Source organism: Pelagimonas sp. (genome assembly GCF_058892305.1).
On record NZ_JBZXVN010000030.1, the window covers coordinates 1 to 111675 of the forward strand.

At 56.7% G+C, this 111675-nt stretch carries 114 protein-coding genes, 1 tRNA gene and 1 pseudogene (1 of these 116 only partly in view); 61 read left to right on the forward strand and 55 right to left on the reverse strand.

The genetic code is table 11. The features are described from left to right. Positions 1–297 precede the first annotated feature (297 nt). From AC5EFR_RS12205 to AC5EFR_RS12215, 3 genes are all read left to right on the forward strand, one after another. Positions 298–831, forward strand: coding sequence for a hypothetical protein (locus AC5EFR_RS12205; RefSeq protein ID WP_493576081.1), 534 nt, complete (start codon positions 298–300; stop codon positions 829–831). Positions 832–1058: 227 nt separating this feature from the next. Continuing rightward, entirely contained in the window at positions 1059–2504 is a 1446-nt protein-coding gene (gene xylB / locus AC5EFR_RS12210; protein WP_493576249.1) for a xylulokinase, read from the forward strand. Next, positions 2501–3784: a cytochrome-c peroxidase gene (locus AC5EFR_RS12215; protein ID WP_493576082.1), complete on the forward strand. Its 1284-nt coding sequence runs from the start codon at positions 2501–2503 to the stop codon at positions 3782–3784. Before xylB ends, AC5EFR_RS12215 begins: the two co-directional genes overlap by 4 nt. A gap of 90 nt (positions 3785–3874) precedes the next feature. Here the strand turns inward: AC5EFR_RS12215 and AC5EFR_RS12220 are convergent, their stop codons facing one another. Together AC5EFR_RS12220 and AC5EFR_RS12225 are read right to left on the reverse strand one after the other, a co-directional pair. Next, on the reverse strand, positions 3875–5380 hold the full coding sequence (locus AC5EFR_RS12220; protein ID WP_493576083.1) for a CRTAC1 family protein: 1506 nt from the start codon (positions 5378–5380) through the stop codon (positions 3875–3877). Further along, the gene (locus AC5EFR_RS12225) at positions 5373–6614 is read right to left on the reverse strand and encodes an ROK family transcriptional regulator (RefSeq protein WP_493576084.1); all 1242 of its coding nucleotides are present in this window, start codon (positions 6612–6614) and stop codon (positions 5373–5375) included. Before AC5EFR_RS12225 ends, AC5EFR_RS12220 begins: the two co-directional genes overlap by 8 nt. 201 nt (positions 6615–6815) lie before the next feature. Between AC5EFR_RS12225 and xylF the strand changes: the two genes are divergently transcribed. The 5 genes from xylF to AC5EFR_RS12250 all read left to right on the forward strand — a co-directional run bounded on the left by xylF (position 6816) and on the right by AC5EFR_RS12250 (position 11974). Further along, complete coding sequence (gene xylF, locus AC5EFR_RS12230; protein ID WP_493576085.1) at positions 6816–7829, forward strand: D-xylose ABC transporter substrate-binding protein; 1014 nt, start codon at positions 6816–6818, stop codon at positions 7827–7829. 159 nt (positions 7830–7988) lie between these two features. Then, positions 7989–9254, forward strand: coding sequence for a sugar ABC transporter permease (locus tag AC5EFR_RS12235; RefSeq protein WP_493576086.1), 1266 nt, complete (start codon positions 7989–7991; stop codon positions 9252–9254). An 11-nt stretch (positions 9255–9265) separates the two neighbouring features. After that, positions 9266–10024: an ATP-binding cassette domain-containing protein gene (locus AC5EFR_RS12240; protein WP_493576087.1), complete on the forward strand. Its 759-nt coding sequence runs from the start codon at positions 9266–9268 to the stop codon at positions 10022–10024. Between the two features lie 60 nt (positions 10025–10084). After that, positions 10085–11392: a xylose isomerase gene (gene xylA, locus AC5EFR_RS12245; protein WP_299927133.1), complete on the forward strand. Its 1308-nt coding sequence runs from the start codon at positions 10085–10087 to the stop codon at positions 11390–11392. A 222-nt stretch (positions 11393–11614) separates the two neighbouring features. Further along, positions 11615–11974 carry an arginine transporter gene (locus AC5EFR_RS12250; RefSeq protein ID WP_493576088.1) on the forward strand — a complete coding sequence of 120 codons (360 nt, stop codon included), beginning with the start codon at positions 11615–11617 and terminating at the stop codon, positions 11972–11974. A gap of 177 nt (positions 11975–12151) precedes the next feature. Here AC5EFR_RS12250 and hisD read toward each other — a convergent pair whose 3' ends face one another. Next, positions 12152–13447 (reverse strand): histidinol dehydrogenase, encoded by a 1296-nt coding sequence (gene hisD, locus AC5EFR_RS12255; protein WP_493576089.1) that lies wholly within the window; start codon positions 13445–13447, stop codon positions 12152–12154. A gap of 74 nt (positions 13448–13521) precedes the next feature. Between hisD and AC5EFR_RS12260 the strand changes: the two genes are divergently transcribed. Beyond that, positions 13522–14487 carry a LysR family transcriptional regulator gene (locus AC5EFR_RS12260; protein ID WP_493576090.1) on the forward strand — a complete coding sequence of 322 codons (966 nt, stop codon included), beginning with the start codon at positions 13522–13524 and terminating at the stop codon, positions 14485–14487. A 141-nt stretch (positions 14488–14628) separates the two neighbouring features. On the opposite strand, the gene AC5EFR_RS12265 is transcribed toward AC5EFR_RS12260, so the two are convergent. From AC5EFR_RS12265 to AC5EFR_RS12275, 3 genes are read right to left on the reverse strand one after another with little or no spacing between them, the layout of a single operon-like run. Continuing rightward, positions 14629–15387: an alpha/beta fold hydrolase gene (locus AC5EFR_RS12265; RefSeq protein ID WP_493576091.1), complete on the reverse strand. Its 759-nt coding sequence runs from the start codon at positions 15385–15387 to the stop codon at positions 14629–14631. 5 nt (positions 15388–15392) lie between these two features. Further along, positions 15393–16094 (reverse strand): NUDIX hydrolase, encoded by a 702-nt coding sequence (locus AC5EFR_RS12270; protein WP_493576092.1) that lies wholly within the window; start codon positions 16092–16094, stop codon positions 15393–15395. 18 nt (positions 16095–16112) lie between these two features. After that, entirely contained in the window at positions 16113–16502 is a 390-nt protein-coding gene (locus AC5EFR_RS12275) for a DUF983 domain-containing protein (RefSeq protein WP_493576093.1), read from the reverse strand. Positions 16503–16738: 236 nt separating this feature from the next. Here AC5EFR_RS12275 and AC5EFR_RS12280 point away from each other — a divergent pair, with 236 nt between their 5' ends. From AC5EFR_RS12280 to AC5EFR_RS12295, 4 genes are all read left to right on the forward strand, one after another. Beyond that, positions 16739–17311, forward strand: coding sequence for an EF-hand domain-containing protein (locus AC5EFR_RS12280; protein WP_493576094.1), 573 nt, complete (start codon positions 16739–16741; stop codon positions 17309–17311). 93 nt (positions 17312–17404) lie between these two features. Then, on the forward strand, positions 17405–17989 hold the full coding sequence (locus AC5EFR_RS12285; RefSeq protein ID WP_493576250.1) for an RNA polymerase sigma factor: 585 nt from the start codon (positions 17405–17407) through the stop codon (positions 17987–17989). Further along, positions 17973–18347 (forward strand): hypothetical protein, encoded by a 375-nt coding sequence (locus AC5EFR_RS12290; protein ID WP_493576095.1) that lies wholly within the window; start codon positions 17973–17975, stop codon positions 18345–18347. The genes AC5EFR_RS12285 and AC5EFR_RS12290 overlap by 17 nt, the downstream gene beginning before the upstream one ends. Position 18348: 1 nt before the next feature. After that, complete coding sequence (locus AC5EFR_RS12295; RefSeq protein ID WP_493576096.1) at positions 18349–18852, forward strand: periplasmic heavy metal sensor; 504 nt, start codon at positions 18349–18351, stop codon at positions 18850–18852. A gap of 134 nt (positions 18853–18986) precedes the next feature. On the opposite strand, the gene AC5EFR_RS12300 is transcribed toward AC5EFR_RS12295, so the two are convergent. Further along, entirely contained in the window at positions 18987–20453 is a 1467-nt protein-coding gene (locus AC5EFR_RS12300) for a diguanylate cyclase (protein WP_493576097.1), read from the reverse strand. A gap of 106 nt (positions 20454–20559) precedes the next feature. On the opposite strand from AC5EFR_RS12300, the gene AC5EFR_RS12305 reads away from it, so the two are divergent. The 9 genes and pseudogenes from AC5EFR_RS12305 to AC5EFR_RS12345 all read left to right on the forward strand — a co-directional run bounded on the left by AC5EFR_RS12305 (position 20560) and on the right by AC5EFR_RS12345 (position 28288). After that, a complete protein-coding gene (locus tag AC5EFR_RS12305; RefSeq protein ID WP_493576098.1) occupies positions 20560–20844 on the forward strand; it encodes a DUF3572 domain-containing protein in 285 nt (94 codons plus the stop codon). Next, positions 20841–21539: an HAD family hydrolase gene (locus tag AC5EFR_RS12310; protein WP_493576099.1), complete on the forward strand. Its 699-nt coding sequence runs from the start codon at positions 20841–20843 to the stop codon at positions 21537–21539. The genes AC5EFR_RS12305 and AC5EFR_RS12310 overlap by 4 nt, the downstream gene beginning before the upstream one ends. A gap of 115 nt (positions 21540–21654) precedes the next feature. Next, positions 21655–23223 (forward strand): trimethylamine methyltransferase family protein, encoded by a 1569-nt coding sequence (locus tag AC5EFR_RS12315; RefSeq protein ID WP_493576100.1) that lies wholly within the window; start codon positions 21655–21657, stop codon positions 23221–23223. A gap of 92 nt (positions 23224–23315) precedes the next feature. Beyond that, positions 23316–25052, forward strand: coding sequence for a DUF4153 domain-containing protein (locus AC5EFR_RS12320; RefSeq protein ID WP_493576101.1), 1737 nt, complete (start codon positions 23316–23318; stop codon positions 25050–25052). Between the two features lie 66 nt (positions 25053–25118). After that, complete coding sequence (locus tag AC5EFR_RS12325) at positions 25119–25724, forward strand: heme NO-binding domain-containing protein (RefSeq protein ID WP_493576102.1); 606 nt, start codon at positions 25119–25121, stop codon at positions 25722–25724. Then, positions 25721–26728 carry a GGDEF domain-containing protein gene (locus AC5EFR_RS12330; protein WP_493576103.1) on the forward strand — a complete coding sequence of 336 codons (1008 nt, stop codon included), beginning with the start codon at positions 25721–25723 and terminating at the stop codon, positions 26726–26728. The genes AC5EFR_RS12325 and AC5EFR_RS12330 overlap by 4 nt, the downstream gene beginning before the upstream one ends. Positions 26729–26796: 68 nt before the next feature. Further along, positions 26797–26871: transfer RNA gene (locus tag AC5EFR_RS12335), tRNA-Gln, on the forward strand. A 303-nt stretch (positions 26872–27174) separates the two neighbouring features. Further along, a pseudogene (locus tag AC5EFR_RS12340) lies at positions 27175–27420 on the forward strand (IS5/IS1182 family transposase); the annotation flags it as partial. Between the two features lie 193 nt (positions 27421–27613). Next, positions 27614–28288: a response regulator transcription factor gene (locus tag AC5EFR_RS12345; RefSeq protein ID WP_493576104.1), complete on the forward strand. Its 675-nt coding sequence runs from the start codon at positions 27614–27616 to the stop codon at positions 28286–28288. Here AC5EFR_RS12345 and AC5EFR_RS12350 read toward each other — a convergent pair. The 3 genes from AC5EFR_RS12350 to AC5EFR_RS12360 all read right to left on the reverse strand — a co-directional run bounded on the left by AC5EFR_RS12350 (position 28258) and on the right by AC5EFR_RS12360 (position 31792). After that, entirely contained in the window at positions 28258–29937 is a 1680-nt protein-coding gene (locus AC5EFR_RS12350) for a sensor histidine kinase (RefSeq protein ID WP_493576105.1), read from the reverse strand. The genes AC5EFR_RS12345 and AC5EFR_RS12350 overlap by 31 nt on opposite strands. Further along, on the reverse strand, positions 29934–31232 hold the full coding sequence (locus AC5EFR_RS12355; protein WP_493576106.1) for an MFS transporter: 1299 nt from the start codon (positions 31230–31232) through the stop codon (positions 29934–29936). Before AC5EFR_RS12355 ends, AC5EFR_RS12350 begins: the two co-directional genes overlap by 4 nt. 236 nt (positions 31233–31468) lie before the next feature. Next, a complete protein-coding gene (locus tag AC5EFR_RS12360) occupies positions 31469–31792 on the reverse strand; it encodes a DUF6476 family protein (protein ID WP_493576107.1) in 324 nt (107 codons plus the stop codon). On the opposite strand from AC5EFR_RS12360, the gene AC5EFR_RS12365 reads away from it, so the two are divergent. The 4 genes from AC5EFR_RS12365 (at position 31791) to AC5EFR_RS12380 (ending at position 35435) form a co-directional block, all read left to right on the forward strand. Further along, positions 31791–32810 (forward strand): RluA family pseudouridine synthase, encoded by a 1020-nt coding sequence (locus AC5EFR_RS12365; RefSeq protein WP_493576108.1) that lies wholly within the window; start codon positions 31791–31793, stop codon positions 32808–32810. The two genes, AC5EFR_RS12360 and AC5EFR_RS12365, sit on opposite strands and share 2 nt — an antisense overlap. 134 nt (positions 32811–32944) lie before the next feature. After that, entirely contained in the window at positions 32945–33178 is a 234-nt protein-coding gene (locus AC5EFR_RS12370; protein WP_493576109.1) for a DUF6525 family protein, read from the forward strand. A 199-nt stretch (positions 33179–33377) separates the two neighbouring features. Then, on the forward strand, positions 33378–34274 hold the full coding sequence (gene rpoH / locus AC5EFR_RS12375) for an RNA polymerase sigma factor RpoH (RefSeq protein WP_493576110.1): 897 nt from the start codon (positions 33378–33380) through the stop codon (positions 34272–34274). A 180-nt stretch (positions 34275–34454) separates the two neighbouring features. Next, positions 34455–35435, forward strand: a complete 981-nt coding sequence (locus AC5EFR_RS12380) for a Gfo/Idh/MocA family protein (protein ID WP_493576111.1) — start codon at positions 34455–34457, stop codon at positions 35433–35435. A gap of 66 nt (positions 35436–35501) precedes the next feature. Here the strand turns inward: AC5EFR_RS12380 and AC5EFR_RS12385 are convergent, their stop codons facing one another. Then, complete coding sequence (locus AC5EFR_RS12385) at positions 35502–36470, reverse strand: NADPH:quinone oxidoreductase family protein (protein ID WP_493576112.1); 969 nt, start codon at positions 36468–36470, stop codon at positions 35502–35504. A 291-nt stretch (positions 36471–36761) separates the two neighbouring features. Between AC5EFR_RS12385 and AC5EFR_RS12390 the strand changes: the two genes are divergently transcribed. The 4 genes from AC5EFR_RS12390 (at position 36762) to AC5EFR_RS12405 (ending at position 39886) form a co-directional block, all read left to right on the forward strand. Further along, positions 36762–37136, forward strand: a complete 375-nt coding sequence (locus tag AC5EFR_RS12390) for a helix-turn-helix domain-containing protein (protein WP_493576113.1) — start codon at positions 36762–36764, stop codon at positions 37134–37136. Between the two features lie 54 nt (positions 37137–37190). Continuing rightward, complete coding sequence (hisN, locus tag AC5EFR_RS12395) at positions 37191–37991, forward strand: histidinol-phosphatase (protein WP_493576114.1); 801 nt, start codon at positions 37191–37193, stop codon at positions 37989–37991. A gap of 93 nt (positions 37992–38084) precedes the next feature. After that, complete coding sequence (locus AC5EFR_RS12400) at positions 38085–39425, forward strand: 8-oxoguanine deaminase (RefSeq protein ID WP_493576115.1); 1341 nt, start codon at positions 38085–38087, stop codon at positions 39423–39425. 29 nt (positions 39426–39454) lie between these two features. Continuing rightward, on the forward strand, positions 39455–39886 hold the full coding sequence (locus tag AC5EFR_RS12405; protein WP_493576116.1) for a CAP domain-containing protein: 432 nt from the start codon (positions 39455–39457) through the stop codon (positions 39884–39886). Positions 39887–39900: 14 nt separating this feature from the next. On the opposite strand, the gene guaD is transcribed toward AC5EFR_RS12405, so the two are convergent. After that, a complete protein-coding gene (gene guaD / locus AC5EFR_RS12410; RefSeq protein WP_493576117.1) occupies positions 39901–41196 on the reverse strand; it encodes a guanine deaminase in 1296 nt (431 codons plus the stop codon). A 135-nt stretch (positions 41197–41331) separates the two neighbouring features. Between guaD and mgtE the strand changes: the two genes are divergently transcribed. Both mgtE and AC5EFR_RS12420 read left to right on the forward strand, forming a co-directional pair. Further along, the gene (mgtE, locus tag AC5EFR_RS12415) at positions 41332–42717 is read left to right on the forward strand and encodes a magnesium transporter (protein WP_493576118.1); all 1386 of its coding nucleotides are present in this window, start codon (positions 41332–41334) and stop codon (positions 42715–42717) included. A gap of 20 nt (positions 42718–42737) precedes the next feature. Then, positions 42738–43292: a 5-formyltetrahydrofolate cyclo-ligase gene (locus AC5EFR_RS12420; protein WP_493576119.1), complete on the forward strand. Its 555-nt coding sequence runs from the start codon at positions 42738–42740 to the stop codon at positions 43290–43292. A 79-nt stretch (positions 43293–43371) separates the two neighbouring features. Here AC5EFR_RS12420 and purD read toward each other — a convergent pair whose 3' ends face one another. Continuing rightward, on the reverse strand, positions 43372–44637 hold the full coding sequence (purD, locus tag AC5EFR_RS12425) for a phosphoribosylamine--glycine ligase (RefSeq protein ID WP_493576120.1): 1266 nt from the start codon (positions 44635–44637) through the stop codon (positions 43372–43374). A gap of 70 nt (positions 44638–44707) precedes the next feature. Here purD and AC5EFR_RS12430 point away from each other — a divergent pair, with 70 nt between their 5' ends. The 3 genes from AC5EFR_RS12430 to phaR all read left to right on the forward strand — a co-directional run bounded on the left by AC5EFR_RS12430 (position 44708) and on the right by phaR (position 47602). Continuing rightward, the gene (locus tag AC5EFR_RS12430) at positions 44708–45298 is read left to right on the forward strand and encodes a hypothetical protein (RefSeq protein WP_493576121.1); all 591 of its coding nucleotides are present in this window, start codon (positions 44708–44710) and stop codon (positions 45296–45298) included. A gap of 82 nt (positions 45299–45380) precedes the next feature. After that, complete coding sequence (gene xseA / locus AC5EFR_RS12435; protein ID WP_493576122.1) at positions 45381–46943, forward strand: exodeoxyribonuclease VII large subunit; 1563 nt, start codon at positions 45381–45383, stop codon at positions 46941–46943. Between the two features lie 95 nt (positions 46944–47038). Further along, on the forward strand, positions 47039–47602 hold the full coding sequence (gene phaR, locus AC5EFR_RS12440) for a polyhydroxyalkanoate synthesis repressor PhaR (protein ID WP_493576123.1): 564 nt from the start codon (positions 47039–47041) through the stop codon (positions 47600–47602). A gap of 60 nt (positions 47603–47662) precedes the next feature. Here the strand turns inward: phaR and AC5EFR_RS12445 are convergent, their stop codons facing one another. The 13 genes from AC5EFR_RS12445 to AC5EFR_RS12505 form a co-directional block, all read right to left on the reverse strand. Next, positions 47663–48856, reverse strand: a complete 1194-nt coding sequence (locus AC5EFR_RS12445; protein ID WP_493576124.1) for a DegT/DnrJ/EryC1/StrS family aminotransferase — start codon at positions 48854–48856, stop codon at positions 47663–47665. 128 nt (positions 48857–48984) lie between these two features. Then, positions 48985–50286 carry an NAD(P)/FAD-dependent oxidoreductase gene (locus tag AC5EFR_RS12450; RefSeq protein ID WP_493576125.1) on the reverse strand — a complete coding sequence of 434 codons (1302 nt, stop codon included), beginning with the start codon at positions 50284–50286 and terminating at the stop codon, positions 48985–48987. Between the two features lie 52 nt (positions 50287–50338). Further along, the gene (locus AC5EFR_RS12455) at positions 50339–51697 is read right to left on the reverse strand and encodes a glutamine synthetase family protein (protein WP_493576126.1); all 1359 of its coding nucleotides are present in this window, start codon (positions 51695–51697) and stop codon (positions 50339–50341) included. Next, entirely contained in the window at positions 51694–52377 is a 684-nt protein-coding gene (locus AC5EFR_RS12460) for a type 1 glutamine amidotransferase (protein WP_493576127.1), read from the reverse strand. The genes AC5EFR_RS12455 and AC5EFR_RS12460 overlap by 4 nt, the downstream gene beginning before the upstream one ends. A 53-nt stretch (positions 52378–52430) precedes the next feature. Beyond that, a complete protein-coding gene (locus tag AC5EFR_RS12465; protein ID WP_493576128.1) occupies positions 52431–53789 on the reverse strand; it encodes a glutamine synthetase family protein in 1359 nt (452 codons plus the stop codon). A 105-nt stretch (positions 53790–53894) separates the two neighbouring features. Next, entirely contained in the window at positions 53895–54701 is an 807-nt protein-coding gene (locus AC5EFR_RS12470; protein WP_493576129.1) for an ABC transporter permease, read from the reverse strand. Beyond that, complete coding sequence (locus AC5EFR_RS12475) at positions 54698–55594, reverse strand: ABC transporter permease (RefSeq protein ID WP_493576130.1); 897 nt, start codon at positions 55592–55594, stop codon at positions 54698–54700. Before AC5EFR_RS12475 ends, AC5EFR_RS12470 begins: the two co-directional genes overlap by 4 nt. A gap of 79 nt (positions 55595–55673) precedes the next feature. Further along, entirely contained in the window at positions 55674–56393 is a 720-nt protein-coding gene (locus tag AC5EFR_RS12480; protein ID WP_493576131.1) for a transporter substrate-binding domain-containing protein, read from the reverse strand. A gap of 38 nt (positions 56394–56431) precedes the next feature. Beyond that, positions 56432–57208, reverse strand: a complete 777-nt coding sequence (locus AC5EFR_RS12485; protein WP_493576132.1) for an ABC transporter ATP-binding protein — start codon at positions 57206–57208, stop codon at positions 56432–56434. A 98-nt stretch (positions 57209–57306) separates the two neighbouring features. Further along, positions 57307–58062, reverse strand: coding sequence for a phosphate/phosphite/phosphonate ABC transporter substrate-binding protein (locus tag AC5EFR_RS12490; RefSeq protein ID WP_493576133.1), 756 nt, complete (start codon positions 58060–58062; stop codon positions 57307–57309). Continuing rightward, positions 58059–58499, reverse strand: coding sequence for a tellurite resistance TerB family protein (locus tag AC5EFR_RS12495; protein WP_493576134.1), 441 nt, complete (start codon positions 58497–58499; stop codon positions 58059–58061). Before AC5EFR_RS12495 ends, AC5EFR_RS12490 begins: the two co-directional genes overlap by 4 nt. Before the next feature lie 51 nt (positions 58500–58550). After that, on the reverse strand, positions 58551–58994 hold the full coding sequence (locus tag AC5EFR_RS12500; RefSeq protein ID WP_299925858.1) for a tellurite resistance TerB family protein: 444 nt from the start codon (positions 58992–58994) through the stop codon (positions 58551–58553). A 147-nt stretch (positions 58995–59141) separates the two neighbouring features. Beyond that, positions 59142–59927 (reverse strand): 23S rRNA (adenine(2030)-N(6))-methyltransferase RlmJ, encoded by a 786-nt coding sequence (locus AC5EFR_RS12505; RefSeq protein WP_493576251.1) that lies wholly within the window; start codon positions 59925–59927, stop codon positions 59142–59144. Between the two features lie 33 nt (positions 59928–59960). Between AC5EFR_RS12505 and AC5EFR_RS12510 the strand changes: the two genes are divergently transcribed. Beyond that, entirely contained in the window at positions 59961–60539 is a 579-nt protein-coding gene (locus AC5EFR_RS12510; RefSeq protein WP_493576135.1) for a hypothetical protein, read from the forward strand. A 53-nt stretch (positions 60540–60592) separates the two neighbouring features. Here AC5EFR_RS12510 and AC5EFR_RS12515 read toward each other — a convergent pair whose 3' ends face one another. The 3 genes from AC5EFR_RS12515 to secG all read right to left on the reverse strand — a co-directional run bounded on the left by AC5EFR_RS12515 (position 60593) and on the right by secG (position 63753). Further along, positions 60593–61363 (reverse strand): hypothetical protein, encoded by a 771-nt coding sequence (locus AC5EFR_RS12515; RefSeq protein ID WP_493576136.1) that lies wholly within the window; start codon positions 61361–61363, stop codon positions 60593–60595. After that, complete coding sequence (pyrG, locus tag AC5EFR_RS12520; RefSeq protein ID WP_493576137.1) at positions 61360–63003, reverse strand: CTP synthase; 1644 nt, start codon at positions 63001–63003, stop codon at positions 61360–61362. The genes AC5EFR_RS12515 and pyrG overlap by 4 nt, the downstream gene beginning before the upstream one ends. Before the next feature lie 375 nt (positions 63004–63378). Further along, entirely contained in the window at positions 63379–63753 is a 375-nt protein-coding gene (gene secG / locus AC5EFR_RS12525) for a preprotein translocase subunit SecG (RefSeq protein ID WP_493576138.1), read from the reverse strand. A gap of 129 nt (positions 63754–63882) precedes the next feature. Between secG and nthA the strand changes: the two genes are divergently transcribed. From nthA to AC5EFR_RS12540, 3 genes are read left to right on the forward strand one after another with little or no spacing between them, the layout of a single operon-like run. Next, a complete protein-coding gene (gene nthA / locus AC5EFR_RS12530; protein WP_493576139.1) occupies positions 63883–64506 on the forward strand; it encodes a nitrile hydratase subunit alpha in 624 nt (207 codons plus the stop codon). Beyond that, the gene (gene nthB, locus AC5EFR_RS12535) at positions 64503–65183 is read left to right on the forward strand and encodes a nitrile hydratase subunit beta (protein ID WP_493576140.1); all 681 of its coding nucleotides are present in this window, start codon (positions 64503–64505) and stop codon (positions 65181–65183) included. Before nthA ends, nthB begins: the two co-directional genes overlap by 4 nt. After that, entirely contained in the window at positions 65180–65515 is a 336-nt protein-coding gene (locus AC5EFR_RS12540) for a nitrile hydratase accessory protein (RefSeq protein WP_493576141.1), read from the forward strand. Before nthB ends, AC5EFR_RS12540 begins: the two co-directional genes overlap by 4 nt. A gap of 14 nt (positions 65516–65529) precedes the next feature. Here the strand turns inward: AC5EFR_RS12540 and AC5EFR_RS12545 are convergent, their stop codons facing one another. Next, positions 65530–65925 (reverse strand): DUF6524 family protein, encoded by a 396-nt coding sequence (locus AC5EFR_RS12545; protein WP_493576142.1) that lies wholly within the window; start codon positions 65923–65925, stop codon positions 65530–65532. Positions 65926–65965: 40 nt separating this feature from the next. Then, positions 65966–66478, reverse strand: a complete 513-nt coding sequence (locus AC5EFR_RS12550) for a GNAT family N-acetyltransferase (RefSeq protein ID WP_493576143.1) — start codon at positions 66476–66478, stop codon at positions 65966–65968. 73 nt (positions 66479–66551) lie between these two features. Between AC5EFR_RS12550 and AC5EFR_RS12555 the strand changes: the two genes are divergently transcribed. Continuing rightward, positions 66552–67865, forward strand: coding sequence for an adenylosuccinate synthase (locus tag AC5EFR_RS12555; protein WP_493576144.1), 1314 nt, complete (start codon positions 66552–66554; stop codon positions 67863–67865). Positions 67866–67869: 4 nt separating this feature from the next. Next, positions 67870–68112 (forward strand): DUF2842 domain-containing protein, encoded by a 243-nt coding sequence (locus AC5EFR_RS12560; RefSeq protein WP_493576145.1) that lies wholly within the window; start codon positions 67870–67872, stop codon positions 68110–68112. Positions 68113–68244: 132 nt separating this feature from the next. Here AC5EFR_RS12560 and AC5EFR_RS12565 read toward each other — a convergent pair whose 3' ends face one another. Then, a complete protein-coding gene (locus AC5EFR_RS12565; RefSeq protein ID WP_493576146.1) occupies positions 68245–70719 on the reverse strand; it encodes a hypothetical protein in 2475 nt (824 codons plus the stop codon). Between the two features lie 138 nt (positions 70720–70857). Here AC5EFR_RS12565 and AC5EFR_RS12570 point away from each other — a divergent pair, with 138 nt between their 5' ends. Continuing rightward, complete coding sequence (locus AC5EFR_RS12570; protein ID WP_493576147.1) at positions 70858–71547, forward strand: thiamine diphosphokinase; 690 nt, start codon at positions 70858–70860, stop codon at positions 71545–71547. Here the strand turns inward: AC5EFR_RS12570 and AC5EFR_RS12575 are convergent. From AC5EFR_RS12575 to AC5EFR_RS12590, 4 genes are all read right to left on the reverse strand, one after another. Then, positions 71465–72409 (reverse strand): DMT family transporter, encoded by a 945-nt coding sequence (locus AC5EFR_RS12575; protein ID WP_493576148.1) that lies wholly within the window; start codon positions 72407–72409, stop codon positions 71465–71467. The genes AC5EFR_RS12570 and AC5EFR_RS12575 overlap by 83 nt on opposite strands. Before the next feature lie 69 nt (positions 72410–72478). Beyond that, positions 72479–73408, reverse strand: a complete 930-nt coding sequence (locus AC5EFR_RS12580; protein WP_493576149.1) for an AEC family transporter — start codon at positions 73406–73408, stop codon at positions 72479–72481. A gap of 46 nt (positions 73409–73454) precedes the next feature. Further along, positions 73455–74255: an MBL fold metallo-hydrolase gene (locus tag AC5EFR_RS12585; RefSeq protein WP_493576150.1), complete on the reverse strand. Its 801-nt coding sequence runs from the start codon at positions 74253–74255 to the stop codon at positions 73455–73457. Beyond that, on the reverse strand, positions 74252–75067 hold the full coding sequence (locus AC5EFR_RS12590) for a TatD family hydrolase (protein ID WP_493576151.1): 816 nt from the start codon (positions 75065–75067) through the stop codon (positions 74252–74254). Before AC5EFR_RS12590 ends, AC5EFR_RS12585 begins: the two co-directional genes overlap by 4 nt. 385 nt (positions 75068–75452) lie before the next feature. Here AC5EFR_RS12590 and radC point away from each other — a divergent pair, with 385 nt between their 5' ends. After that, the gene (radC, locus tag AC5EFR_RS12595) at positions 75453–76274 is read left to right on the forward strand and encodes a RadC family protein (RefSeq protein WP_493576252.1); all 822 of its coding nucleotides are present in this window, start codon (positions 75453–75455) and stop codon (positions 76272–76274) included. A gap of 136 nt (positions 76275–76410) precedes the next feature. Further along, positions 76411–76809, forward strand: a complete 399-nt coding sequence (locus tag AC5EFR_RS12600; protein WP_493576152.1) for a hypothetical protein — start codon at positions 76411–76413, stop codon at positions 76807–76809. A gap of 25 nt (positions 76810–76834) precedes the next feature. On the opposite strand, the gene AC5EFR_RS12605 is transcribed toward AC5EFR_RS12600, so the two are convergent. Next, the gene (locus tag AC5EFR_RS12605) at positions 76835–77455 is read right to left on the reverse strand and encodes a TetR family transcriptional regulator C-terminal domain-containing protein (protein ID WP_493576153.1); all 621 of its coding nucleotides are present in this window, start codon (positions 77453–77455) and stop codon (positions 76835–76837) included. Positions 77456–77467: 12 nt separating this feature from the next. Continuing rightward, entirely contained in the window at positions 77468–78076 is a 609-nt protein-coding gene (locus tag AC5EFR_RS12610) for a TetR/AcrR family transcriptional regulator (protein ID WP_299935343.1), read from the reverse strand. 182 nt (positions 78077–78258) lie between these two features. Between AC5EFR_RS12610 and AC5EFR_RS12615 the strand changes: the two genes are divergently transcribed. The 11 genes from AC5EFR_RS12615 to AC5EFR_RS12665 all read left to right on the forward strand — a co-directional run bounded on the left by AC5EFR_RS12615 (position 78259) and on the right by AC5EFR_RS12665 (position 87268). Next, the gene (locus AC5EFR_RS12615) at positions 78259–79506 is read left to right on the forward strand and encodes a Zn-dependent hydrolase (RefSeq protein WP_493576154.1); all 1248 of its coding nucleotides are present in this window, start codon (positions 78259–78261) and stop codon (positions 79504–79506) included. A 5-nt stretch (positions 79507–79511) separates the two neighbouring features. Continuing rightward, the gene (locus AC5EFR_RS12620; protein WP_299925811.1) at positions 79512–79760 is read left to right on the forward strand and encodes a hypothetical protein; all 249 of its coding nucleotides are present in this window, start codon (positions 79512–79514) and stop codon (positions 79758–79760) included. Further along, positions 79753–81213: a dihydropyrimidinase gene (gene hydA / locus AC5EFR_RS12625; protein ID WP_493576155.1), complete on the forward strand. Its 1461-nt coding sequence runs from the start codon at positions 79753–79755 to the stop codon at positions 81211–81213. Before AC5EFR_RS12620 ends, hydA begins: the two co-directional genes overlap by 8 nt. Beyond that, on the forward strand, positions 81213–81560 hold the full coding sequence (locus AC5EFR_RS12630; RefSeq protein WP_493576156.1) for a hypothetical protein: 348 nt from the start codon (positions 81213–81215) through the stop codon (positions 81558–81560). The genes hydA and AC5EFR_RS12630 overlap by 1 nt, the downstream gene beginning before the upstream one ends. Then, entirely contained in the window at positions 81553–82335 is a 783-nt protein-coding gene (locus tag AC5EFR_RS12635; protein ID WP_493576157.1) for an ABC transporter ATP-binding protein, read from the forward strand. The genes AC5EFR_RS12630 and AC5EFR_RS12635 overlap by 8 nt, the downstream gene beginning before the upstream one ends. A 24-nt stretch (positions 82336–82359) precedes the next feature. Further along, positions 82360–82695 (forward strand): hypothetical protein, encoded by a 336-nt coding sequence (locus AC5EFR_RS12640; RefSeq protein WP_493576158.1) that lies wholly within the window; start codon positions 82360–82362, stop codon positions 82693–82695. Further along, on the forward strand, positions 82692–83555 hold the full coding sequence (locus AC5EFR_RS12645) for an ABC transporter permease (protein ID WP_493576159.1): 864 nt from the start codon (positions 82692–82694) through the stop codon (positions 83553–83555). The genes AC5EFR_RS12640 and AC5EFR_RS12645 overlap by 4 nt, the downstream gene beginning before the upstream one ends. Further along, the gene (locus AC5EFR_RS12650) at positions 83552–84394 is read left to right on the forward strand and encodes an ABC transporter permease (protein WP_493576160.1); all 843 of its coding nucleotides are present in this window, start codon (positions 83552–83554) and stop codon (positions 84392–84394) included. Before AC5EFR_RS12645 ends, AC5EFR_RS12650 begins: the two co-directional genes overlap by 4 nt. After that, complete coding sequence (locus AC5EFR_RS12655) at positions 84391–84918, forward strand: DUF1993 family protein (RefSeq protein WP_493576161.1); 528 nt, start codon at positions 84391–84393, stop codon at positions 84916–84918. The genes AC5EFR_RS12650 and AC5EFR_RS12655 overlap by 4 nt, the downstream gene beginning before the upstream one ends. A 43-nt stretch (positions 84919–84961) precedes the next feature. After that, entirely contained in the window at positions 84962–85951 is a 990-nt protein-coding gene (locus AC5EFR_RS12660; RefSeq protein WP_493576162.1) for an ABC transporter substrate-binding protein, read from the forward strand. A gap of 72 nt (positions 85952–86023) precedes the next feature. Next, positions 86024–87268: an NAD(P)/FAD-dependent oxidoreductase gene (locus AC5EFR_RS12665; RefSeq protein ID WP_493576163.1), complete on the forward strand. Its 1245-nt coding sequence runs from the start codon at positions 86024–86026 to the stop codon at positions 87266–87268. 178 nt (positions 87269–87446) lie between these two features. On the opposite strand, the gene AC5EFR_RS12670 is transcribed toward AC5EFR_RS12665, so the two are convergent. The 5 genes from AC5EFR_RS12670 to AC5EFR_RS12690 all read right to left on the reverse strand — a co-directional run bounded on the left by AC5EFR_RS12670 (position 87447) and on the right by AC5EFR_RS12690 (position 93382). Continuing rightward, a complete protein-coding gene (locus AC5EFR_RS12670) occupies positions 87447–88136 on the reverse strand; it encodes a fumarylacetoacetate hydrolase family protein (RefSeq protein ID WP_493576164.1) in 690 nt (229 codons plus the stop codon). A 105-nt stretch (positions 88137–88241) separates the two neighbouring features. Continuing rightward, on the reverse strand, positions 88242–88667 hold the full coding sequence (locus AC5EFR_RS12675) for a universal stress protein (RefSeq protein WP_493576165.1): 426 nt from the start codon (positions 88665–88667) through the stop codon (positions 88242–88244). A 13-nt stretch (positions 88668–88680) separates the two neighbouring features. Then, on the reverse strand, positions 88681–91311 hold the full coding sequence (locus tag AC5EFR_RS12680) for a TRAP transporter permease (RefSeq protein WP_493576166.1): 2631 nt from the start codon (positions 91309–91311) through the stop codon (positions 88681–88683). 197 nt (positions 91312–91508) lie between these two features. Further along, positions 91509–92471 (reverse strand): TAXI family TRAP transporter solute-binding subunit, encoded by a 963-nt coding sequence (locus tag AC5EFR_RS12685; RefSeq protein ID WP_493576253.1) that lies wholly within the window; start codon positions 92469–92471, stop codon positions 91509–91511. Positions 92472–92521: 50 nt separating this feature from the next. Further along, positions 92522–93382 carry a MurR/RpiR family transcriptional regulator gene (locus tag AC5EFR_RS12690; protein WP_493576167.1) on the reverse strand — a complete coding sequence of 287 codons (861 nt, stop codon included), beginning with the start codon at positions 93380–93382 and terminating at the stop codon, positions 92522–92524. Between the two features lie 195 nt (positions 93383–93577). Between AC5EFR_RS12690 and AC5EFR_RS12695 the strand changes: the two genes are divergently transcribed. After that, a complete protein-coding gene (locus AC5EFR_RS12695; RefSeq protein WP_493576168.1) occupies positions 93578–94903 on the forward strand; it encodes an aspartate aminotransferase family protein in 1326 nt (441 codons plus the stop codon). Here the strand turns inward: AC5EFR_RS12695 and AC5EFR_RS12700 are convergent. Beyond that, entirely contained in the window at positions 94895–96187 is a 1293-nt protein-coding gene (locus AC5EFR_RS12700; RefSeq protein ID WP_493576169.1) for a flavin-dependent oxidoreductase, read from the reverse strand. The genes AC5EFR_RS12695 and AC5EFR_RS12700 overlap by 9 nt on opposite strands. A gap of 144 nt (positions 96188–96331) precedes the next feature. On the opposite strand from AC5EFR_RS12700, the gene AC5EFR_RS12705 reads away from it, so the two are divergent. Beyond that, positions 96332–97501, forward strand: a complete 1170-nt coding sequence (locus AC5EFR_RS12705; RefSeq protein ID WP_493576170.1) for a pyridoxal phosphate-dependent aminotransferase — start codon at positions 96332–96334, stop codon at positions 97499–97501. A gap of 9 nt (positions 97502–97510) precedes the next feature. Then, positions 97511–98452 carry a 2-hydroxyacid dehydrogenase gene (locus AC5EFR_RS12710; RefSeq protein ID WP_493576171.1) on the forward strand — a complete coding sequence of 314 codons (942 nt, stop codon included), beginning with the start codon at positions 97511–97513 and terminating at the stop codon, positions 98450–98452. Positions 98453–98487: 35 nt separating this feature from the next. Here the strand turns inward: AC5EFR_RS12710 and AC5EFR_RS12715 are convergent, their stop codons facing one another. Together AC5EFR_RS12715 and AC5EFR_RS12720 are read right to left on the reverse strand one after the other, a co-directional pair. Continuing rightward, positions 98488–98934, reverse strand: coding sequence for a hypothetical protein (locus AC5EFR_RS12715; protein WP_493576172.1), 447 nt, complete (start codon positions 98932–98934; stop codon positions 98488–98490). A 137-nt stretch (positions 98935–99071) separates the two neighbouring features. Beyond that, entirely contained in the window at positions 99072–99986 is a 915-nt protein-coding gene (locus AC5EFR_RS12720; RefSeq protein ID WP_493576173.1) for a LysR family transcriptional regulator, read from the reverse strand. 110 nt (positions 99987–100096) lie between these two features. On the opposite strand from AC5EFR_RS12720, the gene AC5EFR_RS12725 reads away from it, so the two are divergent. Further along, the gene (locus AC5EFR_RS12725) at positions 100097–100876 is read left to right on the forward strand and encodes a HalD/BesD family halogenase (protein ID WP_493576174.1); all 780 of its coding nucleotides are present in this window, start codon (positions 100097–100099) and stop codon (positions 100874–100876) included. Between the two features lie 18 nt (positions 100877–100894). Here AC5EFR_RS12725 and AC5EFR_RS12730 read toward each other — a convergent pair whose 3' ends face one another. The 6 genes from AC5EFR_RS12730 to AC5EFR_RS12755 are packed head-to-tail and all read right to left on the reverse strand — an operon-like array spanning position 100895 to position 106206. Further along, positions 100895–101650 carry an SDR family NAD(P)-dependent oxidoreductase gene (locus AC5EFR_RS12730; RefSeq protein WP_493576175.1) on the reverse strand — a complete coding sequence of 252 codons (756 nt, stop codon included), beginning with the start codon at positions 101648–101650 and terminating at the stop codon, positions 100895–100897. An 11-nt stretch (positions 101651–101661) separates the two neighbouring features. Beyond that, positions 101662–102627 carry a D-erythronate dehydrogenase gene (denD, locus tag AC5EFR_RS12735; protein ID WP_493576176.1) on the reverse strand — a complete coding sequence of 322 codons (966 nt, stop codon included), beginning with the start codon at positions 102625–102627 and terminating at the stop codon, positions 101662–101664. A gap of 5 nt (positions 102628–102632) precedes the next feature. Then, entirely contained in the window at positions 102633–103544 is a 912-nt protein-coding gene (locus AC5EFR_RS12740; protein WP_493576177.1) for a sugar kinase, read from the reverse strand. A gap of 19 nt (positions 103545–103563) precedes the next feature. Continuing rightward, positions 103564–104946: an FAD-binding oxidoreductase gene (locus tag AC5EFR_RS12745; RefSeq protein ID WP_493576178.1), complete on the reverse strand. Its 1383-nt coding sequence runs from the start codon at positions 104944–104946 to the stop codon at positions 103564–103566. Positions 104947–105002: 56 nt separating this feature from the next. Continuing rightward, entirely contained in the window at positions 105003–105737 is a 735-nt protein-coding gene (locus AC5EFR_RS12750; protein WP_493576179.1) for an RraA family protein, read from the reverse strand. After that, positions 105727–106206, reverse strand: coding sequence for a hypothetical protein (locus tag AC5EFR_RS12755; protein WP_493576180.1), 480 nt, complete (start codon positions 106204–106206; stop codon positions 105727–105729). Before AC5EFR_RS12755 ends, AC5EFR_RS12750 begins: the two co-directional genes overlap by 11 nt. Positions 106207–106587: 381 nt before the next feature. Between AC5EFR_RS12755 and AC5EFR_RS12760 the strand changes: the two genes are divergently transcribed. Further along, positions 106588–108369, forward strand: coding sequence for an IlvD/Edd family dehydratase (locus tag AC5EFR_RS12760; RefSeq protein WP_493576181.1), 1782 nt, complete (start codon positions 106588–106590; stop codon positions 108367–108369). A gap of 127 nt (positions 108370–108496) precedes the next feature. After that, on the forward strand, positions 108497–109237 hold the full coding sequence (locus AC5EFR_RS12765; protein WP_299925731.1) for an SDR family oxidoreductase: 741 nt from the start codon (positions 108497–108499) through the stop codon (positions 109235–109237). A gap of 80 nt (positions 109238–109317) precedes the next feature. On the opposite strand, the gene AC5EFR_RS12770 is transcribed toward AC5EFR_RS12765, so the two are convergent. The 3 genes in view from AC5EFR_RS12770 to AC5EFR_RS12780 are tightly spaced (at most 3 nt apart) and all read right to left on the reverse strand, a layout consistent with a single transcriptional unit that may run on beyond the window. Continuing rightward, positions 109318–110202: a DMT family transporter gene (locus AC5EFR_RS12770; protein ID WP_493576182.1), complete on the reverse strand. Its 885-nt coding sequence runs from the start codon at positions 110200–110202 to the stop codon at positions 109318–109320. A 3-nt stretch (positions 110203–110205) separates the two neighbouring features. Further along, positions 110206–111093, reverse strand: coding sequence for an NAD(P)-dependent oxidoreductase (locus tag AC5EFR_RS12775; RefSeq protein ID WP_493576183.1), 888 nt, complete (start codon positions 111091–111093; stop codon positions 110206–110208). Position 111094: 1 nt separating this feature from the next. Then, positions 111095–111675: the 3' portion of a Gfo/Idh/MocA family protein gene (locus AC5EFR_RS12780; protein WP_493576184.1), read on the reverse strand. It continues 484 nt past the right edge of the window; 581 of the gene's 1065 nt are visible here — the last part of the coding sequence; the start codon falls outside the window, past its right edge — the gene reads right to left on this strand; it ends in the stop codon at positions 111095–111097.

The window sequence follows — 111675 nt, forward strand, 5'->3', positions numbered from 1 at the left end:
AATGGCATATGCGGTGGAATCTTGGGGTGGTCAAGATGAGTTGTGTGCTTAAGGTATATAGCGCTGGGTCATAGGGCGAAAATGAAGCTGTTTTGCTGTGCGGATTTGAGGGAACGGGCCTCAGGTTCGCGACATTACCTCGTTTCGCCATGCCGGGGCCGATTGAAGTGTGCTGACAGCCTTAAGTTCGGAGGTCTTTTGGGGAACGATTGATGGGAGAGTGGTGAGTTGAGGCGGGTAGTAAGCCGGATTTTTTACGATTTTGACAGTGTCGCCAAGGCGTTGTTTGCTTTGGTTGTGATCGTCATTTTTGGAGCGCCGGTGCTACTACTGATTGTGTCACTGATTTTGAGACAGTTTCCCAATGATTCTGACAACGACATTTTCACTTTAGACTTGATGCGGTCTTTGGGGGACAAGGGTGCAATCCCAATGGACACACTGCTCTCACCATCGATGGACATCATATGTCTTCTTCCTCAATACGCGATCCTTCCAAGGGATATAGCCAAGGTCACAGAGTTCGATTTGACGCCTGCCGAGGATATATTCTTTGTTGGAGAACACGGAATCTTGCTGATGTACTTTGATAGCGAAGGGCAGAACGTTGGTTCTGACCCAATGCGTTCAAGTACAAACCGGACAGAGCCTCATAGCACCCGGAATGGAGTTGTCAGGTCTGTTGCGGCGGAGTTGAACGGCTGCGCGCGCGTTGAGGGGGTGACATTTGTGTTCGAACATGTCCCAAGAGAGACATGGTGGGGACGCGATGAGACCCATGTTTGGTTTACTGTTCCCAAGGCGGATCTGGACACCCTGTCGACCAATTAGAGTATAATGGGTTCAATGGCTTGATGCAGGTTTAGCGATGCGTGCTGTCATCCAGACAACCGAGATCGGAGCGTGGGAGGGCGCGGGTGCTCTGGAACGAGTGATGCAGGTTCTCGCCGAAATTCCAACCTAGAAAACCTTTTGACAGAGCCCGCTTTGCCGATTAATTTCTGGCAATAAAATAAATGGCGATGGGAGTCGCCGCTGGCTTTCCGTGGGAGGAAATCATGTATCTTGGGCTTGATCTGGGCACCTCGGGGCTGCGCGCCCTTTTGGTGGATGAAAATGGTGCGCCGGTGGGGTCAGCTGAGGCGCATTATGATGTTTCGCACCCGCATTCTGGCTGGAGCGAGCAGGACCCGGCGGATTGGGTAACCGCTTGTAAAACAGTGATTTCAGAGCTTAAATCCACCCAAAGCGCCGCATTTGCCAAGCTAAGTGGCATCGGGATTAGTGGCCATATGCACGGCGCGGTTTTGCTGGGTGCGGATGACGCGGTTTTGCGGCCCTGTATCTTGTGGAATGACACCCGTTGCGCCGATGAGGCAGCGATGTTGGACGCGACGCCGGGGGTGCGCGAGCTATCGGGGAATATCGTCTTTCCGGGCTTTACGGCACCCAAATTGCGCTGGGTTGAAACCCATGAGCCAGAGATTTTTGCGCAGGTCGCCAAGGTTGTGCTTCCCAAGGATTATTTGCGGCTGTGGCTGACCGGTGAAGTGGTGGGCGACATGTCGGATATGGCTGGGTCGAGCTGGCTTGATGTTGGCGCGCGGGATTGGTCAGACGACTTGTTGGCACAGGGGCATATGCGCCGCGATCAGATGGCCCGCCTTGTCGAAGGCTCTGACATTTCGGGATATTTACGCGATGACCTGCGCACCGATTGGGGCGTCGACGAGGTCGCGGTGGCCGGTGGTGGCGGTGACAATGCCGTGGCGGCCTGTGGTGTTGGCTGTTTCAAAGAGGGGCAGGGGTTTGTGTCGCTGGGGACCTCGGGGGTTTTGTTGGCGGCGAAGGATAGCTTTGCACCCGATCCGGCGACGGCGGTGCATACGTTTTGTCACGCGGTGCCGGGCCGGTGGTATCAGATGGGGGTGATTTTGGCGGCCACCGATGCGTTGAACTGGCTTTCGGGGCGGTTGAAACAAAGCCCGGCGGAGTTATCGGCACTGGTGAGCGAGGTCGCGGGGCCGGGACAAGCGATGTTTTTGCCGTATCTGTCGGGCGAGCGCACGCCGCACAATGACGCCGACATGCGCGGCGCGTTTGTGGGTTTGGACGTTGGCGGCGGTGATGCGGCCCTTGTTCAAGCGGTGATGGAGGGCGTGTGTTTCGCCCTGCGCGATTGTCTTGAGGCGTTGCGCGCCACAGGAACCGAGTTGGAGGAGGTTTTGGCCATCGGCGGCGGCACCAAAAGCCGGGTTTGGACCGAAATGCTGGCGACTGTTTTGGGCCTGCCTTTGGCGCTCCCCAAGGATGGGGAGTTTGGCGCGGCATTGGGCGCGGCGCGATTGGCGATGGTGGCGCGCGGCGCGGATGTTGAAACGGTGATGACCCAGCCAGACATTGGCGAGGTGATTGCGCCAAAGGCGGAGTTGGTGGCGGCGTATGAAGCGGCGTATCAGCGGTACCGCAAGCTTTATCCGGCGATCAAAGGGGCGCTTGCATGAGGTTGATCTGGCTCGGATTTTTACCCGTCGCCGCAGCAGCCGAGATGGCGGAACCGGTGTTCGAGGCACCGGATGCCGCGCGGGTAAAGCTTGGCTGGCAGTTGTTTTACGATCCGATCCTGTCGGGCAACCGCAACATCAGTTGCGCCAGTTGCCATCACCCAAAAATGGGCACGGCGGACGGTGTGTCGCTAAGCCTTGGTGAGGGGGCGATGGGCTTGGGACGTGATCGCAAGGTTGGGGCCGAGAACCTGCCAGAGCAACGCATTCCGCGCAACGCCCCGGCGCTTTTCAACCTTGGAGCCAGCGAGTTTACGGTGATGTTCCATGACGGGCGTCTTGAGGCAGATGCCGATGAACCCGACGGGATGCGCACCCCCTTGGGGGCCGAGATGTTGTCGGGGTTTGATGGGGTCTTGTCGGCGCAGGCGATGTTTCCGGTGTTGTCGGGCGACGAAATGGCCGGGCATTACAGCGAGAATGAGGTCGCACAGGCGGTGCGCCTCGGGTTTTTGTCCAGCGAAGGCGGGGCCTGGGACCGGATTGCGGCGCGGGTGGCCGAGGTGCCAGAATACCGCGCGGCGTTTGACGGTGTGGCTCCGGGAGAACCGATTACCTTTCCCCAGATTGCCAATGTGATTGCCGATTTCATTGCGGTGGAATGGCGCGCCGACGATAGCCCGTTTGATCGGTATTTGCGTGATGCCACGCCATTGGAGGCAGGAGCCGAGCGCGGTCGGGAGCTGTTTTACGGCGCGGCGGGCTGTTCGGACTGTCATTCCGGCTGGTTCCAGAGCGATCATGATTTTCACGCCATTGCCATGCCGCAAATTGGGCCGGGCAAGGCGGCGCGGTTTGAAAACCATGCCCGTGATGTGGGCCGCATGCGGGTCACCGGTCTGGCCAAAGACGCCTATGCCTTTCGGACGCCGTCGTTACGCAATGTGACAGAAACCGCGCCCTATGGGCACAACGGGGCCTATGTGACTTTGGAGGCCATGGTGCGCCATCACCTTGATCCAATTGCATCTTTGCAAGGTTATGACCGTCGTCAGGCGGTTTTCCTTGGGCTAGACGGGGCGGCGGATTGGACGGCCACGGACGACCCCGATGAAACGGCTCGGATTGCTGAGGCGAACAATTTGGAGCCGGTGGCGTTGCGTGATGATCAAGTGGATGATTTACTGAGTTTTTTAGAGGCTTTGACCGATAGCAGTTGGAAGGCCGGTCGGCTGGGAGTGCCCGAAACAGTGCCAAGTGGATTGCCGGTGGATCGCTAGGAAGACGGGACCCGTTGGCAAACAGCCGTCCCCGGTTGATCTCTCACGCCGCTTGTTGGCAAGGAAAACCCCACCCAAAAGCCAGCCGACCTATCGGTTGACTATGACCTTTTCGTTTACGGAAACGTCCTGCCAATCGGTTTTTGACAAGTCCGGCCAAATCACCCGCAGCCGTGCGGCATTCAAATCACCCAACCCAAAATGATGGGTGTCGAGAGTGCCACCGGCGTGGCCACCGCCAACCGTGACTTCGCGGGTTTGGCAGGGGGCACCATGGGGGGCACAAACCTCAATATGGGCGCCGATGGCCGAGGTATTTGGGTACACGCCAATCAGTTGAACCGAAAGCCAGTTGCCGCCATCCGTGACGTTTTCGTAGATTTCCATCGGCACACGGCGGTTGACGACGGCGAGATCAAGCAACCCGTCGCGGTTGAAATCCGCCAAGGCCGCGCCTCGGCTACGCGCCATCGACGCGAGGCCAGCCGGGCCAGCCATTTCACTAAAGACCCCATCGGTACCTTGGATCAAAAGCGTGTTGGGGTCTTGCATCGCCGCATCGGGCATTTGTTCGACATTGCCCTTGGCGACAAACACATCGTCACGCAGATCGTTGTTCACATCGCCAAAAGCGGCGTGCCAGCCGGTCGAGGGGCGGCCATCTTCGCCCAGGTGCGGGCGATGGGCGGTGGTGCCGCGGGCATAGGTGGCGTCGACATAGGTGGGGCCGCCGGTTTCGGGATCGAAATATTGGAACTTCTGATCGCCCATCGAGGTCAGATAGACATCGGAAAACCCGTCGCCATTCATATCTCGCGACGCGATGCCCATGCCCCAAATGCTATAGGGTTTCCAGCCCTCTTCGGGGGTGTAAAGGCGCGGGGTGTCCTCCATCGCCCACATCTGTTCTTGGCCGCCGCGTACATAATAATGCCGGTCGTTTGAGACGCGCAGATCGGCGCGCCCATCGCGGGACCAATCGGAAAACAACATGGAAAGCGCGCAATATCCGGGGTTTAGTGCCTCGGGCGTGCCATAGACATCGCCATCGGGGCGGTAAAGCAGCGTGTCATCACAGGTCTGAAACGGCCCCCTAGGATCGGCGCGATCGACATAGGTACCAAAGGCCAGCGTCGGAAGGGTTTGACCCGTTTCCCATGTGGCGGAAAAGGCGGTTGTCCAGTGATCGCCGCTTTGAAAACCAAGATCGAAGGGCTCGAATTGGCAATCGCCAATGCCACGCATTATCGCATCCGGCCCAACGCGCAATATCACCAAATCCGCGTGTGTATCACCATCAATATTGAGCGGATAAGCCCCGATAACCCCAGTCAAAGCCAGTGTATCCGGGGTGTCGGCGACAAAGCTTACCGAGGGTGAGGAGGTGTTGCGCATCAATTGCGCCGGGTTGTCACCGCCGGCCACATAGAGGTCGGGCAGGGCGTCAGCGTTGCAATCAAAGGCCGCGACACCGCCGCCGACAAAATGTTCCCACCCACCGGAATAGACGTGATGAGGCGCGTCGCGCGGTTCAAAACGCGGGTCACCGGCGATGGCCGTGCTGCCAAGCAGGCAAAGGATCAGAGCGCTACGCATCAACGGGGACCTCACGGACAGATAGGGCCGAGACTTGTTCGATGGCATAGGCGGCGGCGCCTTTGGCCCACATGTGATCGCCCCAGGCGTGGACGCGCACGTCGGGCAAGGGAGCGTCGACCTGAACCACCGATTGACGCATTGATTCGAGGACGGTGTCCGCATGCAAATAGTCAAAAGACAGCCGTTCGCCGGCCAGAATAATAAGTTTTGGATCAAAAATATTAACCAGATTCGCCAACCCCATGGCAAACATCCGCCCGGCGCGGTCAAAGATGGACCGGGCCATGGTGTCGCCTGATTGGGCGCGTTTGAACAGGGTAGGGACATCGGTCAAAGGCGTTTCGCGATCCATGATATTGGCCTCGCGCAGGAGCGCGTAATTGCCAACGTAAGCTTCGAGGCAGCCACGTTGACCACATTGGCAAAGCGCGCCTTCGAGTTGTACTTTGGTGTGGCCAAATTCCGCGCCACAGCCACGGGTGCCGCGATAGATTTCGCCGTCGATGACGATGCCCATACCGACGCCGTGTTCGATGGTGACCACGATGAAATCGTCGACATTGCGGCCCTCGCCAAAGAGGTGCTCGGCCTTGGCAACAAGGTTGGCATCGTTGTCCAAAAACACCGGGCAGGGCATGGCAGCGTCCAGCGCCGCGCCAAGATTGACGTTGCGATCGGTGAGTGATGAGGACCAGTAGATAAAGCGGCGCTTGGCATCGACAAGACCCGCCAGTGCAACGCCTATGCCGGATAAGTCATTGATAGATAATCCGCCTTTGGCGCAGGCTTGATTGACGGCCTCATACATGGTGTCGCAAAAATGCGGGGTGGCCATGCGTGGTTCGGGCAGGGGCATTTCATGGGAGAGCACGTCCTTGCCCTCAAAATCGAGGATCAGAACCGAGACCATATTATGCGCCACTTTGAGACCAGCGATCAGATGGGCCTTGCCCCGAAGGCGGAGGGCCACGCGGGGGCGGCCACGGCGTGTCGAGGGCTTGGCATCTGTACTTGGCTCTGGGGTGATCTCTTCGATCAAGCCGGTTTCCAAAAGCTGGGATGTGATCACTGTGACGGTGGCCGGGCTAAACCCGGTTGCTTTGGCAATATCAATGCGGGCGATGGTGCCCGCCGCACGGATCACATCGAGCACCTGAAGGCGACCGGCCTCTCGCTGATCGCTGTTATGATTGCTTTTTTCTGTTAGCGCCAAAACTGTCTCCCCCCGCATAGATCCCCCGCCTGTGACATTCAGGAATGCCAAGAAGCGGTTGAGCGACTCCCTGTCAAACACAATAATTATTTTTAGACTCAAAAAAAGTATTTTTTAGTGAGTAAAAAATTGTTATACCCGATTCCACAGGCTGGCCCGGATCGCTTCGGTGGCGGCTTAGAAGAGAATATATTGATTGTTTCGATAGGGAGGAGAAACATGAAACTCGTAACAGGTATCTCAGCGTTGGCCATGACCATCGCAATGGCAGGCGGCGCATTGGCCGAGGGTCTTACCGTTGGCGTCAGCTGGTCCAACTTTCAGGAAGAACGCTGGAAAACAGACGAAGCCGCGATCAAAGGTGTTTTGGAAGCCGCTGGTGCATCCTACATCTCTGCGGACGCGCAGTCCTCGTCGGGCAAGCAGCTTGCAGACATTGAATCGCTGATCGCACAGGGCGCAGACGCGTTGATCATTCTGGGTCAGGACACTGCGGCGGTTATCCCAGCGGTACAGGCCGCAGCGGACGAAGAAATCCCCGTCATCGCCTACGACCGTTTGATCGAAGACGACCGCGCGTTTTACCTGACATTCGACAACGTCGAAGTTGGCCGGATGCAGGCGCGTGCCGTTCTCGAAGCTATGCCAAAAGGCAATTACGTTATGATCAAGGGCTCGCCCACCGATCCTAACGCCGATTTCCTTCGCGGTGGTCAGCAAGAGGTGATCCAAGCGGCGGTTGACGCCGGTGACATTAAGATCGTTGCCGAAGCTTACACCGATGGCTGGGTTCCTGCGAACGCACAGCGCAACATGGAGCAGATCCTAACCGCGCAAGACAACAAAGTTGATGCGGTTGTTGCGTCTAACGACGGCACCGCCGGTGGTGTTGTTGCGGCTCTGACGGCGCAAGGCCTTGAAGGTATGCCGGTGTCCGGTCAGGACGGCGACCATGCCGCTCTGAACCGCGTTGCCACAGGCACCCAGACCGTTTCGGTTTGGAAAGACGCGCGTGAACTGGGTAAAGCGGCGGGTATGATCGCCGTGGCTCTGGCCGAAGGCAAGTCGGTTGACGGCGCTGTTGAATGGACGTCGCCCGGTGGCACCACCATGAACTCTATGTTCTTGGCACCGGTTCCGATCACGGCTGACAACCTGAACGTTGTGGTTGACGCAGGCTGGATCGAAAAAGACGCGCTCTGCGCCGGTTCGACCCTCGACTTCTGCAAATAAGCTAACGCTTTGTCCCTCCGGTCCAGCCTTGTGGCCGGGCCGGGGGGACGCCTCAAAACTTCTTCTCAAAAGCGTCACACTTAAAACACCTGATGTAGCCGCGCGGCCGCATGAGCGTGATTGGCGTTTTTCACAACTGCGATCCGGGACGTGGTTCACATGCAAAACAATGCGAAAAACTTCTTTTCAAAGCTTGGGATAGACACCCGGCTTTTGGGCATGATCGGGGCGCTTGTCGTTCTGTGGATCGTGTTCGACGTGATCACAGGGGGGCGGTTTCTAACACCGCGCAACCTGTTTAACCTGTCGGTGCAAACCGCCTCGGTGGCCGTTATGGCGACGGGCATGGTGTTTGTCATCGTCACACGCAATATCGACCTGTCGGTTGGCTCGATGCTGGGCTTTATCGGCATGGTGGTCGCCGCCCTTCAGGTGCAAGTGCTGCCTGATATGCTGGGGCTTGGCAATCCGATGATTTGGATCATTGGTGTACTGGCGGCCATATCGCTGGGCGCGATGTTGGGCGCGTTTCAGGGCTGGATCATTGGCTATCTGACGGTGCCAGCGTTCATCGTGACGCTGGGCGGGTTCCTTGTTTATCGCGGTGCGATGTGGTGGGTCACCGAAGGGCAGACCCAAGCGCCGCTAGACGCAACATTCCGCCTTTTGGGTGGGGGCGCTGAGGGCACTTTGGGTGTCACACTTAGCTGGGCCTTTGGGGTGATTTCAGCCGTTGCCGCCGTTGCTTTGATGCTGATGAGCCGTCGCCGCAAGGCCGGTCATGGCTTTACCGTCAAACCGATCTGGGCCGAGGGTATCTTGATGGGTCTCGCCGCCGGTTTGATCCTCTGCTTTGTTTGGGTGATGAACAGCTATCCGATTGCCAAAGGCGCGATGAAACGCATCGCCAAGGCCGATGGGATCGAGCTTACCGAAGGCATGGTTTGGTATCACGGCGTTGCTATTCCGGTGGTGATCCTGCTGGTGGTGACCGTTGGTATGACCATCGTGGCAAGCCGCACGCGCTTTGGCCGCTATGTGTACGCCACCGGGGGGAACCCAGAGGCTGCAGAGCTTTCGGGCATCAACACCCGCCTGCTCACGGTCAAGATTTTCGCTCTGATGGGGGCGCTTACGGGCATTGCATCCATCATCGCCTCGGCGCGTTTGAACGCGGTGGACGTGGGCCTTGGCACCTTGGACGAGCTGCGGGTGATCGCAGCGGCGGTTATTGGCGGCACGGCATTGTCGGGCGGTTTCGGCACCATCTATGGCGCGGTTATCGGCGCGTTGATCATGCAATCGCTGCAATCTGGTATGGCCTCGGTCGGCGTTGACGCCCCGTTGCAGTCGATTGTTGTCGGTATCGTTCTGGTCTTTGCGGTGTGGATCGACATCGTCTACCGCCGTCGCACCGGCCAATAAGGAGAAAGATTATGGACAAGCAAACTCCTTTGGTGGAAATGAAAAACATGGGCATCTCCTTTGGTGGGGTCCATGCGGTGGATGACGTTTCGGTCGATCTGTATCCGGGTGAAGTTGTCGGCCTTTTGGGCCACAACGGCGCGGGGAAATCGACGCTGATCAAGATGCTTTCGGGCGCCTATCAGGGCACCGGCGACATCTATGTGAACGGCGAAAAGGTCGAAATTCACAATCCTCGTGATGCGCGCAAACACAATATTGAGACGATCTATCAGACACTTGCTCTGGCGGATAATCTTGATGCGGCGGCGAACCTGTTCCTTGGTCGTGAGCTGATGACGCCAGCGGGGACGCTGGATGATGACGCGATGGAGGCCGAGACCCGCAAGATCATGGGCCGGTTGAACCCGAACTTCCAAAAGTTCAGCTCGCCCGTGTCGGCCTTGTCGGGTGGTCAGCGCCAGTCGGTGGCGATTGCCCGCGCGGTCTATTTCAACGCGCGCATTTTGATCATGGATGAACCGACGGCGGCCTTGGGGCCGCAGGAAACCCAGATGGTGGCCGAGCTGATCCAACAGCTCAAGGCCGAGGGTATCGGGATTTTCTTGATCGACCACGATGTACATGCGGTTCTGGAGCTATGTGACCGCGCCAGCGTGATGAAAAACGGCAAGCTGGTTGGCACGGTGAACATCCCAGATGTGACCGATGATGACCTTCTCAGCATGATTATCCTCGGCAAGAAACCGGGCGAGAAAACCGCAGGATAACACGCAATTGGCCCCGGGAACGGCCGGGGTCACAACCTATATGTTTCAAGGACCTCCGAGATGAGCACTGGTTTCTTCGACGGTATCGAAAAAGTAAAATTTGAGGGTGCAGAGAGCACCAACCCAATGGCGTTTCGTCATTACAACCCGGACGAAATTGTCATGGGCAAGCGCATGGAAGAGCATCTGCGCTTTGCCGTGGCGTGGTGGCATAGCTTTGCCTGGGAGGGCGGCGACCCATTTGGCGGCCAGACCTTTGTGCGCCCGTGGCACCCCCAAGACGATATGGGGCGCGCCAAGCTCAAGGCCGATGTGGCGTTTGAGATGTTCGATATTCTCGGCACGCCGTTTTATTGCTGGCATGACGCGGATGTGCGCCCCGATCAGGGGTCGTTTGCGGGCAATCTGAGCACGCTGAACGAGATCACCGATTACATGGGTGAGAAGATGGAAGCCGGCGGGCCAGACCTGTTGTGGGGCACGGCCAATATGTTCAGCGATCGCCGCTGGATGGGCGGCGCGTCGACCAACCCGGACCCGGATGTCTTTGCCTTTGCGGCGGCGACGGTGAAATCCTGTTTGGATGCGACCCACAAGTTGGGCGGTCAGAACTATGTGCTTTGGGGTGGTCGTGAGGGCTATGAGACCCTTTTGAATACCGACATGGGCGCCGAGCTTGACCATATGGGCCGGTTCTTGAACATGGTAGTCGATTACAAGCACAAGATCGGCTTCAAAGGCGCGATTTTGGTTGAGCCAAAGCCACAAGAGCCAAGCAAGCATCAGTATGATTACGATGCCGCGACCTGTATCGGGTTCCTGCGCAAATATGGCCTTGAGAACGAGGTGAAGCTAAACCTTGAGCAGGGTCATGCCATTCTGGCCGGGCATTCGTTTGAGCATGAAATCGCGGTCGCGACGTCCGAAGGTATGCTTGGGTCAATTGATATGAACCGCAATGACTATCAGTCGGGTTGGGATACGGATCAGTTCCCCAACAACACGCCCGAGGTTGCGCTGGCCTATTATCACATCCTGAAATCGGGTGGGTTTGATACCGGTGGTACGAATTTCGACGCCAAAGTGCGCCGTCAATCGATTGATGCCGAGGACCTGATTGCGGCCCATATTGGCGGCATGGATATCTGTGCGCGTGGCTTTAAAGCGGCGGCGGCGATGGTCGAGGATGGCGGTTTGGATGAGGCGCTAAGCGCGCGTTATGCAGGCTGGGACAGCGACAGTGCCAAGGTGATGCTGGGCAGTGATCTAGGTGCGATCACCCAACGTGTGTTGGACGAGGGCATCAACCCAGAGCCAAAATCCGGCCGTCAGGAAATATTGGAAAACTACGTTAACCGCTTTGTCTAAAGCGCGTTGCGTGCTGGTTATACGCCTTCCGGGAAACCGGGGGGCGTTTTTGTTTTGCCGCAGATAGTTTTGCCGGGTTTTCAGGAATTGATTCTAGGGCTTGAATGGCGCATGATGGTCCTGAGGACAGTAGACCGGAGCAGACGGGAAAACCCGCACCGGCCCTTGATGCAGGTTCAGAAGTGGGACGTGTGTCAAGACATAGGCAGAGACAGGATTGTTATGAGGAACGCAGCACTTTTGGTTGTGGTTGTTTGCACGCTGGCAGCATGTGGTGGCGGCAAAAGAGAAGATGTGTCGCGCTATCGGGGCGGGGCGAGTGTGAACTTTGCGACGGGGCCGATTTCGAAGGCGTGCCTGAGCGCAGATCGCAAAGCGGCGAACCGCAGGTTGTGTGGTTGCATTCAGGGCGTGGCGAATGGATCGTTGTCGTCGGGTGATCAGAAAATGGCCGCGACCTTTTTCCGTGATCCGCATCGCGCACAAGAAATTCGGCAGTCAGACAACACCCGCAATGAAGCCTTTTGGAAGCGCTACAAAGCGTTTGTGGCGCGTTCAGAACGTAGCTGTAGCGGTTATTAATTGTGGGAGTGATCCCCCAGGGGATCACGCGCGTGCCGCGGGCGGTGGCCAAAATCCGTGCACGGATTTTGAGGGGGCGAGCCCCCTCTTGGTTGCAAGCAACCAATTCACCCCGAGAGTTTCTTGACGAGATGAATAAGGGCCCCAGCCACGTGTCGGGGCCTTTGTTGCATGGGATTAGGCACGCGCTTTGAGCGGCGGTGGCGCAAGGTCGACCATGCGGTGTTCCGCGGTCAAAGCATGCCCAACCATGCCTTCGGCGCGCGAGATGGTTGAGGTGGCTTGGGCGAGGTCCAAGAGAGCCGCGTCGGTGACCTCTTGCCATGTGGTGGTTTTCAGGAACTTGTGGACCGAGAGACCGCCGGTATAGCGCGCCGAGCCTGAGGTGGGGAGCACATGATTGGGGCCAGCGGCCTTGTCGCCAAAGGCCACGGTGGTTTTTTCGCCAAGGAAAAGAGAGCCATAGGCGTTGAGATTGTCACGCCACCAATCCAGATCGTCACATTGGACATGCAGGTGCTCAGGGGCGTAGCGATCCGCTTGGGCCAGCATTTCATCGCGGGTATCGCATAGAACGACCTCGCCCATGGCGTCCCATGAGGCGCGGGCCGCGGCGGCATTCTCCTTGGGGAGTGTGGCGATGGTTTGGGCAATATGAGCCAGAACGCTCTTGGCCAAATCAGCCGAGTCAGTGACAAGCCAGCACGGCGATGTTGGCCCATGTTCGGCCTGGCCAATTAGGTCAAGCGCGACGCGGGCCGGGTCGGCGCTTTGATCGGCAAGGATCAGGACATCGGTTGGCCCCGCGAACATATCGATCCCCAGAGGGCCAAAGAGTTGACGTTTGGCTTCGGCCACAAAGGCGTTGCCGGGACCAGCAAGCACATCGGCGGCAGGGGTGCCAAACAGGCCAAAGGCCATGGCAGCAATGCCCTGAACACCGCCCAGCGTCAGGATTGTATCGGCCCCGGCCAAGTCCATGGCGAAGAGGGTTGGCGCGTCAATGCCGGTGCCACGCGGCGGGGCGCAAGCGGTGACGTGCTGCACTCCGGCGGCGCGGGCGGTGGCGATGGTCATCAGCGCCGACGCGATGTGGGCATAGCGGCCTCCCGGCACGTAACAGCCCGCCGAAGAGACCGGCAGCAGACGTTGCCCGGCGATCAATCCGGGGCGGATTTCGGTACGGAATTCGGTGATAGACGCGCGCTGGGCTTCGGCAAAACGGCGAATATTGTCATGGGCATAGCGCAGCGCATCTTGGAGGTTTTGCGGGGTTGCTTTGCGCGCCTCTTCGATTTGATCCGGCGTGACAACGATATCTTGGGTCCAGCCATCCAACCGACGGGCGTAGTCACGCGCGGCATCTTCACCTTGGGTACGAAGGCGGGTCAGCATGATTTGAACTGTATCTGAGACATCGGCCTGCGCGGTATCGGGCAAACCGGGGGCGGTTTTCAAATGTTTGGGCGGCATGTGTTGGAAATCCTTGACGCGGAGGGGGGAGATTTGGAAAAGCTGAATATGGAGCGGCGCGAAGAGGACCTGATATGCTGATCAAAGGTGTGACCCTTCGGGGCCTTGAGGTATTTGAGGCGCTGGCCTCGTCGGGGTCGGTGGCCCGTGCCGCCGAGATCACCGGGCTGAGCCAACCGGCCGTCAGCCAGCAAATGCGTAATCTCGAAACCGCACTTGGCACCGATTTGGTGGATCATGGCCGACGACCGATGCAGCTTACTCCGGCGGGGCGCACCTATTTGCAACGCGCCCAAACGGTGTTGGCGCAACTGCGTCTTGCGCAAAGCGAGCTGACGGTGATGGACCTGACCCATCTCAGTACCCTGAGTCTTGGGATCATTGATGATTTTGACAACGATCTGACACCGCGATTGGTGACCATGCTGGCCGAAAGCCTGAGCCGGTGTCGGTTCAAGCTTACCACCGCCCCAAGCCATGAGATTTCGGCCGAAATGGAGACGCGTCGGTTGCATATTGCCATCGCGGCATCGAGTGGTGGCGTGGCCAAGGGGATTATCGAATACCCCTTGGTACGAGATCCTTTTATCCTTGTTTGTCAGAGGGGTGCCGCCGCAAAGGCCGGTGGAGTGGCCGCGTTGATAGAGGCCGAGCCGCTTTTGAGATATGACCGGGATCAACGTATTGGTGCACAAATTGAGGCACATTTGGCGCGCCAGAAGTTGGCGTTTGCCGAGCGGTTCGAAATTGGCGCGCATTTGTCGTTGATGACGCTGATCGCACGCGGCATGGGCTGGGGTTTGACAACGCCGCTGGGATATATGCGTGCCGGGCGGTTGCACGACCAAATGGAAGTACACCCGGTGCCGTTCAAACCCTTTTCGCGCACCATTTCGTTGTTCGCCGGATCGGATTGGGCCGACACGGTGCCGCGCGACGTGGCGCGCACCACGCGCATGTTGGTCAATGAGATGGTGATCGGCCCGGCCTTGCAAAACCTGCCCTGGCTTGAGGGCGAGTTGCGGGTGCTTGAGGCGTGATGATTTGGGCGCGCGGATCATTGCGGCTGAGTGTGCCTGACCCGCCTGCCCAATCAAGGGGCGTGGGTCGGCATTTCAGATCAGCGGAGTGCAGTTTCAAAGAGTTGAAATCTATGGGCCGTGTTTGCGGCAGCCCGCGCGTTAAATAGGCAAAAAGGCGCGTAGACTTGCCTCAAATTCGCGCGGCTTTTCGGCATGGAGCCAATGGCCCGCGCCGGGAAGCTTGGCAAAGCGGGCTTTGGGGAAATGGGCGCGGATTTTGTCGCGGTATTCCGGTTTAACGTAATCAGAGTCAGCCCCGGACAAAAACAGGGTTGAGCCGTCATAAGTGCCTGTCACCTCTGGAAAACCAAGGATATGCGGCATCTGATCGGCCAGCGCATCAAGGTTGAGCTTCCAGCTTTGGTTTTTGATGTCCAAAGATTGGGTGAAAAACGCCTGAAGGGTTTTATCCTCAACATGTTCAGCCAACTGCGCCACCGCGTCCGAGCGTTTGGTGACGCGGCTGAGGTCGACCTTGCGCATCGCTTCGATGAATTGAATTTGGCTATGGGTGTAGGCAACCGGCGCAATATCGGCGACGACCAAACGGTTGACCAATTCGGGCCGGGTGAGGGCCAGAACCATCGCCGCCTTGCCGCCCATGGAATGACCAACCACATCGGCGCGGCCGCCATGGGCTTCGATCACCTCGGCCAGATCGGCGGCCATCGCGGGGTAATCATGCACGTCCGAACGGAAACTGTCGCCGTGATTGCGCATGTCTGGGGTGAGAACAAGACGGTCGTCCGACAGGCGTTTGGCGATCACCCCCCAGTTGCGCCCAGACCCGTAAAGGCCATGAACGATCAGCATCGGTGGCGTGGGGCCGGGTTGGCCCACGGTCAAAGTATTGAGCATCGAGGTCAGTCTTTCATCGGGGTGCCACGCAGGCGCAAGAACAGGCTTTCTTCGTCATTGTTGCGAAAGAAGGGCACGGATGCGGGCGGTGTATCATCCTGAATTCGCGCGGTCACTTCGGCCAAGACCACTTCGGTGATGAAGGGCAGGTCGAAATGGCGCACCCGTTCCAGCGGGATCCATTGCAGGTGGGAAAGCTCATCCGTGGCATGGGTGAAATCATCCGGATCAGAGGCCAGCGCATCCGCATCCAACAGGAAGAACCGCGCATCAAAGCGACGCGGGCGACCGGGGGGCGTTATGGCGCGAAACACAAATTGCAGCCCATCGGCGGCCGGGCGGTGACCGGTCCCGGCAAATGACAGCCAATCATCCGGCACAGCGCCAGGCCACGGCGCAGGCACCCCAAGGATTTGGCCGGTCTCTTCCCACAATTCACGCACAGCAGCGGCGGCCAAGGCGCGGGCAGTCCCGGCGGGCGCGCTTTCGTTTAGCCGGGCCGAACAGAGTTGGGGCAGGGGGCGCGCCAAGGGCACCTTGGCATCGTCTTCGTCAACGGCCCCGCCCGGAAACACAAATTTATTGGGCATAAAGGCGGCGCGCGCCCCGCGTTGCCCCATCAGGACCGACGGTGTTGTCCGCCGGTTGCGCACAACAATAATTGTCGCCGCATTGCGGATCGCTGTTTTGTCTATGGTGGTTGTCATGCAGTCCCCAACGCCAAATCAATCAGGACGCGCAAAGCCATATTGGCGACGCGCCCATTGGAAAGCCACAATCGCGCCTTTCATCTTGGGCAGAAGGTAAAGCGACAGGCCGACACATCCAACCGTAAATATGGTGAAAAAGATCAGCGGATCGGGATGGAAGGTTTGAAACACATAGGTGAGCAGCGGCCCCATGATGGTGGTGACGATCCCCATGGTCAAATAGGCCGGACCATTGTGGGTGTCATGTCGGCGCAATTGTTCGCGGCACACCGGGCAATGATCGCGCACCTTTAAAAACCCCGCCAAAAGCGGCCCAGCCCCGCAATTGGGGCATCGCCCGCGCAATCCACGCAGCACCGCCGTGCGCAGGTCACGGCTATCGGCAGGTTTAGGTGTGAGCATCATTCAAGTTTTTCCGTCGCAGGCACAACATGCGGGGGGGAGGGGGACTTGGAGAAGGTCGCAAAATGTCCTTGCGTCGGGATGTCGCGAAAAAGGACATCACGGTGCTGTGATGAGGCATGAGGTGATTTTTTGAAATTCTGCGACGGAAGTTTCGAGCTGGCCCGTGAAAGTTTGCAGAGACGCCCAGAGAGTTGGGTGTTTTGAACAATAAAGCGAACAGGAATGGAGACCTGAACATGAAAAACGCAACAATCCTCGGTGGTGTTTTGATTTTGGCTTTGGGCGCAGGTAGCTTGGCATCCGCAGCAGGCATGCAACATGGCAAAGGTGGCATGGGCATGGGCGGCAAAGGTATGCGTGGCATGAATGTCGAGCAGATGTTCGAAATGCTGGATGCAGACAAAGATGGTCAGATCACCAAGGACGAACTGCAAAACGCCGGCAAGGCCCGTTTTGATGCCACCGATACCGACAAGGACGGTTTCGTAAGCGCCGACGAGCTAAAGGCCGCTGCTGAAAAACGTGCCGCTGAACGGGCCAAGACCCGTGGTGAGCGTGTTGATGCGATGCTTGAGACGCTTGACACCGACAAAGATGGCAAGCTGAGCCAAGACGAAATGGAAGCCCGTGGTGGCAAGGGCAAAGGTCGGCATGGCAAAGGCAAGGGCGAACGCGCCATGCGGATGTTCGACCGGGCCGACGCCAATAATGATGGCGTGCTGAGCAAAGAAGAGGTCGAGCAGGCGGCAGCCATGATGGGCAAAGGCAAGGGCCGTCACGGCAAAGGCTACGGCCGCGGCAACAACTGATTGCCAGCCTAAGAAATCGGGTCGCAGCCTATACGTTGCGGCCCGGCTATTGCACCGCGTTCCCCAAACAGGTAGCGCAATGGAATGGACCAAATGCCCTATGATGCCATGAATGATCGCGGTGACGAAGAGCTGCTGCTGGCTTTTGCCGGTGGGGATGCGGCGGCGGCGCGGGCTTTGACGGGGCGGCTTGGGCCGCGGGTGTTTTCGCATGCGATGCGTATGCTGGGCGACCGAGCCGAGGCCGAAGATGTGGCGCAGGACGCGTTGCTAAAGCTATGGCGTATTGCGCCGGCGTGGCGTGTCGGTGAGGCCAAAGTGACCACTTGGTTGTATCGTGTGACGGCAAATCTATGTGTCGACCGGATGCGCAAACGCCGGACTGGGCCAGATTTGGACGCGATTCCTGAATTGGCGGATGAGGCCCCGTCGGCGGTACAACAAATGCAACAAAGCGCGCGGGCACAAGCCCTTCAAAACGCGCTGAATGATTTGCCAGACCGTCAAAGACAGGCGGTTATTCTGCGCCATATCGATGGGTTGTCGAACCCTGAGATTGGCGAGATTATGGACATAGGACCTCGTGCTGTGGAAAGCTTGACGGCGCGGGGGAAACGCGCGCTTGAGGCAATTTTGAGTGGGCGGCGCTCTGAACTGGGGTATGAAGACGATGAGTGATGGCAACAAGAATAACACCCCCGATGGGTTTGAACTGGATAGCTTTTTTGCGGCTGCTCGCGAGGAAGAGCCGATGCCATCAGGGGATTTCATGGCGCGGATCGAGGCGGATGCCTTGGCCTATTTGCCTGATCCACGGGGTGTGTCCGAGGTGCGACCATCGCTGTGGCAGCAACTTATGCAAGCCATTGGTGGTGCTCCGGGGGCGGCTGGATTGGCTGCGGCCTGCGCCATGGGGATTTGGATCGGTGTCGCGCCGCCTGAAACATTGACGGACTACTGGGAACAATCGGCTGACTCTGAGTGGTACGATCTGGACCCAAACAGCGGCTTTGATTTTGCAATGTTGGAAGGCTGACATGACCCAAACCCCTAAAAAACCACCTATGGGTCGGCGTATCCGATTGGTTTTGTTTGCGTCTTTGGCTCTGAACCTTGTGGTCATCGGATTGGTGGCAGGTGTGGTCTTCAAGGGCGGGCCACCGTCCCGTGGCGCACCGCGTGGGTTCGATACGGTTCTTCCCTATTCGCGCGCGTTTACGGATGATCAACGTCGCGAGTTGCGTCGTGAGTTGCGCAAGTCCTTTGTACCAGGCAAAGGCGATAAGCGCGGCGGCGGGATCGTTGAGAGTTACCACGAGGCCCTGGGCGTTTTGCGACAGGACCCGTTTGAGCGCGCGCGTTTTGATGATGTGATGCGAAAGCAAAAGGCTTTGGCGGAAAAGCGTCACGGTACAGGGCAAGACCTTTTGGCCAAGTACCTAGACGCCATGACCGCAGAGGAGCGGGCGGCCTATGCCGACCGTCTTGAAGCGGAAATAGCCAACATGTCCAAACGTCGCAAGCGGTGGAGCAAAGACTAGGTCGGTTGATCGGTCGGCGCACCCAAAGAGGCATTCCAAACGGTTTTGACCCTTTGTAGAAATAAACATACCGGTCGCTTACTTGCGGCCGGTTTTTTTAATGGCGTGGGCAGGTTTGGTTTTAAGTCAATGGTTCAGATGGGTCTTCTGCCGAGGTGGCGCCTGTCGTCTGGCTGCACGTAAGGGGTTTTGGACGCCGTCCCGGTTGGAGCGGCGCGGCGCGGCAAAGGGGTGGTTCGATCGGACATGACCACGGTGTTGCGGCCCCTGTCTTTGGCCACATAAAGCGCTTTGTCAGCCCGTTCGATCAAATCGGCGGGGGCGCAATCGCCCTGGCGGCTGGCGGTCGCAACGCCGATGCTTAAGGTGACGGTAATCCGGTCGCCCCCCGGTAGCATAACTGGCTGCTCTGACATAATCTGGCACAGCCGTTCGGCGGTGCGCTGAGCGGCAAGACGGCCGGTATCGGGCATCGCAATCAGGAACTCCTCGCCTCCCCAACGGGCAATGAGATCAGCGGCACGCAGGTTGTCTTTGAGGCGTTGGGCCAAGGCCACAAGTACCGAATCTCCGGCGGGATGGCCGAATTCATCATTGACCTGTTTGAAATGATCCAGATCGGCCACCAAAAGCGCATAGGGGCGGCCCTGACGCGCCGAGCGTTCGGACAGTCGGGCGAGATGCGGCAGGGTGTAGCGACGATTGTAAAGCCCGGTGAGCGGGTCGGTCACCGCGGCACGCAGGCCATCCTGCATATTGGCCCGGAGCCGGTCCGCGGTGCGTTTGCGTTCAATCTGTTTCTTAAGGCGCAGGGTGAGTTCCTGAAGGTCCAAACCGCCCGCAAGCAAGTCATTGGCCCCCATGTCCAAAGCGCTGGCGGCTTCGCGCCGTTGATGAGGTTGAGCCACATAGATAAGCGAGGCATGGCGGGTCAGGGTGCTTGCCCGCATTTGCGCCAAAAGGGTCAGCCCTTCGCCCTGACCGCCGGGTCCTTCGGCGATAACAATCACATCGGGAGTGGGGCGGCGTTCGCGCAGGGCATCATCGGGGTCAACCAAAACAACCCGGTCACGCAATTCCGCGCCCAGATCAGAGACTATTTTTTCCGCCTCGGGCTGACGTCCGGTGGCGATCAACGCGATATTAGCGGGGGTGGTGAATTCGGCGCTTTGCTCCGCAAGGCCAAGGGCGCGACGAGTGTCGTCACGCAGCTGCAGCTCGGCCTCGGCATCGCGGGCCCGCAACAAGGAGCGCAGGCGCGCCAACATAACCAAGTCATCAATTGGACGGGCCAGAACATCATCGGCCCCAGCCGCAAGCGACGCAATGCGTTCACCCGGATCATCATCACTATGCAACATCACAACAGGTAGGCGCACACCGGTGTCAAAACGGCGTAACGCAGTGACCAGCGCACGGCCGGTCATATCGGGCAGATCAGACGCGGTAATGACGAGGTCAGGTTTTGACTTTTTCATCATTGCAAGCGCCGCCTTTCCAGACGCCGCTTGGACCACTTCGTAAAATGCAGCCGACAGTTTGACCCGAAGAATGATTCGGTTCGTCGGCACCGCGTCGACCACTAAAATTCGGCCTGTCATATAGATCATCCTTGCGCTTGGGCGCAGCTACGCGCCTGCTTGCACTTTCTCTCAGTCTCAGATTTGATGAAGATTGGTTAAGAAACCCTTTCGGGATTTGCTAACAATGACACTTTCTCTTGAGGCGGCCGAAACAATTGGCCTGCAAGCGGTGGCCTGGTTGGCCGCAAATGATGAGCTTTTTCCGGTGTTTACCGGGTCTACCGGCGCGTCAGAGGCGGATTTTCGCGCGAATTTGCAGGACCCAGTTTTTCAGGCCTCGGTATTGGATTTTCTGATGATGGACGACGCGTGGGTGGTGGATTTTTGCGACATGCAAAATATACCTTATGACAGGATCATGCAGGCGCGGGCCGTTTTGCCCGGTGGTGGAGAGGTGCATTGGACATGAGTTTACGTGCCGATGCTGTGCTGTTCGACAAAGACGGCACCTTGTTTGATTTCGGGGCAACTTGGGATGTTTGGGGCGGCGAGGTTATTGCCGAGCTGTCCGAAGGCGACAGCGCTTTGCAAGAGGCCATGGCGGCCTCAGCCGGGTATGACCTTGCGCACAAGAGCTTTCGACCTGATAGCCCGGTGATAGCAGGCACCAACCGTGAGGCCGCAGAATGCCTTGCCCGTGAATTGCCGCACCGCACGCTGGAAGAGGTCGAAACCCATTTGATGCGCGCCGCCGCTCAGGCCCCCTTGTCCGAGGCGGTGCCGTTGGTGCCATTTCTGGCGCAACTGGCGGCGATGGAAATGGCGCTGGGCGTGATGACCAATGACACCGAATTTGCAGCGCGATCACATCTGCGCACGGCGGGTGTCGAGGGTATGTTCGATTTCATCGCCGGGTTTGATAGCGGCTATGGAGCCAAACCAGACCCCGATCCATTGTTGGCCTTCGCGGTGGCTACCAATACGGCCCCTGAGCGGGTGGTGATGGTTGGCGATAGCAGCCACGATTTGATCGCGGGGCGGGCCGCCGGCATGCAAACCGTCGGCGTTTTGACCGGCCCGGCACGCGAAGCCGACCTTGCCCCATTGGCGGATATTGTCTTGCCGGATATTGGCGGTTTGCTTGGCTGGCTCACTTCCGACTGACGGGCGGCACGCCCTAAACAGGGCGAGGCTCTAAACACGACGAGACCTGTCGCAAACGGGCAGGCGAGGGCGGTTTTCTGGATGTGTCATGGACGGCAGAGCAAGGAGCCCTGCCATGTCTGACGCTGAAACTGCCCCAACAGGACGCCGACGCGGCGGTGGTCGCGCCGGCAATGCGGCACGCCGTGGACTGAAAGCTGTGGAACAGCAGCCGTGGTGCCCGCCGGTCAATCGCGACAAACCGACCGAACCGTTAAGCCCTGAGGGGGTTGAGCGGGTTCACACTGCGACGATGCAAATCCTAGAAGAGATTGGGATTGAGTTCCTCAATCCGGACGCGGTCAAGGTTCTCAAGGCGGCGGGCTGTGAGGTGCGGGGCGAAAACGTTCGTATGGACCGCGCCTTGGTGATGGAGCTTGTCGGAAAAGCGCCCCGCAGTTTTACGGTGACGCCCCGCAACCGCGATCGGCAATTGTCACTGGGAACCGGGCATATTCTTTTTGGGAATGTATCCTCGCCGCCCAATTACTGGGACCTTGAGACCGGGCGCAAAGTTCCGGGGACGCGGGAAACCTTTCGCAACCTGCTTAAATTAACCCAATACTTTAATGTCATGCACTTTTGCGGTGGCTATCCGGTGGAGCCGGTCGATTTGCACCCACGGGTGCGCCATCTGGATGCGATGTATGACAAGCTGACGCTCTGCGACAAGGTTATGCATGTCTATTCGCTTGGCAAAGAGCGGGTCGAAGATGGCATGGAAATGGTGCGCATCGCCGGTGGTCTGAGCCATGAGGAATTCGACGCAACGCCGCGCATGTACACCAACATCAATTCGACCTCGCCGCTGAAACATGATCATCCGATGTTGGATGGTTGGATGCGGATGGCGAAACGCGGGCAGGCCTTGGTGGTGACACCGTTCACCTTGGCGGGGGCGATGGCGCCGGTCACCATGTCGGGCGCGGTGGTGCAATCATTGGCCGAGGCCTTGGCGGCCGTGGTCTTGGCGCAGGCGATCAAACCGGGCGTGCCCTGTATGATCGGGACGTTCACGTCAAATGTGGACATGAAAACCGGCGCACCGGCCTTTGGGACACCGGAATACATGCGCGCAACCCAGATCACCGGACAGATGGCGCGCTTTTACGGTTTGCCGATGCGATCAAGCGGGGTTTGCGCCGCGAATGTCCCCGATGGTCAAGCGATGTGGGAAACCGAGCACAGCCTTTGGGCCGCGATTCAAAGCGGCACCGATATGGTCTATCACGCGGCCGGGTGGCTTGAAGGCGGGCTTATCGCCAGCCCCGAAAAGTTCGTCATGGATTGCGAAGTCCTTAGCCAAATGCAGCGCTATATGGAGCCGGAGGTTTGGGACGTGTCGGATGAGGCCTTGGCGGTGGAGGCGATCCGTGAGGTTGGGCCGAACGGACATTTCTTTGGCATCGAGCACACGCAAGAGCGCTATGAAACCGCCTTTCATCAGCCATTCTTGTCGGATTGGAAAAACTTTGAGGCCTGGGAGGCCGCCGGGGCGGTTTGGACACCGGAGCGCGCCCACGGGATTTACAAACAGATTTTGAATGAGTTTGAGGCCCCGGCGCTTGACCCGGCTATTCATGATGAATTGGCGGCGTTTGTTGCCAAACGCAAAGAAGAGGGCGGGGCCCCCACCGATTTCTAGGCGCAGGCGGGGCGCTCTGAAAGGCGACGCAGGGGCTTGCTTGCCTTCACCTTTTGACTGCGCAATGCTGCGGTCGAAAGAAGGTGTTAACCATGTCTGCGTCCTCCCCAATGTCCCGGCTCTATCTTCCTCTTTTGGTTTTTGGTGGTTTGGCGGGGTTTGGGTTTTGGGTCTTGAGCGAAGCCATGACCAGCAGCCTATTGAATGAACGCAGCCTATTGTTTGCCGCAAGCGCCGGGGGCGCGCTAAGTTTCTTTGTGCTGTCTCTTTTTGGCGGGCGGGGCGGTGTCAAAGCTTGCCTTTGGTCGACCCTCGTGGCGCTGGGTCTTGGCGCTGCGCTCTGGTGGGCGGCGGGGCGTCATGACACGATGAGCGGTTTTTTCAACCTGCTCTACCCGCAGATCGGTTTCACCTTGATCCTATTGATTGCGACGCCGTTCCTAGCTGCGAGTGGAGAGGGCGCAGTGACACGCTATGCAACGCTGTTTTTGAACAGTTGGCAAATCGTGGTCCGCCATGTGGTGGCGCTGTTCTTTACCCTAATGTTTTGGGGGCTTTTGACGATGTCAGACGCGATTTTGCGTCTGGTGGGGCTGGAACTGATCGCGGTAATTAGCGCGCAATCCCTCTTGGCTTGGGGGCTGTCGGGGGCGGTTTACGGGCTGGCCATGGGGGTGGCGCGCAGTTTCTCTGATGATCTGTCGCCTTTGTTGGCGGTGCAATTGCTGCGGTTTTTCCTGCCCTTGGTTTTGGCGGTCTCTGTGGTGTTTATCGTCGCGGTGCCGCTGCGCGGTTGGGAAGATGTGTTACAGGGCCTGTCGGCGGCTTCCATCCTTATTGGCTTCTGTTTGGCGGCGTTGTTGATGATCAGCGCAGGGATAGACGCCGGTGCGAAAACCGAAACCAAAGCCCGGTTTATGCGAATCTGCGTGGCGTTGATGGCTTTGGTTTTGCCCGCTCTGGCCGGATTGGCGGCTTGGGCCATTTGGTTGCGGGTGGCGCAATATGGGTGGACCCCCGAACGGTTGATGGCGGCAACGATGGTAGCGGTCTTGTTGATTTACGGTGTCGCCTATGCGTTGTCAGTGGTGTTGCAGGGCGATTGGATGGCCCGCATCCGCGAGGTGAATACCGGTCTGGCGGTGGCCTGTATGGTGGTGGCGCTGATCTGGTTCACGCCGTTTGTGGTGCCCGAACGCATTGCCGCGCTATCCCAATCACTACGCGCGATTGAGGGGGCTTCGGCCAGGGAATTGCCCTTGCGCGAACTGGCGGGGCAGTGGGGCAGGGCCGGTCAATCGGCCCTTGTTCAACTTGAAGAGATGCGCCCAGATTTGCAGGCCGCCATTGCAAAAGCCAAAGGCGAAGTGGCCTTTGATCCTCCGGGTGATATGTCTGCCCAAGAGGCCAAGATGCGCAAGGATTTGGCCGCGCTTTTGCCCGTCTATCCCAAGCAGGACCTGCCTGCGGGGGCCTTGGACGAGTTGGTGTGGCAGGATGTGAGCGATTGGTTGATGGCCTGTCAAAAACCGGTGTCAAATGGGCCGGGATGTGCCGTTGTTTTGGCGGATTTTGGGGCCGATCTGGATAAACCGGCCGGAGTGGTGTTGCTGCGCGATACGCAACATTTTGTGTCCGCTTTTGCGATCTCCATGCGGGATGGAAAACTGCTCTTGGATGCGGGCAAAGTGGGCAATTTCAGCGGGCCGAGCCCAAACCGTTTGGCTGTGCCCGATCTTGAGGCACTCCATCAGGGTAGGTTCGAGATTGCCCCGATTGAGGTGCCAAGCCTGAAACTCAACGACCACAGCATATTTGTGCACAATTGAAGATGTTACCTCAAATTTAACTCCGCAGAGCCCATCTTTCCCCAAAGGCAAGAAGGCGGAGATACCATGCACGGACTGATTTTGAAGACCATTCAGGTTTTCGTGCAGGACACATATGGTCCGGAACCCTGGCAGAATATCGCGGCGCATGCGTCGTTGGATGGAACCGAGTTCGAGGCGATGTTAAACTATGATGAGGACATCTTTACCGATGTGATTTCCTCGGCCAGTGTGGTGCTGGATAAACCCAGCGAAGCCATCCTTGAAGATGTTGGCACCTATCTTGTTTCGCACCCCAATTGCGAAGGGTTGCGGCGATTGCTGCGCTTTGGTGGGGTGGATTTTATTGAATTCCTGCATTCATTGGATGATTTACCGGACCGGGCCCGTCTTGCGGTGGCCGATCTTGATCTTCCTGACCTTGAGCTGCGCGACCATACAATCAACCAGTTTCAGTTGAAGATTGACGGGCATCTGCCCGGTTTTGTGCATGTGATGACCGGGTTATTGCGCGCTATGGCGGATGACTACGGGGCCTTGGCCCTGTTGGATCATTCCGGCGATGGAGGTGCGGGATTGCAGATGATTGATATCACCGTTGTCGAAACCGCCTATGCCGAGGGCCGGGATTTCGAACTGGCTGTCAGCCCCCAAATGGGAGAGGCCTCGTGACCCAATTTCCGATTGAAATGCTCCATCGCTTTTGTCCGATGCACGCGGTTCTTGATTCAACGGGCCACATTCTTCAGGCCGGCCCAACGCTCCACAAAGTTGGCGGTGCCGACCTTGACGGGAAACGGTTTCTGGAAATCTTTGAAATCTACCGGCCTCGGTCAGTGTTGAGCATGGGGGATTTGCTCAATGCCGAGGGCCGCAAACTGCACATTCGTTTAAGGGGAGGGGTGCGCACGCCTCTCAAAGGGGTGCTTAGCGCCGATGGCCGAGGGGGCGGTGTCATCAACCTGTCCTTTGGCATTTCGGTGATTGATGCTGTGCGCGACTATTCTTTGACCAGTACAGATTTTGCCCCAACGGATCTCGCGGTTGAAATGCTCTATCTCGTTGAGGCGAAATCGGCGGCGATGGATGCGTCGCGTAGTTTGAATACGCGCTTGCAAGGGGCTATGGTCGCGGCGGAAAAACGCGCCTTTACGGATACCTTGACCGGGTTGCACAACCGTCGAGCCGTCGATCAAGTTCTGGATCGCATTTGTCGAAGCGGCCAACCCTTTTCCCTCATGCATATCGATCTCGATTTCTTTAAGCAGGTTAATGACACTATGGGGCATGCCGCAGGCGATCATGTCTTGCGCTGCTGCGCACGCGCGATGGCAGATACATCGCGCAAGGATGACACCGCAGCCCGTGTCGGGGGCGATGAATTTGTTATCATATATAGTACTTTGACCAACAAGAACCGGTTATCAGATCTGGCCGGTCATCTCATTTCACGCATTGAACAACCCATTCCCTTCGAAGATCAGGTCTGCAATGTCTCTGCCAGCATTGGTATTTTTTGTAGCGATGGTAGCGAACAAGACCCAGCGCGGGTCATGGAACAGGCTGATGTAGCGCTCTATGCCGCGAAACGCGCAGGCCGCGCCCAATATTGCTTTTTCGAAGATCAAGAGGACAATTCTATGACCTCTGACCCAAGCGCAATCGCCGGTGAATAAAAATCATATTTTTTTCCAAAGAGGGGCTTGCACCCTGTGATTTTGCATCGTAGATAGCGCTCCACAGTTGGGGTGTAGCCAAGTGGTAAGGCAGCTGTTTTTGGTACAGTGTATCGTAGGTTCGAATCCTACCACCCCAGCCAGTTTTCTGACGATTAGGACGCTGTAATCCAGTAACAATGGATTAGATGTCAATACCTTAGCGTCACCTCGGCAAGTGTTTATCCCTTTGGTGCCGAGTGTGTTCCGCAGCATCGTCTGGAACGATTCACGCAGCATTGAGCACCGGTGGGCACACCTTTGCAATCCACGTGATCTAATAACCCCAACCTCATCCCCGTTTTTGTCGTGCCCGTTTTTGTCGTGGCCCGGCCTACGTGATACGCATGCGCGGGCCTTTTCTTTGAAGATACGCATGACAGCTTTTGTACAAACCCTGTCGGTGGGGGGATGATGCTGATGGCATTCGAAAAATAATGACTGAACGCGATGTTTTGCCTCAAATCCATATGCGCAAAACCCGCAAGATGCGCGTCGAAGTTGATCACGGTCTGTATCGGTTGAGAAACATGGTCGAACGCTGCTTTAACAAGCTTAAGAACGCCCCTCGGGTCGCACCCCTATTTGACAAAACTGCCGAGAGCTATCTGGGGTTCTTCGACATCGCTTCTATCGAGCAAAGGATGTGCCACTGGCAACATGACCTTGAGACCGTAGAGAAAATCGGGACTGGATTGCGGAGCGTGTTGAAGCGTCAGGGCCAGACCCCTCGTTCGCGCGCTTAAAACGGAAGTCCCTGATGAGAGCAATATCGTCCGGCCACTGTGAAAAAGGGATTGTGCCCATGGTCGGAACGCGACTATTTTTGGCAACGACACAGAGGACATGTCCAATTTGGTTGATTTGACAAACGCCGATCAGCCGATCCGGCTGGCACTGATTGATGACCACGCGCTTTTTTTGCAGGGGTTATTGTATGTGTTTGGCAATTGCGCGCTGAATCTTCGGGTTGATAGCTTTACCACTGCAACAGAGTTTTTAGAAAAAGTCGACGCTGGCCATCGTTACGATGTCGTTATTACCGATCTCGCAATGAAACAGATCAACGGAATTGCCCTTATCGGTGCGTTGCGGGCTCGTGAAATTGCGGTGCAGGTGATTGTGCTCTCAGCATCGGAAGATGCGATAACACGCGGAAATGCCGAAATGGTTGGCGCTTTTCGCTTTGTTCACAAGTCGTGTGAGGAACAGGTCCTTCTTGACGCCATTCAAGCCGCGTATGACGCGGGACCACTTGCCGCGACTTCGGTTCTCAAAGGAGCGCGACGGACAATGTTCAACTCAGATGGCACCGATACGATTGTACGCCCAAAACTAGGCCCGCAACAACAGCGCATTCTTTCGATGATGGCGGATGGCAGCACCAACAAAGACATCGCGCGAACCCTGTCGATAAGCGAAAACACTGTCAAAACACATGCCAAAGCAATCTTCCGCGAGCTCTCAGTCGGAAATCGTGCCGCCGCCGTTCAGCGCGCCCGCGAACTGGCGTTGTTTTGAAGTAAACGCTCAAGCGCCTGACGCAGATCGTATTCACCAATAGGCAGGGCAATGGAGTTTTTGGTAGCGGGCGGCGGAAAAGGGGCCGCTTTGGGCAAGAGATGAACAACCGGTGCGATTTGCTCCAGAACCGTGATGTCCTCTGACGACGGTTTTTGACCCTTAGGGAGGTTTAATACGATGATGTCCGGTACTTGCCCTAAAAGGCCGATCAACTGCTTGGCTGCTTCGACAGTGTCCGCATGGGCGAATTGCCAGACCCAGGACGAAACGATGTCTGCCCAGGCTCCGATCTCAGGAAGGTTGTCCTCTCCGATACACAAGACAAATGCCTGATCCTGTGCGCCGGAAATATCTTGGTGAGGCAAGTGCAAAGAAATTGTTGTGCCTTGGCCAAGCTGGGAGACCACTGAGACCGCCCCGCCGAGCTCGCTTGCGAGTTGCCGCGCAATCCCAAGACCCAAGCCGCTTCCAGTTTCTGAAGGCATCAGGGGAATATTCTGCTCAATGGCATGCAGGTGTTCCGAGCTTATGCCCGGTCCTTGGTCTGCTATCTCCCATCGGCTCTCGTGTTCATCTGAGAGCACAGACAGTTTAACCAATCCTCCCGAGGCCCCATATTTCACCGCGTTGCTCAAGAAATTGCGCAAGATCCGCTCTAATTTGGCGCGGTCGCAGACGATGTCTTTGACCTCATTTTGGATCACAAAGTCACAGAAGGCCGTCGAAAATTGAGGGCGATATTCATCCTCGAGTTGGGACAGTAGCTCCTCTACATCAATCATGGATCTCTTCAGTTCAAGCGATGGTTTCTCGACGTTGGAGAGTTCTTCGACAAGGGCTTCCTGGCTGATCAGTGCCAAGCGGATTTGGCGGACAAGAATGGCATGTTCTGGTGAGGCGGCTTGCCGATCCAGTTCGGATAAGAAATTCCGCAGGGCCAGAAGAGGTTGGGCCATATCATGCCGAATGGCTTCGACTGATCGTTTGGTGACGCGGTGTTGCTTGGCCGCATCGGCAAATTCTTGCAAGGCTTTTTCGGCTTCTCGGCTGGCCAATTTTGCGGCAATCGCGTCGCGGGTTTTTTGGCTGGCCGTTTTGTTTGTTGTAAAGCAGAAGGTGAAATAAAACAGGATAAACCCACCGTAAATTCGCAGGACACCTTCCATTGTTATCAAAAGATAGAGGCCAAAGGGCAGTAGGGAACATGCGGCCAACGCAATATAGCCAGGACGATAAACCGTTCCGGCCATGGCACCGCCTGCTGTGATGGATGTTACAAAGAGACCTGCCAAAAAGGTTTGAAGTTCAGAGGCCGGGCTAGCCAGTTGAACGGCCCCAAACGCCCAAAGCAGACCGGTACAGGACGATATTACGACATGTCCCAAAAGATATCGGTTCACCTGGCTTTGGGTGTCTTGGGAGGGCCCCCAAGATCGCGCGTAGAAGACCGTAATTGAGACCATGACAGAGGCGAGGCCCGCCCAAATCATGGCCTCAACATAGAGATGAACCGACGCGAGGCTGATTGCGATAACACCAATCAGCAAAAACACCGAACGTGCCGAGCCAACGGCTCGATCGCGTAACATACGGGCTTCTTCGGCGCGAATTTCTTCGGCAGAGGGGGGAGCAACGTTTTGGGTCATGTTATGGAGGGGCGAGCCACGCGTCTGTCGGTCTTGCGCCATAAATATCCTGCGACCACCAGCCGCAAAATGACCGGCCCCCCCGCAAAAAAGAACAAGAGAACACCAAATGTTTCTGGGCTATTGATGCCGGACTTGTCAAATCCGGCCAGTCCCAAAACCGGAAATGCCACGCCCATGGGCGCAACAAAGGCCATTTTCGAGGCGGCGTTCTTTAAGGCCAGATAGCTTGCCGCTCTTGGGTGGCCGCTCTCGGTTTCGTCCTGAGCGACGATATCCGCCAACATGGAGGTTGGCATGACGGCATCGCAGGTCATGCAGGCCCCCAACCCGACGCAAATTGCCCGCATCAGGCCAATGTCACCTGCGTCGATTGCGTAGCTTCCGAGCAAAAACAGCGAACAGGCGACTATTGCGGAAATCCATGTTCGTTGTTTGCCAATCTTTTTCGACAAAACTATCCATAGCGGTACAAAAAGCCCGGTGGCGACAATGAAACTTAGAAACATTGATCCGACCATCTCTGGTGCTTGCAAGACATGACTGACAAACAGAACCAAAAGGCCAATGGTCATGGCGTTTGCGGCTTGGACTGCGAAGAACGCGACCATCAGCCTTCGAAATGCGGGTCTCCGCAGGCAATTGCGCCACGCGTCCCAGAGATTTGGTCGAGGACGTGACACCGATCGGTTTTGACGAGGTGACCAGACCAGAAAGAGTATCAACGCCAAAGGCATAGAGACTAAGAAAACCATGGCCAAGGCGCTGAGCGACACGCCCATTTGAGAGCCGATGAGAACAGGCACCAAAGAGGCAATCAGCGCCCCTAAGATTTGGAAAACGGCTTTCGTTCCTGCCAAAACCGAGCGTTCGTGAACGTTTTTGGAAATCTCCAGACCGATGCTGGAATACGGGACGTCAAAAGCGGTTACAAACAAGAGATACCCGGAAACCACACAGAACAGATAGGGCGATCCCACCGCCTCTGGTGGCCGAAAAAGCAACCACGCAAATAGCAAAACGCCGGGAAACGCAAAAAACATCCACGGCCGACGTGGCCCCCATTTGCCGCGCGTTCGATCACTCAGAGCGCCAATCAACGGATCAGTGAAAACGTCAAAGAACCGGCCAAACATAAAAACAGCACCCACGGAGGCCAATCCAAGCCCCATGTCAATGGCGTAGAACGTTGGGACAAAGCTGACCACCGCAAAGCCTATCATGGCCAAAGGCGCGCTTAAGGCGCTAAAGCAGACGAGCTGCCAGCCGTTCATAACCCGTTCGGTAGATGTCATTGTTTTCCCCAAGTGATTGGACCCATTTTGAACGCAATGTTGTTTCCAAAGAAACAACATTCTGGTGGTGTCGGCAGGTCTTTGGCTGCCTTGATCAGCTCACAGATGAGACGTATCTGGCAGATGCTGGGCAGGGTTGAAAAACTGTCGGAAACCCTCGTGGTGTCTACTGGATTTTGACCGGCCTCTTGGCTCGGCCAAAGGACGCAGCAGCGGGAAACAGAGGCGCTGATCGCCTATTGGTCGTTTGGTGTAATCCCGATTTCCTGACGCAGTTTCCCGCTGGCACGGTCAAAAATCAGGATTTGGTTTTCATCGGTCACGACCGCGTACCAATCCGGCCCTTGGGTATACGCCGTGGCCGTTGCCCCGCCGGGAAGGGTGATCACCTCTGGCAGAGGGGCGCGAGCGTTGTTATAGCGGTGCCAGATCAAGCCGAGGATCAGCACGATCCCCGCAATCATCACGCCCGTAAGGACCGTCACCAGAAGACGCAGAAAGCGCAACTGGGGTGGTTCGGGCAGACTATCGCCCGTATTTTCGCCTTGTGGGGTGTCCATGACCAACCTTTGTATCACCATCGCGGCCAATCCGCCGTCCCGTCTTGATAAAGCTTTGGCGCGTGATGTGCCAGAGGAGGCGGCCCTATCGCGCACCCGCTTGGCCCGGTTGATTGCTGAGGGCGCTGTGACCCGCGCCGGTGTTGTTTTGGACAATGCCAAAATTGCTGTGCACGAGGGAGATGAGATTCACATCAAAGTGCCCGAAGCGGTGAGCTATGACGTGGTAGCTCAGGACATTCCGTTGGACATTGTTTGGGAAGACGAAGACCTTTGTGTTGTCAATAAACCAGCAGGGATGGTTGTGCACCCGGCCCCTGGTACGCCGGACGGCACCTTGGTAAACGCCTTGTTGCATCACTTTGGCGGGGACCTGTCCGGTATTGGGGGCGAAAAGCGCCCCGGCATCGTGCACCGCATTGACAAAGACACCAGTGGGTTGCTGGTGGTGGCGAAATCGGACCGGGCCCATCATGGCCTCGCCAAACAGTTTGAAAAACATACGGCCCAGCGGGCCTATCTTGCGCTGGTCAATGGCGTGCCTGATCCGGCAGACCCGCGTTTGATGGGCACCAAAGGCGTGTCGGCGGGAGGGCGTGGTGACATCACGATCACCAGTGGATTGGCGCGGCACAAAACCGAACGCCAACGCCAAGCGGTGTTTTTTGACGGGCAGGGGCGCCACGCGATCACCCATGCGCGGGTGTTGGAACGCTACGGGTCCCCAACGACGTTATCCTTGGTGGAATGTCGATTGGAAACTGGGCGCACCCATCAGATTAGGGTTCACATGACCCATGCAGGGCACTCTTTGGTTGGGGATCCAGTCTATGGCGGGCGGCGCAAAGTGTCGGCCAAAGCGATCACCCCTGAGGCGCATAAGGCGGTGATGGCATTTGATCGCCAAGCCTTGCACGCACGCGAGCTGGGATTTGACCATCCGGTATCCGGGGAGGCGCTGTTGTTTCAGGCCGAGATTCCGGCGGACATGGCGGAGTTGCTGGCGCTGCTGCGATAAAGCACCGGGACAATAGGAGCGGGTTCTGGCGGTGAGCCTTGTGTTGGGGCATTGTGGGGGCCTCCAAAATCTGCTTTTGATTGGCGGAGCGTTATGTTATAACGTTGCAGTACTTTTTGGCAGTGACGATATTGATGAGCAATCTTGGCAAAACACATCTCAAGAAATCCCGACCCGGGCGGAACAAAATGCGCGAGTTTGATGCCTTGCCGCCAGAATTGCGGTGTTGGATGGCCGGGGCCGTTTTGCCATGGTCGGCGCAGTCCTGTCTCAAGATTTGGCGCAATGCTGCCAACGAGGATGAGGCGCTTCGCCGCTTAAAGGCCGCAGAACAGCGGTTGTTGCACCGCGAGCGGCGGATTTCCTGACTGTCGGTCTTGGTTAAGACTTCGTAAACTTGGATGTAACACAGAGCACCTGTGCGTGAGCGCACGGACATATGCCTTACATTCGGCCAAAGTTGATTTATCTGAAGCTTAACCTTTTGGCAGCATAGCCCTTGAAACGGGTGTTAGCGCTGCCTATCTGGATGTTAACGGTCATAACATTGATTGGAGGAACAGGGACATGAGCAATTACGCAAACCTTCCAGCCCCAACGCCTGAAGGCGGGCTGAACCGCTATTTACAAGAGATCCGCAAGTTTCCCTTGCTGGAACCTGAAGAGGAATTCATGGCCGCAAAGGCCTGGGTTGAGAAACAAGACAGCCGTGCAGCCCACAAGCTTGTCACCAGCCACCTACGTTTGGCTGCGAAAATCGCCATGGGCTATCGCGGCTATGGTTTGCCGCAGGCCGAGGTGATTTCGGAGGCCAATGTTGGTCTGATGCAAGCTGTCAAACGCTTTGACCCTGACAAGGGGTTTCGTCTCTCGACCTATGCGATGTGGTGGATTCGCGCCGCCATTCAGGAATATATCCTACGGTCGTGGTCCTTGGTGAAAATGGGCACGACGTCGGCCCAGAAAAAACTGTTCTTTAACCTGCGCAAGGCAAAGAACCGTATTGGAGCCTTGGAAGAGGGCGATTTGCGCCCCGAGCATGTCGAAAAGATCGCCACCGATTTGGGGGTGACCGAGGATGAGGTTGTGTCGATGAACCGACGGATGTCGGGCGGGGATGCCTCCTTGAACGCCACGGTCGGCTCCGAAGGTGAAGGCACCATGCAATGGCAGGATTGGCTTGAGGATGAAGATGCCGATCAGGCCGGTGATTATGCCGAGCGCAACGAACTAGAAGCGCGTCGTGAGCTGTTGGCCGAGGCTATGGATGTTTTGAATGATCGTGAAAAGGACATTCTGACACAACGCCGTTTGGCCGAAAGCGCGGTGACGTTGGAAGAGCTGTCTGGCCAATACGATGTTAGCCGAGAACGCATTCGTCAGATCGAAGTGCGCGCCTTTGAAAAGCTGCAAAAACGCATGCGCGAATTGGCGCGTGAGCAGGGCATGTTGGTACGTGCCTAACGAGTAAGGGGCAGGCCAACCGGACTGTCCTCCCTAAATTCCTCCCTGGCAAAGGCCTCTTTCCGTCGTCCCCGGAAAGGGGCCTTTGTTTTGGTGCTGAGTGTTCATAGAGCCGCTGAAATGACTTATTGGTGGCGCTAACACGGCCCTGGCGCTATGTGAGGGGGAGGAGGAGTTGCGATGACATTTGTACGATGGGGTATTCTAGGCGCGGCGAAATTTGCCCGCGAGCATATGGGGCCCGCGATCAACGCGGCGGGGCGCGGAAAGCTGGTGGCGTTGGCGACGTCCTCTGCGGAGAAGGCCAAGCCGTTTGAGGCTATCGCACCGGGCATTGCGGTTTTCGACAGCTATGATGCGCTGGTCAACTCGCCCGATGTCGATGCGGTATACATCCCGCTGCCCAATCATTTGCATGTGGAATGGGCGCTAAAGGCCCTTGATGCAGGCAAACATGTTTTGGTTGAGAAACCCCTTGCGATGACCGCGTCGGATTTTGAGCCTGTCATAGCAAAACGCGACGCGACCGGGCTGTTGGCGGCTGAGGCTTATATGATTGTGCATCATCCGCAATGGCAACGCGCCAAGGCGCTGTATGAGGCCGGAGCGATTGGCAAGCTGATGCGGGTCAATGGCGCGTTTTCATATGATAATTCGGCGGATGTCAGTAATATCCGCCAAGATCCGGCAAAGGGCGGCGGCGCGATCCCTGATATTGGTGTGTATATCTATGGGGCGGCGCGGTTTCTAACCGGGGAGGAGCCCAAGGAGATTTTGAGCACCGAAATTTGCCGCGAAAATGGTGTGGACGTCTGGAGCCATGTTACCGCACGGTTTCCGTCTTTTCATTATACGGGCGTGGTTTCGATGCGTATGGCACCATGGCAAGAGATGGTATTTCACGGCGACAAAGGGGTCATGCGGTTGACTGCGCCCTTTAATGCCAATCTGTATGGCGAAGCGCGTATTGAGTTGCAAACTCAGGGTGTTGGCGGCTTGGACGTGCAGACGATACGGTATTCTGCGGACAATCACTATGTGTATCAGGTCGAGGCCTTTAATGCGTCGGTACTGGATGGGGTGGATTACCCGTGCCCCTTGGAGTTTTCGAAAGGGACACAGGACATGATTGATATGGTTTGGGCGAAGGAACAGGAATAGGCACGCCTGAAGAACGCCCCGGCCGCGTCCCTTTGGGACGCAGCGGCCCACCCTCCAGCCTATGCCTTAGAGATCGGCAATCTCGATAACGACCTTGCCGGTTGATTTCCGGGTTCGAAGCATTTCGAGCCCGTCGGCGACCTGATCCAGCGTAAAGGTATTGCTAACATGAGGTTTGATTTTGCCTTGTGTGTGCCATTCCATAAGTTGTCCCAGTGACTTGGTTAACACATCGGGGCGGAAGCTGAGGTAGCCGCCCCAGTACAAGCCTAGAACCGAGATGTTTTTGACCAAGAGGTGGTTGGCTTTTATCTGGGGGACGTCTCCTGAGGCGAAGCCAATTGTCAAAATACGCGCTTCGGGGTTGCAAGAGCGGAAGGCGGAGGTGAATTGATCGCCGCCAACAGGGTCATAGACGACATCGGCACCGCCCAATGCTTTCATTACCTCGCGGATGTCATCGGTTGTGGCGTCGATGAGATGATCCGCCCCGGCTGCTTTTGCAGCTTGAAGTTTATCTGCCCCCCGGGCGCAAGCAATCACGCGCGCGCCCATGAGTTTGCCGATTTCAACTGCGGTTAATCCGACACCGCCTGCGGCTCCAAGGACAAGGAGCGTTTCGCGAGGTTGCAAATGAGCACGATGTTCAAGGGCGACGTGGGATGTCCCATAGGCAATTTGCAATGCTGCGGCATCTACCCACCCCATGGAATCGGGCAGTTTGACGGCGCGGTTGGCGTCAAAGCAGCCATATTCAGCCAATCCACCTTGTCCGCCGTAAACGGCGACCCGATCTCCGATTGCAAAGCCGGAGACGTTTTCTCCGATGGATGTCACAACACCAGAGACTTCCATGCCCAGAGTAAAGGGCAGGGAGGGCGTTTCTTGATAAGTGCCTTTCATCATAAGAAGATCGGCGAAATTCAGCCCGCAGGCGGCGATCTTTAGGCACAGCTCTTGGGGTTTTGGTGAAGGTACAGCACAATCTAAGAGGGTTGGGGGGGATTCGTGTGATGTGAGTCGATAAGCGCGCATTGGTCTCTCCGATTTTGCGTGCATGAGTGCCTTTAACAGCTGGCCCTGTCAAACAAGGCTCGTTGTCTAACGTTAGGTTGAGTAAAAGGAGACAATAACGGGAAAATTGCAACTTTGTGTTGATTTGCGAGCAATTTTACCATCTTTACGACTGTGCGTGACTTGATCTTAACCTCATTTTTGCTGTACCAAGTCATGTTATGAAGCGCACAGGTTCGGGTTGAGTAGTACTAGCGGCGCATGGCGCGTCCTATTCGGCCCGCCCATGAAACAAAGAACGGGAAACTTAGTATGGCGCATCCAGTAGATGTACATGTCGGCAAACGTATTCGCCACCGCCGTTGGCTGGTGGGGATGACACAGCAACAGCTGGCAGAAAAAGTTGGAATCAAATTCCAACAGATCCAGAAATATGAAACCGGGGCCAACCGCGTTAGCGCGTCACGTCTCTGGGACATCGCCGATGCGCTTGAAGTTAAAGTCAGCTTCTTCTTTGAAGGGATCGAGACCGAGGGTTCTGAACCGTCGCAGTCTTCTGACAACGTTCCGGCTGATATCCTTGGTGACAAGGAAGCACTTGATTTGGTTCGCTCTTACTATGCGATTCCTGAAAATCAGCGCCGCCGTTTGTTTGAATTGGCGCGTGTTCTGTCTGACGTTGCTTGAGCCTAACGCAGCCTTGCGGTAGCACGGTGGCAACATCGGACCGGAGGGCGCGACATGGTCTCATCTGAGACAGCAAAAGAGCTGATTTCGACCGCGGAGGCTTTGGCCGACGCGGCCAGATTGGCCATTTTGCCGTTGTTTCGAACTTCAACGCTATTGGCTGAAAACAAGCTTGAAACTGGCTACGATCCGGTCACCGAAGCGGATCGTTGGGCAGAGCGCGCCATGCGCGATGTCTTGGCGAAACGCCGACCTTCTGATGCCATTTTGGGCGAAGAATATGGCCAACAAGACGGCGACAGCGGCCTGACTTGGGTTTTGGACCCGATCGATGGGACCCGGGCATTTGTGTCGGGAACACCCACATGGGGGGTGCTGATCGCAGTGTCAGATTCCTCTGGGCCGATCTTAGGTGTGGTCGACCAACCCTATATTGGTGAACGATTTATTGGCGGTCTGGGGCGCGCAGATTGGACGGGTCCGCACGGCGGCGGTGCCCTTGGTACCAAAGCCACGCAAGACCTTGGGGAAGCAACCCTTTTTACTACTTTCCCAGAGGTAGGTAGCCCCGAAGAAGGAGCGGCTTTCCACAAAGTGGCGGAGCAAGTGAAGCTCGTGCGATACGGGATGGATTGTTATGCCTATGCGTTGTTGGCTGCGGGGCAGATTGATCTCGTTATCGAGGCGGGGTTGAATTCCTACGATATTCAGGGGCCAATCGGCATTGTTGAAGCGGCCGGTGGTGTGGTAACGGATTGGCAAGGTGGGCGTGCTCATAATGGCGGGCGCGCTATTGCTGCGGCAAACGAGGAACTCCACGCCAAGGCGTTGGCCATTTTGCAAAGACACGTTTAAACGAGGCAAGATCAAGATTAAGAATCGGTAGACGCGTCCTTCCCTTTTCTGGCGTCATCGGTTTTCGACACACCGAAAAGGGCGGAGATCGTGATGCAGGAAACCCTCATCCGTAACGCCCAAGCTGTCTTGACGATGGATGATTTGGGCCGTGAATTGACCCAATGTGACATCCGCATAACGGGCGGTGTTGTTGCCGAAATCGGCCCATCTTTACAAAGTGATGGCGAGGTGATCGACGCAGAAAAATGTGTTGTGACGCCGGGATTGGTGAACACGCATCACCATTTGTACCAAACCCTGACCCGTGCAGTACCGGGTGGTCAGGACGCGTTGCTCTTTGGGTGGCTGAAAACACTCTACCCAATTTGGTCGCACTTTGGCCCTGAGGAAATGTTTACCTCGGCACAGGTTGGATTGGCCGAACTGATGCTCTCGGGCTGTACGATGAGTTCGGACCATCTTTATCTTTACCCAAACGGTGCGCGCCTTGAGGATACGATATTTGCGGCGCAAGAATTGGGTATCCGGTTTCATCCGACACGCGGCGCTATGAGCATTGGTGAAAGCGATGGCGGCTTGCCCCCGGACAGTTTGGTGGAGGACGAAACAGCCATTCTTGAAGATTGCATTCGCGTGATTGACGGGTTTCATGACCCGTGTGACGGGGCGATGGTGCGCGTTGGGGTCGCCCCTTGTTCACCGTTTTCGGTCAGTCGCGAGTTGATGCGCGATGCCGCAATTTTGGCGCGGGACAAGGGTGTGATGATGCACACCCACTTGGCAGAAAACGACGAGGACATTGCCTATAGCCTTGCGCAATTTGGTTGCCGTCCCGGACAATATGCCGAAGATTTGGGATGGACCGGGAATGATGTTTGGCACGCGCATTGTGTCAAACTTGACGGGCAAGAGATTGATCTATTTTCTAAATCCCGAACCGGCGTGGCCCATTGCCCATGCTCTAACTGTCGGCTTGGATCTGGCATTGCTCCTGTGCGTGCGATGCGCGATGCCGGAGTGAAAGTGGGCCTTGGGGTCGATGGATCAGCGAGCAATGACGCGGGAAACATGATCCTTGAGGCGCGGCAAAGCATGCTCTTGCAACGCGTCGTCAATGGGGCCGACGCGATGAGCGCTCGCGAAGCCTTGCGCATCGCCACGCGCGGCGGGGCCGAGGTGCTGGGCCGGCATGATTGTGGTCAGATCGCCATCGGAAAGCGGGCCGATCTGGCGCTTTGGGACGTGAGTGGCATTGAAAGTGCGGGGAGCTGGGACCCGGCGGCCCTGTTGTTGGCCGGACCTCTGACGGTGAAACATCTATTGGTTGAAGGGCGGCACGTGGTGCGCGATGGACACGTCACAGGGATTGACCTCGAGAAGGCCATTGTTAAACAGAATCAGCTAGCACAGGCTCTGAGTGAACGTTTGTAACGCCTTGTAGCACCAGAATGGGGAACGCCATGTTGCGCTTTGTTTTGATTTTGACATTAGTGATCGGCCTAGGCCAATCGGCGGCCGCCCAACAGGCACGCCAAATGCTAAATGGGTTGCGCGCAGAGCAAGGCCTTGGCGCGGTAAAACCGTCACCGAAACTTGAAAAGGCCGCCATGGCGCACGCTATGGACATGTCGCGAAAAGGGTTCTTTTCGCACGGTGGATCTGATGGATCCAATGTGATGAAACGGGTGCGACGGACGGGATACGGCCCTTGTGTCGTTGCGGAAAACATCGGCAAAGGGCAACAGAGTTTGACTGAAATTATGGGCCGATGGGCCGCGTCGCCGGGGCATCGCAAAAACATGTTAAATCGTCGTGTCACAGAATACGGGTTGGTGCGTGCCCCCGGTGATATTTGGGTTATGGTGCTGGGCAAGCCGGGGTGCCGCGGGTAAGCGGCACCAATGATTTACGATTTTCCAACTTTGCGTCCCGCCACGTAAGTGGCCGAAATCGCGCGATCATCTCCCATCATAATGGTTGGAAACAATGCTTCCCAAATGTCTAGCGCCCGGCTACTGCGCTGGGCGATTTCAGGAGTCGAGGCCAGATCGAGAATAATGAAATCGGCTTCCATCCCCGCGCCGAGATTACCGATCCGATGGTGTTGATGCAGCGCCCGAGCCGAGCCTGCGGTGGCCAACCAAATCAATTCAGCAGCATGTAGTGCTGTGCCACGCAATTGACCGATTTCATAGGCGGCGGCCATGCTGCGCAACATCGAGAAAGACGAGCCGCCCCCCGTATCGGTGGCAAGCCCTACATGATGCCCGGCAGATTTCAACCCGGCCATGTCAAACAATCCCGAACCGATAAAGGTGTTAGAGGTCGGGCAATGGATGAGAGACCCACCAACGTCTTTGAGCTGATCCTTTTCACGATCTTCCAAATGGATCGCATGGCCATAGAGACCTTTTTCACCAAGCAATCCATAGGCCTCATATGTGTCGAGGTAATCGCGGGCCTGTGGATATAGTCCTTTGACCCACTCAATCTCATCGGTTTGTTCGCTGAGATGTGTTTGCATTAAACACTCGGGGTTTTCGGCCCAAAGGACCCCAAGCGCCTCGAGCTGTTCGGGTGTTGATGTCGGCGAAAACCGCGGTGTGATCACATAAGACGCGCGCCCGCGATCATGCCAATGTTCGAGCAAGCGACGGCTGTCGTCATAGGCGCTTTTGGCCGTATCGCGCAGCCCATCGGGCGCATTACGATCCATACAGGTTTTGCCGCCAAAAACCCGCATATTGCGATCCGCCGCCGCCGAAAAGAACGCGTCAACAGAAGTAGGGTGAATAGTGCAGAAAGAACAAACGCTCGTCGTGCCGTTCGCCAATAGAAAATCCAGGTAGCGCCCGGCAATATCGTCGGCATAGGCGCGATCGCCAAACCGCATTTCCTCGGGAAAGGTGTAGGAGTTCAACCAATCAATCAGACGCTTGCCCCAACTGGCGATGATCCCGGTTTGCGGATAATGAGCGTGGGCATCAACAAACCCGGCGACAATTAACCCGTCCTTGTGGTCAACAACATCTGCCCAGGGATAGGCCGCCCGCAGGTCCGCAGCGGGGCCAACTGCATGAATTGTCCCTTTCTCCACCAACACGGCCCCGCGCGTTTCATGGCGGGCCGCGCCAATCCCCTTGGCAAAGGGATCACCGTCGAACCAAAGGGTTTGTCCAAGATGCAGGCAAGTTTGAATCATGGGGGCTCCTGATATGATGCGCCACGTTAAGCGCAAGAAGGTCAAAGGTAAATTGCCGCAGTATCATTGCGCAAGTACCCTGTTCCCCCGCAAGCCCATGCCCTAAAGTCAGGCCAAGATTCCCCGGAGGTGCGTATGGCTGATGACATCCAAAAACAGGTGGCAGAAACAGATGGGGAATATGCGCTGGATCGCAAGGATGTCGCGCAGGTTCTGTTTGCTGTAGATCGCGAGGATCGCGAGTCGCTGTTGGCGATGATGGATCCGCTTCATGCGGCCGATATTGCTGACCTTTTGGAACAGATCAACGCCTTTGATCGTATGCGTTTAGTGCGCCTGTATGATCAGGAATTCGACGGTGAAATTCTGTCGGAACTTGATGATGCGATCCGCGAAGAGGTGATTGGCCTTCTAAAACCGCAGGTTCTCGCCGAGGCGGTGCGCGATCTTGAATCCGACGATGTTGTTGACCTTCTCGAAGACTTGGATGAGCCGCAACAGGAGGCTATTCTAGAGGCGTTGGAGGATAGTGACCGGGCGGCGGTTGAACAGTCACTGACCTATCCTGATTTTTCTGCTGGGCGCTTGATGCAGCGCGAAGTTGTGATGGCCCCCGAGCATTGGAATGTTGGCGAAGCCATTGATTACTTGCGCAATAACGACACCCTGCCAGAGCAGTTTTATCATGTGGTTCTGGTCGATCCGCGTTTGCGTCCGGTGGGGAATATCACCCTTGGGCGGTTGATGTCATCCCGTCGCGAAGTGTTGTTGAAATCAATCCTTGAAGAGACGTTTCAAACCATACCAGTGCTGCAGGACGAGGGCGAGGTTGCCTATGCGTTTAACCAATATCACCTGATCTCCGCGCCGGTTGTGGATGAAAACGACCGGCTTGTTGGCGTGATCACAATTGACGATGCCATGGCGGTTTTGGACGAGGAAAACGAAGAAGACATTCTACGCCTTGCGGGTGTTGACGGTGAAAGCCGCCTGTCTGACCGGGTGATCGACACGACCAAACGGCGTTTTCCCTGGCTTGCGGTCAATTTGGTAACATCGGTGATGGCCTCGCTGGTCATTGCGCAATTCGAAGAGGCGATTTCGCAACTTGTGGCTTTGGCGGTGTTGATGCCGATCGTCGCCTCGATGGGGGGCAATGCGGGAACGCAATCGCTCACGGTTGCGGTGCGCGCTTTGGCCACCAAGGATTTGACCGGAGCCAACATCTGGCGGGTCATCCGACGGGAAGTGTTGGTGGGCCTTGTCAACGGCGTCGCCTTTGCCGTGATTATGGGGATTGTCGGGGTGATCTGGTTTGACTCTCCCGCCTTGGGCGCGGTGATCGCCGCCGCTATGGTGATCAATCTGGTCGTTGCCGGGCTTGCCGGGATTGCGATCCCCGTGGTTCTTGAAAAGGCCGGGGTTGATCCGGCGCTGGCCTCGGGGGCGTTTGTGACAACCGTAACCGATGTGGTTGGCTTCTTTGCCTTCCTTGGATTGGCTGTCATGGTGTTGCTATAGGGGCGCAAAAGGGGCGCAAAATGGATTTGGATGAGCGCAAAGCCGTCGCACGAAAAGAGGCCTTTGCCCTGCGCAAAGCCGCCTATGATACGCGTCCCCCCGGGGCTGCGGGGCATCTGAGCAGTTTGCTGGCGGGCTATCGCGGCGTGCCCCTGTCGGGGTACATGCCGATCCGGACCGAGATAAACCCGGTGCCCGCCATGGAAGAGGCCGCGGCCCACGGCCAGGTGAGTGTTCCGGTGATCATTGCCGCCGGGCAAGCGCTAAAGTTCGCGCTCTGGGAGCCGGGCTGCGCCATGAAAGATGGGCCATTTGGGGCGAAAATCCCCGAAAATCCACAGTTTATCGAGCCCGAAATTGTCATTGTGCCTTTGGTGGCCTTTTCCCGCACGGGGGGGCGTTTGGGCTATGGCGGCGGCTTTTATGATCGCACATTGGAAGGGTTGCGGGCCAAACGTCCGACGCTGGCCATTGGCTTTGCCTTTGCCGCGCAAGAGGCCGAAGATTTACCGCTTGAGGCGACAGACCAACCCTTGGACATGATCGTGACGGAACAAGGGGTGATGACCCCCTAAAGCCGCATCACTTTACTTGCGTGTAGAAAAGGGGGCCGATTGGCCCCCGTTTGTTGCAAATATGGTGTTGTTTTCCGGCTTAGCTCAACGCGCGCCAGCCAATGTCGCGGCGCACAAACCCTTCGGGCCAATCCACCGCGTCCACCATCGCATAAGCGCGATCACGGGCTTCTTGTAGGGTTTCACCGCGCGCTGTGGCGTTCAAAACCCGTCCGCCGCTGGCCAAAACCTTGCCATTTTCGGCGGTGGTGCCGGCATGGAACATCATGTTGAAACTATCGGCCTGCAGGTCATCCAGCCCTTTGATCTCGGTGCCTTTTTCATAAGAACCGGGATAGCCATCGGCGGCCATAACCACGGTCATCGCGTGATCATCCGCCCATGTGACCTGTGCCTCATCCAACCGGCCTTCGGCACAGGCTTGCATCAAGTCAAAGGCCTGAGCGCCCAGTCGCAGCATCAAGACCTGACATTCAGGGTCGCCAAAACGAACGTTATATTCGACCAAACGCGGTTGACCGTTTTCGATCATCAAACCGACATACAAAACGCCTTGGTAAGGGGCCCCACGTTTGACCATTTCGGCCATGGTCGGGCGCACAATCTCGTCCAACGCCTTTTGGGTGACCGCATCAGCCATGATTGGCGCGGGGGAGTACGCGCCCATTCCGCCGGTGTTCAATCCGGTGTCGCCTTCGCCAACGCGTTTGTGGTCTTGGGCCGTGCCAATGGGCAGGCAAATGTCGCCATCAACCAGCACAAAGAACGACGCCTCTTCGCCGGTCATAAACTCTTCGATCACCACTTCGGCACCTGCCGCGCCAAAGCTTCCTCCGAACATATCGTCAATCGCGGCTTCGGCTTCGGCGACGGTTTCGGCGATGATCACACCTTTGCCGGCGGCCAGACCATCGGCCTTGACCACGGTCGGCGCGCCGGTTTCGCGCACATGCGCCTTGGCGGCCTCTGCATCGGTGAAATGGCCATAGGCGGCGGTGGGGGCATTTGCGGCGTCGCAGATTTCCTTGGTAAAGCTTTTGGAAGCTTCGAGTTTGGCCGCCGCTGCTGAGGGGCCAAAGACCGAGACACCCGCCTCGCGTAAGCGATCGGCAACACCGGCGGCAAGCGGGGCTTCGGGGCCGATGATCACCAGATCAATGGCGTTCTCAGAGACGAATTCGGCAACCACGCCACCATCGTTGATGTCGAATTGCGCGCATTCGGCGATTTGCGCGATACCCGCATTGCCGGGCGCGACGATCAGTTTGTCGCACTTGGGGTTTTGCAAGGTCGCCCATGCCAATGCGTGCTCGCGCCCGCCGCTTCCGAGAATAAGGATGTTCATCGCATGGTCCCCTTGGTATCCGTTGGGGGCGGTCTAATGGGCGCAGGTAAAAACGGCAAGAGATACAGGTATGAATGGTTCTCTAAGTGACCCAGACCTATGGTCGCGAATTTCTGAATATCAGTTTTCGCCAGCTGGACCCAGTGACAGTTTCGAAGCCCATCTTTGCAACGTGTTAGATTATGAATCTGATGACATCTCTCAGATGCTCTTCGAATACCGGCGGTTTGCGTATCTACACCTGATTGCTCCTAGGGACGTCCAGCCGTCTTCTTTTGTGGATGAGGTTTGGCTGCAGCACTCCCTGATGGATCACAATGAGTGGAATCAGATTTGCATAGACGCTATTGGACAAAAATTACATTATTCACCCCACGAAAATCCAACTTCAGAGTCCATGAAATATCAAAAAACGTTGGAGTTGTACCAACGTGAGTTTGGACAAAATCCGCCCGATCGAATCTGGTTTCTTGTTGAGAGAGGTCCGCCGTTTTTATTGGCAGCCTGTGTTTGTTTCGGGCTTACGTGCGTCGCGGTGGTCAGCCAAAACTATTGGTTGTTTGGTGTTAGCTTTCTGGCGATGGTCGTTATCATTGGGGTGAATGCGCGTCGGTTGCTCGCCATGCCGCGCATTCCTAACAAGAGATCCAACTGGGGGTAAGGTGGCGTATTCAAAGCGAAGACGTCTGGAACCCAAAGAAAGAACAGCATAGATTGCAGACAATTTAACGATCGAGACGCACATGGATCTTTTCGACGACGGCCCCGAAGAGGCCACGGATAACGCCCCGGAATTTACGGTTTCCGAACTGTCGGGTGCGGTCAAACGCACGATTGAGGGCGAGTTTGGGTTTGTACGGGTGCGCGGCGAAGTTGGGCGAGTTAGCCGGCCACGGTCCGGGCATATCTATCTTGACCTCAAGGATGACAAATCGGTCATTTCCGGGATCATGTGGAAGGGTGTTGCCGCACGTCAACAGACCCAACCCGAAGAGGGCATGGAGGTCATCGCCACCGGCAAGATGACCACCTTTCCAGGTCAATCCAAGTATCAGATCATCCTCGAAGAAATCCGCCCAGCCGGGGCCGGGGCCTTGATGGCGATGCTGGAAAAGCGCAAGGCGCAGTTGCAAGCCGAAGGGTTGTTTGAACCTGCTCTCAAGAAAAAACTTCCCTATCTGCCCGAAATTATTGGGGTTGTGACCTCGCCCTCGGGGGCGGTGATCCGCGATATCCTGCACCGTTTGCGCGATCGTTTCCCACGCAAGGTTTTGGTCTGGCCAGTGGCCGTTCAGGGCGCGAAATGCGCCCCCGAAGTCGCGCGCGCCATTGAGGGGTTCAACCGTATGACACCGGGGGGCGCGATGCCACGCCCCGATTTGTTGATTGTGGCGCGGGGCGGTGGCTCGGTCGAAGACCTTTGGGGGTTTAACGAAGAGATCGTGGCGCGGGCCGCGGCGGCGTCGGACATTCCGTTGATTTCGGCCGTTGGACACGAAACCGATACGACGCTGATTGATTTCGTGTCGGATATGCGAGCCCCAACCCCAACTGCGGCGGCGGAGTTGGCGGTGCCGGTGCGCATGGAGCTTTTGGCCGGGCTGCGCGACTATGATGCGCGAATGACCCGCGCGGTGGAGCAACGTTTGGAACACCGTGGCCAAAGGTTGCGGGATTTGGGACGCGCGATGCCGCGTGCAGAAACCTTGTTGGATGGGCCACGCCAGCGGCTTGATATCATGGGGGATAAACTCCCCGCTGGGTTGCGGCGTTTGGTTGACCGCCAACGCCTACGCCTGTCTGAAAGCGCCGGGAGCCTGCGCCCCGGTGTGTTGAGCCGCGCCATTGCAACGGAACAATCGCGCTTGTCGGATCGCGCAACACGGCTTCAACCGGCGCTTATGAGGTTGGTACAAACCCGGCGCGAAGCTTTGGGGCAACGGCTTGGCCGGTTATCTCCGCGCCCAATTCGGCGGGAAATTGCTGTGCAATCTGATCGGCTTGTTGGGCTGTCCCGCCGGTTGGACGAGGCACAACGCGGGCGGGTTTCAGAGGCGCAATCCAAATTGGATGCGCTGGACCGGTTGCGCGAAACTTTGGGCTACAAGGAAACGCTGCGGCGCGGCTATGCGGTTGTGCGCGGGGATGGCGATGTGGTCACAACCGCTGCGGGTGCAAAGAAAGCCGAGGCTTTGGAAATCGAATTCGCCGACGGGAAACTGGTGGTCGGCGACGGCGCAACCCCAAGAAAACCGACGAAAAAATCGCAAACGCCACCAAAGCCGGAACAAGGCAGCCTGTTCTAACGCGGCGAATTCGCCGCTATCCTTATGGCAGGCTTTCTTTTTCTTCTGCGCTCGCATAAGCTTTTCTGCATTGCTGCATCGCAGGGGAGGCGAGGATGGCTGACAAAGATAAGCCGCTACTGATAAAACGCTACGCCAGTCGGCGGCTCTATAATACGGAGACGTCTGACTATGTGACGCTGGAGGACATTGCCGGATTCATCCGTGATGGTCGTGATGTTGAGATTATTGATCTGAAATCGGGTGATGACCTGACCCGTCAATACTTGTTGCAGATAGTGGCCGAACACGAGAGCAAAGGCGAAAGTGTTCTTCCGATCAATGTCTTGACGGACTTGGTGCGCAGCTACACGACCCAAGCCGGAAGCTCGGTTCCGCAGTTTTTGGCCGCCAGTTTTGAGATGTTTCGCGATAGCCAATCCAAGTGGATGGAGAATATGGGCGGGGCCAATCCGATGGCCAAAATGAACCCGTTGACCCAAATGCCGGGATTTGAGGCCATGCAAGCGCAACAAGAAGCGTTTATGAAGGCTATGACGGGCGGTATCGCCGGGGGAACAACTCCGACTCAGGACGCACCAGAAGAGGGTGAAGACCTTGAAGCAATTCGCAAACAGTTGAGTGATTTGCAAAGCAAACTGTCCAAGTTGGACAAGTAAAGCAGCACTATGTTTTGAGATTGGAGGGGTTTTTTGCCCCTCCATTTTTGTTTGTAACAATCAGGTTCCGTAAACGCGCAACGGCCCCATGACCTGTTCGGCGGCTTGAGTCAGGACGGCGGCGACGGCCTCGCAATCCGATTGGGTCAAACGCGCAGGGAGTCGTGTGTCACAGGCCCGCATGAGCATCGCGCGTGTCTGTGGAAGCTCAACCTGCTCCGGCAAAAACTCCCAATTCCAAAAGGCACGGGCGTTGTCGGTTGTCAGGCCAAAGACCTGAACTTTGACGCCCATCTCCGCCGCTACGCCCACAAAAGCCTGAACATCACTATCGCTCATCCCATCAAGGTTGAGTTGCAAGGAATCCGGCGCACGGTTTTCCGGATCAAGCTTGGCGGGAACCGAAATCCATGGGCTTTGGTTGATCAAAGCAGCAACGTGATCATGGTTGCGCCGTCCGGCGTGAACCCGGTCTTTGAGAGCCGGGATTTGCGGACGGATCACCGCCGCCGCAAGGTTGGATAGGCGCAGGTTATACAGGGGCAATTTGTTCTGCCAACGGGCAAAGGCCGCTTCCAATTCGGCGGAATTATCTTTGCGATCCATGTGTTTGCGCCAGTTATGCTCATATGCACCAGAAAGAATGACGGCGCGCGCCACAAGATCGGCATCGTCGGTCACCATGATTCCGCCTTCGCCGGCGTTGATCATCTTGTAGCTTTGAAAACTAAAGCAACCGACCGTGCCGATTGTACCGATATTGCGCCCATGCCATGTGGTGCCAAGACTATGGGCGGCGTCTTCGATCACCGGGATATTGCGCGCGTCACAAAGGGCCATGATCGAATCCATATCCGAGGTATGGCCGCGCATGTGGCTGATGATGACCGCCTGAACACCGGTGAGTTTGGCCTCAAAATCCGACAGATTGATGCGGTAGTTATCGCCGACTTCGCACAATACCGGAACGCAATCCGCATGGATTACCGATGATGGAACCGCAGCAAAGGTAAAGGCCGGGATCATCACGCGGGCATCGCGGGGCAGGCCCAAAGCCTTGAGCGACAGAAACAAAGCCGCCGAACAGCTGGACACTGCAAGGGCATATTTGCTTCCCAGCTCCGATGCGAATTCCTGTTCCAGTAAGGACACTGGAGCATTTTCGGGGGCGTGATAGCGAAACAGGTCACCTGATTGCAAAAGCCGGTCGATTTCGGCGCGGGCAGCTTCGGGGATCGGTTCTGCGTCGTGCATGTTCGGAAGCATGAATTTCAATTTCCTGAATTGCGGTTTTCGTTATTCTTAATTCAGGAGGGCGCACAGGCCAAGAATTTTCCGCGCCAGTCGGCCGAAATTTACCAAATTGTCATCAGGGTAGGGTGCTAAACGCCCAGGCGGTCGCGCAGCGCGTACCAGCTCATAGCAAGGCTGAGTAGCGGAGTACGAAATCCGCCGCCGCCGGGAAACCCGGTGCTAGGAATCGCGGCAAAGACGTCAAAACCATTGGATTGGCCGCGTAGCGCTTCGGACATCAGGCGACCGGCCTGAATGGCATTGCCAACCCCGTGCCCGGAATAGCCCGACGCAGACAATATATTGGGGGCCAGACGAACCAAATAAGGCATACGTTTCATCGTGATAGCCAGCGTACCACCCCAAGCGTACTCTAGCGAGACGTCACGGAGATGCGGAAAGACGTGCAACATTGGCTTGGACACCGTGGCGCGGATGTCCCTTGGAAATCGGTAGCCATAGCTTTCCCCGCCTCCAAACAGCAGACGCTTGTCCTCGGATAGTCGGAAATAATTGACGACAAAACGATCATCAGCGACGGCCACGTCTTGGGCCAAGACATCGGCGGCACGTTCCCCCAAAGGTTCGGTGGCGACGATGAAATTGTTGATCGGCATCACGCGGGCGGCGACCTTGCGGTTCAAGCCGCCAAGGTAGCCGTTACAGGCAAAGATCAGGTGACTGGCCTCGACATGGCCGGTGTCTGTGGCAATCCGGATTTTCGTTCCCGGTTTCACGTTGTGGACATGGGCGCGTTCATAAATTTTTGCACCAGCGGTTGTGGCCGCACGGGCCAGCCCGAGGGCAAGGCGCAGCGGGTGTAAATGCGCCGCGCCCTTGTCGAGAATACCACCTTGATAGGCGGGGGAGGGGCAGAGACGAGAAAAGGCGTCTTTGTCCAAAACATCAATGTCATAACCATATTGGCGCGACAGATGGTCGGCATAGTCATGGGTCCAGCGCACCGACTTTGTCGATGATCCGGCCCAAGCGACCCCGTTTTTAAGCGCGCAATCGATACTGTGGGCGGCAATCAGATCACGCACCAAAGCCTTGGCGTCTTCCCCCAAATCCCAAAGCCTTTGCGCGGCATCATTGCCGACCATGCGTTCCAACTCCTGCTGGTCCTGACGTTGGCCCGAGCCAAGTTGCCCGCCGTTGCGGCCCGAGGCCCCAAAACCGACACGCTGTGCCTCGAGCAACACCACATCAACACCGGCCTTTGCCAGATGGAGCGCCGCCGACAGGCCGGTGAACCCACCGCCAATGATGCAAACATCCGCCTGTGTCGCGCCGCGCAAACGGTCGTAATCGGGCACGTCGCCGGCGGTCGCGGCGTACCAGCTTTCGGGATGTTCACCGCGTTTGTCATTGGCAAAAAGCAGATTCACAGGCCGTTCCCCCAAATGTCTGATCGCTCAAAGGGCTCAAAGGTGGCCACCGTTAGACGTTGAGCAAAAGATGTTCGCGTTCCCATGGCGAAATCACCTGCAGGAACTCATCATATTCCGCCCGTTTCACAATCGAAAACACCCGCGCAAACTCGGGGCCAAGGACTTCATGCAAAGCTGTGGCTTTTTCAAAGCGATCCAATGCTTGACCTTGAACACGGGGAATATCGCCTTCGCCTTGGTAAGCATCGCCGCGATATTGCGCCGACGGGCGCAGTTTTTCCATCATGCCCAAGTAGCCACAGGCGAGCGAGGCCGCGATGCCGAGATAGGGGTTACAATCCATCCCGGCGATGCGGTTTTCAACCCGACGGGCTTGGGGGCTAGAAAGCGGCACGCGGATACCGGTTGTGCGATTGTCGCGTGCCCATTCCAGATTGATCGGAGCGGCATGGTCGCGCACATAGCGGCGATAGGAATTCACATTCGGTGCCAGCACGGCAATCGCTTCGGGCAGATGTTTTTGTAGCCCGCCGATAAAGTGGAAAAACGCGTCCGTTTCGCCCTCTTGCGGGCCGACAAAGATGTTTTGTCCGGTCTCCATATCCAACACCGAATGGTGAATATGCATGGCGCTGCCGGGTTCGTCGGCGATGGGTTTGGCCATGAAGGTGGCAAAGCAATCATGGCGCAATGCTGCCTCGCGGATCAGCCGTTTGAAGTAAAATACCTCATCCGCCAGCTTGACCGGATCGCCGTGCAAGAGGTTGATTTCCAACTGTCCCGCACCGCCTTCTTGGGTGATGCCGTCGATCTCAAACCCTTGCGCTTCGGCGAAATCATAGATGTCGTCGATCACCGGGCCAAATTCGTCAACGGCGGTCATGCTATAAGCCTGACGGGCGGCGGCGGGGCGGCCCGATCGGCCGGTCATCGGCTTGATGTCTTGCGCCGGGTCAAGGTTGCGGGCGATCAAGAAAAATTCCATTTCCGGCGCAACCACCGGTTCCCACCCCTGTTGGTGATAAAGGTCCACCACACGTTTCAACACGTTACGGGGCGAATAGGGGATCGGGTCACCGTGCCGATCATAGGCGTCATGAATGACCTGAAGCGTCCAATCCCCGGTCCAAGGTGCGGCCGAGGCTGTGCTCATATCTGGGCGGAGCAGCATGTCTTTTTCGATGAAACCGTCGTCATCGGCGGCTTCGCCCCATCCGCCTGTGATCGTTTGGAAAAAGATCGAATCCGGTAGATGGAAATAGTCTTGGCGTGCAAATTTCGACGCTGGAACCGCCTTGCCCCGCGCAATGCCGGGCAGGTCAGCGATGATGCACTCCACCTCGTCCAAACGATGGCCGGTCAGATAGGTTTGCGCGGCTTCGGGTAGGTCTTTTATCAAATCGCTCATGCGATCCTCCCTTCGCGGAAAAACAGGGCAAATTGATCGGCGAGCTTTTGCGCCGATAGCGGCGTGCCGAGTTTTGTGGCGGCTTGATCAAGGATATCTTGGGGTACAATACCGGGGCCGCGCGTGTCGATCAGGTCTTGGGTATAGGCGTCGCTAAATTCAGGATGCGGTTGCACCGAATAGGCCTTGCCCGGATAGAGAAGCGCGGCATGGGTGCAAAACGCATTGCTGCCAACGGTTTCGGCCCCGACTGGCGGGGTGATGACCTGATCCTGATGCCATGCGTTCAGAGTGACATTCTGGCCATTTAGATCATAGTCTTGTGGACCAATCGCCCAGCCGCCATCGTGTTTTTCGACCCGACCGCCAAGGGCCTGAGCGATGATTTGGTGACCAAAACAGATGCCGACAATCGGCTTGCCCGCAGCCACGGCCCCACGGATCAAATCCTCGAGCGGAGCAATCCATGGGTGATCTTCGTAAACTCCATGGCGGGACCCGGTGATAAGCCAGCCATCCGCGGCCTCAGGGTCAGAGGGAAATTCGCCGCGCACAACCGAGTAGCTGTCAAACTCAAACCCGTATCCGGTCAGGAATTTCATAAAGACCTCGGGGTATTCCCCGTGCTCTTCCACCAGGTTTTCAGGCACAAGGCCGGTTTGCAAGATACCAATTTTCATGGAGCACCATGTTGTTTCGTCAGAGCCTATATGGCGTGTTTGAGACGGTCAGGTTAGACCGTATCGAGGTAGATTTCGACCTGTTCCGCTGGGGTAAGCTCCTGCATATCGCGAAGTTCCTGTTTTTTGGTCATCAACAGATTGCGGATTAGGTCCGGGGCAAAGATGCGCGGGATATGCGGGCTGGCTTCAAAACGATCAATCGCCGTTTTCCAATCACTTGGCACCTGTGGCAGGTCCTGATCATAAGAATTACCGGTGATCGGGGCGGGGGGCTTGGCCGCGTCTTCCATCCCGTTTAGGGCCGCGCCCAAAATGGCGGCCAGCGCCAGATAGGGGTTCACGTCACCGCCCGCGACCCGGTGTTCGATGCGCCGAGCTGCGGGGGCACCAGAGGGCACGCGAATGGCCGCCGTGCGGTTTTCGTAGGCCCAACACACACTTGTCGGGGCGTGTGACCCGGGCACAAGCCGGTCATAGGAATTGGCATGTGGCGCAAAGATCAGCGTGCTGTCCTGTAGGGCGGACATACAGCCGGCAATGGCGTGGTGGAGCGCCGGGGTGCCTTTTTCGCCGCCATCATCAAAGATGTTTTTGCCGTCCTTATCCAGTACCGAGAAATGCGCGTGCATGCCGCTTCCGGAATAGTCGTCATAGGGTTTGGCCATGAAACTGGCGGCAAAGCCATGACGGCGAGCCAGCCCTTTGACCAGCATTTTGAACAGCCATGCGTCATCGGCGGCGCGCAGCGGATCGGCAACATGGACAAGGTTGATTTCGAATTGTCCCAGACCGGCCTCGGAAATGGCGGTGTCGGCGGGAATCTCCATGGCTTCGCAAGCCTCGTAAAGCTCAGTAAAGAAGCCATCAAAGGCATCAAGCGCCCGGATAGACAGGATTTCGGCGGCCTTGCGCCGTTTGCCGGAACGCGGGCTAATCGGAACCTGCAAATTGCGGCTGCTGTCGTCGATCAGGAAAAACTCAAGCTCAACCGCGACAACCGGGGTGAGACCCTTGTCGGCATAGCGGTCGGCAACACGGGCCAGGGCATGGCGCGGATCGCCATCATAGGGGCGGCCATCTTCGTGAAACATCCAAATCGGCAACAGGGCGGTCGGCGCATCAAGCCACGGCATGGGCACAAAGCCACGCTCGGTTGGGAACAGCTGGCCATCCTTGTCGCCAGTTTCAAAGACCAGCGGGCTGTCTTCGATGTCTTCACCCCAGATATCAAGGTTGAGCACCGACATCGGAAAGCGCGTGCCATCCGTAAGCACCTTTTCTGCGCTCGGAATGGGCATACGTTTACCGCGCGCCACACCATTGAGGTCACAGGCGGCGGCACGGATTGTGCGGGCCTGAGGGTGATCGCGCAGCCAGTCGGCGTTTGGTCCTAAACGCGGGGAAACCATAAGACGTCCTGTCGAATTAATTTGATCAAATTCATCGTAGGCGCGCAAGAACGCGCTGGCAAGGGGCATTTCCCTTGTCAGACGACATGATCAAACAGCAGGCTTTTAGCGGATCAGGTTGGGGCGAACTTTGATCTTGGCGCGGGTGTTTTGCGGCAGATGTCGATTGAGACGGCCATTGATGATGCCAAAAACGCCAATCACAACCAATGTCAGCAAGATGAAATACCCGGCCAAAATGGGGTAGGGGACAAAGGGGTTAAACGTCTTGTCCGCAAAGTAGTTTGCGTAATAAAGCGCGTCTCCCCGTTGCTTTAGCGCCGGAAAGCCGGAGAAATAGACAAGCGTGGTGGCGTGAAAGAGGAAGATCGCTTCGTTCGTGTAGGCGGGCCACGCCAGCCGCAACATGGTAGGCCAGGTGATTTTGCGGAACTTGTTCCAGCCGGAAAACCCATAGGCATCGGCGGCTTCGGTATCGCCTTTGGGGATGGATTGGAGCGCGCCGTAAAAGATTTCACCGGAATAAGCGGCGGTGTTGAGAAAGAGCACCGTCAATGCGCCAAGCCAAGGCGCGGTAAAGGGGGCGAGGGCAGGAATGACGCCTTTAAGGGCGACAAAAAGGAAGTAGGCAAAGAAGAACTGAATAAACAGCGGCGAGCCGCGAAAGAGAAAGATGAACCATTCAGAGGCTTTGCGTATGGGCCAGATGCTGCTGGATTTGCCCATGGCAACGGCCGTGGCCAAAAAGAACCCGGCCAGCAGGGCAAGAACACCAAAGTAGATGTTCCAGATCATGCCCGATCCGATCAGGGTGAATTGTTGGCACAGGGTAAAATCCCCACGCGGCAAAAGCCGTTCGCCATAGCCGATTGAGCGCAGGCCATAGTCGGTAATCGTTTGCCAACAGCTCATGCCGCTTTCCTTTGCGCTTCGCCACCCGAGGTGGCCTGACCTTTGGTCAGACGGGCCATCAACCGGTCAAGAACGACCTCAGAGACTTTGGTAAAGGCGAGATAGAAAACCAACAGCGCAAAGAAGTACCACATGCGCCAATCCCCATGCGGGTAATCCGTAAAGCGGGCGGTCTTGGACCCTCCCAACTCGCGCGCCCAATAGACGATGTCTTCGACGCCGAGCAGGAACAAAAGCGGTGTCGCTTTGATCAGAACCATCCAGAGGTTGGACAGACCGGGCAGGGCATAGACCCACATTTGCGGCACCATAATGCGCCAAAAGGTTTGGCGTGGGCTCATACCATAGCTTTCGGCGGTTTCGAGTTGCGCGCGCGGCACCGCCCGCATCGCGCCGTATAAAACGTTTGCCGCAAAGGCCCCGAAAACGATGGCAAAGGTTAGAACCGCAAGCATGAAGCCATAGGATTCATGTACCCATTGTGCGGACTCAGACAGCGGTAACTTGGCCTCTGTGCAGACGACAAAATCATTGCCTTGACGAATGGGTTGATCCCAGTCGGGGCATTTGACCTTATGGCGCATCCACTCAAACCCCTGATCAAGCGCGATCACGAAGAATAGGAAAAAGGCAATGTCGGGCACACCGCGCACGATGGCGATGTAGCTTCGTCCAAACCAGCGAAGCGGTGCGAAACTGGATCGTGCCGCCGATGCCCCGCCAAAGCCAAATGCAAGAGCGGTGGGGGCGGTGATCGCCAGCAAAAGAAGGACCGTGCCAAAGGAGGCATAGAAGGACATGTGTTTGCCTGTTGTCAGGTAACAGGACAACCACTTGATGCCTTCAAGCGTTTCGGGATTTGCGCAATGTGCGAAAATGACGGACCTCGTCATGTTGGCGACTTTGGCGATGCGGCCAAGTCACGTCATGGAAAAGGGGCGCGCAAAGCTGCACGCCCCAAGGATCAATGGATCAGAAGCGTGGGGAATCTTCGCCCAGCCACTTGATGATCAGCTCGTTCAGCGTGCCATCTTCTTTCATCGAGGCAACCGCCGCGTCGAATTTGCCGCGCAATTCAGGGTCGGATTTGCGGAAGGCCATGCCAATGCCGCCACCCAGTGGAACATCGTCACCTACAAACATCAGGTCCGAGGCTTCGACTTCTGGGATCAGGTAGTCTTTGTCGGCCATGACTGCGTCGGCTTCGCCGGATTTCACAGCGGCAATGGTTTCGTCCGGTGTCGGGAATTCCAACAGGGTCGCGCCGCTATCAACAATGTGGTTGGCTTGAATGGTTCCGGTTTGCGCCGCGACTACGCCGCCCGCAAGGTCGACATCCTCGGACAACGCTGCATAGGCGGATGGCGATGGAGGTGTGTAGTTTTGAGAGAAATCAACGACTTCGGCGCGCTCAGCGGTGATCGACATGCCTGCGATGATTGCGTCATAGTTGGACGAAACCAAGTTCGGGATGATGCTATCCCAATCGTTGGTGACCCACTCACAGGTGAGCTCGGCGCGCTTGCACAGCTCATCACCCAGCTCGCGCTCAAACCCATCAACTTCGCCCGCATCGTTGAGGAAGTTATATGGAGGGTAAGCGCCTTCGGTGCCGAGACGAACGGTGTCTGCGGCAAATGCAGCGCTTGCCATCATCGCCAAGGCGGCGGTTCCGATCAGTAGGTTTTTCATGGTTTGCTCCCTATTGCTGGCCCTTTTTGGACCTTACTTTAAACATGTGTTGTCGACTTCAAGAAACCTTGAAGGCGTTCCGATTTTGGTGACCCAAACAAGTGTTCCGGCGCGCCTTCTTCTTCAATGAGCCCCTGATGAAGAAAGACCACATGGTCAGACACATCCGAGGCCATCTTCATGTCATGGGTCACAATCAACATCGTGCGCCCCTCTTGCGCCAGATCCTTGATGACTTTGACAACCTCTTGCTCCAACTCAGGGTCAAGCGCGCTTGTCGGTTCATCGAACAAAAGCGCCTCGGGTTCCATACATAGTGCACGGGCAATGGCAGCGCGCTGTTGCTGACCGCCAGAAAGCTGGGCCGGATAGACATCACATTTGTCACCAATCCCAACCTTGTCGAGATATTTGCGCGCGGCGGCTTCGACCTCATCGCGGTCACGCCCCAATACGGTGACGGGGGCCTCCATGACGTTTTGCAAAATCGTCATATGCGCCCATAGGTTGAACTGTTGAAACACCATCGACAGGTTGGTGCGAATGCGCAGCACTTGTTTGGCGTCGCCGGGGTGGCGTTGCAACCCGCTGCCCTTCCAAGTGACCGGTTCGCCTTTGAAAAGGATGTCACCCTGTTGACTGTCTTCGAGAAGGTTACAACAGCGCAAAAGCGTCGATTTTCCCGATCCCGAAGAGCCAATCAGTGAAACCACATCGCCGGCGTGGGCCGTGATGTCGACGCCCTTGAGAACCTCAAGCTGTCCATAGGCTTTGTGGAGGTTGCGGATCTCGATAACAGGATTGGAGGCGTTCACGGCGAACCTTCGGCTATTTGCGTTGTCAGGGAGAGTGCAGCAAATCTTTGGCCCGATGCAATGCGCAAAACGCCATTCTGGTACGTGCATTTGATGGTTTACGACGCGTTAACCTGTGCAAAGTGCAATGTCGGTGGGTTCGGAAGGTTGAGATACGCCGATTCTTTGAGCGCACAGACTGCATACAAAGAAAGCGTTTCGCGCGCATTTTGATCGAGACGCACAATGGCACGTTGCAGCGCGTTGCGAATCATCTTGGGATTTTGGCCCAAACTGGTGATGAAAGGTGTTGCCGGAGTTGGGGCCGTGCGATCGACTTCGCGCAGCTGCACGGCGTGGGGATCGTGACGTTTGATCAAACGCCAACTCATGGCGTCTATAGCCGCCAAATCGCCATGGCCCGTGGCAACGGCCAAAGCTGAACGCACATGCCCACCGGTTTCGGCGGTAATGTTGGGAGTCTTGCCCAGGTTTGCAGCGTGAAACCACAACGCACCAAATCCTGATTGGCTATGGGTTTGATTGATCAAAACCCGAGCGCTCAAAAGCGCGGGGAGGGGGCGAGGATCATCGGCGCGGGCAATCAGAACGGAATTGTAGTAGCCCGGTGGGCACCCCGGAAGTTGGTAATCCGGGCTGCCGATCAGCTGCACCTTGCCATGCAGGCGCAGCCGATAGGGAAGGTTGCAGGTCTGGGCCAGTATCAGATCGGGCGATGTCCACATATCCCAAAGGTCAACCGAGCGGGTGAGTTCAGACGGACCAAACCCCAGTTCGTCACGTATCAGAGCCCATAGAGTATCGTTCGCCGCGGCGGTTTCGTCGCGGTCATACATGGGCAGGGTAGAGATCATAAAGACCGTTCAACCCGTTGACGGGCCAAGGCATTGTCGCGGTCATTGATCCCCAACATCGAGGCCACCAACCGCAACAAGGCGTCTTCGTGTTGATCGCGTTGACCATCCGCAAGGGCAACTTGCCAGAGCGCTTCGATCACTTTGACCCGATCCTCAAGTGGCACGGCGTCCTTGATTTCGCGGGTAAAGCGCACGGTGTCGGGGGCCTCTTCTTCAAGGGTTTCCGCCAACCCCCGCAGTGTAAGCGCATCCGCTTCGGACAACTCATAGCGCGCTTGCGTGACGTGCAAAATGCGCGCCTGTTCATCGGCATCATAGTGGCCATCAGAGCGGGCAACGCGGACCAGCAAAGCGGTCAGCGCAAGACGACAATCTTCGGCCGGAAGAGTTCCGGGCTGAGCGGCTGTCAGGCGGGAGAAAAAGGATCCAAACATGTCACATGATATAGGGTGGGAACGGCCATAGCTCAATCCACCTCGCGACGATCACGGAATAGAGGCGGCCAAACGTGCGGCCTCGGAATCTTCGGCGTTCACGCCAAGAACCTTTTCGATCAAATCGACCAAGGCCGTTTCGCGTTCGTCGGAAATACCGTCGGCAATTACCACCTGCCAAAGTGCCTCAACCTTCTCACGTCGGTGGTCGTACTCGACATTGTCGCGGATCAGCTGCGCCATTTCGGAATCGTTCTCGATGGAAAAGGCAATCTTTTCACAGGTCGCGCGCATTTTTGCGGCTTCGATCGGGTTCAGATCGTAGGCTTTGGACAAAATCCGGTCGATCTGTTCAATTTCTTCAAACAGATACGCCTTGTCGGCCATGGCCACACGCACCAACAATGTGCCAAGCGCCAATTTGGCATCTGGTTTTGGAAGCGGTGCCTCGGGCACATGTTTGCGTTGAAAAAACGATGTCAACTGCTCAAGCATCTGGATTTCCTTTTCTCCCCCGCGGTCCGTTTTCGACCGCTACCGATATGTTAACACATCTTGTGGTCGGGGTTCTATGGTTGCGTCATATCTAGTGAGATAGGGACGCACCCACGCCACATTAAAGGGGGAAAAGCCCGATCCGGATCACCCTTTGCTCATCTTTTTGAACCGTTTCGTGAGGTCTTTGGCAAAATCGCCCAATCCCCAGGGCGGATTGACCACAAACATGCCCGACCCAACCATGCCATGTCCTTTGCGCGCCGGAGGAAAGGTAACCTCGTGACACAGGGCGTCGGGGACGTTTTGCGACAGGGTCGCGAGCATGGGCTTGTGCCGACCATCGGTCAGGATCGGATACCAGAGCATCAACACACCGACGTTCCATTTGCGGTGCAATTTGGCGAGCGTGGTCGGGATGGTTTGATAATCTGACTTGATCTCCCAAGGCGGATCGATCAGCAACACGCCCCGGCGCGGCGTTGGTGGCGCGAGGCTCTGGATCAGCTCCAAACCATCCTGTTGGTAAATCTTGGTGGTGTGGCTACGGGCGTTGACGCGCAGGGCGGCGTATTCGCCCGGATGCAATTCCGCCAAATGCAGACTGTCATTGGCCCTTAAAAGCGCCTGAGCAATAAGGGGCGAGCCGGGGTAGGCGCTATCCCCATGGGCGTCTTTGGTTGCGGCCAGTGCCCGGAGATAGGGGCTTGTGTTGTCAAACCAATCGGTGACTTTCAGGATACCCTGCGCCGCCTCGCCGGTTTTGTTGGCATCCGCATCATTTAAATCATAAAGCCCACGTCCCGCATGGCTTTCGATATAGCTGATCGGTTTGTCCTTGCGGGTCAAATAGTCGAGCACAAAGGCCAGAATGGCGTGCTTTTGGACGTCGGCCAGATTTCCGGCATGAAAAGAGTGTTGGTAAGACAGCATGAAAAGCCCCCGCTCAAACCGTATCTGTTGCATATGCCGCGCTTGTCGACCTACGTCCAGATCGAACCGCTTGATCTTGACCGTTTGGTCAGTAAGCTGCCCCCTGATTTTGAAGCAGGAATTATTGAGGCACAGTCAATGAACAGGCCGCTTGAGCAGGATGGCAAAGAGCAGGAGCTTTTTGACTACCTGCGAATTTTTGTGATGTTCTGGCAAAAGATTGATTTCATTTGGGGGCTGTTCATCACCTCTTACATCCCGCTTTTCGGGTTTTTGCACTTTTACCAAGGGCAAATCGGCGGGTCGTTTGGGTTGCTGTTTGTGATTGCCATTGGGGCCTTCACTTGGGTCAACGGCGCGGCGCTTCGGTCGCACTACGATCTTGCCAACACCATGAGCAAAGAGTTCCGCCGCAACAACCGCAGCTACCCCGACCTAAACGCCGCCCTTTTACGCACCGCCAATGACGGTAAAGAACGCCTCGTTCTCTTCACCCACGGTTTCGCCTTTGCCGGGTTTCTTTACATGATGGGCGAAAGGGTTGGTGAAACCATGTGCGGAACCAAAAACGGTTGGGGCTGTTTGATTGGGTCGCTGATTGGTGCTGGCTGAAACATATCCAGAGTTGTCTCTTGATACGGGAGATGGTTTCGAGCGACGTTTAGCTATTTGAGGTAGCTGTGCAGGGGGCCTCCTAGTCGGCCAAGCATAAGCGGAGTTTCAAATACAATGTCGTCAATTCCGACAGGAACATCGCCGATGTTTTCCAAGCTAAACCCCGAAACTACTCTATCAAAGCTCGTCTCCAAAAACGTGTATTCGCCGAATGTTTCCAAAAGCATAGGTTCGCCTATAGTGCTCCCGTCTTTTGCGTAAAATTCCAGTTTTACTTTGGGCTGCTTAGGCACCAAAGACTTCACGAGAACAAGTGAAAAGCCAAAGGCGAACTGCGTATCTTTGAAAGACACGGCCATCGGGCCGTAACCGACCATAATGCGCCTTTGCACGTTTGGGTAAGCAAGGGGGGCAATATACTGTCGAAGCCCATGCGCCGATCTCAAATCTAACTGAATTGAAGAGGCTAAAAAAGTACTCTCATCTGCGTCCGCAATCACATTCAATCGGCTCAGCATTGTTTTTTGAGGAACTTTGAGTGGAGATCGCGCTGGTCCTTGGCTTGCTCCCCACCTTTTTAGTGGAGCTCTATTTATGAATGCTGTTTGCCCGTCGAAATGGCTACCAATTTTTAGACCGGGGAATGCCAAGCGTCTTGCGTGGCTATTTCCAGGAAGAGCGGATGGGGTGAGTGTGTCAAAATCCTCAAGCCCCGTCAGGTGAACCTCAATTTCGTCTCGCTCAACAGTACGAATCTGCTGGGCGGTGACTGAGGTACCCAGCAGAAAAAACACCGTGATTTGAGCTAAGAAACGGATCACACCAACCGCGAGGCCTCTTTTGCGGCGCGGATGAAATCTTTGAATAGCGGATGCGGTTCGAATGGCTTGGATTTTAGTTCCGGGTGGAATTGGACACCAATGAACCATGGGTGATCGGGCCATTCGACGATTTCGGGAAGACGACCATCGGGGGACATGCCCGAGAACTTCAAACCCGCTTCTTCAAGCTTTTCGCGATAAGCGATGTCGACTTCGTAGCGGTGGCGGTGGCGTTCATCAATTGAGGTGCTGCCATAGGCGTCGGCCACCCGTGACCCTTCGGTCAGGACCGCGTCATAGGCCCCGAGGCGCATGGTGCCGCCCTTGGCGTCGGTGACTTTGCGCGAAACTTTTTCGTTGCCCTGAACCCATTCCTTGAGGTGGTAAACCACCGGCTCAAAACGTTTTTCCCCGGCCTCATGGTCAAACTCTTCGGAGCCAGCGGTGGCCAAACCAGCAACATTGCGCGCCGCTTCGATAACGGCCATTTGCATGCCTAGGCAGATGCCCAGATAGGGCACATTGTTCTCGCGGGCGAATTGCGCCGCTTTGATCTTGCCCTCGGTCCCGCGTTCGCCAAAGCCGCCGGGCACCAAAATAGCGCTGTATTTGGCCAGATGCGGCGCGGGGTCTTCGCGTTCAAAGGTTTCCGCGTCCACCCATTCGATGTTGACCTTGACCCGGTTGGCCATGCCGCCATGGGTCAGCGCCTCGGCGATGGATTTATAGGCGTCTTCAAGCTGAATATACTTGCCCACGATGCCGACGGTGACTTCGCCTTCGGGGTTGAACACGCGGTCGGCGACGTCTTCCCATTTGCTCAGGTTGGGCTTGGGGGCGGGGGCAATGCCGAACGCATCCAAAACCGCCTGATCCATGCCTTCGCGGTGATAGGCGAGGGGGGCTTCGTAGATGGATTTCAAATCCTGCGCGGCAATCACGCTATCAGGGCGCACGTTACAGAACAGAGCCAGTTTTTCGCGTTCTTTCTTGGGGATCGGCCCTTCGGAACGGCAAACCAAAATATCAGGGGCAAGACCGATCGAGCGCAGCTCTTTGACCGAGTGCTGTGTTGGTTTGGTTTTCAGCTCACCGCTGGCCTTGATAAACGGCAGGAGGGTCAGGTGCATGAATATACACTGGCCACGCGCCTTGTCATTGGCAAACTGGCGGATCGCTTCGAAGAACGGCAGGCCCTCGATATCGCCAACCGTGCCACCAATTTCACACAGCATGAAATCAACGTCATCTTCACCAATGCTTATGAAGTCTTTGATTTCATTGGTCACATGCGGAATGACCTGAATGGTTTTGCCAAGGTAGTCGCCGCGACGCTCTTTTTCCAAGACGTTGGTATAGACCCGGCCCGAGCTGATGGAATCAGTCCGCGAGGCGGGGACGCCGGTAAAGCGTTCGTAGTGCCCAAGGTCGAGATCTGTCTCGGCCCCATCATCGGTTACAAAGACTTCGCCATGTTCAAAGGGCGACATGGTTCCGGGGTCGACGTTGAGATAGGGATCAAGCTTGCGCAGACGAACGGAATAGCCGCGTGCCTGTAGCAAAGCGCCCAAAGCAGCGGAGGCAAGACCCTTGCCAAGCGAAGAGACCACACCACCGGTGATGAAGATAAAGCGTGCCATATTGGGCTAACCCCGTGATTTTGCGTATTATTATGAGCTTGGGCTGAGTTTTTGCCGAGCTATATCACGGGAGCCGAGATATAGAGGATTCGAGAGAGGTTGGCAAGCTCAGCGCAAGATGATGTTGCTGGATTTTCGTGACCTGCAAACTGTTGTGGAACAGGCCAAGGAAACAAAGCCTGGATCGGGGCGTATTTCGCGCCGAACAGGCGGTGAGGCATGACAACAGGGATCTCGTCCTGACAGGGGCGACATGGGTTCGGCCTTTTTGAACTGTGAAAAGATCGTCACAAAGCAGCTTGGACGACATCAATCCGGGAAAAAGAACGGGCGGCCTAAATAGCCGCCCTTTTTTCGTGCTGGTCTGACCGAGCCTTAGTCGGCGCGCGGTACCAATGGCGCATCTGCGTCACCGCCCGCTGTTGGGGGGGGGAGAAGCGCGTCTGTGTCCAGATCGCCTGAGGGATCGGCGCTTTGCTGAGCAGCAGGAGCACCGCCGCCGACGCGGTCAAGGATCGAGGTGCCCGACGCGTTTTTCGCCGAAATCACCGTCAGGGTGATCGAGGTGATGATAAAGGCAATCGCCAAAACCCAGGTCACTTTGCCCATGGCTGTTGCGGCCGAGCGTTGGCTCATGGCCCCGCCTCCGCCACCCATCCCGAGGCCACCGCCTTCGGAACGCTGCATGAGCACCACGCCGATAAGGGCGAGGGCAAGAAGAAGGTGGACTATGAGAATGACGTTTTCCATGGGGCCTGCAGCATACATTCGGTTCTGCCGGGCTATGTAGGGGATGCGCGGGCGCGGTGCAAGCGGTAGTCGCGTCTATCGGGCGTGAAAGCGCTGGACGCAGGCCAACAGTCGCGCCATGATCACGCTATGCCCCATGATCATCACGACGATAGCCACCCGCATTCATTGCTCCCGCCGGACCCTGCATTGCGGGTCAAGGCCTTGGAAACGCTTTTAGAACGTAAGGGGTTGCTTGATCCTGCCGCGCTGGATGCCATCATCGAAACCTATGCGCATAAGGTTGGGCCACAAAACGGTGCTCAAGTCGTGGCACGGGCTTGGGTTGACGCTGAATTTCACGCTGCTTTGATGTCAGACGCCACCGCCGCCGTCAGTGAGATGGGGTTTTACGGGCGACAAGGCGAACATATGGTGGCGGTTGAGAACACCGACGCGGTGCATAACATCGTCGTTTGCACCCTGTGTTCTTGCTATCCATGGCCGCTTTTGGGCATTCCGCCGGGTTGGTACAAATCCGACGCTTACCGCGCCCGTGTGGTGCGGGAACCGCGCAAAGTCTTGGCCGAGTTTGGTGTGGTTTTGCCTGAAAATAAAAAAGTGCGCGTTTGGGATTCGACCGCCGAAGTCCGGTATCTGATCATTCCGCAACGTCCGAAAGGGTCAGAGGGGCTAAACGAGGCTGAGCTGGCCAAACTTGTCACCCGCGATTCGATGATTGGAACCGGCCTCGCCAAGGAGGTCGGCGCATGAGCCGGGTTCACGACATGGGCGGGCGGTTTGGCGACGGCCCGGTTCCGGTTGGCTCCGACACTGATCCGGTTTTCGCCAAAGATTGGCATGCCCGTGCTTTGGCACTAACGCTTGCCGCTGGGGCTTTGGGCAAGTGGAACATTGATATTTCCCGCCACGCTCGCGAATGTTTGTCCCCCAAAGATTACAGCCGATTTACCTATTATGAAAAATGGATGGGCGGACTGGCGGATTTGCTTGTCGAAAGCGGCGTGGTGACTCGGGATGAGTTGGCAGGGCAGATTGTGCAGCCTGCGCCTGATGCCCTGAAAGAGCGCAAGCTAGAGGCCCAAAAGGTTGCTGGTGTTTTGGCGGCGGGTGGCCCGGCGGATCGGCAAGGCCCAGCTCCGCGTTTTTCCGTTGGGGATCGGGTAAAAACCCGGCGCATCGCCCGCAATCTATTTGTTGATGGTGGTCATACAAGATTGCCCACCTATGCAGCCGGTGTTGAGGGAGAGGTCATCTTGTCTCACGGCTGCCACGTCTTTCCGGATGCGTCGGCACACCGGTTGGGGGAACAACCCGAGCCTCTCTATACGGTTGTTTTTGAGACGGGAGACTTATGGGGCGCGCCCGAACGGCCAGAGGACGAGGTCACATGTGATTTGTGGGAAAGCTATTTGGAGCCGGCGACATGAAGGGGGCCAAAGCTCCTGAGCCGGTGTTTCAGGCTCCATGGCATGCCCAGGCCTTTGCCTTGGCGGTCTATCTAAATGAACGTGGTGTTTTTGATTGGTCCGAATGGACCGAGGTTTTTGGCGCGGTTCTGTTTGAAAACGGTTTGACCAAGGAACTTGACGGGGGGGACGACTATTTCCTCGCGTGGGTCGCAGCGCTTGAACAGATCTGTGCCACCAAGGACGTCGCTGAGAAGGGGGCGTTGGCAGCGCTCAAAGCCAGTTGGGAGCGCGCTTATCTGTCGACACCACATGGCGAACCGGTGCGAGTTGAGGTTGGAGAGGTGGGATAAATCCCACCCTACCGCTATTCCTCTACGTCGTCGGTGTCGACCTGACCCGACAATTTGCGCCGGATGATGGACCAGCTTAGCCCTACGGCCAAGACGACGGACAAGGCAAGAATGCCAATCCAAGTTGTGACCTTTGGGTTGTCAAAATCCAACAGGCCAAAGTCCCATAAAACCCAGAGAATGGCACCGACCAAGGCCGCCACCAACAACATGCCTATGCCGCCGATGCTGCGCAATGTGGCCCGGATATAGATCACATAGCCGATCACCAACACCAAACCCGCCAAGACGACCATGGGCAATTGGGCATTCCAATTTGTCAAGGCCCAACGGACATAGTTCCATTCGGTTGGGTTATAAGTTGCGGCCAAAAGGACAAAGGCAAATAGCCAGCGCAGAAAGAAACTCATGATGCACTCCGGTTGGGGCCCGATTTGGGCGATTTCTTGTCTAGCGGATTTCCACGTTGCGTCTAGTGTTTTTGAGATCAAGACGCATTTCAGCCCGGCGTAAGATTTCGCCGTTTCGGTCTATGGTTTCGTGGTGGCGGGTTTGAAAGCCCAACGCCGCAAACGGCGCTTGAGCAGCGAGGCTGGCATGGGTGGTGATTTTATCAAGCTTATAGTCGCGGACGCGATCTTTGATCATTTCAAGCAGCTTGGCCAAATGCCCCTGACCGCGTGCCTGCGGCAGGAGAAAGGCAAGATCAAGGTAGCCTGTTTCCTCTAGGGTCATCATCCCAACCAGGTTTCGATCGACCTCAACAACTGCGACCTGTTGGGGCGCGAGCTTGGCCGTCCAACCCGCACCTGAGGGCGGACAAGGGCACCAAGCCAGTCTTTGAGCAGGCGTGTAGGGGCTTGGTTCCGCGTGAATGGCTGCAAACATGATTTCGCCCAAAGTTTCATAGTCTTCGGCGGTCGCCCATCGATAAGAAATGACGGTTTGTGCAGATGCGTCCATTTTGCGGTTTCCTGTTGCGATACGCTTGGATATACCGGCGCGGGTTTGAAAACCATCACCGAGAGGATGAGTTATGGCGAATGTGGTTGTCGTGGGCGCCCAGTGGGGCGACGAAGGCAAAGGCAAAATTGTGGACTGGCTGTCGAGCCGCGCAGATGTGATTGCGCGATTCCAGGGTGGCCACAATGCGGGCCACACTTTGGTTGTGGACGGAAAAGTCTATAAACTTCATGCGCTTCCATCGGGTGTGGTGCGTGGTGGGAAATTGTCGGTGATCGGCAATGGCGTGGTTTTGGACCCTTGGCATCTTGTCAAAGAGATCGCCACAGTGCGTGACCAGGGCGTCGAAATTTCGCCCGAAACTTTGATGATCGCCGAGAACACGCCGCTGATCCTACCGATTCACGGTGAGCTTGATCGCGCCCGTGAAGAGGCCGCATCGAAGGGGACCAAGATCGGCACCACAGGTCGTGGCATCGGCCCAGCCTATGAAGACAAGGTTGGACGGCGTTCTGTGCGTGTGGCGGATTTGGCCGATGAGGCGACTTTGGAGGCCCGCGTTGATCGTGCGTTGCAGCACCATGATCCGCTGCGCAAAGGTCTCGGAATCGAGCCGGTTGATCGTGATGCGCTTGTGGCCCAGCTCAAAGAGATTGCGGCAGAAATCCTGCCCTATGCGGCTCCGGTTTGGAAAGTCTTGAACGAAAAGCGCAAGGCCGGAAAACGGATTTTGTTTGAGGGGGCGCAGGGCGCTTTGCTGGATATTGATTTCGGCACCTATCCTTTTGTGACGTCGTCGAATGTGATTGCCGGTCAGGCCGCGACAGGCGTTGGGATCGGCCCCGGATCGATCAACTATGTTCTGGGAATTGTAAAAGCTTACACCACGCGTGTTGGCGAAGGACCGTTTCCGACCGAATTGCTGGACGCCGTGGGCAACCCCGATGCGGATGGACAACGTTTGGGAGAGCGCGGTCATGAGTTTGGCACCACAACCGGGCGTCAACGACGCTGTGGTTGGTTCGATGCGGCTTTGGTGCGCCAGACCTGTGCCACATCCGGCATCAAAGGCATCTGCCTGACCAAATTGGATGTGCTAGACGGGTTTGAAACCCTGAAAATCTGTGTTGGTTATGAGTTGGATGGCGAAAAGCTGGACTATCTGCCAACTGCGGCCGATCAGCAGGCGCGTTGCACTCCGATTTACGAAGAAATGCCGGGTTGGAGCGAAAGCACAGAAGGTGCTCGGAGCTGGAATGATTTGCCAGCGAATGCGGTGAAATATGTGCGACGCATCGAAGAGTTGATCGAATGCCCGGCGGCGCTGGTCTCGACCTCGCCTGAGCGGGACGATACGATTCTTGTGACTGACCCGTTCGAGGATTGATGGCGTGGCGCTGAGTTACAAAGCCCGGCGGCGCTGGTCGCTGGTGATCCTGCTGATTGGCATGCCGATCTATATCATGGTTGCCGTGACCGTGGCGAACCGAGTGGGGGTATCTGAACTGCCCAAAGCGGTGGAGTTTGTGATCTATGTTGTTTTGGGTGTCGGGTGGGTTTTTCCGTTGAAACCGATCTTTTTGGGGATTGGTCAGGCCGATCCTGATGCCGACCCGGAACAGGACACAAAGTAGGCGGACCGGCTGGTCGGCGCTGTTTCCATTGGAAAGGCGCCCCGCCCACCGTCCCACAATGGACTTTCCTAAATCGCAAAGAAAAAGGCGGCTCATCGGAGCCGCCTTTTTTGAAGTCACCAAGGGGTTGAGTTAGCCAACGGCCCGTGATGGTTTGAAGCTAATCCGCTCGGATGCGGTAAAGCGCCCACCCGAGGTTTTCTCAATTTTTCCGTCTCGCAGGAGTTGGCCAAAGCTGCGCAAACGGTCCTCGCGGCTCGATTCTTTGGCTTCGGCCTGACGCACAGTTGTCATCAGCTGCGGACGTGAGAATTGGTCCAGTCCCTCAACATACGACATATACGCGGCGGCCGCTTCGAGTAGGTCAGGCAGATCTTTGGCACCAACGCTTTCGGCGTAGGCGGCAAAGTCGCTATCGCCAGCGGGTTGCGCCAAAGGAGCCGGAGCGACGTTTTCTTGCGGACGTTCAGAACGTTGTGGCGCAGCCGATGGGGTAGCTGAGCGGCTTACACGACGCGGGCGCACCGGTGTGACCTGAGCCGGTGCTGGCGTTTCCACGGTGTCCATGCTGTCGGTGACCCGCTGCTCTGCAACCAGCTTGAGTGGTGCGGCATGTTGCGGTTCAACGCTAGGGCGTTCGGTCCGTGTTCCGCCTGCTTGGGGACGGCGAGGGCGCACAACGTTTGCGAGATCTTCGCGGTAAGGCTCAGTCTCTTCGTCGTCCGTCGGTTTGCGACCCAACAGGCGATCCGCCTTGGTTGCGGCGACGGCGGCGCGCAGATGCGCTATGGCGCTGCGACGGCGGTTGCCTTCTGGTTCTTCAAGCTCGGTGTTGGTTTGGTCCAAAATGCGCGAAGTATCATTGTCCTCAACACTTTGTTCCGTCAGCATCGCACGGGCCGGGCTTGCCATTTTGACCGCTTTGCGCGCGCCGTCGATGGCTGCGGACAAATCAATCTCTGGCTCAGCTGGAGCAACGGGATTGTCGAGACGCAGGGGGGCGTCACCACCCGCAGTTTCAACCAATTCCTCTTCATCGTCCCAGCCCCATTCATCCTCTTGGGCGAGGGGGGCAGCGGCCTCATGTGTGGCCCGGGTTTCGGCGACATCGTCGTCATCCCAACCCGCCATCTCGCCAGCCAGCTCAGCTTTGACAGCTGCCAACTCGCGGGCTAGCTCATCTTCCTCTTCATCAGAGAGGCTGCTGTTGGAAACCAAGGGGGCCGGTGGCAGTGTTTCAACGGGTGTGGGCGGTGGAGTAGGTTCGGCACTTGCCGTCTCGACCACTTCCTCAAGCTGACCGGATTGTACCGCTCGATCGAAATCAGTGCGCTTGACCTTGACCACTCGGGCGCGAACGCGACGAGGGGCCGGTTCCGGCGCTGGCTCGGGTATAGAATCTGGCGTCGATTTTGGCGCTTGCTCAACAAGGTTTGTGGCCACCAACTCCTCGACTGGATCGTCGTTAAAGAGAGTATCGTCCTCTTCATCGTCGAATGCAGTTTCGGTCAAACCAGCGACGGCCGCGGCAATATCTCCGCCAAGAATGTCGTTATGGTCAACGTTGTCTTCATCAACGTCGTCATCCCAAGCGGCCAAAGGATCATTGTCTTCGGCGGGAACATCCAGGTTCTCGGCCTTGTCGACCTGATTCAAGGCCGCCACCAGATCAAATTCACCTTCGTCTTCGTCAAAGGCTGTTTCCAGAACCTGATTGATATCAGGTTCTTGATCATGAGCGACCTCTATAGACGCATCCTCATCCGTCTGTGCATCTTTGGCAGTATCCGTGTCTTCGACATCTGCCTGCATGAGCCCGGCAATTGTATCTGTGAACAGATTGTCATCCAAAGTCGTGGCGGGGTCTTCGGCAATCGTTTCGACATCGTCAGTTGCGGTTTGCGAAATGTCGTCCGCCTTCACATCATCCAAGTGAGCCGAGGCATTGGCAAGCAATGCACTCAGAGCATCTCCATCTTGGACAGGGGCGTCGTCGACAACTTCGTCCACAACCTCTTCCGCCTCCGTATCCGCAACAACAGCGCGAATCCGGTCCAGTTTGGCGGCTACACTGGCGGCACCGGTGGGACGCGGAGCAGGCGCGTTCCCAACCGGCTCGGCCAGGTCGGCCGCCTGATCTGCATCCTCGACAAGCAATGCGTCGAGGTCGAGATCAACCGTCTCTTGTGTATCTTCTACTGGGGTGCCTTCCGCGGCGGTTTCTTCAACTGCGGGTTCATAGGCCGTGGCGTCGATTGTATCATCATCAGGAAGCGCATGATCTTCGGCCTTGGCACGGGTCGGACCCGCGGCCAGCGCGGCAGCCAATGCGCCAGAAGACGCAGCCGTTGCTTTGCCAACAGATGCACCGGGCAAATCCAGTCGGACCTGACCACCTTGATGGGACGCGAGTTGCTCACGCATCAGTTCAGACGCCAGTTCCGGATCAAACTGCGGCGGCTCAGCGCCAAAAAAACGATCTTCGCCCACGACGGAGCGGAAAAAATGCGTTGTATCTTTCATCACCGCCAGAGGATCTTCGAATCCTTCTGCGGTGCAAGAAAAGGTGCCATAAGACACTGTAAGAATCTTGCTCGAACTCACCATGTGCTGCTCACTTTCATTCGTTCTGCAACAATGTGTTTACCATGACGACCGCGTCGAAAGCTGATCGAATCTGTGATCATCAGCGTATCATTTCGTGGCATGATTGTGATCTGTTTCCTAAAAGGCCATTAATTGGACATGAATACTAAAATTGTTCACAGTCAGAGCCCTGTTTTATTGGTTGGTGGCGGGGAGTGCGCTGAGGACGCGTTAACCAATGCGATGAAGGTGTCACAAACCATTGTGGCGGCCGATGGCGGCGCGGCTGAGGTTCTCGCGCGGGGGTATATGCCTGATTCTGTGATTGGCGATATGGATTCGCTCGATGCAGGATTGCAGGCCAAGCTGGCTTCGGGCGTGTTGATGCATATCGCCGAACAGGACAGCACTGACTTTGACAAATGCCTGCGCCATATCGAGGCCCCCTTGGTTGAGGCGCACGGATTTCTGGGCGCGCGGGTCGATCACCAATTGGCTGCGTTTACCGTGTTGGTGGGGCGGGCCGATCGACGCTGTGTTTTGGTAGGGACGCATGACGTGGTTTTTGTTGCACCTCCTAAACTCATGTTGGACCTGCCAATCGGGATGCGGTTTTCCCTCTTTCCCATGGCTGGGCTTACAGGACGGTCAGAGGGGCTTCGCTGGCCAATAGACGGGATAGAATTTAGTCCGGACGGGCGGATCGGAACGTCAAACGAGGTCACGGGTCCAGTGACGTTGGACATGGATGGGCGGGGGATGCTGGTTATTTTGCCGCCGGAGGCCCTGCCTCAGGTGTCTGTGGCCCTGTCGCAGAGCGCCGCAAGATGGCCTGCTCCCGAAGAATAATGTAAAGACCCGAGGCCATGGTGGTCGCGATGCCAAGGCTTGCCAGAGGACCGGGCAGATCGGCAAAAATTAACCATCCGACAAAGGTCGCTGCCGGGATTTCAAGATATTGCATCGGAGCCAAGGTCGCGGCCGGTGCATAGCGCAGCGACCATGTCATCAGCAGATGGCCAAGGGTGCCGACCACACCCATGGCCACAACCATCCCCCAAATGGCCGGTTCCGGCGTGACCCAGCTTAGTCCTGGCCAATCGAACGGTATTAAATGCAGTGGGATGAGGGCCATCAAAGCCAAAGGCGCAGAAAGGGCCTGCATCCCGATCGGGTCGGTTTGGCCCGAGATTTTCCGTGTGATCAACATGAAGAACGCGAAATCGACCGCAACCCCAAGCGGCAGAAGCGCGGGCCAACCAACATCACTGAATGCCGGTTGCACAACAAGCAAGGTGCCAACAAATCCAACGGCGCAGGCGATAAGCCGACGCGAGCCAACCTCTTCGCCCAAAAACCAATGGCCCAGAAGCAGCATGATAAACGGCATGACAAAGGCAATCGCCACCGCATCCGCCAAGGGCAGATAGATCAGCGAGGTGAACATCAACCCAATGCCAAGAATCTGAAGAACCGTTCGCGCCATGATCAAAGCCAACGTGCGCCCCGATGCGCGCCAAGGGCGGCGTGTCAGAACAACGAGCGGAATCAGGATCAGCCCCTGAAAGACAAAGCGCAGGGTCACCAGCTGGCCCACCGAAAGATGTGGGCCAAGCAATTTGGCCAAGGCGTCACTATAAGGAATAAGGACGCAAAAGCCGAGCATAAGAGAAATGCCGAGAAGAGGGCGATCTTGATGTGGGGTGGTCATGACCGGCACGCTAGGCGCGTCATACACCGGCGGCAAGGGATATTCGACACGCCCCTGTGGAGGATAAGCCTATGGGAGAAGAGACAACCAAATCCACACGGTCACAACCGAAATCCCGGTGGCGATCAAGACTGCGGAAGCAGCAACGCGTCTTGCGCGCCCATACATATTGGCAAAAACATAGGCATTGATCCCCGGAGCCATGGACGCGGTCAACACGGCTGAGCGAAACGAGGCGCTAGAGATTTGGGTCACAGTCCCCAATGTCCAGGTGATCGTCGGATGCAGCACCAGTGTAATGACACATATATATGCAATCACTCGGCTGTCCCCTTGGGGGCGGTAGCGAAAGAGAACCCCACCCATTCCAAAGAGGGCCGCAGGCAGGGCCGCGCGGATCATCATATCAAGCGCATCAGAGATCGGGTCGGGAATAGACAGGTTGGTGGCATTGGCGATGGCACCAAGGGTAATGGCGATGACCAAGGCGTTTTTGAACATGGCCCGCGCAATTTTGCCCGGCACCTGCCGCGATGGGGTGCCTCGGGCACGGACAAGTTCCATGGCCGTAATCCCAATGGCGTAGCAAAATGGCGAGTGAAACGCGACGATGACATAGTTGGCCTGAAGCGCATCCGCGCCATAGGCACGTTCCGTTATGGGCAAACCAATCAGGACAGAGTTCGCAAAAAGACAACAAAAGCCTATGGCGACCGCGTCTTCCCAATCGCGTTTGAAGAAATAGCGCGCGCCCAAAAGGCCTGCAAAAAAGCCGGTGATTGACCCCGTATAAAAGGACAACAACACGAAAGGGTCGAAATCGGCCCCGATTTCCAAGGTCCAGATCGCGCGAAACAACAGACAGGGGATGGCGAAATTTTGGGTAAAGGACATTAACCCATCAACGGCGCTATCCGCAAACCACCCGCGCCACACCGCGCCATAACCTGCGCCGATGACAAGGAAGACCGGCAGAATAACATCGAGCAACGCCTGCATGGATCAGACTGTCCTTGCGCTCAAAACGCGCTGGGCATGGCCGCGATCACAAAGCATAGCGGATCGTCATGCCATCATAGGCCGGTGTGATGTGGTCTGCGGTTTCCGCCTCGACCGTGGCATAGTCGAGATCAATATGCATGTTTGTCAAAACTGCTCGACGGGGGGCCGCGCGGGCGATCCATTCCAATGCCAGATCGAGATGGGCATGGGTTGGATGGGGCGTGCGACGCAGTGCATCCAAAATCCAACAATCAAGATTTTGCAAATGGGCCCATGCCTCATCGGGGATGGTGGCGACATCGGGCAGATAGGCAAGATCGTTGATGCGGAACCCTAGCGCGTCGATCGCGCCATGATTGACCTCAAACGGGGTCAAGGTGATGTCACCACCAGCCCCCGAAATCGTAAACGGCCCGTCAATTGTGTGCATGTTGAGGATCGGCGGGTAGGGCGAGCCTTTGGGTTGCACAAAGGCGTATCCAAACCGCGAGATCAGATCGTTCTGGGTTGGACCATCGGCCCAAACGTTTAAACGTTCGCGGGTGTTGAACACAATTTGGCGCAGATCATCGAGCCCGTGGACGTGATCGGCATGACCATGGGTCCAGGCCACGGCGTCGATTTTGGAAATTCCCACATCAACAAGCTGCGCATGCATATCCGGTGAGGTGTCGATTAAGACGGCTGTGGTGCCACCTTCGGTTTCGCGTTCGACCAGCATGGAACAGCGACGGCGGCGGTTTTTTGGGTTGGTCGGGTCGCAATCCCCCCAATGCCCACCGATACGCGGCACGCCGCCCGAACTGCCACAGCCCAGAATGGTAAAACGTAGCTCACCGCTCATGAGGCGGCCTTGGCCTGAGCGGGTTGCGATTGCGCCGCCTTGGCAAACAAGCGGTCAAAATTGGCTTCGGTCCGGGCGGCGAATTCCGCATAGCTCATCCCAAAGACCTCGGCCCCCTTTTGCGCGGTGTTTACCACATAAGACGGCTCATTGCGTTTGCCGCGATAGGGGGGCGGGGCCAAATAGGGGCTATCGGTTTCCACAAGAATGCGATCCACCGGGGCGCTGGCAAAGATATCGCGCAACTCTTGGCTTTTGGGGAACGCGGTGATGCCGGACATCGACAGGTAAAAGCCAAGATCAAGTGCGGCCCGGCCAAGCTCGGCCGAGCTAGAGAAGCAATGCATCACACATGAATAGGGCCGCGCCTTGTGTGTTTCGGTCAAAATGCGGGCCATATCGTCATCGGCGGCACGGGCGTGGATGATCAGCGGCAGGCCGGTTTCCTGCGCGGCTTCGATATGTACCCGAAGGCTTTGCTTTTGAATCTCAGCGCTTTCAGCGGTGTAGTGATAATCCAGACCGGTTTCACCAATGCCGACAAACTTGGGATGGTGTGACAGGGCGATCAACTCATCAACGCTGGCAAGCGGCTCTTCGGCGGCGCTCATCGGGTGGGTGCCTGCGGCGTAAAACACCGGATCATGGGCCTCGGCGATGGCGCGCACCTGTGGTTCATTCCGCAAACGGGTGCAGATCGTGACCATGCGTGTGACACCGGCCTCTAGGGCGCGGGAAATGATCTCCGGGCGCTCCTGATCGAAATCGGGAAAATCCAAATGGCAATGGCTGTCAGTGATCGTGATGGTCATGGGAACTCCTTGCCTCTGAGGTATCGGGGAAGGGGGCGGCAGGGTCAAGATGGACACCTTAACTATGGTCGGTTTTCCGAACACCGCAGATTGCTCGGCCAGAGCACTGCCCTGGTGCCATATGACTGAGTTATTTTTGCCACGCGGCCCCGGATGGCCCCAAATGCCACCTATTTGGTTAACCGCTCGGTAACCATTTTGGGCGCAAGGTTTTGACGTTTTGTGAAATCAAGGATGCACGGAGGCAAAAATGGTGGATGGGCTGTCAACTTGGGCGTCTCGGCATCTGGCCTTTTCTAAGAAGGTCGCCAAATCAACGCGCAATCGCTCGAAGCCGTCCAAAGGGCGCGCGCATGCCAAACCGCCCGGGTTCTCCGAAGAGGCGATGATGGGATTGCAGGATCTCGAGGCTCGCATTCCCCCCGCTGGCATCGAAACCAAATCGGCGTTTTCATCTGGGTATAAATCCACGCGCCGCTTGTCGGATGATGTCACCGCTGGCGGTGGCTTGGTTACGGATGATCGCGGCAATCAAGTCCCGCATTATTGGGGCCACCGTGAACGGTTGCGCCAAAGGTTTCTTAGCGGCGGCCATGAACCCATGCCGGAATATGAGGTTCTGGAACTCTTATTGTTCAACGCCATCCCGCGCATTGACGTCAAACCCTTGGCCAAACGCCTTTTGGCCGAATTCGGCGATTTGAACGGGGTTGTTGCGGCCTCCAAACAACGGGTCATGCAGGTCCCAGGGGCCGATCCCAAGGTCTATTTGCAACTGCGCATTGCCGAAGCCTTTGCCCAGAGGATGAGCCAAGCCAAGATGATGGAACGCGATGTTCTTTCGTCGTCCGAGGCCCTGCTAGAGTATTGCAAAACCCGCATGGCGCATCGCGATACCGAACAATTCCGGGTGATCTATCTGGATCGCAAGAACATGGTTATCGTGGATGAGGCACAGGGCGAAGGCACGGTGGATCATGTGCCGGTCTACCCGCGCGAAGTCATCAAACGCGCGCTTGAGGTCAATGCCTCGGCCTTGATCCTTGTCCATAATCACCCCTCTGGCGATCCAACGCCAAGCGAGGCGGACATCACCATGACCGATGAACTTGTCTCGACCTGTCAGGTGATGGGCTTGTCGATCCATGATCACTTGGTGATTGGCAAAGAGAGGGATTTCTCGTTTCGCGGCGAAGGGTTGATCTAGGTCGCGCGCGACTATTCCTCTCAAGGCATCAAAAGAAAGATTGACCTCAGGTCTCTTCAGCTCATGATTGAGATGTGCGTTGTCATGATCTTTTGGTTTTTGCATGTGACGCGGTTAAAATAAGGAATGCCCCGTCATGTCCCGCCCCAAATTCACGGACCTTACCCCTGAACAACAGGCAAAGTTTGGCAATGGCGTCGGCCCTTATTGGTTGCCCGACCGTTTGCGCACATTGATCACCGAAACAGCTAGCTGGTTCTTCGACAAAGCCAGCTGGAAACACCATGACTTTGGCTATGTTGTGGGCGGTGACCGCTGGGATCGCGCACGCTGCGATTGGAAGTTTTATGCAGCGATGTTGAAAGATGCCCTACGCCACAATCAAAAATGGTTTCCGCTGACTGTGCCAATTGCGTTGATCCTGAGCACCGTTTTCTACGTTGCGGTTCGGATCGGTGGGCAATTTGGGTCTTTTGTCTATCGCAAAACCTATGCGTCCCTAGAGGAGGTGCTGTCCTCTGAGGATGCCAACTAAAGCAGCGATCTTTGGAGGCAAAGTCTCAGGCCAATGGGGTTAACATCCGTCGAAACAACGTTTCAACAAAGGCCGGAGCGGTGTCGAACGGGTCTTGCCCGGCCAGAACCGCGCGCACCTGCACGTCGAAATCGGCATAGTGCTGGGTCGTCGCCCAGATCGAAAAGATCAGATGATAAGGGTCTGATTTGGCAAGCCGGCCTGCATCCATCCACCCTTGGATTAAGGCGGCTTTCTCATCCATCAAGGTTTTGAGCGGCCCGGAGATCACCTCGCGGATATGTGGGGCGGCTTGGATCATTTCGGTCGCAAAAAGCCGACTTTCCCGCGGCATGTCGCGGCTCATATCCAATTTGCGGCGCACATAGGCCAGCAGTTCTTCGATCGGCTCGTCACTGTCGGACAGCTCGATCAAGGGGGCAATCCAGATGTCCAAAAGGCTTTCCAAAAGCTCTTTGTAGATCGCCTCTTTGCCTTCGAAATAGTAAATCACATTGGGTTTGGAGAGACCGGCGCGCGCCGCGATCTGATCCAATGTTGCCCCGCGCAATCCGTTTTCGGAAAACACATCCAAAGCCGCATCAAAAATCGCCTGCCGCTTTTCACGCTGGATGCGGGTGGTGCCCGTGGGGCGGGGTTTGGTCATAGGGTCGTCTCGCTAGCCTGTCTCGTCAATGCCCAGCCCGCGCAGGATGATGCCCCGCACATTGGCTTTGGCGTCCTGCCATTCTGCGTCATCTAACGGGCGCCCGCCATTCAAAGTTTCGATTTGATGTTGGAAATCTGCGTAGTGCTGCGTTGTGGACCAAATCATATAGAGCAAATGGCGCGGGTTGGTTTGAGCCATCAACCCATCATCAATCCAATGTTGGATGACCTCTATCCGCCCCTCGGTCCAACTTACCAAAACGTCTTCAAGATAATCCTGAATGACCGGAGCGCCATGCATCACCTCAGACGCCCAAACTTTGGATCCCATCGGGTGACGCCGCGAGATTTCCATCTTGGCATCAATATAGCCGCCGATGCCTTCTGCGGGGCCGGATGATTCGTCAAATGCTTCGGCCGCTTGCAGCCAAATGTCGAAAATATTCGACACAACGCGGCGATAGAGATCTTCTTTGGTTGAAAAATAATAATGAATATTTGCTTTTGGCAATCCCGACACATCGGCGATCAGCTGCATCGTCGCTCCGCCGAAGCCCGCCTCAGCAAACACTTTTTCCGCTGCCAAAAGGATTTGCTTTTCCTTTTCTTGGCGCCTCATTTTTGAGCCATTGCTATTGGACATAGCGCAAACACATCCTTTTTCAGAAATTTCTTGACCAAATGGTCAAGTAGTGCCGATAGTTGACCATATGGTCAGGGTGTGGCCGGTGCAAGCTTGGAGGGGCCTGCACTGTGTGTTCGCATCAACACAAGACCAAAGACAAAGCAAAGGGGCTCGCCATGTCAAACATCTCCAACACTCGGATTGACGCTGATCGGCTGTGGGACAGCCTGATGGAGATGGCCAAAATCGGCCCCGGCATTGCGGGCGGCAACAATCGCCAGACATTGACCGATGAGGATGCCGAAGGTCGCGCCTTGTTCCAAAGCTGGTGTGAAGCCGTTGGTTGCACCATGGGTCTTGATCAGATGGGCAATATGTTTGCCCGATACGAGGGAACAGAGCCAGACTTGCTGCCGGTCTATGTTGGTTCGCATCTCGACACCCAACCGACGGGCGGCAAATATGACGGTGTGCTGGGCGTGCTAGGCGGCCTCGAAGTGATCCGCACCATGCATGAGCAAGGCATCAAAACCAAACACCCCATCGTTGTGACCAACTGGACCAACGAAGAGGGCACGCGCTATGCCCCGGCGATGCTGTCATCGGGCGTATTTGCGGGCAAGCACACCCAAGATTGGGCCTATGATCGCGTTGATGCCGAGGGCAAGCGGTTTGGTGATGAGCTTGAGCGCATTGGGTGGAAAGGCGATGAAAAGGTCGGCGACCGCAAAATGCACGCCATGTTTGAATTGCACATCGAACAAGGCCCGATTTTGGAGGCCGAGGGCAAAGACATTGGCGTTGTGACCCACGGACAGGGCCTGCGTTGGATCGAAATCACCGTGACCGGCAAAGAAAGCCACACCGGGTCAACCCCCATGCACATGCGCAAAAACGCCGGACGGGGGTTGGCGCTGATCACCGAGCTGGTGCATGAGATCGCGATGAAAAACCAGCCCAATGCGGTAGGGGCCATCGGCCATATTGATGTCTACCCGAACTCACGCAATATCATCCCCGGCAAGGTGGTCTTTACCGTCGATATGCGTACGCATCTGCTCGATAAACTCAATGGGATGGTGGATGAATTGATGGAAAAAGCCCCCAAGCTCTGCGAAGAAATCGGCGTGGAGTTCTCGGCTGAAATCGTGGGTCAGTTCGATCCGCCCGCCTTTGACGAAACCTGTGTCGCGGCGATCCGCGAAGGGGCCGAAGTGATGGGCTATTCGCATCGCGACATCATTTCCGGTGCGGGGCATGACGCTTGCTGGATCAACGATGTTGCACCCACGGCCATGGTCATGTGCCCCTGTGTCGACGGCTTGTCGCACAATGAAGCGGAAGACATTTCCAAAGATTGGGCCGCCGCCGGGGCAAACGTCTTGATGCATGCGGTTCTGAAAACAGCTCAGGTTGTGGAGTAACCAACATGTCCGAAGATCTAACCCAGCCCGTGAATGTGACATTATCGCGGGCTGATGTTCTGATCCTCGGCGTGGCTTTGGACAAGTTGGGTGAGAGATTGCTCAAAGAGAATGAGGATAACAAGCCGCTGGTTCAAGCGCTTTGGAACCTCGACGCCGCGCTAGAAAGGGTCGACGACGACGCCTTTCGCGCGGATCATGGGAAATTATTGGCGCAGGCCAGAAACTTATACAGGGGTTATTTCGATGTCTAAGGTAATCAAAGGCGGCATGGTCTGCACGGCGGACAGGACCTATAAGGCGGATGTGCTGATCGAAGGCGAGGTGATCAAACAGATCGGAGATGACCTTGTCGGCGATGAATATATCGACGCCGAAGGGGCCTATGTGATCCCCGGCGGGATCGACCCGCACACGCATTTGGAAATGCCGTTCATGGGCACCACCGCCGCCGAAACCTTTGAGAGCGGAACTTGGGCGGCGGCCACAGGCGGCACCACGATGATCGTTGATTTCTGCCTGCCGGGCGAAGATGGCAGCATCAAGAACGCCATCAACGAATGGCACCGCAAGTCAGCGCCACAGATTTGCAGCGATATCGGTTATCACATGGCGATCACCGGCTGGGACGAAAACGTCTTTAACGAGATGAAAGACGCCGTGGATATGGGCGTCAACAGCTTCAAGCATTTCATGGCCTACAAAGGCGCGTTGATGATTGAAGATGACGAAATGTTTGCCTCGTTCAAACGCTGTGCCGAACTGGGCGCGCTGCCGATGGTTCATGCGGAAAACGGCGATCTGGTGGCCGAGCTGCAGACCAAATACTTCAACGAAGGCATCACCGGACCCGAGGGGCACGCCTATAGCCGTCCGCCCGAGTTAGAGGGCGAGGCTGCCAACCGCGCGATCACCATCGCCGACGCGGCGGGTGTGCCGCTCTACATCGTGCATGTGTCTTGTGAGCAAGCACATGAGGCAATCCGCCGGGCCCGTCAAAAGGGCATGCGTGTTTATGGCGAGCCGCTGATCCAGTTCCTGACCTTGGATGAAAGCGAGTATTTCAACAAGGATTGGGACCATGCCGCGCGCCGGGTCATGTCGCCTCCGTTCCGCTCCAAGGATCATCAACAAAGCCTTTGGGCCGGGTTGCAAGCGGGCTCTTTGCAGGTGGTTGCAACCGATCACGCCGCCTTTACCACCGCTCAAAAACGCGCGGGCAAAGACGATTTTCGGATCATTCCCAATGGCTCGAACGGGCTTGAAGAACGGCTTGCCGTGCTCTGGACCGAAGGGGTTGAAACGGGTCGTTTGACGCCAAATGAATTTGTCGCGGCGACCTCGACCAATGTGGCGAAAATCCTCAATATCTATCCCAAAAAGGGTGCGATTGTTGAGGGCGCGGATGCGGATATCGTGGTTTGGGACCCGAAGATTTCCAAAACGATCAGCCCGGCCAATCATCATTCCGTCTTGGATTACAACGTGTTCGAAGGTTTTGAGGTCAAAGCCCAATCCCGCTACACCCTAAGCCGTGGCGACGTGATCTGGGCTTGGGGGCAGAACAGCCAACCCCAACCGGGCCGTGGTCGTTTCGTCCCGCGCCCAGCGTTCAGCTCGGCACAAAAGGCGCTCAGCCAGTGGAAGGCCCTAAACACCCCGCGCAAAATCGAGCGCGATCCTCAAAACATCCCAGCGGGGATTTGATGAATGTTCTCATTGTACTACCCCTCTTTTTCTTTGGGGTAGCGGTTTCTGTTCCGGCACTACTCATGCGACTAGCCTATGTCTTTGCCGGACGCACGGCGAGTTTGGCAGTTGGCGGTTTTAGCGTCCTTGGGTTGTTTGGCCTAGCGCTATTTTACGGAGGCTACTGTGCCATCGCAGAAGGTGTCAGTGACAATGGATGTGGTTTTCTGAGTTTTATGGATCGGGTGATGCAATACACCTTTGCTCTTGCCTTGTTGTGCGTGTCAGGGATCACGCTATGGGTGTCGATTGTGACTAAGGCGAGTGAAAAGAACAGACTTTCAGGAGTGAACTCAGGTGAGTGAAACCGTCATACAGGCAAAGAACCTGGACCTGACCTATCAGACCAATGATGGGCCGGTACATGCGCTTAAGGGCGTTGATCTGGACATCAACAAAGGTGATTTCGTGAGCTTTATCGGCCCGTCGGGCTGTGGGAAAACCACGTTTTTGCGCGCGATTGCCGATTTGGAGCAACCAACCGGTGGCAGTTTGACCGTGAATGGTATGACGCCGGAACAGGCGCGGCAATCGCGGGCCTATGGCTATGTGTTTCAGGCGGCTGGCCTATACCCTTGGCGCACGATTGGCGGCAATATCCGCCTGCCGCTTGAGATCATGGGTTATCCGAAATCCGATATGGCCAAACGGGTCGAAGAGGTTCTTGAGCTTGTCCATCTCGATGGGTTTGAGAAAAAGTTCCCTTGGCAATTGTCGGGCGGGATGCAGCAACGCGCCAGTATCGCCCGCGCTTTGGCCTTTGACGCTGACATCCTCTTGATGGACGAACCCTTTGGCGCGCTTGATGAAATTGTCCGCGACCACCTGAACGAACAGCTTTTGGAACTTTGGGCGCGGACCAACAAAACCATCGGCTTTGTGACCCATTCGATCCCCGAAGCGGTTTACCTCAGCACCAAGATCGTCGTGATGAGCCCGCGTCCGGGCCGGATCACCGATGTGATCGAAAGCCCGCTGCCACGCGAACGGCCTTTGGACATTCGCGACACGCCTGAGTTTCTCGAAATTGCGCATCGTGTGCGCGAAGGTCTGCGCGAGGGGCATGCGTATGACGATTGATATGACACAGCGGAGGATGACGGCATGAGCATTGCGAACATGACGTGGCTTTTCGCGACGATGGTTGTCTTGTTGACGGCCACATCGTTTTTGCGCGCCTATGTGGATCATGCGGCCGTGTGGATGATTGCCCTCGCGCTAACGCTCTATTCGGTTGGCAATCTCATGATGATACCATTGTTACGCGGGGAAGGCATGGCCGTCGCCATTTCCATCGCCTCGGTGATGCAATTGGTGATGGCAAATGCCGTAGCTGTGGCGGTTTTCGGCGAACGCCCGACGCCTCAGCAATGGGCAGGCATCGCCTTGGGCGTGGTCGCGGTCCTATTGATCGTCACCGCAAAAGGAGAGAGCGCATGAAATCCATCATTCCCGTTCTGACGGTTGTCGCGGCGATCTTTGCGCTTTGGTATGCCTTTGCCGTGGTTTTGAATGCGCCTTGGGCCTATTCTAAGGCCGAACGCGCAAAAGTTGAGATCGGGTTTTCCGAAATGGTCGCCGACACCATGGCGCAGGAAAAACCGCGTCTTCCGGCCCCCCATCAGGTGGGCGCGGAAATCTGGAAAACCACGGTTGAAAAGAAGGTCACTTCAAAACGGTCTTTGATCTACCACGGCTGGATCACCTTGCAGGCCACGGCGCTGGGCTTTGCCTTTGGTGTTGGCCTTGGCATCTTGTTGGCGGTGTGCATCGTCTATTTCAAAGTGATCGATATGTCAGTCATGCCTTGGATCATCGCAAGCCAAACGGTGCCCATCTTGGCCATCGCACCGATGATTGTGGTGGTTTTGGCGGCCATGCAGGTCAATGATATCGTCGCCAAGGGCGTGATCTCGATGTACCTAAGCTTTTTCCCGATTGTTGTCGGAATGGTCAAAGGGTTGCGTAGCCCCGATACGATGCTTTTGGATCAGATGAAAACCTATAGCGCTTCGTCGTCACAGGCGTTTTGGAAACTGCGCTTGCCCGCCTCGACCCCCTATCTTTTTGCCTCGCTCAAAGTTGGCGTCGCCGCCAGCCTGATCGGAGCGGTGGTTGCGGAACTCTCGCTAAGCCAGAACGGTGGTCTTGGCGCACGTCTTTTGGCAGGGAGCTATTACGGACAGACAATTCAGATCTGGTCGGCCCTTTTGGCGGCGGCAACCTTGGCGGCGCTGATGGTCTTTGCCCTAAGTGCGATTGAAAAAGTCACGCTGAAACGTATGGGGATGTCGCAATGATCTGGATTATCGCAAGCCTGTTGTTCTGGGTCGTGACCATTGCCATCAACATGTATTTGGTGCGCCACAAGGTGCCCGGCGCATCCTTCCTCGTGCCGATTATCTTTGGCGTCACGATCCTTGTCCTCTGGGAAGGGATGGTGCGTGGCTTTAACATCAGCCCGGTGCTCTTGCCGCCGCCCTCGGCCGTTGGCGTGGCCCTTGTCAGCAAGACCGACATCCTGTTGCAAGACCTTGTTCAAACCTTCTTTAAGGGTGCACTTACCGGCTATGCTATGGGGTGTGGTTCGGCGATCCTGATCGCCATTGCCATTGATCGCTCGGCCTTTCTTCAGCGCGGATTGCTTCCCGTCGGCAACTTTATCGCCGCCTTGCCGATTGTTGGCCTCGCGCCGATTATGGTGATGTGGTTTGGGTTTGACTGGCATTCCAAGGCCGCTGTTGTGGTGGCGATGGTGTTCTTTCCGGTGCTGGTCAATACCGTGCAAGGGTTGCAAGCCACCGATCACATGCAGCGTGATTTGATGCGCACCTATGCCGCTGGCTATGTTCCGACATTGCTGAAATTGCGTTTGCCCGCCGCGATGCCGTTTATCTTTAACGGTCTGAAAATCGCTACCACGTTGGCGTTGATTGGTGCGATTGTGGCCGAGTTCTTTGGCTCTCCGATCAAGGGGATGGGCTTTCGAATCTCGACCGAGGTCGGGCGTTTGTCGCTTGATATGGTCTGGGCGGAAATCACCGTCGCGGCAATCTTGGGGTCGGGGTTCTACGGTTTGGTCGCTTTGATGGAAAAACGCATGACCTTCTGGCACCCCTCGCAAAGGAAAACGCGATGAGCGATCTGATCCAGCATTACATGCCGGTGTTCCGGCATTTTCTGGATCGGATTGACGATCTGGCGGGCAAAGCGACCGCCGATCAGCTTGCTGAACGTCTGACACCAGATAGTTTTTCAGCCCTTGAGAATTTTGGCATTGCGCAGGGCTATGTCTTGCGCAGCCTATGTCCCTTAGCAGGGCAACCCATTCCGGACCTGCCAGATGTCGCTGATCCAACAACACTTGTTGGGCGGGGGCAGGAGGTGCGCACCCATCTTGACCGACTTGAAGGCGTGTCTGCCCAAAACACCGGCAAGATTAACCATGTTGCGGGAAAAGCCACGCTGGATCAGGACCCTTACGACTATATTGCGCTTTACGGGGCCCCCAATTTCTTCTTCCATATGAACATGGGTTACGCGATCCTTCGCGGCGCGGGGGGAGAGATTGGCAAAGGCGATTTTGACGGATTTCACAGCTACCCACCCGGGTTTAGCTTTGTCACTGGCGCTCAGGGGCAACCCCCTGAACTCGCCCAATAAAAACAAGAACAACAAAGATAGCAAAGACAGCAAGGAGACTGACATGAACACATTTTTGAAAACAGCCCTAGCCAGCGTGGTGGCGATGAGCGCCAGCATGGCACAGGCCGCAGATGACGTAACGCTTCAGCTGAAATGGGTCACTCAAGCCCAATTCGCCGGCTATTTCGTCGCCCAAGAAAAAGGCTTTTATGGCGACGAAGACCTGAACGTCACCATCAAGCCCGGTGGCCCCGATGTGGCCCCGGCGCAGGTCATCGCCGGTGGCGGTGCCGACGTTGTTCTGGACTGGATGCCATCGGCCTTGGCCTCGCGCGAAAAGGGTTTGAACCTTGTAAACATCGCGCAGCCCTTTGCCAGCTCGGGCATGATGCTGACCTGCCGCAAAGACACCGGCATCACCAGCCCAGAAGATTTCGCCGGTAAAACACTTGGCGTTTGGTTCTTTGGCAACGAATATCCCTTCCTAAGCTGGATGAGCCAGATCGGCCTGTCGACGGATGGTGGCGACACAGGGGTGACCGTTCTCAAACAGGGCTTTAACGTTGATCCGCTGTTGCAAGGTCAAGCCGCCTGTATTTCAACCATGACCTACAATGAATATTGGCAGGTTATTGATGCGGGTCTGACCGAGGAAGACCTCGTGACCTTCAAATACGAAGACATGGGCGTCGCGACGCTTGAAGACGGCATGTATGTGCTTGGGGAAAACCTTGAAGATCCGGCCTTCAAAGACAAGATGGTGCGCTTTGTCCGCGCCTCGATGAAGGGTTGGAAATACGCCGAGGAAAATCCAGACGAAGCCGCTGAAATCGTTTTGGAAAACGATGCCACTGGTGCCCAGACCGAAAAGCATCAGCAACGTATGATGCGTGAAATCGCAAAGTTGACCGCGGGTTCGACCGGCAAGTTGAACGAGGCGGATTACGAACGTACCGTTCAAACTCTGCTTAAGGGTGGTTCTGATCCTGTGATCACCGTAACACCCGAAGGGGCCTGGACGCATATGATCACCGATGCGGCCTTGAAATAACCCTGACTTCACGAAAGTCTGGCTGGGCGTCCCAATCTGGGGCGCCCTTTTTGAATTTGGAAGCGAGTGGCTATGAACAAACATGTGGTGATCATCGGGGCGGGGATTGTCGGCGTGTCGACGGCGATATGGCTGCGTCGGGCCGGGGCCCGCGTCACCTTGGTCGACAAGGCCGATCCGGGGCAGGGGACGTCCTATGGCAATGCCGGTGTCTTGGCCTCTTGCGCCGTTGTCCCCGTGACCGAACCGGGGTTGATCACCAAGGCACCGGGGTATTTGCTAAACCCCAACTCACCACTGTTTATGCGTTGGTCGTATCTGCCGAAACTGGCCCCGTGGTTGTTCAAATTTATGCGCCACGCCAATGACAAGGATACACGGCGGATCACCTCGGCCTTAACCGCGTTGATTGGTGACAGCGTCGACCAACACCTAAGCCTAACCGAAGACCTGCCGAGTGCGCGCGCCTTTGTGCATCCGTCGGATTATGTTTTTGCCTATGGGGCGCGGTCGGATTTTGACAAGGAAACCTATGGCTGGGGCTTGCGACGCGACAATGGCTTTGTTCCGGAACTGATCGAAGGCCAAGCCGTTCAAGAATATGACCCGGCCTATGGCCCGACCATCAAGTGTCTGGCGCTGATGAAAGAGCACGGGTTTATCAGCGATCCGGGTAACTACGTCGCCGCTTTAGCCACGGCGCTGTCCGAAATGGGCGGCGAGATTCGCCAAAGTGAGGTTCAGGACGTCACGCTAAACGCCGGACAGGTGCAACAGGTTGAGACCCGTGATGGGCCTATCGCCTGTGACGCCGTGGTTTTGGCCGCAGGAATTTGGTCGGGGCCGTTGATGCGCAAACTTGGCCTTACACCACCGCTTGAAAGCGAGCGAGGCTATCATGTGGTGTTTCAGGAGGCAGAGGGCGCACCGAAAGTACCAACGATGATTTCTGCCGGGAAATTTGTGGCCACGCCGATGCGCGCCGGGATGCGCTGTGCTGGGATTGTTGAGTTCGGCGGGATTGAGGCCGGGCCATCGGATGCGCCCTTTGCATTGCTGCGGCGCAAGATGAAAGAGGCGCTTCCGGGCGTGACATGGCGTGGCGAAGAAACATGGATGGGGCATCGCCCGACCTTGGCCGATAGCCTGCCGATGATTGGCGAACTTTCAGCCAAGGGTGTTTTCGCCGGGTTTGGCCACCAACATATCGGCCTGACCGGCGGGCCGAAAACCGGACGCATTTTGGCGGGGATGATATTGGATCAGCCTTTGAACACCGACGTGAGCGCCTTTGCCCCGCAACGGTTTGGGGGCTAAGTCTGCACAAGGACTTAGCCGTTTTGAGACGGGGGGAGGGGCCAGCCCCCTCTGAAACCTTTGGCGTCATTCACACTCGGGATACTTGAGGAAAGAAGAAGCCGTGAACGGCGCTCGGTTTTGTAATGACAGACCATAAAGACAATGCCATTTTATGGGACGCTGGCAGAATTTCGGTTTAAGCGCTGTATTGAAAGCCCAGCTCAGGCAAGCCGTCGATGGACACAACGCAAGTGTCGCCCGGTTCTAGCGCGCCAACACCGGCAGGCGTACCGGTCATGATCAAATCACCCGCTTCCAACGCCACATAGGTCGACAGGATCGAAATCACCTCAGGAACAGACCAGATCATATCCGCCAGATCGCCGCGCTGCTTCTCTTCTCCGTTCACCGAAAGGGTGATGGTGCCTTTTTCGAAGTGCCCGGTTTTGTCCGCCGGGTGCACCGGTCCGATCAAAGCCGATTGATCAAACCCCTTGGCCATATCCCAAGGGCGGCCCATCTTTTTGGCCTCGGCCTGCATATCACGCCGGGTTAGATCATTGCCGGCCGCATAGCCCCAGACATGGTTTAGGGCATCGGCCACCGAGATATCCGTGCCGCCACGGCCCAAGCACACAACCAATTCGGCTTCGTAATGCAGGTTTTGCGTCCGGCTGGGAAAAGGCAGTGATTGCCCACCCGCCACAACTGCATCCGCCGGTTTGGTGAAAAAGAACGGTGGTTCACGATCCGGGTCTTTGCCCATTTCGCGGGCGTGGGCGGCATAGTTGCGACCGACACAGAAAATGCGCCGAACAGGAAAACGGGCGTCGTCCCCGGCGACCGCAAGCGACGCGGTTGGGGCAGGATCAAAAACAAAAGACATGCACGGGCCTTTCCATTTCAAAGAAAAGGCCCCGAGCCGAAGCTAGGGGCCTTAATAGATGTGTATCGCCCAAGGGCACAGGGTCAAGACCGCGTGCCCGCGTGATCAGCGGATCACAAAGACGGATTGTGTGGCATGGCGCACCACACGGGCCGAGTTGGGCCCAACAAGATAGTCTTTGAGTTCAGGGCTATGCGCGCCGATCACAATCGCATTGGCCCCAACCGAATTGGCGAACTTGATGATCTGGTCATAGATTGTGCCCTGACCAACGTGCAGAACGGTTTGCAAATCCTCAGGGATTACATCTTTGCCCCATTTTGCCAGCGCCTGCGCGGCTTCGGCCTTGATCTGATTTGTGTGATCTTTGGGCAAGGACATGCTGACCACGGGCATGCCGGTGTCTGGCAAGACCGTAAGGACATGCAACTCTGCCCCATTGGTCTGAGCCAGTTGGATCGCCGCATCCGCGGTGCGCCGTTTGCCTTTGCTCTGGTTGAGGTCGACAGCTAGTAGGATTTTCTCAAACATGGGTCTTCCTCACTTAGAACGCGGGTTGGGTGGCGCGTGGTCGCTGGATCATGATGACCCCAAGCAACAACAACAGCGCCGGGATAAAGAACAGCTCTTTGGGCATGCGGTCGTTTTCGACCTGGACCATGGTCACAACAACCGGGTCGTCACCATAGTAGTCATACTCAGATCCGATGGTGCCAAAGTGCGGCGTGCCGGGGAAGGGTTCCTCGAGCAGCAGCTTGCCATCTTCTTCGATCACGGTCAGGCCTTGGGCCTTCAACGCGGCCATGGCATCGCCATTGATTGCCGGTACCGTCACGGTGGTTGGGCGCACAATTGCGGTGTCAAAGTCTGGGCCAGCAACGGTCAAGCGCACCAATTGATCGCTTGGGGCACCATCCATCAATGTGATGCCGGCTGGGCCTTCTGCTGCGGTGTATTTTGGGCTGACCTGATCAAGGAAGAAGTCGGGCCTAAACAGCATGAAAGCAATGAAGAGCAAGGCTGCGCTTTCCCATTTGCGCGATTTGGCAAAGAAATACCCTTGGGTCGCGGCGGCAAAGATCAGCATCGCAATGAGTGAGATGAAGAACACCAACACCGCCTTGCCAAAGCCGACTTCGATTAACAACAGATCGGTGTTGAAGATGAACATAAAGGGCAACAAAGCGGTTCGGATGTCATAACCAAAGCCTTGGATACCAGTTTTGATCGGGTCGCCGCGTGAGATTGCCGCCGCAGCGTAGGCGGCAAGCCCCACGGGCGGGGTATCATCCGCTAAGATCCCGAAATAGAACACAAACATGTGCACCGCGATCAGGGGAACGATAAGGCCGGATTGCGCGCCAACCGAGACGATGACCGGGGCCATCAGGCTAGACACAACGATGTAGTTTGCCGTGGTCGGCAGACCCATCCCGAGGATCAGCGATAGCACTGCGACAAGCAACAACAGGATGATCAGGTTGCCGCCAGCGATGGTTTCAATCACCTGACCAATGACCTGATGCGCGCCGGTGAGGCTGATGGTGCCAACGATGACACCGGCGGCCCCGGTGGCGACACCGATCCCAATCATATTGCGCGCGCCTAAAATCAGACCTTGAACAAAGTCCCCCCATCCGGCGACGAGTTCGGCCGCATGACCTTCGCCGCGAAAGAACGCTTTGAGGGGGCGATGGGTGAGCGCCACGATGATCATAAAGATCGTCGCCCAAAAGGCCGAGAGGGCAGGGGACAGACGTTCAAGACTGTCGGTGCGCACCATCAGGTTCCAGACCAGAATGAAGATCGGCAGCGAGAAGTAAAGACCGCCCAACAAGGTGGGCGTCAAACGCGGCGCGGCCGGGACCGGTGCGTTTGGATCATCCATTTCAAGGTCGGGGTATTTGGCGGCGACAGAGACAAGAAAGATATACATGACAGCGACAAGGGCCACGGCCGCATAGATTGAATCGCCCAGAACCGGGTCCAGAATCGCGCGCAACCCAATCATCAGGAATGTGCAAATGCCAAGGAAAATGAAGCCTGACAAAAACAGGATCATGATCATGATGACACCGATCTTGCGGCCTTCTTTCTTGAGCCCCTCAAGACCCATTTTCAGGCTTTCGAGATGCACAATATAGAGCAACGCGATGTAGGAAATCACCGCCGGAAGGAAGGCGTGTTTGACCACGTCGATATAGGGAATGTTGACGTATTCGACCATCAAGAACGCCGCCGCGCCCATGACCGGTGGGGTGAGCTGACCATTGGTTGACGAGGCCACTTCGACCGCGCCAGCCTTTTCCGCCGGGAAGCCGATGCGCTTCATCAGCGGGATAGTGAAGGTGCCAGTGGTTACTGTGTTGGCAATGGAAGAGCCTGAGATCATTCCGGTCATCATCGAAGAGAGAACCGAGGCTTTCGCAGGGCCGCCACGCAGGGCGCCGAGTAGGGAAATCGCGACTTTGATGAACCAATTGCCGCCGCCTGCGCGATCAAGCAACGCGCCAAAGAGAACAAAGAGGAAGATCATTGTGGTCGAAACGCCAAGGGCAACGCCAAACACGCCTTCGGTCTGCATCCAATAATGGCCGAGCGCCTTGGACAGGGATGCACCGCCATAATTGGTGATATTGCGCGCCCATTCTGAATAGCCGCCAAAGAAGGCAAAGAGCACAAAAGATGAGGCGATGATAACCAGAGGTAAGCCAAGGGATCGGTAGACCGAGACCATCAAAACGCCCATGCCAATGGCCGACATGGTGATATCTGAGGTGCTCCAGAGGCCGGGGCGATCCGCGATTTGAAAGCGGAAAACCACAAGATAGAGACATGACGCGACACCCAAGATCAGCAAGGCCCAGTCATAGGCAGGAATGCGGTCCTTGGGGGACGAAGATGTCAGCGGAAAGGCCAGCGTTGCCAGCATGATCGCAAAGGCGAGGTGCACAAAACGCGCCTGCGCCACGATATTGGCAAAGATGTTCATGCCCGTAGATTGCGCGATCACCCCAGGCAGCTTCGATGCGATATAGAGTTGAAACAGGGACCAGACGATGCAGGTTCCGATAATCAGTTTGGCCTGCCATGCGATGGACGGGTTGCGCGCGCCGGTATCAGCCTCGGCAACCATATCGTCCGCGCTGCGGGCAACTTGGCTTTCGTCAGTCATAAATGTCCCCTGTCGAAATTTGGTTGGAACGGTGCGGCGAGGCCCCAAAATCCATGCATGGATTTTGTAAATTCCGTGCACGGAATTTGTGCGCGGGTTGAGAGGTCACTTGCTACGCCAAGGTCCGGATACGTTGCCCGGCCCCATTATCAAACGCCCGGAGCAGAGTGCCCCGGGCGCAATAGGTTCAGGTCGGATTAGTCAACCAAACCCAGTTCTTTATAGGCTTTGGCCGCGCCGTCATGCAGTGGTGCAGACAGGCCATCCTTGACCATTTCTTCGGCCTTGAGGTTGGCGAACGCTGGGTGCAGCTGACGGAAATCCTCGATGTTTTCCATCACGGATTTCGCAACAACATAAACCACGTTCTCAGGCACATTGGCCGAGGTCACAAATGTCGCGCCAACACCAAATGTTTCGGTGTCGCCATCGGTGCCCGCATACATGCCGCCGGGGATGGTGGCTTTGCGGTAGAACGGGTTATCCGCAACCAGCTTGTCGATCGCTTCGCCGGTGACCGACACCAGAACCGCATCACAGGTAGTGGTGGCTTCTTTGATCGCCGCCGCTGGGTGACCGATGGTGTAGATCATCGCGTCGATGTTGCCGTCACACAGCTGCTTGGCCATTTCCGAGCCTTTGTACTCGGTCGCCAGTGCCAGATCGTCCATGGCGATGCCGTGGGCGTCCATGACAACTTCCATGGTCGCGCGCTGACCGGAGCCTGGGTTGCCCACGTTCACACGCTTGCCCGCAAGGCTGGCAAAATCGGTGATGCCGCTGTCGGCACGTACGATCAGAGTGAAGGGCTCAGGGTGGACCGAGAAGACGGCGCGCACTTCTGGGAACGGGTTGTCGGCAAACTTCGAGGTGCCGTTATAGGCGTGGTACTGCCAATCAGATTGCGCAACACCAAACTCAAGCTCCCCAGCTTTGATGGTGTTGATATTGTAGACCGACCCACCTGTGGATTCGACGGCGCAACGAATGCCGTGCTCTTTGCGCGACTTGTTGACCAGACGGCAGATCGCGCCACCGGTTGGATAGTAAACGCCAGTGACGCCGCCGGTTCCGATGGAAATGAATTCCTGAGCGGCTGCACCTGTGGTGAAGGTTGCGGATGCGACAAGTGCCGCCCCGGCCAGTTTCAGTTTGTTCATCATTATTATAGCTCCCTAATTGATGACTTTATTTTCGTTTCAAGGCGGCGCTAGCCTCCCCAAAATTCTCCAAGCTGTTGATGTCTCTGTTCAACATCCTTGATCTTTTGACTCGCCGAGTCGCCTGATTGCGCCACCAGCATAGCCACCATGGTTTCCAACAGCGAGAGCGTCGCCGCGTAAGATGAGAAAAACTGCGGGCTCTCGGAGGGAATGATAAAAGAATAATCGGCGTGTTTGTTGGCAGGGCAGGCGTGGCTGTCGGTTATGATGAGCGTTTTGGCTCCTGACGTCTGGGCCATTTCGGCGGCCAGAACAGTGCGCCGTGTGTAGGGCGATTTTGTCACCGCCAGCAAAACGTCGCCTTTGCCCAGATCGCTAAGCGTGGGGCCAAGCGAGGCCCCCATGCGTCCGGCAAGCTTCCAATTGGCATTAAAGTAGTCGGCCAGATAAGCCATGTATTCGACAATTCCAGTCGATCCAAACGCCCCGAGCAACACGACCTGTCGTGCCGAATGCAAGGCATCAACCGCGCTTTGAAGGCGTGTGCGGTTCACTGTTTCGGCCAACTGTGCAATGTTGTTGATACAGGCGGCAAATTGGCGGTCGGGGATGGTGTCTTTTGAGGTCGGATCCTGTTTGAGGCGTTCGGCACGCTCTGCAAAGGGGGTGCTGCGGGTCTCAACTGTGCTGCGGCAGAGGTCACGCAGGCTTTCGTAATCATCAAATCCGAGGTTGCGCGCCAGTCGTGACAAGGTTGCTGGTGACACACCGCTTTCGCCCGACACAGCCCGCAATGAGCGTGTCGCGACGGCCAATTGATTGGCCGCAACATAATCGGCAGCGTCTCTGAGCTTGGCGCTCAGGTCGCTGTAATTTTCACCGATGCGATCCTCTAAACGACTCGTCAAACGTTCGAATCCCTCTCCCTTGACACGAACTTTTCATTTGTTTTACCACAAGTCAACAAGTGAAACGTTTGTTTCACGAGTCGTTTCTGGCAAGAGGGAAGATCGCGGTTTTGCGATGTGTTTCTCGTTGTCCCGCCCCTGATATTGCCCTGAATTTTCGGGGCTTTCGCCTTAACTCAATGAGGTAAATACCCAATGAGCCACGTTTTTCCCCGTCACGCTCAAAATCCAACACCCGTGGTGTCCCACGGCGATGGGCCGTATTTGTATGACAAACAAGGCAGGGCCTATTTGGATGGCTCTGGTGGTGCGGCGGTGTCGTGTTTGGGCCATTCCGACCTGCATGTCGCGGCTGCGATTCGCGCTCAGATAGATCAGGTCGCCTTTGCCCATACCGGCTTTTTCACTTCGGACCCGGCCGAGGCTTTGGCCAGCAAACTGATACAACATGCACCAGAGGGATTGGACCGGGTCTATTTCGTCTCAGGTGGGTCCGAGGCAGTGGAGGCGGCGTTGAAACTGGCGCGGCAATACTATCTGGAAATCGGGCAGCCCCAGCGTAGCCGCATCATTGCCCGGCAACAAAGCTACCATGGCAACACGCTGGGTGCATTGGCGACCGGCGGGAACGCGTGGCGCCGCGATCCGTTTGCGCCCTTGTTGATGGAGGTCAGCCACGTCTCGGCTTGCTACGCCTATCGAGGGCAGCAAAGCGGCGAGACCGAGGGGGAGTATTGCGATCGTTTGATTGCCGAGTTGGAACATGAGATCGAATGTCATGGCGGCGAGACAATCATGGCGTTTGTCGCCGAACCTGTTGTCGGCGCGACCTTGGGTGGGGTGCCGCCGGTGGCCAACTATTTTAAACGTATCCGCGAGATCTGTGACCGACATGGCATTTTGTTGATCCTTGACGAAGTCATGTGCGGCATGGGGCGGACGGGAACTCTATTTGCCAGTGAGCAAGACGGGATAAGCCCAGATATTTGTACCGTGGCCAAAGGGTTAGGGGCCGGATATCAACCGATCGGGGCGATGCTTTGTAGCGGTGACATCTATGATGCCATTGCCCATGGAAGCGGATTTTTCCAACATGGTCACACCTATATCGGCCATCCTGTGGCCTGTGCTGCGGCGGGCGCTGTTCTTGAGCGGCTGATAGATCAAGACGTTTTGGCAAGTGTTGCGCCCTTGGGCGACGGGCTGCGGGCGCGTCTAGAAGACCGCTTTGGTCAGCACCCACATGTGGGCGAGATTCGCGGTCGCGGCTTGTTCCTTGGGCTTGAGTTGGTGAAAGACCGAAACACCAAAGCGACGTTTGACCCCGCCCTCAAAGTCAACGCCCAGCTTAAGAAAGCCGCCTTTGCCCATGGGTTGATTTGCTACCCGATGGGCGGAACCGTCGATGGCCGCACCGGTGATCACGTTCTTTTGGCCCCGCCGTTTATTTTGCAGGATGTGCAACTGGATGAATTGGTCGACAAGCTGGATCTGGCGGTTCAATCCGTTGATCTAACGTGACAAATCCACCGTCTCCCCCTCGTTTATTCGGCGGGAGGCGGCGTTGAGCTGGTCGCGCGCATAGCCCGCCGCAGTTTTATAGCGTTTCAAAAACGCTTCGCGTTCTTGGGCGGGGATGACATCATCAATGTTGTCAAAGATGCCGTCACAGCGGCTTTGGACCATTTCCAAAAGCCCAAAAGGACCAGAGCCGCGATTGCGCAACACCAATTCAGAAAGCGGGGCGCAAAGCTCATCATTATAGGCTTGCAAGGCCGTAGGAGTGAGGCCGCCATCCAGAAAATGGCGGGTCAAAATTCGGGCGTCCATTATGGCCTGGCTCGCCCCATTTGAGCCGGTTGGGTACATGGGATGCGCCGCGTCGCCCAATAGGGCAACCGGGCCATCGACCCAGGTCGGGACAGGGTCGCGGTCGATCATCGGGTTTTCAAAGACTTGTTTTGCGCCACGGATCATCGTCGGTGCATCAAGCCAATCATACGTAAAATGGTCGAAATGATGGGCGAAACTATCGATTTCCACCGGGCGGAACCAGCTGTTGCGCTGCCGCTCCGAAGCGGTATCGGTCACGGTTTCGGCAATCCAGTTGATGGTGGCCAAACCGGTGGCCGGGTCAACCGGAGAAATCGGATACATCACAATGCGCTGGCGGTGTGTTCCCAACCCAATAAAGGACGCCCCGGTGCGAAACGGTTTCGCCTGTGTGGTGCCGCGCCACATTAGCGTGCCGCCCCAATGGATTGGAGGTTGATCCGGGTGCATTTGGGCGCGCACCGTCGAATGAATGCCATCGGCCCCAATCAACAAAGTTCCGGTTTCTTCGGCAACGACACCGTCGCTCGTTTCAACCGTCAGCGACACGGTCCCATCGCTGTTGATCTTATACGCCTTGGCCTGAACCCCCAAACGCACAGAGCGACGCCCGGCCCGTTTTATCAGTTCGTCATAAAGCGCCATGTGAAACTCGCCACGATGCACCGAGTATTGCGGCCAGTCATAGCCGGCGGCAACACCACGCGGTTCGGCGTGAATATCCTTGCCGTTTAACCCGACAAGGGCCCATTCCTTGAGAGGTATGCCAACCTTGGACAACAGGCTTTCGCCCATGCCCATATCGTCCAGCTCCCGCACGGCATTGGGTTGCAGGTTGATCCCAACGCCGAGAGGTTTCAACTCGCGAGAGGATTCATAAATCCGAAACGGAACCCCGACCTCGTGCAAAGACAGGGCCAATGCTAACCCACCAATGCCGCCCCCGGCGATCAAGATGCGTGGTTGTTTCATTCTGGCTCTCCCGTCTGGTGCCGTGCCACTCAAATGCGCCCGCCGGGGCAGTGCAACCGGTTTTTCGCAATTGCGAAGATATTCGCGACTGGTATACCAAATCCAAACGTCGCAAGATTGCGTTCGAAAATGTGGGGGAGCAGCATGACACAGCTGAAATTTGCCACCAGCCTGTCGCGGTTGGGCACGGAATCGGCCTTTATGGTTTTGGCGCGGGCCCAACAATTGGCCGCCCAAGGGCAGGACATCATCAACCTCGGCATTGGGCAGCCGGATTTTCAGACGCCGGATCATATCGTCGAGGCCGGCATCAAAGCGCTGCGCGATGGGCATCACGGCTATACACCGGCCAACGGATTGCCCGCACTGCGCGAGGCCGTGGCCGCCGATTTGCACCGCCGCCATGATGTTGAGGTCAACCCTGATAACGTCGTTGTGGTGCCCGGCGGCAAGCCGACGATGTTCTTTGCGGTGATGATGTTCGGCCAACCCGGCGCTGAAATCATGTACCCCAATCCCGGCTTTCCGATCTATGAAAGCGTGATCCGCTATTCCGGCGCGACGCCGGTTCCCATTGCCTTGAAGGAGGAAAATGGTTTTGCCTTTTCGGCCGATGAGGTGTTGGGCCAGATCACTGACAAGACCAGCCTGATCATTATCAACTCGCCCGCCAACCCAACCGGCGGGGTCACCCCGCGCGCCGAAATCGACAAGCTTGTCAAAGGGCTAGAGGCGCATCCCGGCGTCGCGTTGATGTCGGATGAGATTTACTCCAACATGCTTTATGGCGGGCGTGAACACGTTAGCCTGCTGCAATACCCCGAAATTCGTGACCGTTTGATCATGCTGGATGGCTGGTCGAAAACCTATGCGATGACCGGTTGGCGCCTTGGCTATGCAGTGTGGCCGGATGCTTGCGTTGATCACGTCACACGGCTTTGTATCAACGATCATTCTTGTGTGAATGCCGCGACCCAGTTCGCCGGGATCGCTGCACTAAATGGTCCCCAAGACGCGGTCCGGGATATGGTCGCCCAATTCGACAAACGTCGCCAAATCATCGTCGATGGGTTGAATGCCTTGCCCGGTGTGCGCTGCGCTGATGCGGCGGGGGCGTTTTATGCCTTCCCCAATATCGAGGGCACCGGGCTGACGGCAAACCAGGCGCAAGACAAGTTTCTGGACGAGGCCGGTGTGGCCACGGTTGCGGGCACGTCCTTTGGCGCTTGGGGTGAGGGGTATCTGCGCTTTTCCTACGCCAATTCCGCCGAAAATATCACCGAAGCGCTGTCGCGCATTTCCAAACTGCTCTGAGGAGGCACCATGACCAACGTATTGCTATTGGGGGCGGGGTTCACTGCCGAAGAACGGGCCCGGTTGGAGGGGTCATTTGCCACGGTTGCGGCGCTGAAAGCCGACGAAGTCTCCGCAATCGACGCATCCACGCGGGCGGGCATCACCGCGCTGGCGTTCAAAGGGCATATGCCGCTGGGAGCCGAGATCATGGACCAGATGCCCAATCTTGGTGTGATCGCCAATTTCGGTGTTGGCTATGATGCCATCGACGTCACCGCCGCTTCGGCGCGCGGTATCAAAGTGACCAACACACCGGACGTTTTGAACGACGATGTTGCCGATTTGGCCGTGGCAATGTTGCTGGCGCAATCGCGCAACATGATCGTCGGCGAGGCGCGGGCGCGGTCGGGCCTTTGGGCCAAGGAAGGTGAGCTTCCCTTGAACCGCAAAGCGTCTGGGTCGACTGTCGGGATCGTCGGCTTGGGGCGCATTGGTCGCGAAATCGCCGACCGTTTGGCGGCGTTCAAGATGGACATTCACTATAGCTCACGCTCTCAAAAAGACACGCCGGGCTGGACCTATCATTCTGATGTGGTGTCTCTGGCGGCGGCGGTCGATTTTCTGGTGATCGCTCTTGTTGGTGGCAAAGAGACCGAAAAACATGTTTCGGCCGAGGCGATTGCCGCGCTTGGTCCACGGGGTGTTGTCATCAACATTTCGCGCGGCACAACGGTGGACGAAGCAGCGCTTTTGGACGCTTTGGAAAGCGGAGCGATAGCCGGGGCGGGGCTTGATGTGTTCCTGAATGAACCCAATATCGACCCGCGCTTTGCCGCGCTTGATAACGTGGTTCTCCAACCGCATCAGGGGTCGGGCACCGTGGAAACCCGCACCGCCATGGCGGTGCTGCAACACGACAATATCGCGGCGTTTCTGGCCGGGGACGCGTTGCTTACCCCGGTGAACTAAATACTGCAAAGCAAAGAAACCGGCGGTTCCTTGGTCTAGTTGACGTAAGTTTCCAAGGTGCCGCCCCCGATCAGATGACCGAGAAATTTCTCACGGCCATAGGGACCCAAGCGGTTGAGCATGTGAAGCTCCCCTTCACTCAATTCGCGCCGCGTGAACCCGTAGCGTTCAAGACAATTGTCAACGGCACCGGCTTCGCCACGCCTGCGAATGTTGTGATGGTTTGACGCAACAATGATTGGTCCAACCACAACACCGCCAAAGGCAGCACCGGCGGCATAATTGGCCACAACGGCGGCATTTCCACCGCTATTTGCGTAGGATGAACAGGTCTTGAGCGCGGCCTTCGCCTCGGCAAGGCTGGCGTTTTCGTTTTGGGGAATGGAGGGGCCGGGGGGCTGGGCACAGCCTGCGATACTCAACAAACAGGTGCCGATAAGGGCCTTGGCGAAAACCTGCGCCGCACTCAATCTCAAAGTCATAAACTCACCTCATAAAAGGGTCTTGCCCCGGGGTATTTCCCAAATTTTGTAACCAGTTACTGGCTTATCGGGCGGGGCAAGTTTCTCGTCAATCCAAGGCTCTGAACAATGTGATCTTTTGTGCTTTTCTGGTTGGTCTAGCTGAAATGGCCCATCCTCGCGAAAACCTCCCCGCAATACTCGATAAGGGGCTCGGCCAAGGCGCTGGGCCTTGGATCGGCGCGATAGGCCATCACAATTGGCGTCGGAGGGAGATCGTCGCGCAGTTTGATCGGGACAACCCGGTTGCCGTCATAGGTGTCATTTGACGCCGGACGCATCGACAAAATGGACACGCCCAAGCCCTGTGCCACGCTACATCGGACTGATTCTATCGAGGCCGATCGAAAAGCTATCTGCGGTCTGATCCCATGTTTTGCAAAAATTGCATAAAAATACTCCCGGCTTTGCGGGGCATCGAAAAGAATGAAATCCTCGCCTTTCAACTCGGTCAGCGATGCAGGGTGGCGGCGATCAAGCCGATGGCCCGGAGGCACGATTAGATAGGGTTCGGCAACGGCCAGCGTGTGCCACGCAAGGTGGCCGGGGTCCAAGCCAAGATCATAGAGGATCGCGAGGTCAAGCTCATTGGCGACAAGCGCGTCGGTCAAGTCATGTTGCAGCATTTCGCACACCTCCAACACAACGCCGGGCGCGCGGTTTTTGTATCCGCGAACAATCTGGGCCAAGCAAAACGGCGCAAGGGATTGAAAACACCCTAGCCGTATCGTGCCGCTGCGGTTTTCCGCAATCGAGGTCACAGCCTGCTCAACCTGTGCCGCCGTCGCCAATAGGCATTCTACATGGCGCAAAAATGCGCTCCCATGCGGGGTAAGCTCCATACCCCGCGCATGAAGACGTCGGAACAGGATCAACCCGGTCATATCCTCAAGCTTGCGGATCGCCTGAGCAATCGCGGGCTGCGAAATGCCAAGGATCTCTGCCGCAGAGGCAATGCCCCCCGTTTCGGCGACGGCGCGAAAATATTGACATTGGCGCAAGGTGATTTTCATCAAGACACCTTCTGGAGTGATTTTTCTTTCCTAATAGGCTGGATAATACAATTTTTTCCGATCTTAAATCTCGATTATCACTGGGATGACGCCAACACAAAGGACAGGCCATGCATTTCCCTGAGATCGTGAACCTAACGACCTATCCAATCGCCGACCCCGACTTTCGCGCTGCCTGCAAGGCTGAATATGACGCGACCGGCATTCTAAGCATGCCGGGTTTTGTCACGCCAAAGGCGATCAAGACCATTCACGACGAGGGCCACGCCAACGAAGACAAAGTCTTTGCGACCACCGCCCAGCATACTGTTTACCTCAGCGCGCCGGACCCCGACTTTGCCCCAGACCATCCGCGCAACCGGTTGGTGACCTCATCCAAGGGATGTATCACCGATGATCTGATGCCGGCGGACTCTGCGCTTCGGACGCTCTATAACGCCGATGACTTTCGCGGCTTCCTCTGTGAGGTGTTGGGCGAGCAGGCGCTTTACGAATACGCCGATCCGCTTTCGTCGATCAACTTGCACTTTGCCAAAACCGGCCAGGAACTAGGTTGGCATTTTGACAACTCCTCCTTTGCGATCACGCTGATGGTGCAAGCGCCGGAGAAGGGGGGGCAGTTTGAATATGTCAGCGACGTGCGCGACGCTGATAGCGGCGAGATGGGCTTTGACACGGTTGGCGACATTCTGGATGGCAAAGCCGAGGTCAACACGGTGACTGCCGAGGCCGGTACATTGGTGTTTTTCCGTGGCCGCAACTCGATCCACCGCGTTGCGCCGAACGATGGCGCGCGCACCCGTATGTTGGCGGTCTTGGCCTATAATACCGAACCGGGCGTGTCCCTGTCGCCAGAGGCCCGCATGACATTTTACGGTCGTACCGAGTAACGGAATAGTGGGCTCGGGTTAGACCGAGCCACCATCGACGAAAAAGTTGCCGCCGGTACACATGGCGGCATCATCAGAGGCCAAAAACAGCACCATGCGCGCGACATAGACCGGGTCTATGGCGTCAGGCAGGCATTGGTTTTTGAGATGATCGGCAAGCCCTTCGGGTGTCACCCAAAGCTCTTTTTGACGCTCGGTCATGATCCAGCCGGGCACCACCGTGTTGACCCGAATACGCGCATCGCCCAAATCCCGCGCCATGGTGCGCGACAACCCATGTACGGCGGCTTTGGCGGTGGCATAGGCGGGGAAATTGCCCACCGCTTCCCACCATGAATTTGACCCCATGTTGATGATCGAACCGGCCCCTGCAGCGACCATGGCCGGGGCAACGGCCTGCATCGCAAAGAACATGTGTTTGAGGTTGGTTTGCTGACGCTCATCCCAATACTCTGGGGTCACCTCGCGCCAATCATGACGATCATCGCGCGCCGCATTGTTCACCAGAACCTGCGCATCGCCAAGGCGCGTCGCAAGATTGGCAAAAGCGGTTTTTAAACTGTCGATGTCGCGCAAGTCACACGCCTCAAAGGCCACATCGCCGCCAAGTTTCGCCGCCAAAGCCTCGCCACCGGCGACATCCTTGTCAACAAAGCCAACCTTGGCCCCCTGGGCGGCAAAAGCCGACACGATCTCCGCCCCAATCCCCGAGGCCCCGCCGGTGATAAATACGGTTTTATCTTTCAAGCACGGGTAGTTGGCAAAGTTGCTCATGGCGTGGCCTTTCACGATTGCGGCGCGTCGTCTTCTAGGTAGATACGGATGTTGTCTTCGAAACTGTCATCGGGTTCAAGGCCAAGAGCAAGCCCGCGATCGGTGCGAATATCCATGTGCCAGCCCTTAAGAATGCCTTCGATCTCTGGCTGTTTTTGCCATGTGATCCGGGTGGCGGCGGCGGGCCCGGTGACATTGGTCATCGCCTCGATCATCTGACCAATCGACCACACCTTGCCCGGCATTGTCATACAGCGGTTTTGCCCCAAATCGGCTGCCTGCAATTCGGCCCCTTTGATCAGGTTTTCGATGCATTTGCGCGGGGAAAGATAGAGCTGTTTAAAATCAGGCTCGACCGGGCAATTGGCTGCCTCCCCGTTCAAAGGTTCGCGAAAAATCGACGACATAAAGCTGCTGGCGGCGCGGTTGGGTTTGCCGGGGCGCACGGTGATCGTCGGAAGGCGAAAGCCACGCCCATCAATCAACCCACGGCGCGAATAATCGGTGACGAGATATTCGCCGATCATCTTTTGCGCACCATAGCTGGTCTGTGGATTGGGCAGGCTAAAATCGTTGAACGGCTGCGGCGTGTCGCCACCAAAGACGGCGATGGACGAGGTAAAGACCACAACGGGGCAGGTCCCAAGCGCACGGCAGCGTTCCAAGACGTTCAAAACACCCATCATGTTGGCGCTTAGCCCGGCGTCGATATCCTCTTCGGCATGGGCCGAGACCACCGCCGCCAAAAGGTAAATCACATCCGTTTCGGCATCGATACAATCGGCAACCGAGGCCGGGTTAGAGATGTCACAAGGTTGATAGTGAACGGGAAATGGGGCCTCGATCGGCTTTGGGTCGACAATATCGGCCAAAACCATCTGGTCGATTGCTTTGCCGCGAAGCGACTGCTGCTCGGCCAATTTTAGCGCCAGTTTGCGGCCAAGAAACCCGCCGCCGCCCAATATCAATACCTTCATAACGCCTATCCTTTGCCAAAAATATCAGGGGCCAGCGCGCCGCGCCGTTGAATGACCTGTGCTGCCAATTCCGAGGCTTCCTTGGTGGCCTCTGCTGCTGTGGCCCCTTGGACCAAAGTCACGAGGAACCCACCGGCAAAGCTGTCACCGGCGGCGGTGCTGTCGACCACCTTGGCCACAGCGGCAGGGGTCACAAGGCTTTCGCCAACGCCGTCCGCCCAAACATGGCATGTATCGGGGCCGTTTTTGACCGCGATCACCTTGGCCCCAACATTGCGATACCGCGTGATGGTGTCCGCTTGGGATTTGTCGCCAAAACAGGCCTCTTCCTCGTCAAAGCTTGGCAACACCACATCCGACACTGACGCCCCAAGGAGCAAACCATCGCGCATCGCCTGTTCGCTTTCCCAGAGTTTGGGGCGCAGATTGGTGTCAAAGGCCACCAAAGCCCCAGCGGCACGAGCACGGGTCAGGGCGCGGGCCAAAACCTCGCGTTTTTCCGGCGACAGGATGGCCAAGGTAATGCCCGAGAACTGGATCACCTGACGGTCGGCCAGAATACTATCAAGCCACGCCTCGTCATCGGCCAAAAGCCGTGCTGCCGCCTCACCCCGCCAATAGGAGAAGCTGCGCTCGCCATCCTTGAGTTGGATCGAATACAATCCTACCGTGCGCTCAGACACCCGACGCACGGTCGCGGTATCAACGCCATGATCCTCCATATAGGCCAGCATCCCATCGGATGCCGCATCCTCTCCGACCACGGTGCCATATTGCACGACCCAGTCATCGCCAAGCAATTGCCGCGCATACCAAGCACAATTGAACGTATCCCCGGCATAGCCCATACGGTAAAGCCCGTCCGACGTCGGGGCCAGCTCGACCATACATTCTCCGAGGCACAAAAAGCGTTTCATATCAGGTGTTTTCCGTCGTTCAGTGGTGATTGGTAGCGGGCAACATCTTGCCCGGATTCAAAATACCCTTTGGATCCAATGCGGCCTTGATGGCGCGCATATAGGCAAGGGCCGGGCCATGTTCGGCGTGCATATAGGCGGTTTTGCCCATGCCGATGCCATGTTCACCGCTGACTGTCCCACCAAGGCGCAGGGCGCTGTCGTTCAGAACACCGACAAAGGCTTTGGCAGTTTTCATTTCCTCGGCGTCCGATGTGTCAACGTTCAACCCACAGTGGTAGTTTCCGTCGCCGACGTGGCCAACAATGGCACAGCTAAGTCCCATGTCGCGGGCCTTGTCTTGGGCTTCGACAATGGCCTCGGCAAGTTTCGAAATCGGCACACAAACATCGGTTGAAATGACGCCTTTGCCGGGGGCCAGCGCCTTGTTGGCATGGTGCGCATTGTGGCGCATGGTCCAAAGCTTGTTGCGGTCTTCGGTCTTTTCGGCGTGTTCAAACCCGGTTGCGCCAAAGTCTTCGGCGATTTCACCGAACAACGCCGCCTGTTCGGCCACCGCGCTTGGCGTACCGTGGAATTCAACAAAGAGATGCGGCTTTTCCGGTAGGCCCGCGTCGCTATAGACGTTGAACCCGCGCACCATCAATTCGTCGATCAATTCGATCCGCGCCATCGGCAGGCCGCTTTGGATTGTCAGGATCACACAGTTGACGGCCTCTTCGACGCTCTCAAATCGACAGGTTGCTGCCGAGGCCGCCTCGGGGATGCCCTGAAGTTTCAGGGTCAACTCGGTGATGATGCCAAGCGTGCCTTCGGAGCCAATCAAAAGATGGGTTAGATCATAACCGGTCGAGGATTTGCGCGCCTGCGAACCGGTGCGGATGATTGTGCCATCGGCCATCACCGCCTCAAGGGCCAAGACGCAATCGGCCATGGTGCCATAGCGCACCGCCGTGGTGCCCGAGGCCCGCGTCGCCGCCATGCCACCAAGCGAGGCATTGGCACCGGGATCAAGCGGAAAAAACAGGCCTGTGGCACGCAGCTCTTCGTTCAATTCAATCCGCGTCAAGCCCGGTTGCACTACAACATTTAGGTCTTCGTCATTCACGTTCAAAAGCTTGTTCATGCGGCTGGTATCAAGGCTGATGCCGCCCTTGGTGGCCAAATGCTGCCCTTCTAGCGAACTTGCCGCGCCATAGGCGGTCACGGGGCAGTCATGCGCCGCACAGATTTTGATGATCTCCGAGACCTCTTGCGTGGTGTCGGGATAGGCCACCGCATCAGGGAGCAAGGTCGGGTGATAGCTTTCGTTTTGACCATGAAGGTCACGATCGGCCTGTGTCGCGACCAATCGGTCGCCCAAAAGGGATTTCAGCTCGGCAATCGCGGTGTCATGGGGCATAGTCTGGTCCTGCAATAAATCTATTGCCTGTGAGTTCTACATCCCTGTCCGCGGGGTCAAGACGATGCTGCATTTGGTATACCATTTTTGCGCGCGGTTTTGCGACAGGCCTGGCCATCTTTCAGCATCTGATCGAGATCGAGCGGGGTTTTGAAGCCGTTGCGTACCTTGGTATCGCGGTCGGTCTCTTGGGCCTGAATGGCGGGTAGGGCGGCAATGACGTCCTCAATCTGGTCAAAGGGAATCACGACCACACCATCGCGGTCGGCAACGATCATATCTCCGGTCGCCACGCGAACTCCGCCGACCATCGCGACGCCGCCGGTGTATCCGGGGCCTTTGGAAAACGGCGAATTGGGGGACAAGCCGGTACACCACGCGGGTAGGCCAGCGGCGACAATACCGTCATAATCGCGCATTGGCCCATCGGTGGCAAAGCCAACCGCGCCGGCATTGCGGAGCTGACCCAGTAATAAATCCCCAGCGGCGGCGCAGCCCTGATGTCCTTGGGCTTCGGCGACAATGAAATCCCCGGCTTGGGCCATATGCACCGCACCCAAGGTGCCAATAATATCGCCCGGACTATTGCCCGCCACCAAGGCCGGGCCAAAGGCGCGGCAGTCGAGATCGCGACCAAAGCCCACCGGCGCAACCGTGACTGCCATGGCCCCGTTGCCGCCCAAAGCATCACAGACAAAGCTGGTTGGGATGCCGTCAAAAGCGTTGATTTGTGCGGTGGTTGGACGCGGAGCATCGTCGATCAGCGTAAGGGCAGGGGGCTCAGTCAGCATGGGTTGCCCCCTCGGGCGCGCGCCACACCAACCGTACATAGGCCAAGCCAGAGGCCGTGGCACTGCATCGGGTCTTTTGCAGCAAAATCTGTTCGTCTTCGGCGTTTTGAAGCGTGGCCAATTCGGCCATCCGGTCACATTGCAACAACCCGCTAAGCAAATCGTATTTCACCTCAATACTGGCAATCGGGGCTATGTCCGGTAGGCTGCCTTTGATCACGTCCAAGGCATTGCTCATCCCCATCGACCATGTGTCTTGTGCTTCTTTGAAACAAAGGGTGGCAACATTCGGTGTCTCGGCTGGAATTTCGAGGCAGGGGACATGGGTGTTGTCCACGCATGACATCGGGGACGTCCCCAAACTGCGGGCGTTTTCAATGCAACCGTTGACCTCTTGCAAGGCGACCTCTGCGCCAGCTGAAAGCGGCACAGTTAATATCACCAGCCCAAGTGCCATGACTCGTTTCATAGATGTCCCCCCAAACGTCCCAAAAACGTCGTTGAGACGTTCTCCTAAATAATTTGGTATACCAAAATTGAGAAAGAAACAATTCACAAGCGTATCTGCTTGCTATGTTCGATCAATGGGAAATGATCACTTGCAGGTTTCAAAGAATGGTATACCATTTTTGCAAATGGGGGAGTTTTTGGCTTTTTGCGTGAGTGGTTTCACTATTTGGGACTTAATTCTGAATAGTGGAACTGCCTTGTCGCACGGCCGGATTCGCGTTACAGCAGCGGTGACACGAGAGGGGGGCGCTTGCCGCCACACGCCGTGCGACCCCGATTAAAAATGTGAATAGCTTATGCGCATGGCCCAAGGGCCGTGCCATGCCAGGGAAGGAAAAACATGTCAGATACCCGCGCCCACAAGCGGTTCCGCTCTCAGGAATGGTTCGACAACCCGAACAATCCGGGCATGACCGCGCTCTATCTTGAACGCTACCAGAACGCGACATTCACCCGCGAAGAGCTTCAGAGCGAGCGCCCGATCATCGGCATCGCCCAAACCGGTAGCGATCTGGCCCCATGCAACAAAATCCACGTGTTCCTGATGGATCGGATCAAGGCCGGTATCCGCGAAGCGGGGGGGATTCCAATGGAATTCCCGGTGCATCCGATCCAAGAAACCGGCAAACGCCCCACCGCGGCGCTTGATCGCAACCTTGCCTATCTGACTTTGGTCGAGGTGCTGCATGGTTATCCGATTGACGGCGTGGTTCTGACCACGGGCTGTGACAAGACAACTCCGGCGATGTTGATGGGGGCGGCAACGGTTGACCTCCCGGCGATTGCGCTCAATGGCGGGCCGATGTTGGACGGTTGGTTCAAAGGCAAACGCGCCGGGTCGGGCACAGTGATCTGGGAAGGCCGTCGTTTGCTGGCCGAGGGCAAGATTGACTACGAAGAATTCATGGAGCGCGCCTGCGCCTCAGCCCCGTCGATGGGCCATTGCAACACTATGGGCACGGCGTCGACGATGAACGCCATGGCCGAAGCGCTGGGCATGACCTTGTCCGGAAGTTCCGCCATTCCTGCGCCTTTCCGCGAACGGATGGAAATGGCCTTTTTGACCGGTAAGCGCATTGTGCAGATGGTTCTTGATGATCTCAAACCATCCGACATCATGACCCGCGAGGCCTTTGAAAACGCAATTGTCACCAATGCCGCGATTGGTGGGTCGACAAACGCCCCGCCGCATTTGCAGGCCGTAGCCCGCCATGTTGGGGTCGAACTTAACGTCAAAGATTGGGAAACGGTTGGTTTTGATGTGCCTTTGTTGGCCAATGTCCAACCGGCGGGCGAATACCTGGGCGAAGGGTTCTACCGCGCCGGTGGCGTCCCCGCGATCATGGGCGAGCTCAAGAAGGCCGGACGTTTGCACGAAGGCGCGATGACCGCCTCGGGTCAAACCATGGGCGAAACATTGGACGGTGTCGAAAGCGTCGATCTCGATGTGATCAAAACCTATGATGCGCCGATGCGCGAAAATTCGGGGTTCAAGGTCCTGTCTGGCAATCTCTTTGACAGCGCTCTGATGAAAACCTCGGTGATTTCGGCGGACTTCCAACAACGTTTCTTGTCGCATCCCGGTAAAGAGGGCGTGCACGAAGCCCGCGCCATCGTGTTTGAAGGGCCAGAGGATTATCATGACCGTCTGAACGATCCGGCGCTTGAAATTGATGAAAACTGCATCCTGTTTATTCGCGGCGTCGGCTGTGTTGGTTATCCCGGCTCGGCCGAAGTTGTGAACATGCAGCCACCTGATGAGCTGATCAAAGGCGGTATCAACCACCTGCCAACCGTTGGTGATGGCCGTCAGTCGGGCACATCGGAAAGCCCGTCGATATTGAATGCGTCACCTGAATCAGTTGTGGGTGGTGGTTTGGCTTACCTAAAAACCGGGGACATGGTGCGGTTGGATTTGAACAACTCGACGCTCAATGCCTTGGTGGACGATGGCGAATGGCAGGCGCGGATCGACGCTTGGGAAGAGCCGGAGTTGGAACACCAGACTCCTTGGCAAGAGATTTATCGCAAGCATGTCGGGCAGTTGGCCGAAGGGGGCTGTCTTGAGCTGGCGACGGCCTATCAGAAAATTGGCCGCACCTTGGCGCGCGACAATCACTAATTTAAAGAAGCCTTCGATCTGATCGGGGGCTCTTTTGGTCTAATGGGGGATGGGGCGCTGCCCCGTCTCGAGCGTTGCTCGAGACTCCCTAGGATATTTGGGGAAAGAAGAAGCTGGGGGAGGTTTCATGAGCAAGACAATTATTATCACCGGGGCCGGGCGTGGAATTGGCAAAGCCTGTGCCGAGGCGTTTTTGGACGCGGGATGGCGCGTTGGATTGATTGGGCGTAGCCCGGAACCACTTGAGGCACTGGCGGATCGCTATGCAGGGGCGGCTTTGGCCTTGCCTTGTGATGTGACGGATGAGGCGCAGGTTGATGCGGCTTTTGATGCGGTGGTCGCCGAGTGGGGGCGCTTGGACGCGCTGTTCAACAATGCCGGGGTGAGTGTTAAAGGCGCGCCGATAGATGAGGTGAGCGTTGAGGATTTCCGCCAGTGCATGGACATCAACGTGACCGGATCGTTTGTTTGCGCACGGGCGGCATTTGCGCGGATGCGTCGGCAGGACCCGCAAGGTGGGCGGATCATCAACAATGGATCGGTGTCGGCCTATGTGCCGCGCTGGGGATCGGCCCCCTATAGCACGTCGAAACACGCCATCACCGGGTTGACGCGGACGATTTCATTGGATGGTCGGGCGTTCAACATCGCCTGTGGTCAGATCGACATTGGCAATGCGCTGACTGACATGGCGCAGGCCATGACCCAAGGAGTGCCACAGGCCGACGGGTCTATCGCGGTGGAACCCGTAATGGATGTTGCGCATGTGGTAAGTTCGGTCATGCATATGGCGGAACTTCCGCTTGAGGCGAATGTGCAATTCATGACCGTCATGGCCCCTGGCATGCCCTATATCGGCCGCGGATAAAGCGAGATTGCGAGAGGCCGGGCGCACCCAAATTCCATGCATGGAATTTGCAAAAGCCGTGCACGGCTTTTCCGCCTGTCTCACGCGCTGGTTTTGATCCGTTCGCGGTGCCAGATATAGAGGCCAGAGGCGACAATGATTGAGCCACCAACAAGTGTCCAAAGGGTTGGCCAGGTATCAAAGACAAGGATACCGGCCAAAGCCGCCAGAAAGATTTGGATATAGATCACCGGGGCAAGGATCGACGCATCAGCCAGACGATGTGCGGTTGTCGCGCTGATATGACCGAGAGCCCCAAAGACCCCAATGATCAGAAAGGCGGGCCAAGCCTTGGCGCTTGGCCAGACCCAGATTGGCAGCACCACAGGGATCAGGACCAGCGTCGCAATACCGCTTGCCCAAAGCTGTTGTGCGGCATTGCTTTCGCGGCCGGCCATTTTGCGCGTCATGATAAAGTAAAGCGAGGCCAGAGTGATCGCCAAAATGTTGAGAAACATCGCCGGGTGATAGGCCGTGCCCCAAGGCTGCATCACAACCAACACGCCTAGAAACCCAACACAGACGGCGGCAATCCGGCGGATACCAACTTGTTCCCCCAGCAGTGGGATCGCCAAAAGCGTGATCACAATCGGCCCGGCGAACATGATTGTCGTGGTCACGGTGATCGGCAAATATTGCAGCGCTATAAAGTTACAGATCGTGCTTCCCAGCAAGAAGAACGCCCGAAGCGCCTGTTGCCAAGGGTGTTGGGTGCGAAAGGCGCTTGGCCCCTCACGCAGCATGAAGAACCCAAAGGCCGATATGAAATGGCCGAAATACCGGGCAAACACCACCTGAAGGGCGGGCAAACCGGTGAGGATCAGCCATTTCGCTGTTGTGTCGATGCAGGTGAAAAACACCACCGCTAAAGCCATCAGCAACACACCGGCTTTGGTGCGCTCTTCGCGGGGGGCGGTGGTGGCCATTGCTTATCCTTTGGGTAGGTTGCGACTCATCCAGTCAACCATTTCCGGTACCATCATGTCGCCTTCACCACCATCACGGGCTTCGTTCAAGATGTTACTGGCACAGGCCGACATGCGGCTGTTCAAGCCCAACTCGGCGGACATTTCGCGGAAATAGCCAACATCTTTGCCAGCGTTGTCCACAGAGAACGCCAAATCGATCTGGCCATCAACCGCATAATTGCGAATGAAGTCCATCATGCCCGAGCGCAACGGCCCCGCGGCCATCACATCATATAGGGCTTGGCGATCAATCTCGGCGGCATCTGCTGTGACAAAGGCCTCGGCCATGCCCATGGCAACGGTCTGTGCAAAGAAGTTGTTGATCAGCTTGATCGTGTGACCGCTGCCCAACTTGCCCAAATGAAAGACGTTTTCGCCCAGCACATCCAACACGGGCTTGGCGCGATCAAACGCGCCTTTGTCGCCAGAGCACATTAGGTTCAACAACCCGTCCACCGCATGGGCCGGGGTCCGCCCAATTGGGGCATCCATGTAAAACGCGCCTTTGGCGTCGATATCCGTGCCGATCTTGATCGTCGAACCGGGCAGGGACGTGCCGAAATCAATAACGATCTGGCCCTCTTTAACCCCGGCCAATACGCCATCATCGCCATAGATGCGGCCCTCGACCTGCTCAGAGGTGCCCATGCACAACATGACGATATCGGTCGCTTCTGCCACCTCGCGGGCATTTGCGGCCTCGCTTCCGCCGCGCGCTAGGGCCTCTTCGACGCCAGTGCGGTCGCGGTTGCCCAAAACAGTGACGTTGTAGCCGTCCTTTTGCAGGCATTCGACCATGGCGCGCCCCATTAGGCCCAATCCAATAAATCCGATATGTTCTTTGCTCATCTCATGCTCCTGTATAGTCGCCGGGCACACCGCCCGCCCGGACCGGCATCCCGGTCTGGCCTGACAATGTGGCGGCCAATGAAATTTCTAGCGCTGCCAGCCCGTCTTCGGCGCTGCAGAGCAGGGTGTCTTTGCCGCCCGAGACCACATGGGCAAAGCGGCGCATTTGTTCGCGCAACGGGTCAATGCCGTCGAAGTCGGGGCCTGCGACCCGCGTCATTGGGGTGCGCCAATTGGTGGCTTCGTTCTTGTTCCCGGTCCAAAGCGTCAGGGATGGGAACTCCAATGCGCCCTCGGTGCCCGTGGCGCGAATGTAGTCTTGACCCGATTGCGCCAAATCCGGGTTTTCACCACAGGCGGCCTCGAAAGCCCAAGGCGAGGCCCCGGCATCTGAGATCAGGAACGACCCCAAAGCCCCGTTGGCAAAGCGCAAATTCAGGGTCGCGGTATCTTCGACCGGCAGGTGGCGCGCCGCATTTGACAACATTGCCGACACCTCGGTGATATTGCCAAACAGAAACCGCAAAAGGTCGACCTCGTGGCTGAGGTTGGTCATCAACGGGCCGGCACCGGTGGCACACC

Bases quoted from the DNA above. Each gene is read 5' to 3' on its own strand.
- AC5EFR_RS12710 (WP_493576171.1), top strand. From the start codon at position 97,511: ATGACCAACGTATTGCTATTGGGGGCGGGGTTCACTGCCGAAGAACGG.
- AC5EFR_RS12320 (WP_493576101.1), top strand. From the start codon at position 23,316: ATGTCTGCGTCCTCCCCAATGTCCCGGCTCTATCTTCCTCTTTTGGTT.
- AC5EFR_RS12695 (WP_493576168.1), top strand. From the start codon at position 93,578: ATGAGCCACGTTTTTCCCCGTCACGCTCAAAATCCAACACCCGTGGTG.
- AC5EFR_RS12700 (WP_493576169.1), bottom strand. From the start codon at position 96,187: ATGAAACAACCACGCATCTTGATCGCCGGGGGCGGCATTGGTGGGTTA.
- AC5EFR_RS12720 (WP_493576173.1), bottom strand. From the start codon at position 99,986: ATGAAAATCACCTTGCGCCAATGTCAATATTTTCGCGCCGTCGCCGAA.
- AC5EFR_RS12250 (WP_493576088.1), top strand. From the start codon at position 11,615: ATGAGGAACGCAGCACTTTTGGTTGTGGTTGTTTGCACGCTGGCAGCA.
- AC5EFR_RS12575 (WP_493576148.1), bottom strand. From the start codon at position 72,409: ATGACCACCCCACATCAAGATCGCCCTCTTCTCGGCATTTCTCTTATG.
- AC5EFR_RS12345 (WP_493576104.1), top strand. From the start codon at position 27,614: ATGTCCAATTTGGTTGATTTGACAAACGCCGATCAGCCGATCCGGCTG.
- AC5EFR_RS12315 (WP_493576100.1), top strand. From the start codon at position 21,655: ATGTCTGACGCTGAAACTGCCCCAACAGGACGCCGACGCGGCGGTGGT.
- AC5EFR_RS12770 (WP_493576182.1), bottom strand. From the start codon at position 110,202: ATGGCCACCACCGCCCCCCGCGAAGAGCGCACCAAAGCCGGTGTGTTG.
- AC5EFR_RS12675 (WP_493576165.1), bottom strand. From the start codon at position 88,667: ATGTTTGAGAAAATCCTACTAGCTGTCGACCTCAACCAGAGCAAAGGC.
- AC5EFR_RS12490 (WP_493576133.1), bottom strand. From the start codon at position 58,062: ATGATCTCTACCCTGCCCATGTATGACCGCGACGAAACCGCCGCGGCG.
- AC5EFR_RS12645 (WP_493576159.1), top strand. From the start codon at position 82,692: ATGAAATCCATCATTCCCGTTCTGACGGTTGTCGCGGCGATCTTTGCG.
- nthB (WP_493576140.1), top strand. From the start codon at position 64,503: ATGAGCCGGGTTCACGACATGGGCGGGCGGTTTGGCGACGGCCCGGTT.
- AC5EFR_RS12240 (WP_493576087.1), top strand. From the start codon at position 9,266: ATGGACAAGCAAACTCCTTTGGTGGAAATGAAAAACATGGGCATCTCC.
- AC5EFR_RS12750 (WP_493576179.1), bottom strand. From the start codon at position 105,737: ATGCTGACTGAGCCCCCTGCCCTTACGCTGATCGACGATGCTCCGCGT.
- AC5EFR_RS12390 (WP_493576113.1), top strand. From the start codon at position 36,762: ATGGCGCATCCAGTAGATGTACATGTCGGCAAACGTATTCGCCACCGC.
- AC5EFR_RS12215 (WP_493576082.1), top strand. From the start codon at position 2,501: ATGAGGTTGATCTGGCTCGGATTTTTACCCGTCGCCGCAGCAGCCGAG.
- AC5EFR_RS12305 (WP_493576098.1), top strand. From the start codon at position 20,560: ATGACACTTTCTCTTGAGGCGGCCGAAACAATTGGCCTGCAAGCGGTG.
- phaR (WP_493576123.1), top strand. From the start codon at position 47,039: ATGGCTGACAAAGATAAGCCGCTACTGATAAAACGCTACGCCAGTCGG.
- xylA (WP_299927133.1), top strand. From the start codon at position 10,085: ATGAGCACTGGTTTCTTCGACGGTATCGAAAAAGTAAAATTTGAGGGT.
- hisD (WP_493576089.1), bottom strand. From the start codon at position 13,447: ATGCCGCCCAAACATTTGAAAACCGCCCCCGGTTTGCCCGATACCGCG.
- AC5EFR_RS12325 (WP_493576102.1), top strand. From the start codon at position 25,119: ATGCACGGACTGATTTTGAAGACCATTCAGGTTTTCGTGCAGGACACA.
- AC5EFR_RS12505 (WP_493576251.1), bottom strand. From the start codon at position 59,927: ATGCTGTCTTACCAACACTCTTTTCATGCCGGAAATCTGGCCGACGTC.
- AC5EFR_RS12310 (WP_493576099.1), top strand. From the start codon at position 20,841: ATGAGTTTACGTGCCGATGCTGTGCTGTTCGACAAAGACGGCACCTTG.
- AC5EFR_RS12705 (WP_493576170.1), top strand. From the start codon at position 96,332: ATGACACAGCTGAAATTTGCCACCAGCCTGTCGCGGTTGGGCACGGAA.
- guaD (WP_493576117.1), bottom strand. From the start codon at position 41,196: ATGATTCAAACTTGCCTGCATCTTGGACAAACCCTTTGGTTCGACGGT.
- AC5EFR_RS12600 (WP_493576152.1), top strand. From the start codon at position 76,411: ATGTCCCGCCCCAAATTCACGGACCTTACCCCTGAACAACAGGCAAAG.
- AC5EFR_RS12400 (WP_493576115.1), top strand. From the start codon at position 38,085: ATGCAGGAAACCCTCATCCGTAACGCCCAAGCTGTCTTGACGATGGAT.
- AC5EFR_RS12350 (WP_493576105.1), bottom strand. From the start codon at position 29,937: ATGACCCAAAACGTTGCTCCCCCCTCTGCCGAAGAAATTCGCGCCGAA.
- AC5EFR_RS12235 (WP_493576086.1), top strand. From the start codon at position 7,989: ATGCAAAACAATGCGAAAAACTTCTTTTCAAAGCTTGGGATAGACACC.
- AC5EFR_RS12650 (WP_493576160.1), top strand. From the start codon at position 83,552: ATGATCTGGATTATCGCAAGCCTGTTGTTCTGGGTCGTGACCATTGCC.
- pyrG (WP_493576137.1), bottom strand. From the start codon at position 63,003: ATGGCACGCTTTATCTTCATCACCGGTGGTGTGGTCTCTTCGCTTGGC.
- AC5EFR_RS12565 (WP_493576146.1), bottom strand. From the start codon at position 70,719: ATGGTGAGTTCGAGCAAGATTCTTACAGTGTCTTATGGCACCTTTTCT.
- AC5EFR_RS12760 (WP_493576181.1), top strand. From the start codon at position 106,588: ATGTCAGATACCCGCGCCCACAAGCGGTTCCGCTCTCAGGAATGGTTC.
- AC5EFR_RS12555 (WP_493576144.1), top strand. From the start codon at position 66,552: ATGGCGAATGTGGTTGTCGTGGGCGCCCAGTGGGGCGACGAAGGCAAA.
- AC5EFR_RS12265 (WP_493576091.1), bottom strand. From the start codon at position 15,387: ATGCTCAATACTTTGACCGTGGGCCAACCCGGCCCCACGCCACCGATG.
- AC5EFR_RS12480 (WP_493576131.1), bottom strand. From the start codon at position 56,393: ATGAAAAACCTACTGATCGGAACCGCCGCCTTGGCGATGATGGCAAGC.
- AC5EFR_RS12545 (WP_493576142.1), bottom strand. From the start codon at position 65,925: ATGAGTTTCTTTCTGCGCTGGCTATTTGCCTTTGTCCTTTTGGCCGCA.
- AC5EFR_RS12500 (WP_299925858.1), bottom strand. From the start codon at position 58,994: ATGCTTGAGCAGTTGACATCGTTTTTTCAACGCAAACATGTGCCCGAG.
- hydA (WP_493576155.1), top strand. From the start codon at position 79,753: ATGTCTAAGGTAATCAAAGGCGGCATGGTCTGCACGGCGGACAGGACC.
- AC5EFR_RS12465 (WP_493576128.1), bottom strand. From the start codon at position 53,789: ATGGTTTCCCCGCGTTTAGGACCAAACGCCGACTGGCTGCGCGATCAC.
- AC5EFR_RS12285 (WP_493576250.1), top strand. From the start codon at position 17,405: ATGCCCTATGATGCCATGAATGATCGCGGTGACGAAGAGCTGCTGCTG.
- radC (WP_493576252.1), top strand. From the start codon at position 75,453: ATGATGGGATTGCAGGATCTCGAGGCTCGCATTCCCCCCGCTGGCATC.
- AC5EFR_RS12630 (WP_493576156.1), top strand. From the start codon at position 81,213: ATGAATGTTCTCATTGTACTACCCCTCTTTTTCTTTGGGGTAGCGGTT.
- AC5EFR_RS12670 (WP_493576164.1), bottom strand. From the start codon at position 88,136: ATGTCTTTTGTTTTTGATCCTGCCCCAACCGCGTCGCTTGCGGTCGCC.
- AC5EFR_RS12270 (WP_493576092.1), bottom strand. From the start codon at position 16,094: ATGACAACCACCATAGACAAAACAGCGATCCGCAATGCGGCGACAATT.
- rpoH (WP_493576110.1), top strand. From the start codon at position 33,378: ATGAGCAATTACGCAAACCTTCCAGCCCCAACGCCTGAAGGCGGGCTG.
- AC5EFR_RS12640 (WP_493576158.1), top strand. From the start codon at position 82,360: ATGAGCATTGCGAACATGACGTGGCTTTTCGCGACGATGGTTGTCTTG.
- AC5EFR_RS12475 (WP_493576130.1), bottom strand. From the start codon at position 55,594: ATGACGAGGTCCGTCATTTTCGCACATTGCGCAAATCCCGAAACGCTT.
- AC5EFR_RS12470 (WP_493576129.1), bottom strand. From the start codon at position 54,701: ATGAGCTGTTGGCAAACGATTACCGACTATGGCCTGCGCTCAATCGGC.
- AC5EFR_RS12290 (WP_493576095.1), top strand. From the start codon at position 17,973: ATGAAGACGATGAGTGATGGCAACAAGAATAACACCCCCGATGGGTTT.
- AC5EFR_RS12755 (WP_493576180.1), bottom strand. From the start codon at position 106,206: ATGAAACGAGTCATGGCACTTGGGCTGGTGATATTAACTGTGCCGCTT.
- AC5EFR_RS12680 (WP_493576166.1), bottom strand. From the start codon at position 91,311: ATGACTGACGAAAGCCAAGTTGCCCGCAGCGCGGACGATATGGTTGCC.
- AC5EFR_RS12370 (WP_493576109.1), top strand. From the start codon at position 32,945: ATGAGCAATCTTGGCAAAACACATCTCAAGAAATCCCGACCCGGGCGG.
- AC5EFR_RS12605 (WP_493576153.1), bottom strand. From the start codon at position 77,455: ATGACCAAACCCCGCCCCACGGGCACCACCCGCATCCAGCGTGAAAAG.
- xylF (WP_493576085.1), top strand. From the start codon at position 6,816: ATGAAACTCGTAACAGGTATCTCAGCGTTGGCCATGACCATCGCAATG.
- AC5EFR_RS12225 (WP_493576084.1), bottom strand. From the start codon at position 6,614: ATGCGGGGGGAGACAGTTTTGGCGCTAACAGAAAAAAGCAATCATAAC.
- AC5EFR_RS12550 (WP_493576143.1), bottom strand. From the start codon at position 66,478: ATGGACGCATCTGCACAAACCGTCATTTCTTATCGATGGGCGACCGCC.
- AC5EFR_RS12420 (WP_493576119.1), top strand. From the start codon at position 42,738: ATGGATTTGGATGAGCGCAAAGCCGTCGCACGAAAAGAGGCCTTTGCC.
- AC5EFR_RS12460 (WP_493576127.1), bottom strand. From the start codon at position 52,377: ATGAAAATTGGTATCTTGCAAACCGGCCTTGTGCCTGAAAACCTGGTG.
- AC5EFR_RS12655 (WP_493576161.1), top strand. From the start codon at position 84,391: ATGAGCGATCTGATCCAGCATTACATGCCGGTGTTCCGGCATTTTCTG.
- AC5EFR_RS12445 (WP_493576124.1), bottom strand. From the start codon at position 48,856: ATGCACGACGCAGAACCGATCCCCGAAGCTGCCCGCGCCGAAATCGAC.
- nthA (WP_493576139.1), top strand. From the start codon at position 63,883: ATGCCCCATGATCATCACGACGATAGCCACCCGCATTCATTGCTCCCG.
- AC5EFR_RS12365 (WP_493576108.1), top strand. From the start codon at position 31,791: ATGACCAACCTTTGTATCACCATCGCGGCCAATCCGCCGTCCCGTCTT.
- AC5EFR_RS12740 (WP_493576177.1), bottom strand. From the start codon at position 103,544: ATGAAACGCTTTTTGTGCCTCGGAGAATGTATGGTCGAGCTGGCCCCG.
- hisN (WP_493576114.1), top strand. From the start codon at position 37,191: ATGGTCTCATCTGAGACAGCAAAAGAGCTGATTTCGACCGCGGAGGCT.
- AC5EFR_RS12455 (WP_493576126.1), bottom strand. From the start codon at position 51,697: ATGAGCGATTTGATAAAAGACCTACCCGAAGCCGCGCAAACCTATCTG.
- xylB (WP_493576249.1), top strand. From the start codon at position 1,059: ATGTATCTTGGGCTTGATCTGGGCACCTCGGGGCTGCGCGCCCTTTTG.
- purD (WP_493576120.1), bottom strand. From the start codon at position 44,637: ATGAACATCCTTATTCTCGGAAGCGGCGGGCGCGAGCACGCATTGGCA.
- AC5EFR_RS12280 (WP_493576094.1), top strand. From the start codon at position 16,739: ATGAAAAACGCAACAATCCTCGGTGGTGTTTTGATTTTGGCTTTGGGC.
- AC5EFR_RS12275 (WP_493576093.1), bottom strand. From the start codon at position 16,502: ATGATGCTCACACCTAAACCTGCCGATAGCCGTGACCTGCGCACGGCG.
- xseA (WP_493576122.1), top strand. From the start codon at position 45,381: ATGGATCTTTTCGACGACGGCCCCGAAGAGGCCACGGATAACGCCCCG.
- denD (WP_493576176.1), bottom strand. From the start codon at position 102,627: ATGAAGGTATTGATATTGGGCGGCGGCGGGTTTCTTGGCCGCAAACTG.
- AC5EFR_RS12380 (WP_493576111.1), top strand. From the start codon at position 34,455: ATGACATTTGTACGATGGGGTATTCTAGGCGCGGCGAAATTTGCCCGC.
- AC5EFR_RS12495 (WP_493576134.1), bottom strand. From the start codon at position 58,499: ATGTTTGGATCCTTTTTCTCCCGCCTGACAGCCGCTCAGCCCGGAACT.
- AC5EFR_RS12725 (WP_493576174.1), top strand. From the start codon at position 100,097: ATGCATTTCCCTGAGATCGTGAACCTAACGACCTATCCAATCGCCGAC.
- AC5EFR_RS12745 (WP_493576178.1), bottom strand. From the start codon at position 104,946: ATGCCCCATGACACCGCGATTGCCGAGCTGAAATCCCTTTTGGGCGAC.
- AC5EFR_RS12590 (WP_493576151.1), bottom strand. From the start codon at position 75,067: ATGACCATCACGATCACTGACAGCCATTGCCATTTGGATTTTCCCGAT.
- AC5EFR_RS12585 (WP_493576150.1), bottom strand. From the start codon at position 74,255: ATGAGCGGTGAGCTACGTTTTACCATTCTGGGCTGTGGCAGTTCGGGC.
- mgtE (WP_493576118.1), top strand. From the start codon at position 41,332: ATGGCTGATGACATCCAAAAACAGGTGGCAGAAACAGATGGGGAATAT.
- AC5EFR_RS12730 (WP_493576175.1), bottom strand. From the start codon at position 101,650: ATGAGCAACTTTGCCAACTACCCGTGCTTGAAAGATAAAACCGTATTT.
- AC5EFR_RS12430 (WP_493576121.1), top strand. From the start codon at position 44,708: ATGAATGGTTCTCTAAGTGACCCAGACCTATGGTCGCGAATTTCTGAA.
- AC5EFR_RS12540 (WP_493576141.1), top strand. From the start codon at position 65,180: ATGAAGGGGGCCAAAGCTCCTGAGCCGGTGTTTCAGGCTCCATGGCAT.
- AC5EFR_RS12570 (WP_493576147.1), top strand. From the start codon at position 70,858: ATGAATACTAAAATTGTTCACAGTCAGAGCCCTGTTTTATTGGTTGGT.
- AC5EFR_RS12775 (WP_493576183.1), bottom strand. From the start codon at position 111,093: ATGAGCAAAGAACATATCGGATTTATTGGATTGGGCCTAATGGGGCGC.
- AC5EFR_RS12615 (WP_493576154.1), top strand. From the start codon at position 78,259: ATGTCAAACATCTCCAACACTCGGATTGACGCTGATCGGCTGTGGGAC.
- AC5EFR_RS12295 (WP_493576096.1), top strand. From the start codon at position 18,349: ATGACCCAAACCCCTAAAAAACCACCTATGGGTCGGCGTATCCGATTG.
- AC5EFR_RS12620 (WP_299925811.1), top strand. From the start codon at position 79,512: ATGTCCGAAGATCTAACCCAGCCCGTGAATGTGACATTATCGCGGGCT.
- AC5EFR_RS12765 (WP_299925731.1), top strand. From the start codon at position 108,497: ATGAGCAAGACAATTATTATCACCGGGGCCGGGCGTGGAATTGGCAAA.
- AC5EFR_RS12220 (WP_493576083.1), bottom strand. From the start codon at position 5,380: ATGCGTAGCGCTCTGATCCTTTGCCTGCTTGGCAGCACGGCCATCGCC.
- secG (WP_493576138.1), bottom strand. From the start codon at position 63,753: ATGGAAAACGTCATTCTCATAGTCCACCTTCTTCTTGCCCTCGCCCTT.
- AC5EFR_RS12360 (WP_493576107.1), bottom strand. From the start codon at position 31,792: ATGGACACCCCACAAGGCGAAAATACGGGCGATAGTCTGCCCGAACCA.
- AC5EFR_RS12660 (WP_493576162.1), top strand. From the start codon at position 84,962: ATGAACACATTTTTGAAAACAGCCCTAGCCAGCGTGGTGGCGATGAGC.
- AC5EFR_RS12510 (WP_493576135.1), top strand. From the start codon at position 59,961: ATGCCGCGCTTGTCGACCTACGTCCAGATCGAACCGCTTGATCTTGAC.
- AC5EFR_RS12300 (WP_493576097.1), bottom strand. From the start codon at position 20,453: ATGACAGGCCGAATTTTAGTGGTCGACGCGGTGCCGACGAACCGAATC.
- AC5EFR_RS12715 (WP_493576172.1), bottom strand. From the start codon at position 98,934: ATGACTTTGAGATTGAGTGCGGCGCAGGTTTTCGCCAAGGCCCTTATC.
- AC5EFR_RS12610 (WP_299935343.1), bottom strand. From the start codon at position 78,076: ATGAGGCGCCAAGAAAAGGAAAAGCAAATCCTTTTGGCAGCGGAAAAA.
- AC5EFR_RS12665 (WP_493576163.1), top strand. From the start codon at position 86,024: ATGAACAAACATGTGGTGATCATCGGGGCGGGGATTGTCGGCGTGTCG.
- AC5EFR_RS12405 (WP_493576116.1), top strand. From the start codon at position 39,455: ATGTTGCGCTTTGTTTTGATTTTGACATTAGTGATCGGCCTAGGCCAA.
- AC5EFR_RS12260 (WP_493576090.1), top strand. From the start codon at position 13,522: ATGCTGATCAAAGGTGTGACCCTTCGGGGCCTTGAGGTATTTGAGGCG.
- AC5EFR_RS12685 (WP_493576253.1), bottom strand. From the start codon at position 92,471: ATGAACAAACTGAAACTGGCCGGGGCGGCACTTGTCGCATCCGCAACC.
- AC5EFR_RS12385 (WP_493576112.1), bottom strand. From the start codon at position 36,470: ATGCGCGCTTATCGACTCACATCACACGAATCCCCCCCAACCCTCTTA.
- AC5EFR_RS12580 (WP_493576149.1), bottom strand. From the start codon at position 73,408: ATGCAGGCGTTGCTCGATGTTATTCTGCCGGTCTTCCTTGTCATCGGC.
- AC5EFR_RS12355 (WP_493576106.1), bottom strand. From the start codon at position 31,232: ATGACATCTACCGAACGGGTTATGAACGGCTGGCAGCTCGTCTGCTTT.